This is a genomic window from Coleofasciculus sp. FACHB-542 (assembly GCF_014695825.1).
Classification (GTDB): Bacteria; Cyanobacteriota; Cyanobacteriia; order Cyanobacteriales; family FACHB-T130; genus FACHB-T130.
Window position 1 is genome coordinate 288357 of record NZ_JACJPB010000023.1, and the last position, 82290, is coordinate 370646.

General features: G+C 47.3%; 70 protein-coding genes, 1 tRNA gene and 1 pseudogene (1 of these 72 cut by a window edge). 36 read left to right on the forward strand and 36 right to left on the reverse strand.

From position 1 onward, the window contains the following. Window positions 1-337, reverse strand: the beginning of a protein-coding gene (locus H6F52_RS07435; RefSeq protein WP_190533262.1) for a hypothetical protein. It extends 632 nt beyond the left edge of the window; 337 of the gene's 969 nt are visible here — the first part of the coding sequence; its start codon is at window positions 335-337; the stop codon falls past the left edge of the window. A gap of 390 nt (window positions 338-727) precedes the next feature. Beyond that, window positions 728-1669 (reverse strand): serine hydrolase, encoded by a 942-nt coding sequence (locus tag H6F52_RS07440; RefSeq protein WP_190533265.1) that lies wholly within the window; start codon window positions 1667-1669, stop codon window positions 728-730. A gap of 81 nt (window positions 1670-1750) precedes the next feature. Here H6F52_RS07440 and H6F52_RS07445 point away from each other — a divergent pair, with 81 nt between their 5' ends. The 3 genes from H6F52_RS07445 to H6F52_RS07455 are packed head-to-tail and all read left to right on the forward strand — an operon-like array spanning window position 1751 to window position 4769. Next, window positions 1751-2434 (forward strand): C40 family peptidase, encoded by a 684-nt coding sequence (locus H6F52_RS07445; RefSeq protein WP_190533268.1) that lies wholly within the window; start codon window positions 1751-1753, stop codon window positions 2432-2434. Window positions 2435-2494: 60 nt separating this feature from the next. Next, window positions 2495-3484: a glycosyltransferase family 2 protein gene (locus H6F52_RS07450; RefSeq protein ID WP_190426314.1), complete on the forward strand. Its 990-nt coding sequence runs from the start codon at window positions 2495-2497 to the stop codon at window positions 3482-3484. A gap of 22 nt (window positions 3485-3506) precedes the next feature. Next, window positions 3507-4769 carry an MFS transporter gene (locus H6F52_RS07455; protein ID WP_190533271.1) on the forward strand — a complete coding sequence of 421 codons (1263 nt, stop codon included), beginning with the start codon at window positions 3507-3509 and terminating at the stop codon, window positions 4767-4769. 57 nt (window positions 4770-4826) lie between these two features. Here the strand turns inward: H6F52_RS07455 and H6F52_RS07460 are convergent. Beyond that, a tRNA-Arg gene (locus H6F52_RS07460) sits at window positions 4827-4900 on the reverse strand. A gap of 34 nt (window positions 4901-4934) precedes the next feature. On the opposite strand from H6F52_RS07460, the gene moaC reads away from it, so the two are divergent. From moaC to H6F52_RS07475, 3 genes are all read left to right on the forward strand, one after another. Next, window positions 4935-5444: a cyclic pyranopterin monophosphate synthase MoaC gene (moaC, locus tag H6F52_RS07465; protein WP_190434609.1), complete on the forward strand. Its 510-nt coding sequence runs from the start codon at window positions 4935-4937 to the stop codon at window positions 5442-5444. A 68-nt stretch (window positions 5445-5512) separates the two neighbouring features. After that, window positions 5513-5830 (forward strand): 2TM domain-containing protein, encoded by a 318-nt coding sequence (locus H6F52_RS07470; RefSeq protein ID WP_190533274.1) that lies wholly within the window; start codon window positions 5513-5515, stop codon window positions 5828-5830. Between the two features lie 102 nt (window positions 5831-5932). Then, a complete protein-coding gene (locus H6F52_RS07475) occupies window positions 5933-6241 on the forward strand; it encodes a DUF3181 family protein (RefSeq protein WP_190533277.1) in 309 nt (102 codons plus the stop codon). Window positions 6242-6340: 99 nt separating this feature from the next. On the opposite strand, the gene nrtS is transcribed toward H6F52_RS07475, so the two are convergent. After that, window positions 6341-6601, reverse strand: a complete 261-nt coding sequence (gene nrtS, locus H6F52_RS07480) for a nitrate/nitrite transporter NrtS (RefSeq protein ID WP_190533279.1) — start codon at window positions 6599-6601, stop codon at window positions 6341-6343. Window positions 6602-6739: 138 nt separating this feature from the next. Beyond that, window positions 6740-8356: a murein biosynthesis integral membrane protein MurJ gene (gene murJ, locus H6F52_RS07485; protein ID WP_190533282.1), complete on the reverse strand. Its 1617-nt coding sequence runs from the start codon at window positions 8354-8356 to the stop codon at window positions 6740-6742. 129 nt (window positions 8357-8485) lie between these two features. Between murJ and sfsA the strand changes: the two genes are divergently transcribed. Together sfsA and H6F52_RS07495 are read left to right on the forward strand one after the other, a co-directional pair. Continuing rightward, the gene (gene sfsA / locus H6F52_RS07490; RefSeq protein ID WP_190533285.1) at window positions 8486-9247 is read left to right on the forward strand and encodes a DNA/RNA nuclease SfsA; all 762 of its coding nucleotides are present in this window, start codon (window positions 8486-8488) and stop codon (window positions 9245-9247) included. A 173-nt stretch (window positions 9248-9420) separates the two neighbouring features. Beyond that, on the forward strand, window positions 9421-10341 hold the full coding sequence (locus tag H6F52_RS07495) for an NAD(+) kinase (RefSeq protein WP_190434638.1): 921 nt from the start codon (window positions 9421-9423) through the stop codon (window positions 10339-10341). 145 nt (window positions 10342-10486) lie between these two features. Here the strand turns inward: H6F52_RS07495 and H6F52_RS07500 are convergent, their stop codons facing one another. Together H6F52_RS07500 and H6F52_RS07505 are read right to left on the reverse strand one after the other, a co-directional pair. Further along, complete coding sequence (locus tag H6F52_RS07500) at window positions 10487-12655, reverse strand: serine/threonine-protein kinase (protein WP_190533288.1); 2169 nt, start codon at window positions 12653-12655, stop codon at window positions 10487-10489. Window positions 12656-12962: 307 nt separating this feature from the next. Then, complete coding sequence (locus tag H6F52_RS07505) at window positions 12963-13517, reverse strand: hypothetical protein (RefSeq protein ID WP_190533291.1); 555 nt, start codon at window positions 13515-13517, stop codon at window positions 12963-12965. 429 nt (window positions 13518-13946) lie between these two features. Between H6F52_RS07505 and H6F52_RS07510 the strand changes: the two genes are divergently transcribed. Beyond that, on the forward strand, window positions 13947-15827 hold the full coding sequence (locus H6F52_RS07510) for a serine/threonine-protein kinase (protein WP_190533294.1): 1881 nt from the start codon (window positions 13947-13949) through the stop codon (window positions 15825-15827). Window positions 15828-15902: 75 nt separating this feature from the next. Further along, entirely contained in the window at window positions 15903-16370 is a 468-nt protein-coding gene (smpB, locus tag H6F52_RS07515) for an SsrA-binding protein SmpB (RefSeq protein ID WP_190413167.1), read from the forward strand. A 250-nt stretch (window positions 16371-16620) separates the two neighbouring features. On the opposite strand, the gene H6F52_RS07520 is transcribed toward smpB, so the two are convergent. Next, a complete protein-coding gene (locus tag H6F52_RS07520; protein WP_190413165.1) occupies window positions 16621-17592 on the reverse strand; it encodes a cation transporter in 972 nt (323 codons plus the stop codon). Between the two features lie 86 nt (window positions 17593-17678). Between H6F52_RS07520 and H6F52_RS07525 the strand changes: the two genes are divergently transcribed. Further along, complete coding sequence (locus H6F52_RS07525) at window positions 17679-18557, forward strand: Cof-type HAD-IIB family hydrolase (protein WP_190533298.1); 879 nt, start codon at window positions 17679-17681, stop codon at window positions 18555-18557. A 157-nt stretch (window positions 18558-18714) separates the two neighbouring features. Here H6F52_RS07525 and H6F52_RS07530 read toward each other — a convergent pair whose 3' ends face one another. Beyond that, entirely contained in the window at window positions 18715-19656 is a 942-nt protein-coding gene (locus H6F52_RS07530; RefSeq protein ID WP_206754027.1) for a hypothetical protein, read from the reverse strand. 170 nt (window positions 19657-19826) lie between these two features. Between H6F52_RS07530 and H6F52_RS07535 the strand changes: the two genes are divergently transcribed. After that, window positions 19827-20525, forward strand: coding sequence for a Crp/Fnr family transcriptional regulator (locus tag H6F52_RS07535; protein ID WP_190413159.1), 699 nt, complete (start codon window positions 19827-19829; stop codon window positions 20523-20525). A 64-nt stretch (window positions 20526-20589) separates the two neighbouring features. On the opposite strand, the gene H6F52_RS07540 is transcribed toward H6F52_RS07535, so the two are convergent. From H6F52_RS07540 to H6F52_RS07555, 4 genes are all read right to left on the reverse strand, one after another. After that, window positions 20590-22005: an ABC transporter substrate-binding protein gene (locus tag H6F52_RS07540; protein ID WP_190533304.1), complete on the reverse strand. Its 1416-nt coding sequence runs from the start codon at window positions 22003-22005 to the stop codon at window positions 20590-20592. Between the two features lie 100 nt (window positions 22006-22105). Further along, a complete protein-coding gene (locus H6F52_RS07545) occupies window positions 22106-23179 on the reverse strand; it encodes a PstS family phosphate ABC transporter substrate-binding protein (RefSeq protein ID WP_190533307.1) in 1074 nt (357 codons plus the stop codon). 29 nt (window positions 23180-23208) lie between these two features. Beyond that, window positions 23209-24663, reverse strand: a complete 1455-nt coding sequence (locus H6F52_RS07550; RefSeq protein ID WP_190533309.1) for a serine/threonine-protein kinase — start codon at window positions 24661-24663, stop codon at window positions 23209-23211. A 111-nt stretch (window positions 24664-24774) separates the two neighbouring features. Then, window positions 24775-25779, reverse strand: coding sequence for a LysR family transcriptional regulator (locus H6F52_RS07555; RefSeq protein WP_190413151.1), 1005 nt, complete (start codon window positions 25777-25779; stop codon window positions 24775-24777). Window positions 25780-26078: 299 nt separating this feature from the next. Here H6F52_RS07555 and H6F52_RS07560 point away from each other — a divergent pair, with 299 nt between their 5' ends. The 4 genes from H6F52_RS07560 (at window position 26079) to H6F52_RS07575 (ending at window position 31566) form a co-directional block, all read left to right on the forward strand. Beyond that, window positions 26079-26795 (forward strand): NnrU family protein, encoded by a 717-nt coding sequence (locus H6F52_RS07560; RefSeq protein ID WP_190413149.1) that lies wholly within the window; start codon window positions 26079-26081, stop codon window positions 26793-26795. Window positions 26796-27044: 249 nt separating this feature from the next. After that, window positions 27045-27386 (forward strand): thioredoxin domain-containing protein, encoded by a 342-nt coding sequence (locus H6F52_RS07565; protein WP_190413147.1) that lies wholly within the window; start codon window positions 27045-27047, stop codon window positions 27384-27386. 362 nt (window positions 27387-27748) lie between these two features. Next, window positions 27749-29821, forward strand: a complete 2073-nt coding sequence (locus tag H6F52_RS07570; protein ID WP_190533311.1) for an NAD(P)H-quinone oxidoreductase subunit 5 — start codon at window positions 27749-27751, stop codon at window positions 29819-29821. A gap of 143 nt (window positions 29822-29964) precedes the next feature. Next, window positions 29965-31566, forward strand: coding sequence for an NAD(P)H-quinone oxidoreductase subunit 4 (locus tag H6F52_RS07575; protein WP_190427834.1), 1602 nt, complete (start codon window positions 29965-29967; stop codon window positions 31564-31566). A 144-nt stretch (window positions 31567-31710) separates the two neighbouring features. Here the strand turns inward: H6F52_RS07575 and H6F52_RS07580 are convergent, their stop codons facing one another. From H6F52_RS07580 to acsF, 3 genes are all read right to left on the reverse strand, one after another. Continuing rightward, window positions 31711-33906 carry a PAS domain-containing protein gene (locus tag H6F52_RS07580; RefSeq protein WP_190533314.1) on the reverse strand — a complete coding sequence of 732 codons (2196 nt, stop codon included), beginning with the start codon at window positions 33904-33906 and terminating at the stop codon, window positions 31711-31713. Window positions 33907-34005: 99 nt separating this feature from the next. Beyond that, window positions 34006-34800 (reverse strand): hypothetical protein, encoded by a 795-nt coding sequence (locus tag H6F52_RS07585; RefSeq protein ID WP_242033868.1) that lies wholly within the window; start codon window positions 34798-34800, stop codon window positions 34006-34008. Between the two features lie 102 nt (window positions 34801-34902). Next, window positions 34903-35979, reverse strand: a complete 1077-nt coding sequence (acsF, locus tag H6F52_RS07590) for a magnesium-protoporphyrin IX monomethyl ester (oxidative) cyclase (RefSeq protein WP_190533317.1) — start codon at window positions 35977-35979, stop codon at window positions 34903-34905. A gap of 234 nt (window positions 35980-36213) precedes the next feature. Here acsF and H6F52_RS07595 point away from each other — a divergent pair, with 234 nt between their 5' ends. Beyond that, window positions 36214-36690: an NINE protein gene (locus H6F52_RS07595; RefSeq protein ID WP_190438676.1), complete on the forward strand. Its 477-nt coding sequence runs from the start codon at window positions 36214-36216 to the stop codon at window positions 36688-36690. Between the two features lie 55 nt (window positions 36691-36745). Here H6F52_RS07595 and H6F52_RS07600 read toward each other — a convergent pair whose 3' ends face one another. The 5 genes from H6F52_RS07600 to H6F52_RS07620 all read right to left on the reverse strand — a co-directional run bounded on the left by H6F52_RS07600 (window position 36746) and on the right by H6F52_RS07620 (window position 40264). After that, a complete protein-coding gene (locus H6F52_RS07600; RefSeq protein ID WP_190413135.1) occupies window positions 36746-37501 on the reverse strand; it encodes a DUF2996 domain-containing protein in 756 nt (251 codons plus the stop codon). Between the two features lie 112 nt (window positions 37502-37613). After that, entirely contained in the window at window positions 37614-37889 is a 276-nt protein-coding gene (locus tag H6F52_RS07605; RefSeq protein ID WP_190533320.1) for a MoaD/ThiS family protein, read from the reverse strand. A 103-nt stretch (window positions 37890-37992) separates the two neighbouring features. Continuing rightward, window positions 37993-39285 (reverse strand): threonine synthase, encoded by a 1293-nt coding sequence (thrC, locus tag H6F52_RS07610; RefSeq protein ID WP_190413131.1) that lies wholly within the window; start codon window positions 39283-39285, stop codon window positions 37993-37995. A gap of 245 nt (window positions 39286-39530) precedes the next feature. Beyond that, the gene (locus H6F52_RS07615; protein ID WP_190533322.1) at window positions 39531-39791 is read right to left on the reverse strand and encodes a MoaD/ThiS family protein; all 261 of its coding nucleotides are present in this window, start codon (window positions 39789-39791) and stop codon (window positions 39531-39533) included. Between the two features lie 32 nt (window positions 39792-39823). After that, window positions 39824-40264, reverse strand: a complete 441-nt coding sequence (locus H6F52_RS07620; protein WP_190438669.1) for a late competence development ComFB family protein — start codon at window positions 40262-40264, stop codon at window positions 39824-39826. A 214-nt stretch (window positions 40265-40478) separates the two neighbouring features. On the opposite strand from H6F52_RS07620, the gene H6F52_RS07625 reads away from it, so the two are divergent. Beyond that, window positions 40479-41816, forward strand: a complete 1338-nt coding sequence (locus tag H6F52_RS07625; RefSeq protein ID WP_190533326.1) for an ATP-binding protein — start codon at window positions 40479-40481, stop codon at window positions 41814-41816. 67 nt (window positions 41817-41883) lie between these two features. Continuing rightward, window positions 41884-44319, forward strand: a complete 2436-nt coding sequence (locus tag H6F52_RS26365) for a bifunctional serine/threonine-protein kinase/ABC transporter substrate-binding protein (protein WP_190533329.1) — start codon at window positions 41884-41886, stop codon at window positions 44317-44319. A gap of 19 nt (window positions 44320-44338) precedes the next feature. Here the strand turns inward: H6F52_RS26365 and H6F52_RS26370 are convergent. The 3 genes and pseudogenes from H6F52_RS26370 to hemW form a co-directional block, all read right to left on the reverse strand. Beyond that, a pseudogene (locus H6F52_RS26370) lies at window positions 44339-44488 on the reverse strand (phosphate ABC transporter substrate-binding protein); the annotation flags it as partial. Window positions 44489-44653: 165 nt separating this feature from the next. Next, on the reverse strand, window positions 44654-45403 hold the full coding sequence (locus H6F52_RS07635) for a rhomboid family intramembrane serine protease (RefSeq protein ID WP_190533331.1): 750 nt from the start codon (window positions 45401-45403) through the stop codon (window positions 44654-44656). A gap of 65 nt (window positions 45404-45468) precedes the next feature. Next, window positions 45469-46731 (reverse strand): radical SAM family heme chaperone HemW, encoded by a 1263-nt coding sequence (gene hemW / locus H6F52_RS07640; protein ID WP_190533334.1) that lies wholly within the window; start codon window positions 46729-46731, stop codon window positions 45469-45471. Window positions 46732-47097: 366 nt separating this feature from the next. On the opposite strand from hemW, the gene H6F52_RS07645 reads away from it, so the two are divergent. Continuing rightward, window positions 47098-48177, forward strand: coding sequence for a PIN/TRAM domain-containing protein (locus H6F52_RS07645; RefSeq protein ID WP_190413113.1), 1080 nt, complete (start codon window positions 47098-47100; stop codon window positions 48175-48177). Between the two features lie 150 nt (window positions 48178-48327). Here H6F52_RS07645 and H6F52_RS07650 read toward each other — a convergent pair whose 3' ends face one another. Then, entirely contained in the window at window positions 48328-49569 is a 1242-nt protein-coding gene (locus tag H6F52_RS07650) for a VWA domain-containing protein (RefSeq protein ID WP_190413111.1), read from the reverse strand. Window positions 49570-50037: 468 nt separating this feature from the next. Between H6F52_RS07650 and H6F52_RS07655 the strand changes: the two genes are divergently transcribed. From H6F52_RS07655 to H6F52_RS07670, 4 genes are all read left to right on the forward strand, one after another. Further along, complete coding sequence (locus H6F52_RS07655) at window positions 50038-50697, forward strand: ATP-dependent Clp protease proteolytic subunit (protein WP_190413108.1); 660 nt, start codon at window positions 50038-50040, stop codon at window positions 50695-50697. Window positions 50698-50811: 114 nt separating this feature from the next. Continuing rightward, entirely contained in the window at window positions 50812-51408 is a 597-nt protein-coding gene (locus tag H6F52_RS07660; RefSeq protein WP_190413106.1) for an ATP-dependent Clp protease proteolytic subunit, read from the forward strand. Window positions 51409-51582: 174 nt separating this feature from the next. After that, window positions 51583-52200 (forward strand): J domain-containing protein, encoded by a 618-nt coding sequence (locus tag H6F52_RS07665; RefSeq protein ID WP_190533337.1) that lies wholly within the window; start codon window positions 51583-51585, stop codon window positions 52198-52200. Window positions 52201-53038: 838 nt separating this feature from the next. Then, the gene (locus H6F52_RS07670; RefSeq protein ID WP_190413102.1) at window positions 53039-53245 is read left to right on the forward strand and encodes a hypothetical protein; all 207 of its coding nucleotides are present in this window, start codon (window positions 53039-53041) and stop codon (window positions 53243-53245) included. A 331-nt stretch (window positions 53246-53576) separates the two neighbouring features. Here the strand turns inward: H6F52_RS07670 and H6F52_RS07675 are convergent, their stop codons facing one another. Then, window positions 53577-54005, reverse strand: coding sequence for a hypothetical protein (locus H6F52_RS07675; protein WP_190533340.1), 429 nt, complete (start codon window positions 54003-54005; stop codon window positions 53577-53579). Window positions 54006-55475: 1470 nt separating this feature from the next. Between H6F52_RS07675 and H6F52_RS07680 the strand changes: the two genes are divergently transcribed. The 3 genes from H6F52_RS07680 (at window position 55476) to H6F52_RS07690 (ending at window position 60547) form a co-directional block, all read left to right on the forward strand. Beyond that, on the forward strand, window positions 55476-57251 hold the full coding sequence (locus H6F52_RS07680; protein ID WP_190533424.1) for a S8 family peptidase: 1776 nt from the start codon (window positions 55476-55478) through the stop codon (window positions 57249-57251). After that, on the forward strand, window positions 57248-57478 hold the full coding sequence (locus tag H6F52_RS07685) for a hypothetical protein (protein ID WP_190413096.1): 231 nt from the start codon (window positions 57248-57250) through the stop codon (window positions 57476-57478). Before H6F52_RS07680 ends, H6F52_RS07685 begins: the two co-directional genes overlap by 4 nt. Window positions 57479-57997: 519 nt before the next feature. Beyond that, window positions 57998-60547 carry a CHAT domain-containing protein gene (locus H6F52_RS07690; RefSeq protein ID WP_190533343.1) on the forward strand — a complete coding sequence of 850 codons (2550 nt, stop codon included), beginning with the start codon at window positions 57998-58000 and terminating at the stop codon, window positions 60545-60547. A gap of 109 nt (window positions 60548-60656) precedes the next feature. Here H6F52_RS07690 and H6F52_RS07695 read toward each other — a convergent pair whose 3' ends face one another. Then, a complete protein-coding gene (locus H6F52_RS07695; RefSeq protein WP_190413092.1) occupies window positions 60657-61346 on the reverse strand; it encodes a hypothetical protein in 690 nt (229 codons plus the stop codon). Between the two features lie 372 nt (window positions 61347-61718). Between H6F52_RS07695 and speA the strand changes: the two genes are divergently transcribed. After that, window positions 61719-63776 (forward strand): biosynthetic arginine decarboxylase, encoded by a 2058-nt coding sequence (speA, locus tag H6F52_RS07700; RefSeq protein WP_190533346.1) that lies wholly within the window; start codon window positions 61719-61721, stop codon window positions 63774-63776. Between the two features lie 73 nt (window positions 63777-63849). Here the strand turns inward: speA and H6F52_RS07705 are convergent, their stop codons facing one another. The 4 genes from H6F52_RS07705 to H6F52_RS07720 all read right to left on the reverse strand — a co-directional run bounded on the left by H6F52_RS07705 (window position 63850) and on the right by H6F52_RS07720 (window position 67947). After that, window positions 63850-65019: an NDP-sugar synthase gene (locus tag H6F52_RS07705; protein ID WP_190413091.1), complete on the reverse strand. Its 1170-nt coding sequence runs from the start codon at window positions 65017-65019 to the stop codon at window positions 63850-63852. Window positions 65020-65218: 199 nt separating this feature from the next. After that, window positions 65219-66031, reverse strand: a complete 813-nt coding sequence (locus H6F52_RS07710) for a ScpA family protein (RefSeq protein WP_190413723.1) — start codon at window positions 66029-66031, stop codon at window positions 65219-65221. Window positions 66032-66066: 35 nt separating this feature from the next. Further along, complete coding sequence (locus H6F52_RS07715) at window positions 66067-66477, reverse strand: LapA family protein (protein ID WP_190533349.1); 411 nt, start codon at window positions 66475-66477, stop codon at window positions 66067-66069. A gap of 384 nt (window positions 66478-66861) precedes the next feature. After that, window positions 66862-67947, reverse strand: a complete 1086-nt coding sequence (locus H6F52_RS07720; RefSeq protein ID WP_190533427.1) for an AI-2E family transporter — start codon at window positions 67945-67947, stop codon at window positions 66862-66864. A 199-nt stretch (window positions 67948-68146) separates the two neighbouring features. Between H6F52_RS07720 and pdxH the strand changes: the two genes are divergently transcribed. The 3 genes from pdxH (at window position 68147) to H6F52_RS07735 (ending at window position 70281) form a co-directional block, all read left to right on the forward strand. Next, window positions 68147-68791 carry a pyridoxamine 5'-phosphate oxidase gene (gene pdxH, locus H6F52_RS07725; RefSeq protein ID WP_190413088.1) on the forward strand — a complete coding sequence of 215 codons (645 nt, stop codon included), beginning with the start codon at window positions 68147-68149 and terminating at the stop codon, window positions 68789-68791. Window positions 68792-69182: 391 nt separating this feature from the next. Then, on the forward strand, window positions 69183-69689 hold the full coding sequence (locus H6F52_RS07730) for a hypothetical protein (protein ID WP_190533353.1): 507 nt from the start codon (window positions 69183-69185) through the stop codon (window positions 69687-69689). A 127-nt stretch (window positions 69690-69816) separates the two neighbouring features. Continuing rightward, window positions 69817-70281, forward strand: a complete 465-nt coding sequence (locus H6F52_RS07735; protein ID WP_190533356.1) for a translation initiation factor — start codon at window positions 69817-69819, stop codon at window positions 70279-70281. A 126-nt stretch (window positions 70282-70407) separates the two neighbouring features. Here H6F52_RS07735 and H6F52_RS07740 read toward each other — a convergent pair whose 3' ends face one another. After that, a complete protein-coding gene (locus tag H6F52_RS07740; RefSeq protein ID WP_190533359.1) occupies window positions 70408-71067 on the reverse strand; it encodes an HAD family hydrolase in 660 nt (219 codons plus the stop codon). A 123-nt stretch (window positions 71068-71190) separates the two neighbouring features. Further along, window positions 71191-73209: a hypothetical protein gene (locus H6F52_RS07745; protein ID WP_190533430.1), complete on the reverse strand. Its 2019-nt coding sequence runs from the start codon at window positions 73207-73209 to the stop codon at window positions 71191-71193. 488 nt (window positions 73210-73697) lie between these two features. Here H6F52_RS07745 and H6F52_RS07750 point away from each other — a divergent pair, with 488 nt between their 5' ends. Next, on the forward strand, window positions 73698-74441 hold the full coding sequence (locus H6F52_RS07750) for a DUF2993 domain-containing protein (RefSeq protein WP_190533362.1): 744 nt from the start codon (window positions 73698-73700) through the stop codon (window positions 74439-74441). Between the two features lie 579 nt (window positions 74442-75020). Then, a complete protein-coding gene (locus H6F52_RS07755) occupies window positions 75021-76331 on the forward strand; it encodes a glycosyltransferase (RefSeq protein ID WP_190533365.1) in 1311 nt (436 codons plus the stop codon). A gap of 173 nt (window positions 76332-76504) precedes the next feature. Here the strand turns inward: H6F52_RS07755 and H6F52_RS07760 are convergent, their stop codons facing one another. Beyond that, window positions 76505-76699, reverse strand: coding sequence for a hypothetical protein (locus tag H6F52_RS07760; RefSeq protein ID WP_190533368.1), 195 nt, complete (start codon window positions 76697-76699; stop codon window positions 76505-76507). A 575-nt stretch (window positions 76700-77274) separates the two neighbouring features. On the opposite strand from H6F52_RS07760, the gene H6F52_RS07770 reads away from it, so the two are divergent. The 3 genes from H6F52_RS07770 to H6F52_RS07780 all read left to right on the forward strand — a co-directional run bounded on the left by H6F52_RS07770 (window position 77275) and on the right by H6F52_RS07780 (window position 79643). Then, entirely contained in the window at window positions 77275-77619 is a 345-nt protein-coding gene (locus tag H6F52_RS07770; protein ID WP_190533371.1) for a helix-turn-helix transcriptional regulator, read from the forward strand. A 284-nt stretch (window positions 77620-77903) separates the two neighbouring features. Next, window positions 77904-79418, forward strand: coding sequence for a hypothetical protein (locus H6F52_RS07775; protein ID WP_190533374.1), 1515 nt, complete (start codon window positions 77904-77906; stop codon window positions 79416-79418). 66 nt (window positions 79419-79484) lie between these two features. Next, window positions 79485-79643, forward strand: coding sequence for a hypothetical protein (locus H6F52_RS07780; protein WP_190533377.1), 159 nt, complete (start codon window positions 79485-79487; stop codon window positions 79641-79643). On the opposite strand, the gene H6F52_RS07785 is transcribed toward H6F52_RS07780, so the two are convergent. Both H6F52_RS07785 and H6F52_RS07790 read right to left on the reverse strand, forming a co-directional pair. Next, window positions 79640-79846 carry a hypothetical protein gene (locus H6F52_RS07785; RefSeq protein ID WP_190533380.1) on the reverse strand — a complete coding sequence of 69 codons (207 nt, stop codon included), beginning with the start codon at window positions 79844-79846 and terminating at the stop codon, window positions 79640-79642. The two genes, H6F52_RS07780 and H6F52_RS07785, sit on opposite strands and share 4 nt — an antisense overlap. A 224-nt stretch (window positions 79847-80070) precedes the next feature. Next, window positions 80071-81801 (reverse strand): ATP-binding protein, encoded by a 1731-nt coding sequence (locus H6F52_RS07790; protein ID WP_190533383.1) that lies wholly within the window; start codon window positions 81799-81801, stop codon window positions 80071-80073. Between the last annotated feature and the right edge of the window lie 489 nt (window positions 81802-82290).

Here is an 82290-nt window from a genome sequence, read left to right on the forward strand (position 1 = left end):
ACTCCGAGAGAATGACCGGCTGTTGGCTCAGATTATATTGTGTTGAGACCGGGGCTTGCAGTGCAGCCGGGACTTGTGGTGCAGCCGGAACAGTTGATTGGGTAATCGGTGTGACATCTGCCGACTTGACAACTGGCTTGACAACTGGCATACCCATTACTGTTGGCTCAGCGATCGCCTCAGATGCGGCAGGTTCTGAAGTCTCAATGACCGCAGGAGTCTTTTGGTCAATGACTGTGGCAGTGGACTGGGCTGTAGCTGACAAGCCACCGCTGAAAACTGTCAGTGCCGTCAGACCTAGTAAGAAAGAAACACGCTTAGAAAAGATTGTATTCACGGTCACTCCTCAAAAACTTCCTCAAAAATCTACGAAAGCCAACCTTAATTGCCTATTCTCTCGGAAATTATATTTCCCTGTCGTCAATTTAGGAAATTTTAAAAGAATTTGCTACCCACCAAGGAAGGATTATGCGCTGAAAGTGGCTAGTATTCGACGAAATTGATGTTGACAGGTGAAATGGAATAAAGAGGGTCAGAAGGTGATAAGAGAGATTTTTATTCCCGGTTCCTAGGCTTTATCTTCAAAGCAGCGATCGCAATTTCTCTGATAAAGGCTTGGGATGCGACCAATCGCTCATTTTGATTTTGATGACGAAGAAACCCTTTTTTACAATAAAAAGGGTTTCTTCGTGATTGATGAAGCTCGCCTCTGTAACCACAGATTGTACTAAGTAAGGCTGTCCATTGCCGCGACAACTTGCTGGGAAACAAAGGGGAGAATCGCTTTGTTTTTACTATTTGCTTTGCCTTCGGTGAACACAATCAACAGATAAGGTTGCCGCGATGGTAGCTCGATATAAGCGGCGTCGTGGCGAACTTGGCTTGTCCAACCGGCTTTAGACCACAATTGGGCATTTGGAGGCAGTCCGCCACCTAAGAAACCCCGAACCTGATTTTCCTCATCGAGGGCTTCATCGTCTTCTGGATGGAGGCTGCGTTTCATCAGTCCCATCATTGCTTGCGATCGCCCGGAGGAAACTGCAACGCCTCCGACAATGCTATGTATGAGCCTCGCCGTGGCATTGGTCGTCACCATATTGCGGTTTTCCCGCATCTCCCCTAAAAATGCCCGCTCTCGCCCATAGGGACCGTCACCCCAAGGTTTTTGATTGACATTGATGGTTTCCATCTCTGTCCAACCGAGGGATTGAAAGTAGCGATTCACGATATTGCGCTGCAACTGCCAGGTTTCAAACGGCCCTGCTGGCAACTCCGGGCCGCTAGTGGTGCCAGTTAACACATCCACCACTAAACTGGTGGCGTCGTTGCTCGAATCAATAATCATGTCGCGGATGGCTCTCTCTAACTCCGAGGAAGTTTGGATCATTCCTTGTTCCAACCACTCCTGTACGGCAACGAGATAAAACAGTTTTACGATGCTGGCAGGAAAGATGCGTTCGACGCCGCGATAGCTAAAGCCCCGGACTGGATATTTCCAAAATTCCTCTGAGCTAAGGGCACCGCCAGTATTGACGGGCACTGGGGGATCGTAGACTACCCAGGTTAAGGCAATTTGGTTGCGGGCTAATCCCGGAAATTCTGCCCAAGTTGCTTCTAAAATGCGATCGCCTAATTTTTCTAGTTGTGCGTCTTTGTGAAAAAATGTCATTTTTATTAGTTGTTATCAGTTGTCAGTTATCAATTGTCAATTGTTCAATAGTTTGTACCACTGACCAACAACCACTGACCCATGACCCATGACTCATTCCGCGAGTACCAATGTCGAGTCAATCTAAACCTCTATGATTCCCCCAGTTGTACTCGTTTGGCAACTCAGGCAGCAATCGGGCGTCACTTGCGGATTTTGTCGCCAAATACAGATGTATCGTCTATCCAAGTTTGTCTGCGTGAAGATGACTATTCCGGCTGGGTGGCAATTCACGACCTCAAAGAGATTGAGGAGGCACAAACGCCCTACGAAGCTCATACTATCTCCCCGGCAGAAATTCAAAATCGCATACCCCAAGTCATTGCCTTTATGCAAGCGGCGATGCAACAGCCGAATTATTATCTCTGGGGCGGAACATTAGAGCCAAATTATGACTGTTCCGGGCTGATGCAAGCCGCTTTTGCTGCCTCTGGGATTTGGTTGCCGAGAGATTCCTATCAGCAGGAAGCATTTACACAATCAATTGCGATTCAAGAGCTACAATCAGGTGATTTAATCTTTTTTGGCATCGGAGATAGAACAACCCATGTGGGTTTATACCTGGGAGAAGGACGTTATATCCATAGTTCCGGTCAAGAACAGGGTCGCAACGGAATTGGAATTGATGTCCTTTCGGAACAGGGAGATTCGATTAGTCAGTCGTATTTTCGGCAACTGCGCTCTTGCGGGCGAGTGGTTGCCAGTTATCAACCACAACGACAATAAGACACCAAAAGGTGGGAGGCAATCGTGTTAATTCCTGAAAGACTGGTAACGCAAAGCGAAATGTCTGCTGACGAGATCCCCGATATTTCTGTAGTAGTGCCGGTTTATAACGAGGTGGAAAGTTTACCCCACCTAATTGAAGCGATCGCAACCACTTTAATTGAGACGAATCTGAACTATGAAATTATTTGCGTGGATGATGGTTCCAAAGATGGTTCAGCGGAATTGCTGAAATCTCTAGTGCAAACCCACAAAAACTTAAAAGCAGTGCTTCTGCGTCGAAACTACGGTCAAACTCCAGCAATGTCTGCGGGGTTTAACTATGCGCGAGGCAAGGTGATTATCACAATGGATGGCGATTTGCAGAATGACCCGGCGGATATTCCCCGGCTCCTGGCAAAGTTAGAAGAAGGCTATGACTTGGTAAGTGGCTGGCGTGAGAAACGACAGGACGCCGCCCTGACTCGTCTGCTTCCGTCTAAAATCGCTAACTGGTTAATTGGGCGAGTCACGGGTGTAGAGTTGCATGATTACGGTTGTTCCCTAAAAGCCTACCGCTCAGAATTGGTGGCGGATATGAATCTTTATGGGGAATTGCACCGATTTTTGCCAGCTTTGGCGTTCATTGAGGGGGCAAGAATTACTGAGCTGCCAGTGGGGCACCATGCCCGCCGCTATGGAAGCAGTAAGTATGGGCTGGGGCGGACATTCCGAGTCGTGATGGACTTGTTAACCGTCTACTTTATGAAAAAGTTCCTCACCCGCCCCATGCACGTCTTTGGGCTGTTTGGCATTATTGCAATGGCATTGGGGACGCTGCTCGGTCTGTATTTAACGATTTTAAAAGTGGGTTTCGGTCAGAGCATTGGCGATCGCCCGTTATTGATTTTGGCGGTCGTACTGCTAGTGACGGGTGTGCAATTGTTCTCTTTTGGACTGCTTGCAGAATTGTTAATGAGAACTTATCACGAGTCTCAGGGCAGACCAATCTATCGGGTGAGGGAAGTTGTTGGGGGGAATGTTAACAATAGTAAACAAAGGGAAGGCTAAAAGTGTAAGAAGGAATTAAGCTTTGAAAGTTTTTTGGACGCTAGAGCCGCCCAGTCGCCGCAATCTGTTGGTTTTATTTACGGCTGGGCTATTATTTTGGTCTAGTATGGCTTCCTTGCTCCCGACGCTGCCGCTCTATATCGAGGATGTGGGCGGTACGACGCAGCAGATTGGGATTGTCATGGGGTCATTTGCCCTCGGATTGGTTCTGTGTCGTTCGTGGCTGGGGCGTTTGGCAGATCGACGCGGTCGCAAGGTGGTCTTGCTGATTGGCATGACCGTGGCAGCGATCGCGCCTTTGGGCTATCTAGTTGTTAAATCAATTCCCCTATTAATGCTGCTGCGAGCGTTCCACGGGATTAGCATTGCGGCTTTTACGACGGGTTACAGCGCCTTGGTGGTTGATTTGTCCCCAGTGTCTAAGCGGGGTGAGTTAATTGGCTACATGAGCTTGGTAACGCCAGTTGGGATGGCGATAGGGCCAGCAGTTGGGGGTTATATCCAAGCTGGGGTTGGTTACACGCCGTTGTTTCTGCTCTCTTGCGCGCTAGGAGCGATCGGTTTAGTTTGTGCCAATCAAGTCAAAGAACCCCGAATCGTCCACGAGACAACCGATTCCTCTGCCGGTTCATCCGAAACTCAACAATTTTGGCGACTTCTGGCAAGTCCTCGTCTAAGGATTCCAGCTTTAGTGTTGTTGCTGGTTGGTGTAGCGTTTGGAGCTTTGAGTACCTTCGTCCCTTTATTTATTAAAGATGCTGAAGTTGACCTAAATCCGGGGTTATTTTACACAGCAGCTGCGATCGCGTCTTTCATTTCCCGCATCATCATTGGTCGCGCTTCTGACCGTTACGGACGCGGAATTTTTATCACTGGCAGTATATTCAGCTATGCATTGGCAATGCTGATGCTGTCTCATGCTTACACTGCCCGTAGCTTTTTAGTAGGCGGTTTTTTGGAAGGCGCAGGAGCGGGAACATTACTGCCGATGATGATTGCCTTGATTTCCGACCGCTCCTCTCCCCAAGAACGAGGCAGAGTTTTTGCTTTGTGCATCACGGGGTTTGATGTCGGGATAGCGATCGCGGGTCCTGTTTTGGGTTCCATTGCCGAACCCATTGGCTACCGAGCAATGTTTACTATTACAACAGTTATTTCATTCCTGGCGCTGATTATCTTCGCTACCCTATCGAGCAAAAATTTATCCCATTCCCTCCGCTTCGCCTTTGGCAGAGAAAAGGATGTTTATGCCTTGAATAAGGTTGGGCTACAAAGTGAGGCATAATTCAAAGAAAAAAGGCAAAAGAAAGAATCTTTTGCCTTTTTCTTTTTTACTTAGTAACGGGCTAGGAGGGATTCGAACCCCCGACACCGTGGTCCGTAGCCACGTGCTCTAGTCCACTGAGCTACAAGCCCTTGCCAGAAATTTATAATAGCATAGCCTAACCGTATGATGCAAAATTTTTCTCAAAATCAACCGCTCACTCATTTGGATGCCCACGGTGAGGCTCAGATGGTGGATGTTTCCGGCAAAGAACAAACTCGACGCCATGCTGTTGCTGCGGCACAAGTGCGGATGTTGCTAGAGACATTTGAGGCGATTCAGGCGGGGAACGCACCGAAAGGAGATGTACTGGGAACTGCGAGATTGGCTGGGATTATGGCAGCAAAGCAGACTTCCCAGCTAATTCCCCTGTGTCATCCCTTGCCAATTCATAAAGTAGAAGTTCAGATTGTGCCTGACGCCCAGCTACCGGGATATCAGATTCAAGCGGAAGTCGTCACCAAGGCGGAAACTGGCGTGGAAATGGAAGCGCTAACAGCCGTTTCTGTCGCGGCACTCACCCTCTACGACATGGCGAAAGCCCTGGAAAAGGGGATGGTGATTGAATCGATTCGCTTGGTGAGTAAGACGGGTGGCAAGTCGGGAGATTACCTTCGCCAGGGACAGGGCAGTTAGCGGCTTAGAATGAATTTAGTTGTTAGCGCTAACAACTCATAACTCATAACTTATAATTCATCACTTCCATGCCTCCTCGTTGGCCTCGCAAACCAGACCGCAATGACCCCGCCTATCGTCGCCTCGACGATAGAATGAATTTTGCCATCCATGTGGCGATTTTTGGTGCCTGTAATTCTGGCTTGTGGTTTTTCCACAACTTGCAGAATGCTACATGGCCTTGGGCAACTTGGGTAACAGGCGGATGGGCGTTAGTCTTAGCGACCCACGCTCTGTATATCTTTGCACTCGCAGATTATTCTGACCCAGTAGCAGAATCTGGAAATACCAGTGCTGGTTTAGGATTCCAGCCCAAAACCAAAGAAAAATCCAAAAAAACTACCTAAAGATAGATCCCTGTTTCCTGCTTTTCGTGGATTCAAACTCGGACGGGGATCAATTGCAATGAAAGCATTAGATTCCCTATCCACATAACCAAAGTAAATCCTATGGCTAGAACCAACACTTCCGAAGCAATTGAATCCCTCGCCGCCGAAATCGGCGAAAACGTTTACATCGATGTGGCTAAATGGCACCTCTATTTGCGAGATGCCAAGTTGCATACGGTTGTGGCAGAAAAGTTGTATCCCCTACTGGCTGATAAGTCTCTAGATGAAAATCAGGTGTCGAAAGTCCTGCAAAGTATTCCCGTCAAGTTAGGCGGCGGGAAGCGGGAAGTTCCCCTAGTAGATTTGTTGCCTACGCAGTGCCAGGTAAACCTGATGGATCTTTTGGAAGAATTCCAGCGCAACCTATAAACAAGTTGTCGCTTTTCCCTTCCCCTTCTCTGGCAGAGAAGGGGTTTGGGGGTTACACCTGCTCGCTCCTAAAAGGATTAGCAAGCGCGAGTTGCATGACTAAAAATGTTTAGTTTGATACGCAGAAGTTTTGATTAACTTGCGACGATAAGCGTATTGACCGTAAACACTAACCAGATAAGGCATTAGGTAGGTCAGCAATCCAGAAATCCAGCGATCGCGCGTCATTTCGCTTCGGAAAAAGGCAACCCCATGATTGATCAAAAACAAGAGAGTCCCGACAAATACAGCCGTTTTTAATCCAGTCGGGATAAACTCTGTGTCAAATAAGCTGACAAGATATGCTTTAAGTGACTTCATTATGATCAAGGGTTGCGATCGCTAAGCTAGATGAGCCAAGCTTCAATACTCATCTCGGCTTACTGTTAGATATCACACCTTCCTGTTCAAGTTTGGTATTGTTTCATACACCTAATTGAGATGATTCAAGTGCGATCGCTACCTCCCAAAGCGTTGGCGAATCCGCGACACAAAAATATCGACTTCTGGCAAATTCAGCCGCGTCGCCAACAAAGCATAAACGCCTAAGCCGACTAACCCAGCGACACTAAGTTGTAACAACTGCACCAGCAACCCATTCGCGTTCCAGACTTGTTGAAAACCTGTAGTGACACCCCAACTCGCTAAACCAGCTACAAAGCTAGCACCTGTCAAACTCAAAATTGGCAAACTCCACTCTTGCCAAGGCAAGCCGTTAAGCTTGCGATCCAACATCCAAACGAGTGCCACGACTGAAATGGTATTCACCGTCACCGTGGCTAAAATCAAACCCGGTGCGCCGAAACGTTGAACAAGAATAAAATCTAGCAGGGCATTCAAGAAGATATTCACGATACTGATGCGGAAAGGCGTCTCGCCATCGCCCAAGGCATAAAATACCCGCACCAGTACATCGCGCCCCAAGTAGACAAACATCCCAATCCCATAAGCCATCAGCAATGAAGCCACCAACTCAGATGCTCCAGACTTAAAGGCTCCGCGTTGATAAATCACTTGGACGATGGGGGTTGCTAGTGTCATCATCAGGGCACTCAAAGGCAACATGGTAATGGCAGTCAGGAGTAATCCTTGACGAATTCGTTGCTTGAGTTCGGGCCAATTTTCAGGGGCAGCGAGTCGCGAAAAAACCGGCAGCAGGGGGACTAAAATTACATTCGAGATAATTCCTAGGGGCGTTTGAACTAATAGCCCCGCATAGGTCATGGCAGCCGCTGCTGCGGGGATATACGAGGCGAAAAATAAATCGGTGTAGAGGTTGATTTGCAGCATCCCGGAGGAAAGCGTCGCGGGTCCCATCACCTTCAAGACATCCTTAACCCCCGGCTGATGCCAGTCGAACCGCAGGCGTAATGTGCCCAAGCCAGCCCGCCACTGGGCAGTAAGTTGGGCTAGCCACTGCAACACGGCACCGGCAAGGGTTCCCCCCGCCAACACCAGTCCTCCCACTTCGGCATATTGGGGTAGGTTGATTTGGTTGCCGACTTGTAGCGCCAAAATTGCCAGTCCACCAATTACGGTAATGCTGGAGAATAAGGGACTAACTGAGGGTAGCCAGTACATATCCGCCGCATTTAAGGTGCCAAAACCAATCCCAATCAGCCCAGCCATCAGCGCCATCGGAGCCATGATCTGTAACTGCTGGATGGCGATCGCTCTCACTTGCATTCCTTGCGGCGTCTCGCTTAAACCGGGTGCCACCAGGTTAATAAACACACCCGCAAACACGATTAAGACAATCGTGACGAGTAGGAGTATCCCGCCTACCATCGTTGTAATCGTCTCTACTAGGGGCGCAGCTTCCGATTTGTCGCGCTGCTTGGCTAAAACGCTGACAATCGCACTGTGAAAAGGGCCATTGATGCCGCCCAATAAGATCAGCAAAAAGCCAGGAATCACATAAGCGTAATTGTAGGCATCGGCAACGACACCTACGCCAAAAGCGGCAGCGATCGCTTGTTGGCGCACCAACCCAAAAATTTTACTAATCAGCGTAGCAACTGCCACAATTCCGGCAATGCTCGCGAGTGTCCGAGCGGTTTTCTGCTTTTCAGTCACGAACGGTTAACAATCCCTCAATTGGCTCATCTTATTTAAACGCAAAGGTTAACCCCAAGGTACGCCAAGTTAAAATCTCCTTTGCGCTCCTTTACGATTTCCCTGGCTTACCTCTGCGTTAAAAATACTATGGATTGGCTCTACCGCTACCCGACTCTCTCATCCGGAATTTTGCTCAAACGCTACAAGCGTTTCTTTGCCGATATTGAACTAGCGTCCGGAGAGGTTATTACCGCCCATTGTCCAAATACCGGCCCGATGACTGGGGTTTCAACGCCCGGTAGTCCCGTGCAGGTGTCGTATAGCGACAATCCCAAGCGGAAATTGCCGTATACGTGGGAAATGATTCAAGTTTACGATACCGAACCTACTTGGGTGGGAGTAAATACCGCTTTGCCAAATCGGGTAATTAAGTTAGCACTAGAAAAGTTCCTGTTCCCAACATTGGGCAATTACAGCCAAGTTCGCTTTGAGGTGCCCTATGGAGTAGAAAAAAATAGCCGGGTAGATTTTTTACTGACTGGGAATGACTCCGATTTACCCATTTATTTAGAAGTCAAAAGCACGACTTGGGCGCAAGGGAAACTGGTGCTATTTCCCGATACAGTCACGACAAGAGGACAAAAGCATCTGCGGGAATTGACCGCGTTAATTCCTCAGATGCGGGCGGTAATGCTTTATTTTGTGAATCGCGGCGACTGTACTCATTTTTCTCCTGGAGACAGTACCGATCCCCTGTATGGGAAGTTGTTGCGCGATGCGATCGCCCAAGGAGTGGAAGTATTACCTTGCCGCTTTGAAGTTACCCCAGAAGGGATTCGCTACTTGGGCTTAGCAGATTTTCTGCCTTCAATGCCCACGCAGACATCTTGCTTATCTTTGCCAGAATAGCGATGCCTAAAGAGTGGAACCTCACCCCTAACCTCTCTCCGTGAACGGAGAGGGGAATATGGTTGCCCGTTCACGGGCAACGGCAGGGATAGGGTTAAAAAACGGAAAGGTAGCCCAAATGCAGAGCGATAGGTATCTTGAAAAATAGCTAACCTCGATTGAGTAAAGGCAAATTGGAGCTAAAAAACGTCATCATTGCACACAAGGCGGGAGATCCCCTCAGCCGCAGCTGGGCAGAAAAATGCGCCAAACAACTGGAAAAACGCAATTGCCACGTACTCATGGGGCCGAGTGGGGCGAAGGATAACCCCTACCCAGTGTTTTTGGCTTCTGCAATGCATCCAATCGATTTGGCGATAGTATTGGGCGGCGATGGTACGGCTTTGGCGGCAGTACGGCATCTCGCACCCGAAGGAATACCGATTTTGGCGGTGAATGTAGGGGGACACCTGGGATTTTTAACCCAGCCGTTTGAGGAATTTGAAGATACTGAGCGAGTTTGGGACAGGTTAAGCGAGGATCGCTATGCCCTTGAACGGCGGATGATGTTACAGGCGGCGTTATTTGAGGGGAACCGCACGAATTTAGAACCCGTGAGCGATCGCTACCTGGCACTCAATGAAATGTGCATCAAACCTGCCTCCGCCGACCGCATGATTACCTCGATATTAGAAATGGAAATTGATGGAGAGGTGGTCGATCAATATCAGGGAGATGGACTGATTGTTTCTACTCCCACTGGCTCTACTTGCTACACGATCTCTGCCAATGGCCCGATTGTCCACTCTGGCATGGAAGCGATTACCGTTACGCCCATCTGCCCGCTAAGTCTGGCGAGTCGCCCAATTGTCATCCCTTCTGGTTCTGTCGTCAGCGTTTGGCCTTTGGCTGACTACGAGTTAAACACTAAACTATGGATGGATGGCGTCTTGGCAACTGCCATTTGGCCCGGACAGCGTGTAGACATTCGCATGGCAAATTGCCTCGCAAAGTTCATTATTTTGCGGGAAAACTATTCCTATTACCAGACACTCCGTGAAAAGTTGCAATGGGCAGGAGCGAGAATCCGGTACAGTAACAATCACCGCAATTAAGGATGTTGTAGAGTTGAAACTTTTGCCATCTGGCATTGCGTTTTAAAATTATAGCGATCGCAATCAGTAGGGTAGGCAGAAAAGCATTTCAATTTATTCACCACCAAACCGGCGCGATCGCTATGTATTTTAAACCTACAGCAGCTTATTTCTTTTTCTCACGCTTTGACTTTTCTGGTTTATCTGACTCTGCACCCGATTTGGGAGTCAGCTTTTCCTTTTCCTGCTTCAATTGATTTTGCGATCGCTGTTTGGCTTCTATGGCTTGCTGGTAATCTGACTTGTATCGGATCGCTTTGTCATAAGAGGCGAGCGCTTCTTCATACCGCTTCACGTTAAATAATGCATTTCCCCGACTGAACCAGCTTTCGTAGTGATCTGGCTTGATAGCAACGGCTCGATTATAAGACGCGATCGCTTCTTGATATTGTTTCAAGTTATAAAGTAAATTGCCTCGATTGTACCAAATGAGGTAATCGCCCCGATTAAATTTTAAGGCTTGGTTATAGGAAGCGATCGCTTCTTCGTATCGTTGTAATTGATGCAGCGACCAACCAAGCCCATACCAGCCTTTAGAGTAATTTGGCTGAATTTTAGTAACTTGGGTATACGAGTCAATTGCATCTTTATATTGCTGCAAATTCACTAACGCATTCCCCCGGCTATACCAAGCTTTGTAGTGATTCGGTTGAAATCTTACCGCCTTGTCATAAGATTCAATCGCGTCTTGATAACGTTGCAAGCTCATTAGCGAGTTACCTCGATTGTACCAAGCTTGGGAGTAGTCGGATTTGGATTCTACAGCTTTGTCATAAGACGCGATCGCTTCCTCATATTTTTGCAAATTATGCAACGTCCAGCCCCTACTGTACCAAGCTTGATAGTAGTCTGGCTTAAATTGCACCGCCTTATCAAAAGATTCAATTGCTTCTTGATATTGCTGTAAATTCGTCATTGCTTCGCCGCGACCATTCCAAACTTCTGGCGAATTGGGATTAATAGTTAAAGCTTTCTCGAAAGAATCAATTGCCTCTTTGTATTGCTCCAATTTATCCAGCACATAGCCGCGACCCGCCCAAGCTTCAAAGGATTCTGGGCTAATCTGAATGGCTTTGTCGTAAGCTTCAATCGCCTCTTTATATTTATTCAGATTGAATAGAATTTGACCGCGACCATTCCACGCTTCTAGGTATTCCGGTCTGATTTTAAGAGCTTTGTCATAAGCATTCAGCGCTTCCTCATTGCGATTTAATTCTGAAAAGGTTTTGCCTCGGTTATACAAGTCAGTTGCATTAGAAGAGTTAATAATATTAACCGTAAAAATAGTTGCGCCCGTTCCCAATCCTAGGACAATCGTTGAGATTAAAATTTTCCAAGGAAGGGAACGCGATTTTTTGCTTTTTTTCTGACTTGTCGGACGAACGGGTGATTTTACAGAGGGTGCAACCATCATTGTGACACCTGTCGGTATCTTCAAAGCTTTGAGAGCTTGCAACGCTTCAGCAGCAGATTGGTAACGCTGCCGAAAATCATAACGCACCATTTTATCTAAAACATTTGCGAGAGCGGTGCTGACTGATGAATGGTTACGCCAAATGATTTCACCCGTATTGGAATCTTCTGGTAATTCGTTAGGAAATAAGCCGGTGAGAGCTTGAATTCCTATCATGCCTACCGCATAGATATCACTGCTTAACTTGGGGTTTCCGTTCGCTTGTTCGCTTGGTAAGTAGCCTGGAGTACCAATGGCAACCGTAAAGCTAGTTTTTGCTCCCTTAATTATTTGAGTGCTAATTCGCTTAACTGCACCAAAATCAATTAAAACTAACTTATTATCTTCCTTACGTCTGATTAAATTTCGAGGGTTGATATCGCGGTGGATAACATTCTGTTGATGGACAAATTCTAATATTTCCAGAATCTCTTGTAACAGAGAAATTACTTCATCTTCAGATAGCGGCGGGGTGGTTCCACTGCTACCGCCTGTGGGGAGTTCCTGGCTAAGGTCGCTACCTTCAATGAATTCTTGAACTAGATAAAACTCTTGATTTTCCTCGAAGTAAGCAAAAAGTCGCGGAATCCGATCGTGATTCCCTAACTGGTGCAGAACTTTTGCTTCCGTCTCGAAGAGGCGTCTTGCGGTTTGCAAAGTCTGGGGATCGGTTGCTTGAGGCTTGAGTAGCTTAACAACGCATCGAGGGGTGCCAGGAAGATACATATCTTGGGCAAGATAAGTTTGACCAAACCCTCCTCCTCCCAAGGAGTTAATGATTTGGTAGTGTCCTCCCAGTGTTTGTCCGATAACTAAGTTCATGTAGTTTCGTGGCAGTTAGCGTTAGGAAAGCGTCTTTGCAGAAAAATCGCGCAATCGTTGAAATCGATTTTGGCACAGAAAAACTTGCCTAACTCCACCTACATAGGTGAAAACAATCCATCAGGTGATTTGATGCGATCGCTTCGCTGGAAACACCGCAGCTTCCAGTCAACCCCCCCAAAGTGCGATCTCTCTCAGCTCAAACGTCTTTCTTAGGGTAGGCGATTGACTCTACCCATAGCAAGGGGATTGCTGGTGAGCTGAAACATACTTTTGTCAATATGCAACCAGGCTCTTTTGATAAAACTTAACCATAGGCATCTACCCTAATGATAAGAAAGTTTGTCTTTGCTACTCTTCTAGCCTTTTCAGCGCCCGTCGCTATCTCCACCTCAGGTCTTGCCCAATCTAACGCCCCAGGCACACCGACCACACCAGGCGTCACCACACCGACCACACCAGGCGTCACCACACCGACCACACCAGGCGTCACCACACCGACTACACCAGGCGTAACTACGCCAACTACACCAGGTGTAACCACACCGACTACACCAGGCGTAACTACGCCAACTACACCAGGTGTAACCACACCGACTACACCAGGCGTCACCACACCAACCACACCAGGCGTCACCACACCGACACCGCCGACCGCACCAGGCGTAACCACGCCGACTATACCAGGTGTAGCCACACCAACCACACCAGGCGTCACCACACCAACCACACCAGGCGTAGCAACACCAACCACACCAGGCATAACACCGCCTGCTCTACCAGGGGTTCCGCCCGTGATACCCGTAATACCGCCGGTCACACCAGGCGTAACACCGGCAATCCCGTCGATTACACCAGTCACACCACCCACGCCACCATTACAGTGAGCGAACGGTAAATCGGTGTCTGGAGATTAGTTTGTCAATGTTTATCTGAAAAGTAGGGGCTTTCCGACCCGAAAGCCTCTATACACTGTCAAAACATTTTTGACACAGCAATAGACTTGATTTTTTTGACCCACAACAGGGGCGCAAGTTGAGAAATGCGCTCCTTTACTGTAGGCTTCTAAACGGTGTAGCGACGCTCAGCATGAGCGTATAGGCACAACAAAAGTGTAAATAGCTCTGTGGTTGAGAAACTGAGTTTCTGGTATCCGGGCGCGATTTTACATTGATTTGCGCTTAGCTGTACAGTACGTGTCACTGGCTTCCGGAAATAGATGTGAGTTGCTGAAAAAATTATCTAGATGTGTTTTTAAAATTCACTAGATAAAAAGCTGGCAATTTACTCCATGATCGGGAAATTACTAAAAGGGCGTTACCAAATTGTCCAACTCCTGGTATCTGGAGTTTTTGGACAGACCTATATTGCCGAAGACATTCACCAAGTAGGCAACCCAAAATACGTTGTCAAGCACTTTAGTCTTGCAAGTTCAGACCCCAACAGTTTGGAAATTGCAAGGCGTCGGTTCCTCAACGAAACAGAAATCTTGACAAAACTTGGCAACCATAGCCAAATTCCTCAGTTATTAGACTCCTTTGAAGAAAACCAGGAATTCTATTTAGTACAAGAATTTATTCAGGGACATCAGCTAAGTGCGGAACTGCCCATAAGCCAAGGCTGCGTCAAACGCTGGACGGAAACCCAAGTTGTTGAAATGCTGCAAGAAGCCCTGCGTATTCTGGCATTTGTTCACAGTCACGGCATTATTCATGGCGACCTGAAACCGAACAATTTAGTCAGACGCGCCGAGGATGGCAAGTTATTTCTAGTAGATTTTTGTGTAGCGCAGCCACAGCATTCAGCTCCCGATCTAGCACAGAGTAATACGACTTTGGCTGTTGGTAGCTTAGGTTACATTCCCTCAGAGCAACTCATCGGACATCCGCGCCGCAATAGCGACATCTATGCTTTGGGAGTAATTGCCATCCAAGCTTTAGCTGGCGTGGAACCGGCACAATTAAAAGAAGATCCTGAGACGGGTGAGCTGATCTGGCAGCACCTTTTTATCAGCAGTCGGTCAATGAGTGTCTTGAGCGATCGCTTAGTTTCTGTCCTGAACAAGATGGTACGCTACCACTTCAAAAGCCGCTACCAGTCAGCTTCGGAGGTACTGCAAGCTCTCCAGTCGTTAGACGGAAGCCAGAAGCCAGCAGTAGAGACAACCAACCAGCCACCCGTACAGAAGGCAGTTTTTAATCGTCAAAAAAAAGAAACTCACAAAGCCACAATTAAAGAATTTCCAACTCAAAAATCAAGGAAAGGCGAGAGAAATACTCGCTCTTACAAACCTCAACATTCTCCAATACTGACTGGGCTTGGAATCGGGATTGCAGCGAATAGTTTAGTAATAACAGGCGGACTTTATTCTCTGCTGAATGCTTTTCCGTCAGAGTCTTCATCAAACATTTTAGTTACAGCGAAGGACAAATATCAGACAGGAGATTTCCAAGGCGCGATCGCGCTAGCACAATCTATTCCCTCAGAAAGTTCTATCTATCCAGAAGCTCAAGCCACCGCACGCGAGTGGAGCCAAGAGTGGCATACTGCTGCTGCTCAATTTCAATCCGCCGAACAAGCATTTAAAGAAAGCCGGTGGTTAGATGTGCTAGAAGCAGCTCGTAAGATTCCTAAAATTTCCTACTGGCAAGAAAAAATAGCGCCACTTGTTCAGAAAACTCAACCCAAAGTTGAAGCGGAATCTCAACAATTATTAAAAAAAGCCTACGAGCGAGCGGCAGAAAAAGACTTTACCAGCGCCCTAAACTATCTCAAACTCATTCCCCAACAAACGCCTGCTGGGGCAAAAGTTCAGACAAAGATTGCTGAATATACCCAAAAGCAACATATCAAAGCTGATTATCTGTTACAACAAGCCTACGAACGAGCATTCAGAACAGACTTTGCGGGTGCGTTAAATTATCTGCAACAGATTCCCCAAGACACCCCTACCTACGCCAGAGCTTTAGCCAAGAGTGCAGAATATACCGAAAAGCAGCACCTCCAAGCTGAAGCCGAAAAAAAGGCGGAAGCTCAAAAAGCAGCAGCTCAATCTGCTTCCCAGATTTCAGCAGAACGCCAAGATGTTAGAAGTCGGAAAGTCGGTGCAACGTATCGAGATATGAACCCTGGTAGCCGCCTCCAAGAAGTTACGCTAAGACTCATTCCCTAGCTCCCTCCAGAGTCTATTGCAACAGGTTCTGTTTTAAGGCTACGTTAAGGGAAGGTTTTCCACTGATGGGCTGCAATGAGTCAAAAGAACGAAGGGATAAAAATTCTTAGCGATAACCGGCAAGCCCGTTTCCTCTATGAAATTTTGGAAACCTATGAGGCGGGAATAGAGTTAACTGGCACCGAGGTTAAATCGATTCGTCTGGGTCAGGCCAATCTACGAGATGGCTATGCCCTGATTCGCAATGGTGAGATATGGCTGCTGAACGTCCACATTTCGCCCTACAAGGGCATCGGCGCATTTTTCAACCACGACCCTCGTCGCACTCGCAAATTGCTGCTGCACCGCCAGGAAATCCGCAAGCTGATTGGCAAGGTGGAACAGCAAGGTTTAACGTTAATCCCTCTGAAAATGTATTTGAAGGGGGGTTGGATTAAAATTAGTTTGGGTCTTGGCAAAGGTAAAAAGCTGCACGACAAGCGCGAAGACGTCAAGCGGCGCGATGATAAGCGCGATATGGAACGGGCGATGAAAAATTACTAATGAAATCGGGAAATTGGGAATTGACGTGAGTTTGGAATCAGAAACAGACAAAGACAGCTAGGTTGAAAGTGCTGGATTCGCATCTGCTTATCTGATACTCATACTCAGGAAAGATACTCAGGCAAGAAAAGTTCTGCGGCGTTAATAGCCCCCCGCTCAATTGGGGACAAAAGACAAATTGAAAGTGAAGCGTCAACAAGCCGGAATTGGGATGAAGTTCTACTCCGATCGCCAGAAGCGTCGCTCAAAGTTAATTTTGGCTGTGTGTCTCATCTCGTCGATAACGAATTCCATTCACTTCTAAAGTTGGATTAGCGGAGCTGTAGTTTTCCAGCTCTCGAACATCGTCATCAATATAGAAAATGGCTTGAATGGGACCATAGCGCTCTCGAATCGCCAACTCAATGCGCTCGGCAATCAGAGAAGCAATTCCCATAAACTCTGGATGCAGAATTAGATGCATCTGCACCAACACCAAACGCCCGACAATTCCTCGCGACTCAATCTGGTAACAGTGGGTGACGCCCCCAACCTGACGGGCAATTTGCGCCAAAACTTCGGGAGCGATCGCAGTCTGCTGCACCATTAGCGGTAACTGCCAATTCACCACGTACCAACAACTTCTCACGGCTAGAAGAACCAAGAAAACTGCCAGCATTACGTCGAGCCAGAAAATTCCCCACATCACGCCTACCAAGCCTGCTACTACCAAGAGGGTTAGCCCCACATCCTTAAACAACTGAATGGAATTAAACCGCACAGCAGGGCTATTTAAAACTCTGGCTTGGTACACGCCGATGAGGGCGAGGACTAGGGTTGTGGAGACAACCACTCCCAGCAATTGAATTAGGGGTAGACTCACGGAGGTGGGATACGGGAGATCGACAACCCTGGTCGCAGCGACTAGCTGCTGGGCGGACATTCCCAGTAAATTTAAGCAAGCAAAGCCCAAAAAAGCCACGAGCAGAAGCGTTGCCACGCTTTCCAGTTTGCTATGACCATGCACTTCGCGCCCTGCTAGACGGTCGGGTGCGGCAGTGACGAGCAAACTCAACAGGATACTGAAGCTGGTAATCAGGGTGTGCAGCGACTCCGCTAGCAGACTGAGCGATCGCGTTGTCCAACCTGCTGAAACTTTAACGGATAAAACGAACAAGGTGAGCCAAAGCGTCGCAAATAAAACCCGACGACTGGCGCGATAGCGATTCTTTGCCTCGGTCATAGCCTTTTAAGGAGTTATTAGTTTTTGGTTGTTAGTGTTTAGAAGTTTGGTTACTCTAGCAACGAACAACGAACAACGAACAACTCATGTCAAACCCTTCTTTTTCTAACCAGGTAGTTGAGGTCAACTCTCCCGGTTTAGATGCCAAGGCGATTCGATTATTAGTTTTAGACATTGATGGCACGATTGCCGGTGTATCCAACACTATCAGAGAACCTGTACTTCGGGCAATTCGTGCCGTTCAAGCAAAGGGTATTCACGTTGCGATCGCGACAGGTCGGATGTATCGTTCTGCTTTGCGCTTCCATCAACATGTTGGCTCCACATTGCCTGTGATGGCTTATCAAGGTGCTTGGATTCAAGACCCCATCAGCCAGAAAGTTCTGCGTCACTCGCCTGTTTCTGAGCCAATGGTATTGCAACTGTTGGAACACTTTGAGGAACCGGAATTGCGATCGCTACTTTCCGTCCACTTCTACATCAACGACCAGTTGTATGTCAGAGAACTGACATCGGCAACCAAAGCTTACTCAGAACGCTCCGGCATCCAGCCTATCGTTGTTGGCGACCTGCGGAATACCCTCTCGATCGCTGAACCGACGAAAGTTTTGGCGCTCTGTGACGATACAACCGTGATTGAAAATTTGCTCGGAACGTTACGAAAGCGTTACACCCCAGCCGAACTTTACCTGACCACCTCTGTTGCGACTTTCTTTGAAGCAACCCACCCTAGCGTCAATAAAGGAACGGCAGTGCGTTACTTAGCCGAAGAGATATTAGGGCTAGACGCCGCTAATGTCATGGCGATTGGCGATAACTTTAATGATTTGGAGATGCTTGAATACGCTGGGATTGGTGTTGCGATGGGGGATGCACCCGCAGAGGTGCAAGCGATCGCGCAGTGGGTGGCTCCTAGTGTAGAGAAAGATGGTGCCGCCGCTGCCATTGAAATGTTTCTACTTTAAAACCCTTTAGATCAGAAAGAGGACCGACGACTGGCCGTGTTTCGTCTCGGTCCCCTCACTGGTTCGCTCCTCACACAAGAGCAATACTATTGCATATCATTCCATTTGTCTAGTGCTTTTTACAAAATTTTCTAACTAGGGGTAGGCGGTGGTACGACTAAAGTTCGATGGGTGCCAAGATGCCCAGCCTGTCTTGCAAGAGGAATTTCAAAATTGCACGAGTTACTCCCACTAACCCCAATCTTGCCTGCGCCAGATGAGGCATCTGAGTCTTGACTTCGCCAAAAATGCGACATTCACGCTCAAAGGTTTCAAAAGCCTGAGTCGCATCAAACGCCCGTTTTCCCCACTTCAGTTGATTCATGCCCCCCAGTTCATCTAGTAACCCAAACAACTGGGCGATCAAGTGGCGTTCTGCTGGATGAACCAACTGGAGTTGCCCGTCCGCAGTCAGCCAAGGAATTGGCTCTGGGTAGACTAGCATCAGCGCAGGCGAGTCATTGAGCTGGATTATCTTCTCCCGGTGCCCTAAGCGCAGCAAAGAGCAGCAACGGGCATGGATGTACTGTACTTTTAAAAGACTTGATAGGGGTTGGGGGTAAGTCATCGGTACCCGGTAATCGGGAATTGGTAATAGGTAATTGGGAACTCCCTGGCTTTGACTCACCCCTACTACCAAAAGCTGCAACCAACGGGCTATTTCCGTATCGGTGAGTTGGAAATCAATGAAACCGGGAGGAATCGCTTGAATTGTCAAATTTTGTAAACCCACCTTTCCCTGAGCGTCATCGACGCTAGTACAGAGATAGGCAGCTAGCTCAGTTGCAATTTTTAATGCTGGCAGGTGCCAGAGAGCCGCAAGTTTGAGGGCGACACTCGACCTGTATCGGATGCCTTTACCCTCCTGAAATCGCTGGAGAGGGATTTCGGCACCGCTCATCAACTCAGCCAACGGCGTATTTTCCTCTGGCGGATGTGAAGCGATCGCGTCCTTGTCGAGAAGGTATCTTTCTCTGTACAAACCGATAGCTGCTTGTAGCTGAATAAGCATCTGTTGCTTCAGCGATGGGTAATGAACAGCCGGTAAATTCACCTTCACACTCACTCCCTTTGAAAGGCGTATTTCGCTTATCTAGTCTAGTTTTATGACCTCTACCTAAGGTTAGAACTTTCCCAGAATAATATCTAACTCAAGCAGGCGCGTGAGGAAGTATTTTTTGCTACCTTGTAAGCTTGGTAAAATTTATAAAAGATCATCGCTTGCCACTTATGCAATCACCATCCTCCACATCAGAGGTATCACGACCGTTTTTAACCTGGCAACGGATTCTAGACTGGGCGCAGGAACACTACCGTTATCGGACTTTCAGTAAAGATGAGCGAATTCCAGCTAGACCAGGACTTTTGTATTTAGTCCAACGGGGTGCCGTCCGCTTAGTCGGTACGGCTCAAGTTAGCGCTAACACCAGTTCTTCCGCGGCTAAAGTTCTGCGTTTGAGTCCAGAAGAAGCTTTTTTAGGCTTTGTGGGTGCAGGACAACCGTTTGAAATTGTTGCCCAGTCACCGTTTACCCTTCAGGCTTATGCCCACGTCGATCAAACTTCTGTAGTTTGGATGTACTGGCATGACCTGGACAACTGGCCTCACTTCCGTCGCGAAGTATTTGATGCGTTCCGGTATCAGCACCAGCGCAAGCTACTGTGGCTGAGTACCCTAGGACAGCGACGGACAATCGATCGGCTGTTGGGATTTCTGACACTGTTAATCGAAGAATTTGGCGAACCCCAAGATAGCGGTTACTGTCTGCCATTTCCCCTGACTCATGCCCAAATTGGCAGTGCCATCGGTTCTACCCGTGTCACTGTGACTCGCTTAATGGGTAAGTTACGTCAAAAAGGATTAATCAGAACTCAAGGGGATAATTTGCTCTGTTTACCTGCGTCTGCTTTGAGTGTTAACAATAATTAGCTTTTTGAGCCGATTGCCATCAGTTTGTTGTCCTGACGATTGCTCTTTCATGGCTAGCAGCTCATTAAGGACGAAGGGGTACAAAATCGTAGCCGGTACCGGAGATGGTACCCGGTTGAATGCGGACGAGAATGACGGCAGCATTGCGATCGCCTGACGGTAAAAACCGGACGATGCCCGATGCCCCAGTAGACGAAAAATCCGATGCAATTAGGGATTTTTGGACTCCGATTCGGGTAGGATTGCGCTGCAAGGCTGCAATCAAAGCCTGGGTAGCGTCATAAGACAAAGCGGTACGCCAACTGACATCGCCACCCCAGAGTTGTCGGGATTGGCGGGGAAAGTTAGAAGTCGGATCGCCATTGATATGCCAAGGCACTGCCAGCACCATCTCAACTGCTGCCTCACCGCCCACTTCCAAAGTCTTGGGTGTGTAAACATCATCTCCCCCCAAGAGCTTTAATCGTTTGCGATTTAGCTGCACGACTTGCAGGGCTTTGTCTAAAGTGTCGGTATTCGCTGCTAACATTAGCACCTGGGCACCTTGAGCGATCGCTAGCTCAATACTCCTAGCAGCACTAAAACCCGGTTCGGATAAGTCAAACTCATTCGATACTTGCCCGCCTCCTAAAGATACGGCAGCGACAAATTCCGATTTCAGCGATTGGCTATAAGCACTCCGGGAATTAAAGAAAACGGCTGCATTTTTCCGTTGCAATTTGTTGAGCATATAGTCAGATAATGCCCTGGCTGCTACGTAGTCACTGGGAACCGTCCGAAAAACGTAGCGGCTAAAACCGGAAAGTTTAATTGAGGTGCTGGTCGGGGAAATGACGACTAATTTGCCATCGTTATAAGTAGTTCCTGCCGCCAAAGTGACATCGCTCGAATAAGGGCCGATAACACCCAACACTTCTGGATTATTGACCAAGGCGCTAGCAATTTGTTTGGCAATTTCTGGATTATTATCGTCATTCGCGATCGCTACTTTTACCGGAATTCCTTTAATTCCCCCAGCTTGATTAATTTCAGTTTGAGCTTGAGCGACGCCCCGCAACATTTCTAAAGCTCCATTTACATCCGTGCCAATTGGCACAGAGACGGCAATGGTATAGCTAATTTGCTTGCCGATCCGGGCATTATTGAGATAAATTAAAGTTTCTGGATCGTTGCGATTCGATTGGAGGGATGATTGGAAGTTAGCGATCGCGCTAGCAAAATCCCCGCTTGCAAATGCTTGCACTCCTGCTTGTTTCTCGGAGTTAGCATTCGCCGTTGCTAAAGATTTTTCCCCTATACTAATTCGAGTGCTGATAGAACCTGGTGCGATAGGAACTGGACTTGATTGCACCGAATCAGGGTTTCCCGGAGCAATTGGGGGGCTGGAATTGCTCTTAAACCACCAATAACCAGCCCCCAAAACACCTGCCGTAATCAATAGGGACAGAACAAGAACCGTTGTTTCATTTTTATGGGACATGGATGGTTAAGCAGGAAGAAATAGGGCTTATTGATAAGTCTATTTAAATTATTTTCCGCGTTGAAATATTTAGTTTAAATCACGTTTGAAACGAGAGTAATTAGCGCAGCCTAACAAATCCAGCCTCAGAAATCAGTTGCTGTCCTTGTTCTATCTGCAACAAATTTGCATAAGCTTCACCCGCTTGCTGTTCTCTCTGACCATTCTGTTTAACAATCACAAATAGCTTCCGAGTCAGGGGATATTGACCCGTTTGAAAAGCCTGAATATTCAGCTGATTGCGTTGACTAGGGCACGTTTGCAGCGGCACAAAAGGCTCTTGGTAAGGCGTTACAAATTCACCCGCTCTCCGCCCAACTGGCAAAGGCTTGATACTACATTGTGGAACCACTTCAGGCGCAGAAGCAAAGTAAATTCCTCCAGGGCTACCACCAAGTTTTTGCAGTGCTTGAGTCGTGGTAGAGACAAATTCAACATTGGCACTAAAAGGTTGACCGTTCAAGACTTCTTCCACAAATAGTTCCACCGTTCCTCCAGCATTTGGGGAACGAGAATAGGGTTTAATTGGGATATCCGGGCCGCCTAATTCTTGCCAATTAGTAATCTTGCCCGTATAGATAGATTTCAACTGCTCTAAGGTCAAACCTGGGATATTCAGGTTTGGGTTAACCGCGACTGCCAATCCATCAATTGCGATCGCAATCTCTTTAAGCCCGAACCCTCGCTGCTGTGCCTGGTTATACTCGCTCGTCAGAATCGGTCGGGAGGATTGGGCGAAGTCTATTTTCCCGTCTAGTAACATTCTGATGCCAGCGCCAGAGCTAGCAGGGCCGGTATTTGGCTCAACATAGCGCAGCCGAAACTCAGGTCGCGCCGCTTGCATCCGCGAGTCTACTGCGAGTCGAATCGGTGCCCAAGAGGTGCTGCCACCGTAGCTAAACAGCCCAGTAGGAACGTTCTGCACTTGGGGAAAGCCTTCGCCGGTGGAGGGTGTTGAGCGATTGGGCTGATTTTCCCGATCGTTGGCAGCAGAATCACTGGGGTTGGTGGTTTGGTTTAAACGACCGAGGTCAACACCAGACCGCTTGGTAAACCACCAAAAGCCAGCGCCTAATAAAGCAGCAGTGAGCAGGAGGGCTAAGACGAGAACCGTGGTTTCGTTTTTTTGGGACATGATGGTTACTCAGGAAGCTCACGATTAGCTTAGAGAAAATTAGCCAGTAATTTATAAATTAGGCGAAATAGAGCCGTCACTGCGATCGCGCCTGCTCCAGCCAACATAGCCACAAAGACGACTATCTCAAGGGGAAACCCGTCTCGCAAAACGGGAAAAAACAGCATAATCGCCAGGGTTATTCCTGCAATAATGAATAAATCCAATTTTTCAATGAAGCGTCGGTATTGAGCAAACAACAGACCACCAATCATCATCCCCAACAATCCAACGCTCAGCCCTGGGGATGGCAGCAAACTACCCAAAGCAATAAATAATAATCCGCCTTCAAACCCTGTAAAAGCTGCCCCTCCTAAAACCTCCAGTAGAGAAAATCTCGGTCGAGAGGCGGGTTGAGAAATGGGGGCGGGTGGCTGAGGGGTCGGGGCTGGAGTTGGAGGCGCGGCAGGGGCGGCTGGAGCGGCGACGCGGGTAGGCATCTGAGTCGGTGGTGCCAGAGGAGCAGGGGACGGTAATAAAGAAGTCAGGGCGTGCAGCACTTCATCCGCAGACTGAAACCGTTGATTCGGCGCACTCAAGAGCATCTGGTCTAAAATATCGGCGAAGCGATTCCACTCACTGGCTACCGCTGCGGTAGCGATCGCACCCGCATGAGGTCTCCAATTCCACTGGTTTGTATAGACATCAAATAACTCAGTTGCCTGCTTGCCCGTGAGTAGGATAATGCAAGTCACCGCCAAGGCATACAAATCGGTTGAAGGATACACTTGACCCCCAGCCATTTGCTCTGGCGGTGCAAATCCCATTGAATAAATTCCGGTTGACGATCCACCAGGCGTTGCCTTCGTCACCTGCTTAACAGCACCAAAATCTAAGAGATAAAGCCGACCGTTGCGATGGCGCATAATGTTGGAAAGCTTGATATCTCGGTGGATGGAGCCGCTATCATGAACAAACTTTAGCACCGGCAGGATTTCTCGCAGCAGTAATAACACCTCGTCTGGGGAGAACTTCCCCTTCTGCGCCAGTTCCTCTTCCAAATTATGCCCATCGATGAATTCCTGCACCAGATAGAAAAACTTGTCCTGTTTTCCCGGTTGAATGCTGGGAACTGTGATATCAAAGAAAGCAAACAAGTCGGGAATTTGAGGATGGCTGCCGAGTTCTTCTAAAACTTCTCCTTCCCGTGCAAATAGATTTTGGGCAATTTGTAGCTGATCCGGCGTTAAATCTCCCACTGGCTGAAACTGTTTGACGACGCATCGGCGCATTCCAGGCGTGCGGCGATCGCGTGCCAAAAACGCTGCACCAAATCCCCCTCGTCCTAACAGCTTTGCCGATAGATACCGACCATCTAAAATCAGCTGCATTCCACAGGCGGTGCAATACTTCTGCTGCACCGTTTTGACAAGGTTGTTGTCATCAAGATCGGCAAAAAAATTCAGGGGACGAGGGCAGCCGGGACGGGTACAGTAAATTTCCATGAGGAGTTACTGGTCAAATCCTAATCGATTGTTGCTAATTGCTAATTGTTTAAGAGCTAGTAGCCATACTTCCATTCGCGATTAGCAACTAACAGATGGCTAATACTGGAATTAACTGCCTGCGGAGTTAGGAGCAGCTGCCTTGAACCCATCGGCTTCGATTGGAGTGGATGCTTCCATTTCTCTTCCCCATCCGGGGGAGGCAAAGGCAGGTAAAATTTCTTGGCTAAACGCTTCTGCTGCTTTGGAGCGGTAGCGATTTGGGTTCACAATCACCCATAGCATCCGCTTGACCACTACCTCTTCAATTTTTGCGTAGTGGAGGATGCCCATTTGCAACTCTTTTTCGATCGCCGATAGGGAGACAAACGACGCCCCAAGTCCTGCCTGCACGGCATTTTTAATTGCCTCAATCGAGTTAAGTTCCATCTCTATTTTGAGGCGTCGGGTATCGATACCACAGCGAGTTAGCACTTGGTCAATCACCTTGCGGATGGTGGATTGGGAGTCTAAGGCAATGAACTGCAATTTGTAAAGATCGTCTTTTTGGATAGTCCCAATTTTGGCGAGGGGATGTAAAGCTGGCAAGATCAGCGCTAGTTCATCTTCAGCATAAGGAATAATTTTTAGTGCTTCTTGTAGTTCGGAAGGAACCTCTCCCCCAATGATTGCCAGGTCAACTTGCCCGTTGGCGACACTCCACGCCGTGCGGCGCGTCGAGTGAACGTGTAATTGTACTGCTACATCTGGATACTGCTGGCGGAACATCCCAATCATTCGGGGCAGTAAGTAGGTTCCTGTCGTCTGCGAAGCTCCTATAATCAGGGTGCCACCCTGGAGATTTTGCAAGTCTTCAATGGCGCGGCAGGTTTCTTGACAAAGCGTCAAGATTTTTTCGCCGTAGCTGAGAAGTAGGTGCCCTGCTTCCGTCAGTTGTGCCCTGCGTCCTCCCCGGTCAAACAACGGCACATCCAACTGCCGCTCTAAGTTTTGGACTTGGAGGCTGACAGCGGGTTGCGAGACGTACAGGCTATCGGCGGCACGCTTGAAGCTTCCCTCGGCGGCGATCGCTTTAAGAATGCGGAGTTGGTCTAAAGTGAAAGGAAGGTCAGACATACAGGCTTTACCTGAAAAGGGAAAGGAGCGACTGAGGCATAAAGCTCGGCGATCTGTTAGCTTTTTGTCGGTTGTCAGTTGTCAGTTGTTGGTTACTGCTGACATTTGACCGATGACCCATCACCAATGACCGAAGGATCGCTAAGCGCTCTCTTGCGAGAGATGGGGCTGGACTCAAGCGATTGATAGCCCACTTCGTTGTAAAGCCTCTCAGTCATCGACAGTAACACAACACGAGATCAAGTCTCTCAGGGAATACTTGGGGGGTCTATTTTCTACTGGAAATTACGTAAAAGTTTATGAATTTCTTTCGCGTTCTGACTCCTAGCCACTACATAATGCTGGGACTGCTTTTTGGGTTTGCGATCGCTCACAGTGGTCTCGCTGCGCTGCGTCCTTGGGGCGAAAAAAAAATCGGCCCCCGCCTCTACCGCATCCTATTTGCCCTCGTCAGTCTTCCTCTAGCAGTGGTGTTGATCGTTTACTTCATTAATCATCGTTATGATGGGCTGCAACTGTGGCAAGTTCAGGGCGTCCCCGGCGTTCAGTCGGTGGTGTGGGTGCTTTCGGCTATCTCATTTCTGTTTCTTTATCCAGCGACTTTCAACTTGCTAGAAATTGCCGCCATCGAAAAGCCTCAAGTGCATCTTTACGAAACCGGCATTATCCGCATCACCAGGCATCCTCAAATGGTTGGACAGGTGATTTGGTGTATTGCCCATACGCTTTGGGTTGGCACGACGTTTACCCTCTTAACTTCAGTAGGGCTAGTGCTGCATCATTTATTCGCAGTTTGGCATGGCGATCGCCGTCTCTTGGCTCGCTATGGGGAAGCTTTCGAGGCTGTGAAAGCTCGCACCTCTGTTGTCCCCTTCCAGGCGCTCCTAGAAGGGCATCAAACCCTGAAATGGCAAGAGTTTCTCCGCCCTGCGTATCTGGGGGTCACTGCTTTCATTCTGCTGTTGTGGTGGGCGCACCCCTGGTTGATCCAGGCGACAGGTGTTGTCAGATGGTAGTGTGAGTTCCGCAATTATGCTGAGCCACGCGATCCCAAATGGATGTAGCATGATTCCAAATAACTTTCAGCTTAATTACGCTCTGGTTCTACCGCCTTAGCTTCCCCATAGATGCCTAGACGTAGTAGATACGCACTGGCATACCAGTTGCGCTAGAGTAAGCTGAAGGATTTTACTTCATTGTTTATTGTTCCACTTCCTCCTTTTGGCTGACTTTCAATAGTAAAAGCGAATAAAACTAGAGGGATCATGGTGCTTTCTGTTAACGAACGGACGTTTACACAAGAAGTTTTAGAATCTTCCACCCCAGTCCTAGTTCATTTTTGGGCACCCTGGTGTGGATTATGTCGGCTAATTAACCCCCTCCTGACTAGAGTTCAATCTGAATGGGGCGAACAAGTCAAATTAGTTGGAATTAATGCCGATCAAAATTTAAAACTGGCGAATACTTATCGCCTCCAGACTCTACCCACGATCGTTCTGATTGAAAACGGCAAGGTAGTTCACCGCATTGATAGCTTTCAAGGGCGGGATGATTTACGCATGGCATTAGAAAAAATTATGGTAAGTTATTTGCCAAATTCTGCCTGAAGTTGGAGATAGCTGCTCCTATCCAAGATAAATAGGACTGACGCAGAGATCCCCTTTACATCCGCCGATAAAGCAGGGAATTGTCCGGTTCCCCGTTTTCAAGGGGGGTTCGGGGGATCTCGGTTTCAAGCTTTCAGTGCGTAAATCATGATAAATTTTTTTGCTGCTTGTAACTTTTCAACCTGAATGCAACGTTTTACCCGTTCTTAAACCCACCGATTCTCTCTATCGGTGGGTTTAATTTTTGGCTGACAGGTTTCTGGCTGTCTAAACTGTTAGTTATAAATACTTTAGAGACCGTCTGTGTCACAATGTAAACGGTCTTACCAAGTTAGTGAAGAAATATAAAGTAGGCGTCAGTGATGGAACTGCTCTATCAGTATGCCTGGATCATCCCAGTCCTGCCGCTAGCTGGGGCGATGCTGGTTGGTCTGGGACTAATCTCGATTAATCGATTTACCAACAGTCTGCGGCAGTTCAACGCCGTGGTTATAGTCTCCCTGCTAGGGGCGGCGATGAGTTTCTCCTTGGCGTTGCTCTGGAGTCAAATTCAAGGTCATGCTACCTATACTCGTAGCCTGGAGTGGGCAGCCGCGGGAAATTTTCACCTGAATATGGGCTACACGATTGACCACTTGACGGCCCTGATGCTGGTCATCGTGACGACAGTTGCCTTCCTGGTGATGATTTACACCGATGGCTACATGGCTCACGATCCGGGGTATGTGCGCTTCTATGCCTATCTGAGCCTGTTTAGTTCCTCCATGTTGGGTTTGGTGGTCAGCCCCAACTTGGTACAGGTTTATATTTTCTGGGAACTGGTCGGTATGTGTTCTTACCTACTGATCGGATTCTGGTATGACCGGAAGGCAGCAGCCGATGCTTGCCAAAAGGCTTTTGTCGTCAACCGCGTCGGCGACTTCGGGCTGTTGTTAGGGATGCTGGGGCTGTACTGGGCGACGGGCAGCTTTGAATTCGACGTGATAGGCGATCGCTTGCAAGCATTTGTCGCATCAGGCTACCTAAGTACCGGCCTTGCGGCTCTGTTTGCCATCTTAGTGTTTATGGGACCAGTGGCAAAATCTGCTCAGTTCCCGTTGCACGTCTGGCTACCAGATGCGATGGAAGGCCCTACCCCCATCAGCGCCCTGATTCACGCGGCAACGATGGTGGCTGCGGGCGTCTTCCTAATTGCGCGGATGTATCCCGTGTTTGAAGGCATCCCAGTGGCAATGAACGTGATTGCCTGGACGGGTGCCTTTACTGCATTTTTGGGGGCAACCATTGCCATTACCCAAAACGACATCAAGAAAGGTCTCGCTTATTCCACCATGTCCCAGCTGGGCTACATGGTAATGGCAATGGGCGTCGGTGCCTATACTGCTGGTCTGTTCCACCTGATGACACACGCCTACTTCAAGGCGATGCTGTTTTTAGGTTCTGGTTCTGTGATTCACGGCATGGAATCAGTCGTGGGTCACGATCCCGCCTTGGCTCAGGATATGCGGATGATGGGCGGACTGCGGAAGTATATGCCGATTACCTCCCTCACCTTTTTGATCGGAACTCTGGCAATTAGTGGAATTCCGCCTTTTGCTGGCTTTTGGTCGAAAGACGAAATTCTAGGGAGTGCTTTTGGGGCAAATCCGGCGCTGTGGTTCGTCGGTTGGCTGACGGCGGGAATGACTGCTTTCTATATGTTCCGGATGTATTTCCGGACGTTTGAGGGCAAATTCCGAGGGCATGAATCAGGCATCAAGCAGGAACTACTAGGGGCGACTAAATCTCCCCAGGTTGAATTTGCTTTTGGCCCTGGGGCGATGGATACCAGAGAGTTATCCTCCAAAGCCCATGACAGCCATGATGACCACGGTCATAGCGAGTATCCGCACGAGTCGCCGCTGACGATGACGCTGCCCCTGATTGTTCTGGCGGTGCCGTCGATGCTGATTGGTTTGGTTGGGACGCCTTTCCACAATTATTTTGAGGAATTCATTCACGCCCCCGGCGAACCGCTGACTGAGGTGCTGGAAAAAGCCACTGAGTTTGATTTGACAGAATTTCTGATCATGGGGGGTAATTCGGTCGGAATTGCCTTGATTGGAATTACGCTGGCTTCTCTGATGTACTTGAGAGGCAAGATCGATCCCGCTGCGATCGCTGCTAAAATCCCCTTCTTTTACAAGCTGTCGCTCAACAAGTGGTATTTCGACGAAATCTATGACACCCTCTTCGTTCAAGGGTGCCGTCGCTTAGCGCGACAAGTCATGGAAGTGGATTTCCGCGTGGTTGATGGCGCAGTCAACTTCACCGGCTTAGCGACGCTGTTGAGTGGTGAAAGTCTGAAATACTTTGAAACTGGTCGCGTCCAATTCTATGCCCTGATTGTGTTTGGGGCGGTGCTAGTGGGCGTGATTGTCTTTGGTGTGACTTAAATTTAGAAACCGCTCGCTGTGTGTTTCTATCCGCTGTCAACAAAAGATAAAAGGAAAAAGCTGAAAACTTTTTCCTTTTTCCTTTTTAAGTACACTTACTCATAGCTGACAGCTAAACCTTGTTGCTCACGATTTGATATCTCATGAATACAGCTAATTTTCCTTGGCTGACTTTTATCATCCTGTTCCCCATCGCGGCATCCCTGTTGCTTCCGTTGATACCAGATAAAGATGGTAAGACGGTACGCTGGTACGCCCTCATTATTGGGCTGATTGATTTCGTGGTGATGGTTTATGCCTTCTATACTCAGTACGACTTTTCTAATCCCGGTCTGCAACTGGTGGAAAGTTACTCCTGGGTACCCCAAATCGACTTAAGGTGGTCGGTGGGCGTAGATGGCTTATCAATGCCGCTAGTCTTGCTCACCGGCTTTATCACCACCCTGGCGACTTTGGCAGCGTGGCCCGTGACGTTTAAGCCGAAGCTGTTTTACTTTTTGCTCCTGGCGATGTACGGCGGTCAGATTGCAGTGTTTGCGGTCCAGGATATGCTGTTGTTTTTCCTGGTGTGGGAACTGGAACTGATTCCGGTGTACCTGCTGCTGGCAATTTGGGGCGGTAAGAAGCGTTTGTACGCGGCTACCAAGTTCATTCTTTATACGGCTGGCGGGTCGCTGTTCATTTTAGTAGCCGCCTTGGCGATGGCGTTCTACGGCGATACCGTGACGTTTGATATGAGGGCGATCGCTGCCAAGGATTACCCCCTAACTTTCCAACTCTGGATCTATGCAGGGTTTCTGATTGCCTACGGCGTCAAGTTGCCGATTATTCCCCTGCATACTTGGCTACCAGATGCTCACGGCGAAGCGACTGCACCTGTGCATATGTTGCTAGCGGGAATTCTTCTGAAGATGGGCGGTTATGCTCTGATTCGGATGAATGCCCAGATGCTACCCGATGCTCATGCCGTGTTCGCGCCCGTTTTGGTAATTTTGGGCGTTACCAACATCATCTACGCCGCCCTAACCTCGTTTGCCCAGCGTAATCTGAAACGGAAAATCGCTTATTCCTCGATTTCCCACATGGGATTTGTGCTGATTGGAATTGCCACGTTTACTGACTTGGGTTTGAGCGGTGCAGTGCTGCAAATGGTTTCCCACGGTTTGATTGGGGCAAGCTTGTTCTTCCTTGTGGGAGCCACTTATGACCGCACCCACACCCTGATGCTGGATGAAATGGGCGGCGTCGGGCTGAGGATGAAAAAGATGTTTGCCATGTGGACGACTTGTGCCCTCGCGTCATTAGCATTGCCAGGGATGAGCGGATTTGTGGCAGAGATAATGGTGTTTGTCGGCTTTGCGACCAGCGATGCTTATAACCCCACTTTCAAGGTCGTGGTGGTCTTTCTAGCCGCCGTTGGCGTGATTCTGACCCCCATCTACCTACTCTCGATGCTGCGGGAAATTTGCTACGGGCCGGAGAATAAGGAATTAGTGGAACACGAAGCCTTGATCGATGCGGAACCACGAGAGGTGTTCATCATCGCCTGTCTGTTGGTGCCGATTATTGGCATTGGCTTGTACCCCAAAATCCTGACTCAAATTTACGACGCAACCACTTTGCAGCTGACGGAGCGACTGCGAGGTTCAGTTCCGACGCTGGCGAGTGGGCGACAGGTTCCGACCCAAGCACAGGCGGATATTCCCCTGTTGTCGTTGCGGGCACCAGAAATCGGCAATCGCTAGAGAATTCAAAGGTGAAAAATCGCAAAAATTTTCTTGAGGTTTGAATTTTCAGCTTGCTAAATTTTCATAATCAATAATCCTTTTTGGGGCGGAATTAAATATCCGCCCTTTTTGTTAAAAATTACGAATTCATCGGCAATAGTATCAAATGTGTGATGGCGGATGCAGGGGAATTTCTATCAGAAATTGCGCCCCCTGACCGGGCGCTGAAATACATTTGAGTTGACCGCCGTGTTTTTCGACCACAATTTGATAGCTAATCGACAACCCAAGCCCTGTGCCAATACCGACAGGCTTAGTTGTGAAGAAAGGATCGAAAAGTCGCTTTCTGACTTCCTCTGCCATTCCTGGCCCATTGTCGGAAATCTTGATTACGACTCGGTTATTTGTCAACACGTCGGTACGAATCCGAATGATACTGGTGTCGGCTTTGATTTGTTCAAGCGATCGCTTTTTATTGGACTCATCCAAAGCATCAACTGCATTGGTGAGAAGATTCATAAATACTTGGTTGAGCTGCCCTGGATAGCACTCTACTTTAGGTAGGTTGCCATATTCTTTGATTAGCTGGATAGGGGGATGATCTGGTTTGGATTTGAAGCGGTTTTGCAGAATTAGGAGCGTACTTTCGATGCCTTCATGAATATCTACCAGTTTCATCTCGGCTTCGTCAAGGCGGGAGAAATTGCGTAAGCTACGCACAATCTCACAAATGCGCTCTGCCCCCACATTCATTGAAGAAAGTAATTTAGGCAAGTCCTTGATGAGAAAATCTAGGTCAATCGCGGCAATTTCGTCTTGAATTTCTGGCGTTGGATGGGGATATTGCTGTTGATATAGTTGCAGCAACCCAAGAATGTCTCGCGTGTATTCGCTCGCTGGGGCTAAATTTCCGTAGATGAAGTTAACGGAATTATTGATTTCATGCGCGACTCCAGCCACTAACTGACCCAAACTGGACATTTTTTCACTTTGAACCAGTTGAGACTGAGTACGTTGGAGTTCCTGAAGCGTGGTTTCGAGCCGGGTGGCGTGCGCTTGCGCGATCGCTGCGGCTTCACGAGTTTGAGTATAAAGTTCTGCTTGGTTAATCGCGATCGCGACTTGGTCGCAAACCGCCGAAAGCAGTTCCACTTCATCGTCATGCCAAGTTCGAGGACTGCTAAATTGACCGCAGGCAACTACACCAAGTTCGCCCGTGCGAGTCATTATCGGAAAATTTAGTATAGAAACGTACCCCAGCGATTGGAAGAACTGCCGTGAATTGGGGTCGGTTAACGCTTCAATATTATCCAAATGGATGATTTCTCGGTTTAAGAGTTGTCTTACTTGAAAACTGGTCGGTTCCTCTGGATAGCAACCCAGAAAGCTAGGCAAATTGTCTACCTTCGCTTCATGCAATATCTCCCAACTTGCCGATTCACCATTGGGACGATACCACATGAAAAGGCACTGCTCAATTTGCAGCAGCCTGCGGATTTCCTGCACGGCTGTTTCCAAGATGGTATTGAGATCCAGCGAACTGCGAATTTGACTAGCAAGACGATTGAGTAGTTCTTCTCGCTGCGCGAGTTCTCGGAACCGAGCTTCTGATTGCCGCAACGCTTCCTCCACCTGCTTGAGAGCGCTGATATTACTTCCGGTGCCGATAATTCGATAGATCCGACCCGCAGCATCCCGCAGTGGAGTTAAAGTCGTTAGCCAATAAGTGTCTACACCCTGCAAGGGAATGCAATCCTCGTAAAAAGTACATTCTCCTGCGACGAGACATTTTGTATATCTCTCATGCAAAGAATTACCTAACTCTAAACCAAATAGTTCATGGGGAGTTTTGCCCATCGCTTGGGCACTACTGATGCCAGTAACCATCGCTATCGGTCGATTCCAGCTAAGGTAGCGAAAAACCCCTTGGGCGTCCACATCTAAAACAAAGATGGCGTTTTCCACGCCCTCGTAGATGGAATGGAAAAAGTCCTCACTTTGGATCATCTCTGCCGACAGGATCAATCCACCCCTTTCCCCGCTAGGGTGCTTCCAAGGATGCAGGCTCCACTTTATCGGCACCGAGGAACCGTCAGGGCAAACAAAGCTACTTTCCTGGTACTCTTCTACACTCGCCCCAGTTAAAACTAGCTCAGCCTTGTGCCGCCATTGGTCGGGAAGGTGAGGAAAAACTTCGTAATGCGATCGCCCAATCAGATTTTGCTCATCTAGCCCGTAATCGATTAGCCACTGACGAGAAGCGAGCAAGTAACGCATCTGGCGATCGCACATCGCTACGGCAGCAGGTGTATGTTGCAAAAATAGCCCAAACAGCTCTAAATTGTCTGAGGCGTTCATAGGTCGGCAAAGGCTCTTTTTATAATGGCATTCAAATTTAGAGGTTTTTAGGGTTAAATGCTGTAAACATTGCAATATTCAATTATTTAAACACTTAATTTAAGGCATCCACTCTAGTACAATGCCAACCCGGCTATCTTTGCGTTGTCTTGCATTTTGCTTCTCAATGTCTGTCGATAAGCGCAGATTGCGGGTAAAGGCATAGCCGACAGAAAGCTTTGTAATTCCGACTTCTTCATTCGTTGCAGGAGCAACCCAACTCTGAGTTAAGGAGATATCGGCTGCACCAGTACGAGATAAAACGAACATCAGCTTCGCACCCACATGTAAGCCATCTGTTGAGTATCGGTCAGTTTCTAAATGCCGATAGCCTACCAGGGGTGCGATGTTGATGTAGCTGCCCAAGGGAACTACATAGTATCGTAAATCTGCTCCATAAGCCTCGCGCTGACCCTTGAACGCAGTTTGATAATCCCCACTGACGGTTAAGCCGGTGCGACCAATAAACACGTCCTCCACGCCAATATTAACTCCCCCGGCTTGCCCAGATGAAGGAAACTGGGAGTAGCCGAGGCGCACCCTAGTCCGAAAGCTGGGGTCATTGCGAATTTCTTCTAACACATTCGGCACGTCTCGCCGCCAACGCTGCAAAACCGGGCTATTTTCAATCATTTCTGGACTTAAATCTAAATCGCTAGCCTCTGGCTTGGACGTTCCTGGCGGCTGGGTTTGAGTCTGGGTTTGAGCCTGCGTAGGCGAGATCCTCAAAATCAGAGAAGTACCGATTGCGAACAGGATAGAGTCTCGCGCAAAGGCGCAAAGGCGCAAAGAAAGGCAAGTGAGCGTCTGTGCATCTACCGGGCTGAGGCGCGAGATGCCAAAGGTCTTCGTCATTGAGGTTGCGTCAGTTTTATATTTATGAAGAATTTTGATAAGGATAAAAAAAGTGGCTCTGCTTAGTACAGAACCACTTTAGTTGAGGGAAGATGCTCAAAATTAGCGGGCTTTACCTTGCACGGCTGTCATGTCAATCGGCTTGATTAGGTACAAGCGCAGCAGCTGCCAAGCATTAGAAGCATAAAGGGGTAGCTTCTGGAACAATTGCAGGAATTTGGGGGTGTTGGAGGTTGCGATCGCACCCAGCTTCTCATTATTTTTGATGCACACTTCTAAGCGGTCGTAAAATTCTGGCTTCTCTACATCCAGAATTACTGGGAATACCCGTCCTGCGGTTTCGTTGGTCTTTTTAATCACGTGAATGTCATATTCCCGTGCGTCCAGACCAAGTGTGGCATAGAATTTGGAACGCTGGATGTCGTTGAGATACATCGTCGCAAACACCGACAGCAGGAAGAAGCGACACCACAGCTTTGCTTTCCAATCATTCAAGAATTGGGGCTGCGCTCTCATTACGGCGTCGAAGAAGTCACCGTGCCGATTTTCATCCTGGCACCAGTTTTCAAAGAAGCGGAAGATGGGATAAACGCGGTTTTCGGGATGTGCTTCTAGGTGCCGGTAAATGGTGATATACCGCCAGTAACCAATCTTCTCGGACAGATAGGTCGCATAGAAGATGAATTTCGGCTTAAAGAAGGTGTATTTGTGATTCTTGGTCAGAAATCCCAAATCTAGTGACATATTGAAGTCTGACATTGCCTTATTCAGGAAGCCAGCATGACGAGCTTCATCCCGCGACATTAAGTTAAAGCCTTCTGCCAGAAGCGGGTTTTTGTCCTTCAATCGGCGTCCGAGTTCTTTGTAGAGTAGGAATCCGGAGAATTCTGCTGTACAGGAACGCTCTAGAAATTCAATAAATAACTGGCGCGTCTCCCCATCAATATGATCCCAGGATTGGTCAAACTCGGCATCCCGCACGAAGTGGTGACGGTTGTAGTCAGCGCGGAATTCTTCCATCAGCGCCTTGAGTTCATCTTCATTTGGCGACAGATCCATCTTCGCCATTTCATCAAAGTCGGTGGTGTAGAACCGGGGCGTCAGTAGGGTTTCTTTCGCAGGTACTTTCACCCCAGGTCTTAATTCTTCAAAGCTGGGTTTTTTGAGGGAATCCACCATATTCTTTGTCTCTCTTGTTTCTCTTATTATTATGATTCCGTCGCTTTCACTCAAAGGCTTGCGTTCCAGTCTACCAATCTACACGAGAGCGATCGCACTTGTTACGTTAAGACTTACTACACGCTGTCAAGTTTTGTGACATCTTCAGAGTTCTTGCTGCTCAATTCCTAGGTGCAAGAGTGAAGAACAAAATCCTATGATTGAAGTTAGGACATCTGAAGCGCTAGGAATCTTATGAAGAACGTCTCGACTGCCTATGTTCTTTGGCTAGCCTGTTTTTTGTCCCCACCGATAGCGGGGATGCATCGCCTGTACAATGGCAAGATTGGCACGGGGCTGCTGTGGCTGTTTACGTGGGGTTTGTTTGGGGTCGGACAGTTCGTGGATTTATTTCTGATTCCCGGCATGGTGGAAGAACATAACGCCAAGCTGCAAGACCGCTTGGGAGTATCCTCCACGGGCGTACCTCTATCGCCACCTGCGATCGCGCTTACCAAACAAGAGCTTACCCGCGATCAACTAATGGTTAAACTTGTGAAAGCCGCTGCTGCTAGAGGTGGCAAACTTTCCGTTACCCAAGCGGTGATGGATACAGGTGTAAGTTTTGCCAAGGCAGAAGCCACTTTGAAAGAAATGCTCAAAAGTGGCTACGTTATGGTTGATAATCACCCAGAAACTGGCATTGTCATTTATGAATTTATCGAGTTGTAATGGCTCATTAGTCATTAGTAATTATCTAATGACTAATGAAATTCACCTTTCCCGACTAATTTCTTTCCAGCCACTTTTGAGCATTCAACCGCTGCGTCACGCCAAACACCATTAAATCCAGCGTGATCTTGCGCTCATCGCACAAAAAAGGCTCAATGATACTGGGTTTAGAGCCTTCAAAACAGGAAAAAGCTCTTTGTTTTTGAATGTCTTCTTCGGGAAAATAAAGGTTAAAGTTCCGCTTTCCTCCTTGCCAGCTCCCGTTGACTTGCCAGCATTCTGAGATTTCTTGAAGCGGCTTCTTGTCAAATTTCAGCTCTAAATTTTTGACGCCCTTTTTTTCAAGTGCTGTTTTCAAAGCTGGTAAATAGTCTTGTTGAATAAACTCAACAAAAGGCTTGTCTTCTACCGCAGGTGCCTTCTCTTTTTTAGCCGCTTTAGCAGCTGGCTTATCCCCTTCTGGCGACTCGTCCTTTTTAGCAGCTTTGGCACCTGCTGGCTTATCTGCTTTAGCAGCTTTGGCACCCGTTGGCTTATCCTCTTTAGATGCTTGAGCGGTTTTTTTAACATCTGGTTGAACCTGAGCCGAGTCATCTGGGGTTGATGCCTCTGTCGAAGATTTTTCTCCAGTCGCATTCGGATTCACCTCCGGATTCACAGCTTCTGGAGCGGGTGCGTTTGCTGTAGGAATGTCGGTTGCTACGTCAGAATCCGTACTGGGAGCATTTTCTTCAGAAACACTAGGAGCCTGCTTGTCAACAGTGCTAGGAGCCACCTCTCCGGCGTCATTGTGATTCGTTTCTTCTGCCATTGGACTTATCCGCAAGTTGGTGATTTTTTTGAATGTATGCAGTATGGATGAAAATAGGATTAACAATCCCGATTCGAGATTGAAATCCTTTACTGCTCATCCTAGCTTGGAATCAGCCTCCCGCCTGCGCTGCCACAATGCTTACCTCATCACCTTCGCTCAGCGGTGTCTGAGTGCCATGCAAAAAGCGGATGTCTTCGCTGTTGACGTAGAAATTCACAAATCTGCGGGGTTCGCCCTTTTCATCGCACAAACGCACTTTGATGCCAGGATAGCTTTGCTCCAAGGATTCGAGCAGTTCACCAATCGTACTGCCGCTGCCTTCAATGGTGGCTTGATTGTTTGTAAGCTTCTGGAGAGGAGTCGGAACGAGAACTTTGACTGTCATAGTTAAAGATTATTCAGTAGTCATTCATGCGTAGTCACGAGCGATGAGTCATTAGCAACCCCGGAGGGACTAATGACTCATCGCAAAAAGCTGGTAGCAGTTATTAAACCAGAACTTGCTGCCAGTCGAGGCGTTCGAGTGTCCGAGAGCGCTCTAATGCCCGCTCGAAACTATCCAGCTTCGCCTCAATTGTCAGGGGTTCCCCGATGTATCCTTGCACCGCTTCTTGGGTTTTCAGTCCGTTGCCGGTAATGTAAACAACGGTCGTTTCTTCGGGATCAATTTTACCCGCTTCTACCAATTTTTTCAGCACGGCGATGGTAGTGCCACCAGCGGTTTCGGTAAAGATGCCTTCGGTTTCAGCTAATAGCTTGATGCCTTCAACAATTTCAGTATCGTTGACTGATTCAATGTTACCGCCGGTTTTCTTGGCGACTTCCAGCGCATAAACTCCGTCTGCTGGGTTGCCAATCGCGATTGATTTGGCAATGGTGTTCGGCTTCACGGGGGTTACGAAGTCGCGCCCTTCCCGATGAGCTTGGGCAATGGGAGAACAACCTTCAGCTTGGGCACCGCTGAAACGGACGCTCTTATCAGCTACTAGTCCAACGTTGATAAATTCTTGGAATCCTTTGTAGATTTTGGTGAACAGAGAGCCAGATGCCAGAGGAGCGACGATATGATCCGGCAGTTTCCAGCCTAGCTGTTCTGCTACTTCGTAGCCGAGGGTTTTTGAACCTTCCGAGTAGTAGGGACGGAGGTTAATATTGACAAATCCCCAACCTTGTGTATTAGCGACTTCGCAGCAGAGACGGTTCACTTGGTCGTAGTTGCCCTGAACTGCCATGACGGTGGGACCGTAGATGAGTGTACCTAGAACTTTACCGGCTTCCAGGTCGGCGGGGATGAAGACGCAGCAGTCTAAACCGGCGTAGGCCGCGATCGCTGCTGTAGAATTCGCTAAATTACCCGTACTGGCGCAGGATACCGTCGTAAATCCTAATTCCTGCGCTCTTGTTAAAGCGACCGACACCACCCGATCTTTAAAGCTCAGGGTAGGCATATTGACGGCATCGTTTTTAATATAAAGATTTTTAATACCCAGACGGCGAGCTAAGCGATTAGCTTTTACCAAGGGGGTCATGCCAGTTCCCACGTCAATCGGCTTTTCTGTGGCGACGGGCAAGAAGGAACGATAGCGCCAAATTGAGTTAGGCCCTGCCTGAATGCTTTCACGAGTGACGGTGCGGCGCAGAACATCGTAATCGTAGGTTACTTCCAGAGGGCCAAAACAAAACTCACAGACATGAGTTGCCTTGAGTTCGTATTCGGTGCCGCATTCTTTACACTTCAGTGCCGTAAAGGTTGCCGTTGTTGACTGGGTTGCCTGGGTCATGGGTATTTACACTCTAATCGTCCGTCATCGCTCGGTTGATACTAACACAGGCAAAAATACCCGTCAAATATATCCGACTCTTTTAGTCGGGTTTAAATGTTATTTACGATACAAAATTTAGCCCTCAGTCTGAAGACCGGGGCGATCGCATTCCAAGCTTGCGGTCGCGAATTTAGGAAAAAGAGGGAATTGAAGCGGATTTGGGATGAAAAAACCGAATTTCTGGCGTTTAACTTTTGTCTTTCCTAGCCACCGCTAACAGGGGGAATCAGCACGACTTCATCCCCATCATGCAGAATCGTGTCTGGCTCGACGAATTGAAAATTAACGCCAAAGCGAGTAACTTGACGCCATTTGTCAAGTTCTGGATGTTCGGAAGCAAATTTATCTAATATCGCTGAAACATCTGTATTTGGAGGGATTTTCAGCACCAGTTCCGAAATGCCATAGGCTTCTTGATAGGCAGCGAATAATTTGACAGTAATCGCGATCGCTTCAGTGGACATAGGAACTGATGCTAGAGGTGGCTGGCATTAGATTAGCGCGATCGCCGACCATCTGCTTTATGAATGCCCCCTAATCCAAAAAGCGATCGCACCCAAGAAAGGGAGAAATCGGAGCTTTTGGCTTGTTCAACATCTACATCAGATGCACTCTCTTCGAGGTTTTCGGCGTTTTCTGCGGAAGGGAGAGAATTTACCATGTTCAAGGAATCTTGTTGCACCGCCGCCAATGCTTGACCCACCGCCACGATAATCTGAGGTGCTAACTTAGCTTTAGCCCGTTGCTGTTGTAGATACCATCCTCTGGGACTGGTCGCATACAGGGCTGGCAGACGATTCAGGGCGTAAGCGATCGCATGGGCTGGATTGATATAGTTGACCAACTTTGGCGGTAACTGCTGAAGTTGTCGGTGTACTTCCTGAGCAACTAACAGTTCCATGACATTGCAGTAGGTTAGAACTTGATTCGGTTGCATAATCTTCTTAAAGACTGAGCTGGCGATCTCTGTAAAGAAGGACAGACGTTAAAGAAGGCGATCTCGCGCGTTATCCTCTTAGATTGCCAAAGACGCTTTCGCTTGACGGCTCACTTTTTTGCTGACTCTTTGGCTCAGTTTTCAGGGTACGGCTGCGATCGCTACACCGAAAGGTGAGCCAGAATAAGCGAGAATTGTGGTAAAGAGCTTAACTATGGCGGGGTCTCTCAGAGCATCTGCACGGGGACTAGAAAGCGTTGATAAAGCCCGAAAAAGGAAAGGTTGGACAAAAACAATGACCGTTTCTTGGTGGCAGGCTGCCCTAACGACCCAGGCAACCTTGAAACGGTTTTGGCAGAAAAAACCCATTCAGCAAGAGACCTTTATTAATATTTGCCAAGCTGTCGGGATCGACAACTGGAAGGAAATTGTTGATTCAGGTGCAGTTGAAGAAGTAGAAGCGCGTGAAATTCCTATACTCGATTGGGGTGAAGCGCCTGATGTCTCTGGTTTCTATGGGCGCACAGAAGAACTGGCTGTGCTTGAGAAATGGATTGTCACTGATAGTTGCCACCTAGTAACCCTGTTCGGCATGGGGGGAATTGGTAAAACAGCACTATCCGTGATGCTAGCCGAGCAAATTCAGAATGAATTTGATTATTTCATCTGGCGATCGCTCCGTTCTGCCCCATCAGTCGAAGACCTGCTCGCAGACTTGCTCCGATGCCTCTCCAACGAGCAATCAACTGATTTACCAACCGATTTACCAAAAGATATTGGTCGCCGAATTTCCCAGTTAATCTCCCAGCTAATTGAGTCTCTGCGATTTCCCAAAGGAACAAACCCTTCCACAGGTTCCCATCGATGTCTGCTGATTTTGGATGAAGTCGAAACGATTCTAGGTGCTGGTCAAGCAACTGGGTATTATCGAGAAGGGTATGAAGGCTATGGCGAACTATTCAGACGAGTGGGAAGAGAGCGCCACAACAGCTGCTTAATGCTAATCGGTCGAGAGCAACCGAATGAAATTGCATTAATCCAGGGAGAAACTCCAAGCGTTCGTTCATTACTGCTGTCCGATCTCAATGATACAGACGCTTGGCAAATATTTAGAGCCAAAGGTTTGTCAGACGAGAACCACTGGAAAAGCCTTTTTCAAATCTATCGAGGGAATCCCTTAATCTTAAATATTATTGCCAGTTATATAAAAGACTCATTTGCTGGTAAAGTTTCTGATTTCTTAAAGCTAGAAACAATATTTTTAGGCGATATTCATCTAATTTTAGATACTTCCTGGCAACGGCTATCAAATTTTCAAAAAGAAATTATGTTTAAGTTAGCGGCTAATCTCAACCCCAGCTCTATCTTTAAATTAAAAGAAGAAATCAATCTAACGGTTTCAACTTCTGAAATCATGGAAGCGATTCAAGCATTAGAACGTCGTTCGTTGATAGAAAAGCAAATCGAAGGGAATGAAGTTATTTATACGCTTCAGCCAGTTGTGAGAAGGTATGCTAAAAGAAAAATTGCTAAGCGAACGGTTGAACAATAAAGTTATTTTCCGAGAGGAAGTTATAATTCTATAACATTCCCACTCAAATCGGGATAGTGTGTTTGCCGTGAGTTATTGCATCAATCCTAACTGCCGCAATTTCAACGAACCTGGTAATCAAAGCACTTGTCCTGACTGTGGCTGCGAAAGTTTAGTAGAAGGGCGCTATCGGGTCATCCAACGTTTGGGCAAAGGAGGCTTTGGCCAAACCTTTGAGGTGGAGGACGTGCGTCGGGAAGGTATAAAAAAAGTCCTAAAAATTTTGCTCACTGATTATGAGAAGGCAATCTGCCTATTCCAGCGGGAAGCCGAAGTTCTAAAGAAGCTGAATCATCAAGGGATTCCCAAAGTGGAGGCAGATGGATACTTCCAGTTATGTCATCTAAAGAGCGAAAAGCCCTTGCACTGCTTGGTGATGGAGAAAATTGAGGGGATCAACTTAAAAGAATGGTTGAGCAGCCGGAACCATCAACCCATCAGCCAAAAGCAAGCGATCGCCTGGTTGAAACAACTGGCAGAAATCTTACAGCAAGTGCATCAAAGCAACTATTTTCACCGGGATATTAAGCCGTCTAACATTATGCTGCGACCTGATAATCAACTGGTGTTGATTGATTTTGGCGCAGTCCGCGAAGCCACGGAAACCTACTTACACAAGTTAGCCGGAAGAGATGGCACAGCAATAATTTCCCACGGCTATACACCCCCAGAACAAGCCGATGGTAGAGCTGTTTCCAAATCTGATTTCTATGCTTTAGGACGCACCTTCGTTCATTTGCTGACAGGCATACATCCCCATGACCTTCCTGAAAACCCCCAAACAGGTCAGTTGAATTGGCGAAACAGTGCCCCACAGATTTCACTAGAGTTGGCAACTTTAATTAATGACCTGATGGCTCCTTTCGCAGGGAATCGACCTGAAAATGCCCAAGAAATTGTGCAACGTTTAGAGGAAATTGAGACACAAATCAACAATCATCGGCGGACACGATCTCCCGACGACACGCTTACTTTGCTTCCTGAAGGCAATTGTTCAGACGAAGAAGTTACCAGGAGTATCAACTCAGGCAATTTAAGGCTTGTACTCATTTGGGTCGTGAGTGCAATTCTCTTGACAGGACTCGGAATAATTATTTATGCGCTCGTGAAACCGCCGAAGGCTTGTGATTCCAATCTTGCAGACAATGTCAGTTGTGGAGAAGAAGTTTTAGTTCCCAGTTTGAAAGGCGCTCTCAAGCAAAAAGGCGTGCAAAAATTTGCCAGCGGTCAATATGCTGAGGCTGTTGGTTTATTAGAGAAGGCACGGAGCGAACAGCCAAGCGACCCGGAAATTTTGATTTACCTGAATAATGCTCGATTGATGGATAAAAAGGAAAAGGCATACACGATTGCTGTTGCCGCTCCGATAACCAACAATCCAAACAGAGCGTTGGAAATTCTGCGAGGAGCTGCCCAAGTCCAAAATGAAATCAATCAGGGTCAAAGGATTAGTGGTAAAGGGCTGAAAGTAGTCATCGCAGATGATGCCAATAATCCTGCCAAAGCTAAACAAATTGCCGAGTCATTCGTGTTGAAAAAGGACATTTTAGCTGTCATCGGTCACTATGCCAGCGAAGTGACACTGGGAGCGATCGCAATTTATCAACAGCACGGGTTGGTATTAATTTCTCCAGGTAGCACCTCGGAAGACCTCTCAGAGTGGAGCCAAAAGAGCGAACACGTTTTCTTTCGCACTGTACCCAGTAATCGCGTGAATGCCCAGGCTTTGGCTAGCTACATGATCCAAGCCAATCAGCGGACAGCCGCAGTCTTTTACTCTGGCACGAGTAATTACAGCAAATCTATCCGAGATCAATTTCACGTTAGCTTCCCCGCAAGTAGAGGACGGGTAAGAGCAGATTTTGAACTGTGCAAAAAGGACTTCAATGCTGTTGAGGCGATTAACCAAGCACAAGCAAAAGGAGCGACTACGCTTGTCTTTCTTCCGGATGGTCAGACCTGTCCTTTTTCCTTTCAGAATGTCTTAGCGGTCATTAAGGCAAATCAGGGTCGTTATCCGATGGTGGGAGCATGGGCTGTTTACAGTTCTGAGATTCTACAAATCGACTCTAAATATGTAGTCGGTCGCCTAGTAGTAACAGTCCCTTGGCATTCCTTGAGCAGCCCCAATCCAACGTTTCCCAAAGAATCTAAGCAGTTATGGAAAGCGGAAGTGAGTGGGCTGACCGCTACGACTTATGATGCAACTCGTGCGTTAATAACAGCTTTAGCAAAAAAACCTCAACCGAATCGTTCTGATGTGCGGCAGGCTTTATCGGCTCCCGACTTTCGAGCCAATGGTGCAATGGGGATAATTAGTTTTCGCGGTGGAGATCCCAATGAGCCGATCTTTACATTGGTCAAAGTCGTGCCGTCTAAGTGCTCGCTTTATGGTTTTAAGTTTGTACCTGTAGACTATCCCCCAGATAAACTTAAGGAAATAGAGCGCGGTTGCAAAAACTAATCGTACTTATCCGAATGCTCTAGCGGATTCTGACAAATCCAGCCTTTTCAACCAGTTTTTGACCCCGATCTGTTAGCAGTAACTTGGCGTAAGCTTCCCCAGATCGTTGTTCAATTTGTTCGTTTTGTTTAACAATTACTGATAATCGGCGAGTTAGAGGATATTGACCATTCGAGAGGATTACCACTTGTGTAGATCGTTTAATGTCATTCAGCCTCTATTTGAGTTTGCCATTCATCGTCAAATCTTTAACTTTTCAAGTTTTTTAACTATGGTTGTTTTTTTCAACTGAATTAGGCTCGCTATATAAATCAGCTCTAACAGCTTCTCTCCTCTAATTCTTATGAGTTCTCTTCGCCTCAGGGTTTCGTTTTTTATCGGTTCTTTTTTTCAACAGCAACACGAGAATGGCACCAATTGCTAACCCTACACCATGTGCCCAATACCCAACGCCCACGGGATTGACGCCACCGGAAATATTTAAGCTACCGATTCCATAAAACATCTGCTGAATAAACCACCAGAATAGATAAAACAAAGCTGGCAGTTCAATGGGGATAAACACAATTACCAGTGGCAAAATGGTATCAATTTTTGCCTGGGGAAAACTCAGAAAATAGGCTCCGAGGACAGATGCGATCGCGCCATTGGCTCCAATTAATGGCATCGTCAAAGTAGAGTCTAGTAAAACTTGTACTATGCCCGTCAAAATGCCACCCAGCAAATAAAGTAGTAGAAATCGTCGGTGTCCGAGAAGATTCTCTACACTCTTTCCAAAAACAAATAAAAATAGGATGTTTCCTAAAATTTGACCAAAGCTGCTGTGGAGAAACATCGCCCAGAACAGGGAACTGGAGAACATCAGCAAGGCAACCCATGCTGCTGGATTTTCCCCACTGAGGACATCTGAAATCACAGCACTTATTCGGGCAGGAACGATACCCCAGTGTTGGATAAAAGCGCTCAGTTTACCTGCAAACTCTAATTTTAACTCCCACAGAAACAAAGCAACATTGATTCCGATCAGGGCGTAATTAACAATCGGTTTGCTGCGACTGGGGATGTTATCAGCAATAGGAATCATGAGGATTTTAGATTTTAGATTTTAGCTTTTGGGTGAATCATCAATCCACACTCTTGCCCTCAAACTTATCCTAGCTCGCTAAACAAATCCGCCAAAATTACATTGGAAAATAAAAACCCTTCCGGATCGGTTAATCTTAATCGTCCCTTCGGTGGGAGTTTCTGGGCGTCAAGCGCGATCGCTTTCCCGCTTTCGCCGACAATTTCTACCCAACCTTGCTGGTAGTAGGGTTGCAAACACGTCCAAATTTGTTGCAGCGTCTGTTTGCCAAACTGTTCAGCTAAGGTTGATAAACTGAGACCCTCTGCTAGACGCAGCCCCAGCATCAAGGTTTCCAACAATACTTCAGATGTCAATGTTTGAGGACAATCCCACACGCCACCTGCTGTGACTATCTGTTGCACCCATTCGTAATATTCCCGTGTTTTGCGGGGACGGGTGAACCGGCACCCTTGCAAATGACTGGCGGCACCCATGCCAAAGGCATAGTAGGGGCGATTTTCCCAGTAAACTCGATTGTGGCGGCATTGATGACCGGGTTTGGCATAATTAGAAATCTCATAATGCTCATAACCGGCACTGGTGAGAACTTGCTGCGCTAGTCGGTACATCTCGGCAGCCATTTCATCGGTGGGAAGCGGTTTGGCACCGGGTTGATATTGACGCCCAAAGGCAGTAACGGGTTCGACTTGGAGATCGTAGATTGAAATATGAGTGGGCGCGATCGCTACTGCGGTTTCTAGAGATTCCTGCCACTGTTCCAACGTCTGATGGGGCAAACCAGAAATCAAATCTAAGCTAAATTCGGGAACCCCCACTTTGCGGACTAGCTCCACAGCTGCAAAAATATCAGAGACAGAGTGCGATCGCCCGCACACTTGCAATAGTTCTGGCTGAAACGCCTGTACCCCCAGACTGATTCGATTCACTCCAACTGAGCGGTAGCCTTGAAGTTGTTGCGAGTCAAAGGTGCCAGGGTCCATCTCCATCGAAATTTCAGCATCGGTGGCAATACCAAAACCAGCATCAAGTTGAGTCAAAATTTGCTTGAGTTGTTGCACCGATAACAACGAAGGAGTACCACCTCCAAAAAAAACTGTTTTTAGGGAATTTCCTTGTACTGGTGTAACTTCAATTTCTTGGCACAATACCTCAACATACTGCTCAATTGTGCCAGAGTTCTTACCAGTCTTGCGATCCCCTACCACAGACACTGGAAAATCACAGTAAAAGCACCGGCGTCTACAAAATGGAATGTGGAGATAAGCAGAGCTGGGGATACCCAAATTAATATTTTTTGCGTCCGGGATTAAATAATTTAAGACCATATTTGTATCAATACTCAATATAGCGATGAAATCTTTAAATGTTTGATTAACAGTTGTTACTTTACTGAATTGTTGTCAGGGGTTTTCTTCTCTTAGCAAGAATACGTCAAGCCTATACCCCCTCTTGTTTCCTGCCTTTTAGAAGCGACATGATTGGCTAATTTTTCAGAATTGTTCTTTTAATAAATAAAGAGGTGGCTTCATAAAAATAGCTCAAATTGGATTAAATGCTGGTGCTAAATCAATGGTCATCCACAAGAGTGAAGTCAATAACACAAAAGATATAATAAAACAAATGTAAATTTGTATCAGTTCTTGAGAGCCGCTTTCAGGAATTGAAGCAATCATCCCAAATAACTGGAAACCATGCTTGACGCAATCATTATTATTTTATTCATCCTAGCAGCGGCGGGAATCGGGTTCGACGCGATTGAATTACTGCCTAGCGGTGCCCTACATCAAGTCAGCAATCAGGACGCTTTACGCTGGGTCTTCGCCGGGTTTGCCGCCCTGGTTGGGGGCGCTGCCGGTTTGCTCGTGCAGACGACCTATCGACGCTTGGAAAAGAGAGTCCGGGAAATGCCGATCGAGGTCATTTTGACCAGAGCTGTCGGTTTGGTGATTGGCTTATTAGTTGCCAACTTGATGCTGGCACCCGTTTTCTTACTACCAATGCCCTTCGATTTTGCTTTTATTAAGCCTCTTGTTGCCATTTTAGGCAGTGTCATGTTTTCCTACTTGGGAGTGACTTTAGCGGATACCCACGGTCGTTCCTTCTTGAGGCTGATTAGTCCCCACAGCGTGGAAACGATGTTGGTGGCAGAAGGAACCCTCAAACCTGCCTCGACCAAGGTTTTAGACACCAGCTGCATCATCGATGGTCGCATTGAAGAACTGCTAAACACTGGCTTTATCGAAGGTCAAATCCTCGTACCCCAGTTTGTCTTGCAGGAACTGCAACAACTGGCAGATGGTTCCAACGATCTGAAGCGAGTTCGGGGACGGCGAGGGCTAGATATCCTGAACCAGATGAAGGATGCTTACTCAGAACGGATTGTAATCCACTCCGCCGATTACGATGAAATTCCCAAGGTGGATGCGAAGTTAGTCCGGTTGACGCAAGAAATCAACGGCACTTTGCTCACCAACGACTACAACTTGAGTAAGGTTGCTACTTTGCAGAAAGTGCCGGTGCTGAATATTAACGATTTGGCTCAGGCAATTCGGGCAATTTATCTGCCTGGTGATAGCTTGGATATCAAAATTATCAAGGGTGGCAAGGAACCAGCTCAGGGCGTCGGCTACCTGGATGATGGCACAATGGTGGTTGTGGAAGACGGGCGCGACTACATGGGTGGTGAAATCCGAGTGGTTGTAACCAGTGCCTTGCAGACTTCGGCGGGGCGAATGATTTTTGCTCGCCCTCAAGCGTCTGTTGTGGCTTGAGTAGCTTGAAGTGGCGATCGCCACTGGTGGCACCTAGAAAGCCAACAAGCACCACTCTTAAAATCTCACCGCCAAGAAAGTACGCAGAGGTAAATTGCTTCCTCTGCGTACCTTTGCGTTAACCTTGGCGTACCTTTGCGTTAAAAAAGCCTACTCCTGCAAAATAGTTTTAGAGACGATCCGTGTCTTCTTCCTATCTGCTTCCGAAAGTTCTTCACCTGATTGCAAGCGAGTAGCACTGGTTTGGAGAACCGTCGCCCCTCCCTTGTCTCCCATTTGCAGGGCGGTTTTGGCGGCAGTTTGTAACATCGTCGCTGCACCCACGCGATCGCCTTGCTGCAATTTCGCCTCTGCTAACTGAGTTTGTCGGTATTTCGCCAACGCCAAAATAGACTGTTGCACCTGAGGATTGGGTGCGGGTTGGTAACTCCGGACAACATTCGCCTCAACTAAGACTTGTTGAGAAATTAGCCCCATTTTATCCTGGGCGGGATCGTCGTAACGGACTTGCACCTGGGCGATCGCTTGACGCCCTTCCGCTAGCTGGCTGACGTAAAGATTCGCCAAAATGATTCGCGGCACATCTTTCATCAAGTCTCCCAGACGTACCGTATAGCGATCGCCTTCTTGTTGCACCGGCAGTTCAATGGTATCTGGAGCAACTTGGGCGATGGGTTTGAGTTCCGCTAACCGTACCTTCGGCATTAACGAAATTGATAAGTAGGCATTTGTCAACCCCACCGCAGAGATTCGATTAAACAAGCGTCCAAACTCATTGACTGCTTGTTCCGGACGCTCAATATAGGACAGCGTACCGCCACCCGCATCAGCAATTTTTTCCAAAACATCCTGGTTCCAGTGAGCGCCAAATCCCAATGTATTCAACGTCAGGTTGTAGCCAGTCGCCACTTGGGCAAATTTCAGACAGCGGTTGTTGTCGCCATGCTCATTTTCGCCATCTGTTAACAGAAAAGCTTGAGAAACCGTTTCCTTTTTGCCCTTCGCCAGTTCTTCAATTCCCAGTTTTAAACCCTCATCAATCGCCGTACCCCCATCTGCACTGAGCCGATTAATCTGTTTTTTAATATTTTCTGGGTTGTCAATGACTTGGTTGGGGACAAGCACTTTGGCTTTGTGATCGAAGGCGACAACCGAGATGCGATCGCCCGGTGTGAGACGATCCACCAGACCGATCGCTGCCTGTTTCACCGTTTCCAGGGGGCGTCCATTCATCGAGCCACTGTGGTCGAGAATTATGCATAAATTGAGCGGGGCACGATCTTCAAGATCCCCAGCGATCGCAGAAATAGAAATTTCTAGTTGACGCTGGCTACTCGTTTGAGTCGCGTCAATATTCATATCATTCAAAGCAGGCTGTAAACCAACTCTCATAGCACGCTCATTCCTGGCAGAACAAGAAGGGATCGGAGTAACCACAAGACTAAACGCTGACGCTCCGGAAAGGGAACCATAAAATTACCCCAACCGCGACCGGGCTTATTTTCTACAATAGCTTGCAGCCCAACACGGCGGAAGCAGCCAGCCAAAAGATCGCAATTCTTTGCAGAGGAAAACGCGATCGCTGGGGTGGATTTCACCCATCACCTTTCGCAAAAACCGATACTTAAACTCAGGTTTCTCTGTTTAAAAACCCAAAAATTAGAAGCGTTTAAGACCCATTTTCCGGCGTCCCCTCCCAAAAAGCCCGCTGACAGGCGCTAAAGCGACATCAAGCCACCCTCAACCTGACTAAAAGCGGTAAGGGGAGTAAAACTGCTAGAATCCAGTCAGTACGGTGGGGCACACCGGAATTAATGTCAAATTAAAGATAGCACCACTATTGCAGCTTTCCGATACGCCATGAACTCACCCATCCAGGCTGTTCAAGCTCCCTACGGCGGCGATAGCTTCTACCGAACACCGCCACCAGACTTACCGTCCCTGATCTTAAAGGAGCGGATTGTCTATCTGGGAACGCCCTTGGTGCCAGAGGTAACGAAACTAATCATCGCCCAACTGCTGTTTTTGCAGTACGAAGATCCAGAAAAACCGATCAAAATCTACATCAATTCCACCGGCACCTCGCGTTACGACGGCGAACCTGTTGGCTTTGAAACCGAAGCCTTCGCCATCTGCGACACGATGAACTACATCAAGCCGCCCATTCATACCATCTGTATCGGTTCGGCAATGGGAATGGCGGCAATGCTACTCTCTGCTGGGACTAAAGGCTATCGCGCTAGCCTGCGCCATGCCACGATTATCCTGAACCAGACTAAGAGCTACGCTCGCGGTCAGGCGACGGATATTCAAATCCGAGCCAAAGAAGTGCTGGCTAATAAGACAACGATGCTGGATATCCTATCGCGCAATACAGGTCAGACCCCTGAAAAAATTGCCAAGGATATGGATCGACTCTTCTATATGACTCCGGAGCAAGCTGTGGAATATGGCTTGATCGATCGGGTTCTAGAGTCCAAATCAGATTTACCAACACCACTTCCCGCTGGTGTCATCTGAAGAATTAAAAATTAAAAATTAAAAATGAAGACTATTCAAATTTTTAATTTTTAATTTTGCATTTTTAATTCTTTGGATACGAATTTTCACTTTTTACGAACGGAGTTCTACATTATGCCTATTGGCTACCCTAGAGTTCCCTACCGGATGCCAGGGGGACAATATACCGAGTGGATTAACATCTACGATCGCCTTTACCGGGAACGGATTATTTTCATGGGCGAAGATGTTGATGATGAAATGGCTAACCAGATAATTGCCGTGATGCTTTATCTGGATTCGGAAGATCCGGGCAAGGACATCTATCTCTATATCAACTCTCCGGGTGGCGTAGTCACTTCTGGCATGGCGATTTATGACACCATGCAGCACATCAAATCAGATGTGGTGACAATTTGTGTAGGCTTAGCGGCATCAATGGGTTCGTTCCTGCTGACCGCTGGGACAAAAGGTAAGCGTCTCGCTTTGCCTCACTCGCGGATTATGATTCACCAACCTTCTGGTGGTACGCGGGGACAAGCCACAGACATTGAGATTGAAGCGAGAGAGATTCTACGGATTCGTCGCCAGCTGAATGAGATTTATTCTCACCGGACGGGTCAGCCTATTGAGAAAATTGAGAAGGACATGGATCGTGACTTTTTCATGTCTGCTCAAGAAGCGAAGGAATACGGTCTAATTGACCGCGTTATCGAAGAACGTCCGAAGTAATGAGTGATTAGCTGTTAGCTGTTAGCTGCTTGACGGGTGGGTAGTCGCAATTGTAAACTTGGGCTTCCAACAAGATTCTCAGAAGCTAATAGCTAACCGCTAAAAGCGAAGGGCTAGAAATAAACTCCCGACTATCAACAAAGATTAAAGCCTAATCGATAGATGATTCCTCTGATGAACCTCGCAGATTGTTACCGGGTGTTGGGGTTAAGATCAGGGGCATCTTTTGCAGAAATTAAAGCGTCTTACCGACGTTTGGCACGGCAGTATCATCCCGACGCAAATCCTGGCGATCGCCAAACGCAAGATAAATTTATAGAGTTGACGGAGGCTTACAAGTTCCTCCTCAGTGTAGTAGATAAGTCTGAGACGGTTGAGAAAGTATCCAATCCAGAACAGACAGCTGTATCGCCTCCTCAACCTTCCGTCACAAAGGTGACTCGCAAAGAGACGCCAAAAGACACGCCCATTCAAAAACTCCCAGACTTGTCGATAACTGAGCAACAGCTGAAGTGGAGTTCTTATCAGCAGTTGCAGCAGTTACTAAAAAATCGCCGATTTCCCCGCGCGATCGCCCTCATCGAAGGACTCGCCCAACGTCTGCCAGAAGATCCAGAAGTGCGTCAGTGGCAAGCGATCGCTTATCAACGTTGGGGGCGTCAGCTGATCGCTGAAAAGCAACTCGAAAAGGCAAGAATTTATCTAAAAAAAGCCCTGAAAACCGACCCCCACAATCGCTCTCTCTGGGCAGAAGTGGAACGAGATTTTCGCCGTTTAGAGCAGATTTTTTAGCTTTACTTCGCTGCAACCAAATATCTTCAATTGGGTTCTGCTTGGGATTCTTTGGGAGCAAAGCGAATGCAAGTGATTTTCCAGTTGGACTCCTCGAAGCCTTGATTAACCGACTCCAAGGACTCTCTCACCGCTTTTGAGCCATGATAGATAGGTGGCTCCATCTCAAATCAGGGCAATGGGACTGTTGGGACATTTGTCTAGGAGATACTTGAGAAAAGCAATCATGCCCTCAGAATTGCCTGCCTCAGCTGCTTGAATCAGTTACAAGGATATTGCACGCGAGAGTAAGCACCGTTATATAAAGCGACTCCTATAGCAGTCGTATTTGAGTTGTGATGATGCTAGCGGTTCAGATCGCCGACTTCTTAGCGGGGATCTGACCTTCAGGAACAATTTAGGATTGCTATAACAGATAATTTATTAAATAAATATTAATTGTGAAAATCGTTACTCTAGACGCATTTTCGCCCTAGCCTCTCTTAAAAACGGAACCTGAAATCTGGCTGTCTCTACCAAAAATGTAGGTTAACGAGATTCAGATTTTCTTTATAAATGTCCTCTCACCCATCAATAACCGTTTGTTTGGGAAGGGAAGGATTTTATCCAGTGCCTATAACGCTTGATAGCAGATTGTTTTGAGCAATGTTGCAATTGCTTAATCTATGGATAGTTGACGCTCGTATTTATGTTAAGCAGCTTCATAACTTTTTATGATGAAATGCAATGTTTTAAGTGGATATCGTACAAGTTATAGCTCATTGTAAAAATCAGATCGCATACTTTATAAAGACAGAGAAATTTTGCTTTTGAAATGGTTCCTCAAAGGAAATACTTTATGCAACCCTTAAATTCACCAGTTTCAGCCTGTCGCTATTGTCAATTTTATAATCCGATGGGACGACGTGGCGGCTGTTGTCAAACTCTTGGCGTAACCGTTCAAAGTGGATGGCAAGGTTGTCAACTGGGAATTCCTCGGTTTAAAATTCCCTACGAATGTTCCCAAGAAGATTCGCAGAAACGAGTTGAAGCAATTGTAATTTAAAATACAACAGAAAAGAGGAATCTGAAACAGTCTGAAAGTTAGAAAGCCAATTTTTTTTATTTCTCCTTTAATAGCACGCTTCTGTTTGACGGGTTGCCGGAAACTGAAAAAGCAATTTTCTCAATAAGAATCTATGCATTGCAACCCGTCTATAATGGCAAGCCCATGAAAGGAGTTCTTCAATCGTTTAGTTTTTCCCTTTTAAATAGTGCGATCGCTGATTAACCCGTTAATACGGGTTTTTTTGGGTATTATTCCGTACATCGGATAAATGAGCGATCGCTTTCCGATACAAGTCCAAAACCCGCCTGGCCTCTTTGTCTGAAAATCGTTACACTTTCCCCTCTGCCAAGTTTTGTAATTCCTGCTGTAGAAAATTTCCCCATTCCGCTGCAAGGGGAATCTCAGTAAAGGGGATTTTCACCGAAGCGGCTGGTGCAAAGACAAATTCCAGCGAAGCGGCACGACCTTTACTGGGCAGTGCTTCTAAATCAACTGGCTTGTCATCTACTAGCAGCCGAATCGCTTTAACATCCTTTAAGGAAAACGTTTGCACCTCCACTGGACCTTTGCGCGTCGGTTTTCCCCAGGTTAAAGTGCTGTCATTTTGAGCCAACACTGCATAGATATCGTACTTAGATCGCTCAAACTGCTGTGCCCAGACGCGATAAGCTTCAACTTTTTGATACTCATTCCAGCCTTGCCAAGCCAGCCAGATAAACGCTGCCAGTAGGGGCAGCCACAACAGACCTCTTTCCATTGTCGGATTTTCGCTCTTTAACTATTCTGATATCTTGCAGCCTAACAGACGATTGCATCTATCCTTGGTTAGCTCCCCTTCGGCTATCTGCTAAGTATAAATACTGGAGCTAGATTTGCCTAAAACTGTCGAAAGGTTTCTCCAGAAGCTTCCCGATGAGAGTAAATTGCCCAAAGGCTTGAATAAGGCTTTACCAATACTTACCAACAAAGTCCGCCCAGCTCTTTGAGAGGCGCTTCGCGCTTCGGAAACTCAATTTAGTCTGCCTCGCTGGCTTTGTTTCGATAAAAGCTCTCACAACTTCCGCCCCTTTGTCCTGAACGAGGCATTACGCATAAGTCCCAGCTTGTTGTCTTCCTGATGCTTCTCCCGTACAGATGCTCCCTTGGGTTCTCAGTTTGAGGGTGAAGTATTCGTGCCTTGTACAAGTCCCTTCAACCCAAATCTTTCTGCGCCAATGCTTTACCCATACATGATTTCAACAGAGGCGGGTAATGCATCATTCAGCTGAAGAGGGGTAAAAGGGTTGGTGTAGCCGAAACTACCAGTATCGTTAGGTATTTTGGCGCTCATTACGCTGCACCCAGTTTCTAGCTGCGATCGAGATCACAAAGCTGGAAACAGCCAGTCACATTTGGTGAGCCAATCCCATCACTCAAACTTGGGGATTTCAAGCAAATATTTGCAGCAATAATGTCACATTTCACTATAGGTTTTTATCACTAAAGAATCTTAATAAAACCTTCATAATTAAAAACATCGAATTCAACAAACTAAGATGCAATCTCACATTTATCTACCTCAAGTCATTATCGAACAAGTGATTTATCAAATATTTACTATTAGTCGAACTTTTCGTATGGCTCAACCAAAGTTGATGTTAACGTTATCCTCTAAATATTTAATTAATATAAGATTTTAATTGAAAATTGTTTGATATTATTCAGTTCATAGCACTGAATAATATATCTGATCGAAAAAAATAATTTTATCATAATTATTTCAAAACGACAAAAATTTTATGAGTCATCTACTACTAAAAGCTACAGGAATATTCATCTTTATATTTGGGTTACAACTGCTCAATATTCAATTGAACTTTAGCATCAGAACTCCCAATAATACTACACAAAATCAAACCTACGAACCCCCAAATCTAGGATTCTCGGACGATAATAGTCAAGGCGCAGGGACCCGCTAACGACAAGAGAATGCCTCCCTCACCTCAAACTGAGTATTAAATAGACGCTCATCGGCTGAAAACCCACAAGTCCTTCAGTAAGAGTAAAAATAGGGTTCTTTCGCTTCAAGAGAACTTTTGCCACAAGCAGCCTGATTCGTATCGCTTATTACTGCAAACGAGCGGTATTACTCCAACAAACAAAAATTAATAACTAAAAACTAAATACACCACGGGGCAGATGCATGAGTTATCGTGGGGAGAAACTGGCGCTCACAAGACGGGTGAATATGAGAAAGCTTTTGATAGCGTGCTTGTTTTTATTGGGGGTAGGTTTTGCCCTGTTTAACTTCAAAGGACTGGCAGCACAAGGTGAGTTTGACTCGATTGTGCTGGATTTCCGCGAAGACGTACCAGCAGAAGTGGTGCAAGAACAGGTGCGATCGCTTGGCGCTCAGTATAACAGCGAATTTTCCGAGTCAGATCAGTTGTATATCATTAAAGGCGATCGCAACCTGCTGAAAACTCTAAAAAAATCGCCTTTAGCCAAAAAAACCGAATATATTGAACCGAATTATGTCTACAAAGCTCTGGAAGTCCCCAACGACCCAGAGTACAGCAAACAGTGGAACCTACGGAGTATCAACGTAGAATCTGCTTGGGACGAAACCAAAGGCGCAGGGATGACAGTTGCCGTCATTGACACCGGCATCAGTCGCGTTCCGGACCTAAAAGATACCAAGTTTGTCCAAGGCTACGACTTTGTTAACAACCGAGACCAAGCAGACGACGACAACGGGCACGGCACCCACGTTGGTGGTACTGTTGCCCAAGCCACCAATAATGGCTATGGCGTCGCGGGTATTGCTTACGAAGCCAGCCTCATGCCGCTGAAAGTGTTGAGTGCAGAGGGCGGCGGCACCGTTGCCGATATTGCCGAAGCCATCAAATTTGCCGCCGATAACGGTGCTGATGTCATTAACATGAGCTTGGGTGGTGGCGGCGAAAGTCAGGTAATGCAAGAAGCAATTGATTACGCCTACAACAAAGGCGTCGTCATCGTAGCCGCAGCAGGAAACTCTAATGAGAATTCTGCCTCCTACCCAGCTCGATATCCTCACGTTATCGGTGTTTCAGCAATTGATTCTGCCGGTGAAAAAGCCTTTTACTCCAGCTATGGTGCTGGTGTGGATATCTCAGCCCCTGGTGGTGCAATCACCGAAGAAAATCCATCGGGTGGGATTCTGCAAGAGACCATTAGTTATGACGAAAACGGGAAGCTCATCCCCACTTTTGCTGCCTTCCAAGGCACCAGTATGGCGTCTCCCCACGTTGCCGGTGTCGCCGCTTTAGTGAAAGCCTCTGGCGTAACCGAACCGGAGGAAGTATTGGGTGTCCTCAAAAAGTCGGCACGGGTAATTTCAGATGACGCTCTCAACTACTTTGGGGCTGGTCATCTCGATGCCTCTGCGGCTGTAAAACTGGCGGTACGCGGGCAAATTACCTTCCGCGACTTCTTCCGCTGGTTGCGCGATAATGGCTATCTCAATCCTCGCTTCTGGATTGATGGCGGTGCGGTGGCACTGTTACCTAAGATTGCGATGGTATTGGGTTCTTATGTCCTTGCCTGGTTCTTGCGGAATTATTTCCCCTTTGGCTGGAGTTGGTCGCTAACGAGCGGTTTGGTTGCCGGGAGTTCTGGATTATTCTTCCTGCGCGGCTTCTATATCTTCGATCTTCCTCAGTGGCCTTTCCGGATGATGGGCAGTTCGATTCCCGAACTGGGCAATACGATTCAAGGCAGTGGTTTATTGAATCCCATCTTCGCCAGCGTGTTGATTCCTTTTGCATTAATCGCCTTGCTACTGGGACACCGCAGTTGGAAGTGGTTTGCGATCGGCTCGACCTTGGGCGTGGCATCCTGTTTATTAGTGAGTGCCGTAGCAGATCCGGCGATGTTGTGGTTAGGTAATGGCGCGATCGCTAGGCTATTCCTAATTACTAATGCCCTCCTGTGTATCGGACTCGCCTATTTATCCAGCAAAGGAGAAGAGCAAACAGCATGAGCATCAGCGTAGAAGGCACTATCGAACGCAAGGGACTTGGTCCAGGCACCTGGGCGCTAGTCACACAAGAGGGTGAAACCTACGAACTCCACAAAGCTCCAGAAGATTTACGCAAATCGGGACTCAAAGTGAAAGTCAAAGGTGAGGTGCGAAAGGACGTGATGACCTTCGCGATGATTGGCCCGGTTCTAGAAGTTAAATCTTTTGAGGAAGTCAGTTCGGATTAGCCATGAGCGATTAGCGGTTGGTCATTCGTTAACAGCGAATGAGCGATCGCTAATCTGCCTTCTGCTTCTCGTTATTTCTAGCACAGTGGCTCTCCCATCTCGGGGTTGAGGGATGGAAATGTCAAGCAACTTGTGTCAGTTCCCCCCTAACCCGCCTTTGAAGCCGGGAGAAATCCAGAAAGTCTTACACCGCCTAACGAACCGAAAAAAAAATCCCCGGCTCAAACCGGTGAGCCAGGGGATGTCAATCAGGGTGCATCTACCAATCTACTCTTCTAAAGGATTCCTCAACTATCCGGATTAAGTTGGGGTAAATTTAACGATTAAATTAGAATAAATAGAAATTTTCTCTCCCTTTCCCGGAATCCATCAACGGCATCAGCGTTCAAGAAAACGAAACTGCCCTTCATGGAAACTTTAAGTAACTTGAATCTATCTAGGAAGAAAGGGAAACAGTTCCTCCTCCAGGTAAGAAAAGCAGCTAGAAGGTTCTAACTGAAGCAGGAGTGCATAGTAGCAGTGGCTCAGGAATTTCATATCTCTGTAAATCCCTTAGGGGAAAGTAAATATTGGGTGCGGACAGAATGGGTTGCCGCACCGGGTGCCGTCCCATTTGCCGAAGAGCAGGTAACGTGGCAAGTGGAGGATTGGTTAGCTCAGGCGAGGCACCTGATGAATGACCCTTTGCTGATGGCTTTGTCTCCTAGCGATATTTCTCGATCGGGTTCCCCGAACCGAGAAGCCACCCAATCTTCCCTTAACTTGGTGGCGCTGGGGCAGCAGATGTACGATGCTTTGTTCCAAGGAACGCTGCGAGATAGTTGGATGATCGCTCAAGCGATCGCTCAAGATCGGCAAGAAGTATTGCGGCTGCGCTTGGGATTAAAAGATAGTCGCTTACTGAGCTTACCTTGGGAAGTATTGCACGATGGCGATCGCCCGTTGGCAACTGGAACCGATGTTGCCTTCTCCCGCTACCAGATGAGTACAAGGTTGAGAAGTCCCACCGTTTCGTTAGGTTCTGGGTCAAATCAACCGGCGGTGCGAATCTTGATGGCGATCGCTGCCCCCAACGACCAGGAAAGTTTGGCGCTCAAACAAGAAGTCAGCCACCTGCAAGCAGAACTGAGTCACCGTTCCCGGAATGGCTTACCCGAAATTCAACTCACCGTTCTGGAGCAACCCGGTACGGAGCAGCTGACGCACGAGCTGGAACAAGGTCAATATCAAGTTTTCCACTACGCAGGTCATAGCGACCAAGGAGCCTACGGCGGCAATCTCTACCTCGTAAGCCGCCAAACCGGGCTGACGGAGATGTTAAGCGGAGATGACTTAGCGGGGTTGCTCGTCAATAACGGCATCCAGCTCGCAGTGTTTAACTCCTGTCGGGGCGCTCATACCGCCGCTTCAGCTCCCAGCGACGGTGCCGCAGAGGGAAATTTGGCAGAAGCGCTGGTCAAACGCGGCATCAAGAGCGTGCTGGCGATGGCAGAACGCATTCCGGATCAAGTCGCTTTGACCTTGGCACGGCGGTTTTACGGCAATCTGAATCAAGGTTATCCGATTGACCTCAGCCTGAGCCGAGCGCGGCAAAGTTTAATTTCTACTTACGGTTCTCGCCAGCTTTACTGGGCTTTACCGATCCTCTATCTTCACCCGGAATTTGACGGTTACTTGACACCAGGTCATCATGCCATCAATGCCAAAGCAGAGCGACTTCAGTTGCCTGACGCTTCTGGGGCAGACATTGCTTGGGGAGGAATGCTGAATCCTCTCTCTAGGGAGGAAGAAGCGGTCTTCACGGCAGCGCCGACTGGATCTCGATCCGGTTTCTTAACCACCGACGAGGCTTTAGACTCCTTAGAGGATGACTTCTACGGGGATGACGATCCCGACTGGACCGATCCGGTTGATGATTTGGAGTATGACGATATTGGCTACGAAGACGACTCGGCTTTGGTTGCGGATCTGTTTCGCCAGCTAAAGCCTGAAGTAGCAGCAGAGACACCGAGGGAAACTGAGGTAGACCAGACAAGGGACAGACCTGTAGAAAGAGAAAATCAGACAACGATCGCCCCTCACCCGCCCAGCGAGTCGAAAAACCCCCCCCAACCCGTCGCCGCAGCGATCGCTGCTGAGTCAGCAACGAAAAACGCGGGATCGGGAGAATCGCTACTGGGATATGCCGCCGGGAACCCCCGGCTGCGATTTTGGCAGCGTGGTGAAGGGAAGAAGGGACAGCGACAAGGCAAGCGTGCCCCACTGATTTTGCTGGCGTTAGGCTCGACGATGGCGATCGCGCTTTTGGGTTTCTGGTTATTGCAACGTCGTCCGCAACCTTCAGACTTGTTGTTCTCTCAGGAGAATACCTCAACCTCACTTCCGGCGCTCCCTAGCCCCAATCTCAAAAATGTCAATCTCCAGAAAGCCAATACCCCGACTGTCACGGCGATCGCCATTGAACAATTCAGTCAAAATAACTTATCCGCCGCCGGGGTAGCTGTAGAAGAACTGCTGAACCGAGGAGCGTTACAGCAAGCCCAAGGGGCGCTTGACAATGTTAACAAACAGAAAATCGACGACCCAGCCATCAGCTTCCTAAGAGGGCGTCTGGCGTGGCAGTCTGTTCAAACTGGCAGTAAGGATTACAGTTTGGATGATGCCCGTCGATTTTGGGAGCAAGCGGTCAAAAAGCAACCTAAGTCCGCTAAATATTTGAATGCCCTAGGGTTTGCCTACTATTTAGAAGGGAATCTCGATCGTGCTAACCAAATTTGGTTTGATGCTTTTTACTTGATAGAAGAAAAGCAAGCTACTGTTGCTGGCTCGGTTGCCCAACAAGAAGCTTTGACAACTTATGCAGGATTAGCAATTGGGCTGACCAAATTAGCTGCATCTCAACCTGCTGATAAGCAAGCAAAACTTTTGGATGAAGCCCGGAAGCTCCGACAAAAGGCGATCTCAGAAGACCCGGTTAACTTCCAACCGGAGGCCCTAAGTAAAAACTGGCTCTGGACAGAAAAAGCAATTAAAGATTGGAGATCGCTACTTTCGACAAGTCAAAAGTAATTCCCGAAAAAACATCTACTTGTACGTTGAATTTTAGTAATTAGTAAAAAAATTTGAGTTTTGAATTAAGAATTTTTTTCTAACTCAAAACTCAAAAGTTTTATAGTAATTACTTTTTGAGCAACGCAGAGAGAGACTGTCGCTTTCGCAGATCCATGATTTCTGCCAGACTATCCTCGCCCCAATCCAGAGGATGATTTTCTTCTGGAGGCACCACCGTTACCTCAGTCATCCCATAATTTGTCATCATTAGGGGCACTTCTTGAGGTTTAGAGAAGCCTTCTGCCGGTTGTGGCGGCATGGGACGACGCTTTTGCTTTTGAGTCGGGCGGCGTTGTTTTTTGCGGACGCTTGCAGTCGGCTTTGACCGTTTGAGAGATTTACGCTGCGGTGAACGACTCAGGTTTAGCGCTATCAAAAGCGTTCCAGTGACAAAGCCCAAGGCGATCGCACCATACAACCACCGTGGCACTTCCTGTTGCTTTCGAGCTTCCGGAACTTCCGGCACCGCTGTAAAACCGGGCAACGGGGTTCCAGATGGCTGACTGGTTGTGAAGCTTGGCAGTAGTGATGTCTCTGGTTCTGGAACCGTCGTTTCGGCAGGCATCGGTTCAACAGATTTAGATTCCTCCTGCTCGATGGGGCCTGTACTAAATAGACCTAGCGCTGCTACTGCTGCGATGGTAATCATGGACGCCCACAAACCGCCCCAAAAGGCGAGTGGGTACTTCTGAACCATCTGGTACAGGAAAACAAGGCTAAAGCGCTGTATAGGAGGCTTATCGGGCTGATTGAGCATTGAACGCCCTCAACTAGCACGGCTGATTGATATGGGGTAATTTATATCAAAGTTTTATCAAATTTTGAAAAACTCGGTATAACTCACTAGAGGCAGATTTTAGCAAAAATTGCCTGCGATCTTCCAAAAAAGAAAATATAGTAACCCGGACAAAGAGATGATTGTGGCAGCCAAGAACCAGAGATTTTGGAGATTTCAGAGTTCTCAAAGCAGAGAATTACTTATCCCCACGCCCCAAATACAAATTTTGGTAACAATGGGATTAAGCAGACATCCAACCGCAGGTACTGATTCAAGACAAGACACCTGCCTATGATAAATGAATGCGATAGACTAGCTACTCGACAGGGCACAGGGAGGATAGATAAAAAAATGGGCGAGCAGTTTACGCCTGCAATTGAAGAAGAGCCATCAGAAGAAGAAATTGTGGCACAGAGTTCATCGAATCGCCGTGGCACCTCCGGTGCCCTTGCCCGGAGAAATGCAGGACGGGAAAAACATGATATTGCTTTGACTCGGCTAAGCCGTGAAAGCTTGCCCCAATCCTGGTCAATAGAAAACAGTGAGAACCTTTATCGGATTGAAGGTTGGGGTCAACCGTACTTTTCGATTAATGCAGCCGGTCACGTTACAGTTTCTCCCAAGGGAGAGCGCGGTGGGTCTCTAGATTTATTTGAACTGGTCAACGCCCTGAAGCAGCGCAATCTGGGGCTACCACTGCTAATTCGCTTTTCAGATATTTTAGAAGACCGGATTGAGCGATTAAATGCTTGTTTTGCGAAAGCGATCGCGCGTTACAACTATTCCGGTACTTACAAAGGTGTCTTTCCGGTCAAGTGCAACCAGCAGCGACACTTGGTTGAAGATTTGGTGCGGTTTGGTAAACCCCATCAGTTTGGCTTGGAAGCTGGCTCGAAGCCAGAGATGATGATTGCTTTGGCAATGTTGGATACGCCTGGGGCATTACTCATCTGCAATGGCTATAAAGACCGAGAATACATCGAAACGGCGATGTTAGCGTCTCGACTGGGGCAAACGCCGCTGATCGTCTTAGAGCAGGTTGAAGAAGTACAGCTGTGTATTGAAGCCAGCCGTCAGTTGGGCATTAAGCCAATTTTGGGCATCCGGGCGAAGCTGAGTACCCAAGGCGTGGGACGCTGGGGAGGATCTACGGGCGATCGCGCTAAATTTGGTTTGACCATTCCCGAAATCATTCACGCGGTCAACGAATTACGAGACGCTGACTTGCTGGATTCACTGCAATTGCTGCACTTCCACATTGGCTCTCAGATTTCCGCAATTAATGTCATTAAAGATGCCATCCAAGAAGCTAGCCGGATTTACGTCGAGTTAGCCAAGCTGGGGGCTGACATGAAATATCTCGATGTCGGCGGCGGTTTGGGCGTGGATTACGACGGCTCTCAAACCAATTTCTATGCTTCCAAAAATTACAATATGCAGAACTATGCCAACGATATCGTGGCAGAGTTGAAGGAAGCTTGTGCCGAACACCAGTTACCCGTTCCCACACTGATTAGCGAGAGTGGGAGAGCGATCGCTTCCCATCAGTCGGTGCTGATTTTTGATGTTCTCGGCACCAGCGATGTCCCATCCGGGGCACCCGAACCCCCAAAAGAGGGTGAATCTCCGATTATTAATTACCTCTGGGAAACCTACCAATCTATAAACGAAGAGAATTTCCAAGAGCTATACCACGACGCCGCTCAATTCAAAGAAGAAGCCATCAGCCGATTTAATTTGGGGATTTTGCGCCTCACCGAACGAGCCAGAGCCGAGCGTCTTTACTGGGCTTGTTGTGAAAAAATTCTAGCGATTACCAGGAAGCAGGAATACGTTCCCGACGAACTGGAAGACCTAGAAAAAATTATGGCTTCCATCTACTATATCAACCTGTCTGTCTTCCAATCAGCGCCGGATTGTTGGGCAATTGACCAGCTGTTTCCCATCATGCCGATTCATCGGCTGGATGAGGAACCAACACGGCGGGGAATTTTGGCAGACCTCACCTGCGACAGCGATGGCAAAATCGATCGGTTTATCGACCTCAGAGATGTCAAGTCGGTTTTAGAACTGCATACGCTGAAGCCTGACGAACCCTACTACCTGGGGATGTTCTTGAATGGAGCTTACCAGGAAATTATGGGCAATCTGCACAACTTGTTTGGCGATACCAACACGATTCACATTCATTTGACGCCCAAGGCTTACAGGATTGAACATGTCGTCAAAGGTGACACCATGAAGGAAGTCTTGGGTTACGTACAGTACGATTCTGAGGATCTGATTGAGCAGATTCGTCGGCTATGCGAACAAGCGCTTATGGATAAGCGCATCACCATTCAGGAATCCCAGCGATTGCTGCAAAACTACGAGCAGAGTCTCAGTCGGTACACTTATCTGTCGTCCTGATGAGTAATGAGAAATGGGTAGAGAATCCACTTGTGACCCACTACCTATTTCCCAATGATCGCTGACCGATGATTTAAATCGCTTCCATCCCCAGCAGATCGGCGATCGCTTGCCGTTCTGCTGGCGGATTAGAGGGCAGAACTTGACGAGCATCGTTAATCAGCCAATCGAGGGCGGCGGCTTGGACATCAATCGTGGCACCTGTCTTATCCACGCAGTAACGTCCGAACACCAGCTTATCGACTAAGCGCACTCCTGGGCCTAGGCGGGAGTATTCAAAAATCACGCTATTTTCCACCTTGGCACCGCTGCACACCCAGCAATTGGGTCCGATGTAGGTGGGACCGACAATCTTGGCTCCATCTTCAATGCGTGTCATGGCACCAATGTAGACTGGGCCTGTGATGTCAACCTTGTCCCAGTTCACCGCTACATTTAATCCGGTATAAATACCGGGAGCCACTTTCTGTCCGGGAATTGCCACATTTTTGACTTCTCCCAGTAACACGCTGCGAATTGCCTGCCAGTAGTCTGGCACTTTGCCAATATCCACCCACTGGAAGTCCATCGGGATTCCGTAGAAAGGCGCACCCATTTCTACCAGTTTGGGGAATAACTGACCCCCGATATCGTACTCCTCGCCAGAAGGGATGTAATTTAAGATTTCTGGCTCGAAAATATAAATCCCGGTATTGATATTGGTGCTGAGCGCTTCCTCCACTGATGGTTTTTCTTGGAAGGCTTTGATTCGTCCCTCTTCATCGGTGACGACGACTCCATAACTGGAAACCTCATTCTGTGGCACTGATTTCATCACAATCGTCGCGATCGAGCCTTTTTCTTTGTGCCACTTCACCGCTGCGGTCAGATCCAAATCGATCAACGCATCTCCGCACAGCACCACAAAGGTGTCATCAAAAAACGGAGAAAAATCTTGGATGCGACGCATCCCGCCAGCAGAACCGACCGCTTCGCCGATCAAGTCGCCATTTTCTTCAATCCGGCCTTCAAAGGAATAGCCAATTTGCACCCCAAAACGCTGACCATCCCGGAAATAGCTTTCAATCTCGTTAGCAAGGTGGCTGACATTGACCATGATCTGGTCAAACCCATGCTGCCTGAGTAGTTCCACCAAGAACTCCATCACTGGTTTTTGCAGAATGGGAATTAAAGGTTTGGGAATGGTGTAGGTAATCGGACGAACGCGGGTACCTTTACCAGCCGCCAGAATCATGGCTTTCATGAATATTTTTTCCTCAACCTAGGCCACTTTGTTTTCGTGCAATTTAGCTGTACCCCATCCCTTCACTGGAGGCAAGGGATGGCTGGTCAAATATTTTAGTCGATTGACCTTGTCGATATTCTAGATGTTTCTCACCCTAGCGTTTAATCAACATACCGGCAGGAACTGAATGCGCCCCTGTTACAGTACAGAATCATCGCTACAGCGTTCGGATTTTTAGGTCTTGGTAGAACTCCTCTTGGGCTAACTCTACCTTAGACTGAGCAGACAGGAGTAACAGCGCCCAAAAAACTCCCACTCGGTCATTGTGTTTCGGCGCAGTTTCCACCTCTTCAGGCAATTGATGCGCGTTTAACGGTGCTGACCGTTGTTTTACCCCTGCCCATAACTCTAACAGCTGGTCTAATTCCAGCCAATCCTGACCGGGGGACATTTGGGGCCAATGACTGCTCAAAAACCGATCTAGGTGAGCTGCGGTTTCGGTCAGATTTTCTTGGTGAGCGAGGGCAGCGATCGCGCGGGCGGTTTGGGAACGAGACTGGGAACGGTAACTTGGGTCTTTAATCGCGTTTGGGCCAGCAGGTTTTTCTTCCAGTACCGTGGCTATTTGCTGTAGCTGTTCGATTAATTCGTGTAGGGTTACACGACGAGTTTGGGGAGGCATTGCTGTCCCTCGGCGTCGCAAATGGCGCTCCAACCGCGTTGGCAATTGTCTGGGATCGGCGGCGGTGTCGTCCAGTTCGTCCTCAGTGGGTTCGAGATTGTCTGGGAGCGATTGCGAAAACAGGGTATCCGCCTTGAGCAATACCAGCATGGACGCATACAGAAACGCCTGCCCGGACTGGGACAGCTCTACTTCAAAGGTGCCAGAGAGCTTCTCCCCAGCTTTCTCCAATTCCAATAAGCATCGATCGATCGCCTCAATCACCTGGACATCCCAAGGGTCGATTTCTCCCCGCTGAGCCAAATCGATTAAAAGGGCGATCGCTTCCTGGGCTGGGCCAATGGTCATCGGCATAAACTCAAGCTCAAATGAAGCTAAATTGATTAGGCAAGGGATTCCTGTTCTTTTGCTGCCGCGAGACTTGCTAGCTTCCCTCCAACTACCTCTGTGTTTTCAGTCTGGAGGGTCGCGTTTAAGGGCAGACTTTGTCTCTCTTCGATTTCTGCCTTGTAGTGTTCAATATTTTCCTCTAATTCTTGGATGCGCTCGTCTTTGGCACGCATCTGACGCAATTGTTTTCCAGATTCTAGACTTCGCAGCAACCGCGCCCAGATACTAAAAATCCACGCTAAGACAGCTCCAAGACCCATCGCCAGAATCAGTTCAATACACAAGGGCGCTTGCACTTCGATACCTTGAACAATTTGAATGGCGGCAGGTTCGGGATTTTCTAAGCTGAATAAAACTAGCGCTAGTAACACCGCGAAGATCAGCAAAAAATTAATCTGTCGCATCAATTAACTCCTAAACAATGCAGATCCCTTGCCAATTTTACAAGGAAGAACGAGATGAGTTTTATATTGAACAATGAGAAGGATTTGAGCCTCACCTATCCTACTCTACGTCCATGCCAAGTGCATACACTCTTCAGTTTTGATTGGAATCTGGAATCGAAAACCTGCAATTGTTAATATTGTCTGAGTGCAGGAGCGATCGCGCTTATTCTGTATAAAAACTAGAAGCGGATTTCTCCTCATTGAACAAAAATAAAAGTTTTTGAATGACCCAGGCTAAATAATCGTGGGTATCGTGCAGAATCTTTGTTAAGTTTGCCAGCGCATCCTCGCTTAGTTTGTCGTACTGATAGCTTTTCGGGCGGTATCTATTTTAATAATCTTTCAACTGTCATTAGGGTTTCGGGAAACCGTCTCTGTCGTCACAACGGAGGGCTGACGCAAAAGACGGAGAGTATCGATAGTGTCCTTGATTGTACCTGCAAGGGGCACAGACACGAGAACTCCCAGCAGTCCCGCTATCTGACCGCCGATCAATAAAGCGATAAAGATCCAGATCGGATTGAGTCCGGTGAAATCGCCCATTAACTTAGGAGCAAGGACGTTATCTTTGATCTGCTGCATGAAAATCGATGCGATCGCGACCCAAACGGCTAACCAAAAATCTTGCAGCATCACCAAAAGCGTCACCATCCCAATCCCCAAGGTGGCACCGATAAAGGGAATGAGTTCGGCAACCCCAATTAACAAACCAAACAAGAGCGCAAACGGCAGGTTCAGAGTCAAAAAGATTGGCGTCAGCGTTGCCATCATAAACAGTCCTAGGAGGACTTGCGTAATGAAAAAATTCTGAAAGTTTAGCCGCAGGGATTCGCTCAACGGCAGACCGATCTGAGACGGAAGGAGATTAAACAAACCCTTCCACAAGCGATCGCCATACAGCAACATATAAAACGCCAGCACCACCACAAACACGACATCGATTAATCCGGTCAACGTCCCTAGCGCCACGCCAAACGCCTGACTTGCTAGAGCCTGCGCTTGGTTTTCGATCCGAAAACTGACGCGACGGCTAAATCCTTTAAGATCCAAAGGCAAACGACGAGTTTTTGTCCAGGCGTCCAACTGATCTAAATTTTGATTGCTTGTCTCTAACCAATCTGGAATATTTTTGAACAGTTGAGTCGTTTGATCTACCAATATCGGGACGAGAGTCACGCCCAAAATGACAAGCACCGCTAAAGTCACCACCAAAACGATAATTACCGCCTGTGTCCGCTTGAAGCGAATCTGCTCTAACACCCGCACCGGGTAATTGAGTAAAAAAGCCAGAATTGCCGAAATGGTGAGGATGGTAATTAAATGCTCAAAATAGCGAAATATCTGGGACAGAACCCAGATATTTAAAGCCACAATCGGGCCGGTCAAACCGAGAATCAGCAGGCGTTGAAGATTGGCTGAACGGCGCATCGCACTCACAACCTGTAGCAGTGGCTCCCTGGGTACTCGTAGAACGACTGGCTAGACTTTACACTCTAACCCATAGCCAGTCTAAAGTCTAAAGTCTATGAATATAGCCGCAAGCGATAAATTTTTTTGTAGGATGTATGAAAACTGGGGTCAAGCAAGACTTTAAAATACTTAAATTAGGGATTGAAAAAATATAAAGATGGATACAAGCGTAGCCGATCTGCGTAAAAATTACACCCGATTTGGACTGAGCAAAGCGGATAGCGACCCCAATCCCTTTCAACAATTTAAAACTTGGTTTGACCAAGCACGGGCAGCGGAACTTCTCGAACCCAATGCCATGACTGTTGCGACTGTTGGGGCTGATGGCAAACCTAGCGCCAGAATGGTTCTACTCAAAGACTTCGACGAACAAGGCTTCGTATTCTACACGAACTACGAAAGTCAAAAAGCACAACAACTCCTCGTCAATCCGTGGGCGTCCTTAGTCTTCTGGTGGGCGGAACTGGAACGCCAAGTGCGGATTGAGGGGCAAGTGGAGAAGGTTTCAGATGCTGAATCAGAAGCTTATTTTCACAGCCGTCCGCTCTTAAGCCAATTGGGGGCTTGGGCTTCGCGGCAAAGCCAAGTCATTGAAAACCGCGAGGTACTTGAGCAACGCTTACAGGAACTCAAAGAGCAATATGAAAATCGGGAAATTCCTCGCCCGCCCCATTGGGGAGGCTTTCGAGTCATTCCTACAACAATTGAGTTTTGGCAGGGGCGTCCGAGTCGGCTGCACGATCGCTTGCACTATCGACGAGGTGATGATGGCAACTGGGTAATTGAGCGATTATCACCTTAAGAAAGAATACTTTTAGAAAGCCCATAAAAAGAGGCAAACCCTATCTTTATAAGCAATGCTTATAAGCAATACGTAGGGTTAATTTTTGTGTATTTCTCCTTTCTTCCGAAGCTGACCGAGTTGGTAAATGGCTGTCGGGTCTATTCCTCTTGGATGAAGCCTTTACTCAAAATTCTATCCAGAGCTGTAGGGAATTATTCTTAACTTGCCTCATGATTGGGTGGAAACAAAAACACTGACTTGTGCTGTTGTCGGTCAGCGGTAAATACTCAATTTCTAAACTTGTTGTTGGAAATTTATTGAAGAAAAAAGTGTTTTTGGAATAGTGCAAGTTTTCCTCATGAGTGCGTCATAACAAGACATCCTGTAACGGAGGGAGAACAGGAAATTGATGAATACAATAGCCCCACAGCGTCAAAGATTTTTACGCCCAATGGCGCTGCTGCTTTCAGCGTTACTAATGGTTCCGTTTTTAAATGCTTGCGGTGAGTCGCAGACTAACACTCCACCGCCACCTGTTGACGATACGCGGGGTGGAACAGTGACAAATCCTCCCCCCACCAACCAACCCCAAGCCAAGAAAGGATTATCAACGGGTCAGAAAGTAGCAATCACTTTGGCGGGAGCGGCGGCACTTTACTATCTTTACAACAAGAATAAGAACAAGCAACAGCAGGGGGCACAGGGGAAATACTACCTTTCTAAGAACGGTCGCGTTTACTACCGGGATGCCCAGAATCGCCCTCACTGGGTAACGCCGCCACCGGGAGGAATTCAAGTTTCGGAGGAGGAAGCGCGACAGTACCGTGAATTCCAGGGCTATAACAACAGACCCACAGGGCGCGACCTGACGGGACTGGCTGAAGCTGATGCCCCGGTTCCGGTTCCAGCACAGTAAGCGCTGCTATCTCTGGGTTGCAGAGAGCTTAACCAGCTATAAGAAATGCCAACCACAACGGCAATAGAGATTCAATTTGTACCCTCTACATAGCCGTTTCAACATCAATTGAAAAAGGAGACAAATCATGGTAGATGGGTTTATCAGAAAAATGCAGGATGCTTTGCTTGGTAACGACCAAGACGCGAGCAACTACGACGATCGGGAAGTCCGCCCCGCCAGTGAAGATCCGTTTGGCGATCCCGGAGAATATGGGCAGTATGGCGATGTCCGTCCCGCTAGCGAAGACCCCTACGGCGATCCGGGAGCATATGGGCAGTATGGCGATGTTCGCCCTGCGAGTGAAGATCCCTTTGGCGATCCGGGAGCATATGGGCAGTATGGCGATGTTCGTCCCGCGAGTGAAGATCCCTACGGCGATCCGGCAGACTACCAAGGACAGTTTGGACAAGGGCAGTTTGGAGATGTCCGTCCTGCAAGCGAAGATCCCTACGGCGATCCAGCAGACTACCAAGGGCAGTTCGGAGATGTTCGCCCCGCTAGCGAAGATCCTTACGGCGATCCGGCAGACCAGGAAAGTAGCGGCTGGTAAGCTAAAGCTGTTAGCAACTAGAAGTTGTACACAATCGTAAAAAAGCAAGTAAAAAGGCAGTAACGGAATTCGTTACTGCCTTTTCACTAAATGTAGGGAGTTGAAAAAAAACAGACCTTACCGTGTTTAGATCAAGGGAGAATTGTCATAATTGGCTAATAGATCGGCGGGGTGATCGTAGATAGCGATCGCACCCTTGAGTTGATTATCGTCAAAGCCACCAGAACGCACCGCAATTACACCCACACCAGCTTTATTTGCAGATTCAATATCGTAGGGAGTATCGGCAATCATCACTACTTGATTGGGTTCCATTTGCATCTTCTTCAATGCTGCTTCCACGATGTCTGGTGCTGGTTTAGAGGCATCGGCATCGCTAGAAGTTGTCGCTTCATCCAGTAGATCGTCAACTTGTGCGGCTTTCAGCAACGGGGAGAGTTCTTGACTTGATGCAGAGGTAGCGATAATCAGCTTTAATCCAGCCTCCTGCATTTTCAAGATCAGGTCTCTTGCGCCGTCTGTAGGAGACAGTGTTGGTGCAAAGCGGTTGACCATTAGTTCTCGACGCTTCTGAGAAACGGCTTTCCCATCTCCGTCTTCGTCATTTAATTCCGGCACCATTGCTGGGATGACGTGATCGCCACCCATCCCAATCAGCGGTCGAACTTTCTCGAAGGGTACCTCATAACCATACGTTGCAAATCCCTCAACCCAAGCTTGGGCATGAGCATCATTGCTCAGAACCAGCGTACCATCGATATCTAAAATTACGCCTTGCACTGTCATGGTTGTATTACCTTTGGATTTTGGTTGTATTTAGTCCCCCTTTTTAAAGCGGGATTTTCTCTGCTTTGATTCTCGTTTCGCTCCTTTCAGCCCCTGAATCGGGGCGAAGAAAAAACGCGATCGCTAATTTGAGGCTACCGCTGGCAGCACTTCCGGGTCATCATCCAACGAGAGGAGGAATTGAATGATATCGGTCTGATCTTGGGAAGTGAAACCTGCCTCGGTGTCTACCCAATAAGCGTGTCCGCTGCCGTCTACATTCGACTGTTGTAAGTCAGAATTTGCCCGGTTAACGGCTACCGTTGTTTCACGCAGGTTGCGATCCAGCAGCACTCGCAAACTTGCGCTGGGATCGGGCTGGATATTGTTAAGCAACGTACCTGCCATGCCTAGTTGATTGGGATCGGCGACTTTAAAGCCGTCTTTATCTCGCTTCAGTGCTTCGGAACTAGCTGCCACACCGCCATCATGGAGATAAGGTGCGGTTACGGCAAGTCCAATTAAGCTAGGTACCTTGTAACCACCGGCTGGGTTGCTGATGGCAAAGGCTAATTCTAGCGATCGCTGTGGCGTGATATCAGTCGGCACTGACAGCACCGGCGGATCGGGCGGCAAGGGGACTGGGACGTTACTAGGATAAGTTTGGGGTTCTATCAAGATGCGGGCAAAGGGTGCTTGCGCCGGACCCCGTGAGGGCTGAGTTCCAATCTCATTTGCTGCAATTACTTCATGGTTGGTGAAGTAGCGTCCGCTATGACACTCAACGCAACCAGCTTTTGAGAAGATGGCTGCACCCCGCTTCAGGGTGTCTGTACTAGCAGTTTGAGCGGGTGGCGGTGCCAAGCTATTCTGAAATGCTGATATTCCGTTAAGTTGTTCGCCGACCGGGAATCCTGGTGAGTTTGCCATCAACCCATCCAAAATAAAAGGCGAACCTTTCGGGTATCCAGGCATCTTAATTACCTGGTTCATTCCCGGTTCACCTGGTGTGGGATCGATTTTTTCAAAGAATTCTGATGGTTTTGCACCTTCTGGCAACCGGAAAGCTTGATTGGCTGAATTTTGAAAAAGAATTCCCAAATAGGTCTCTTTGTCAATATTTAGTAACGCTTGGCTGGAATCAGCCCCGGTTGTCGCGTCGGAATTGGTGCCGTGAACGTTGCTGTTGAGGGTAGTCAGTCCGTGAAACCAGCCAATGGCAGCGTTTCCACTCCAGCCGTAGGGCCAAGCTTTATGGGTATAGGAGGAAGGATTTTGGGAGGGATTGTTGACCATGTTGCCGGTAGAATCAAAGTTCCCCGGAGGCCAACTGAGCAAATCGGCATCGACGGCATCTTCTACGGCTTTGGCATCTGGGAGACGGGCGATTTCCCCATCAGCGTTGATGTAAGTGCGATCGCCTAAGGGAAGTTTAGTGGGATTCACACCCGTCTGGCGAAACATGGCGGCGGAGTTCGTAGCCATTGCCAAGACTAAGCCGGGATCGACATCGTTGTTCGGCACACCTTCGATAACGCGCCCACTTCTGCTATCGATTGCTGCATGACACAAGGCGCAGGTGATGCCGACTCGAACCTTACCCTTCTCAATGCTGGTACGCATTCCCAAGGGCAGAATTGAACCAGCAGGCACGTCCATTCCGGTGTTCAGCAAGGTTCCGGCGGTAAAAGTTCTCCTGCCGATGGTGACATCTTTATCGATGGGAATCTGGAGGTTGGTGGTATGTTTTCCTCCCAGTCGCGCGATCGCTTTCGTCATCGTTACCAGGTTGATTGGCCCATTCAGCGCCCCGACAACATCGGTCTGAAATACCTGATCTTTAAAAGTTTCTGAGTAAAAAGCTTTGCGTCCCAGGTTAACTAAGTCCTCAGTAACCGCAACTGCCCCATTCTCCAGTGAAAGTTGCTTGCGCCCTTCCTCCGTTTGCAGCAGACTTTGGGCTTCGTCTTTGGCGATCGCGTATCCCAACACATCATAGGAACCGATCTCCTGCGGTGCAGGCTTCGTAAGGGGTGTAAAGGTGTTGTAGAGGCTGGGTGTTGCGGGAATCGCTAGCTCAATTTGAAAAGCCAAAAAGCTGATGACAACGAGAACTAAAGCTAGCAGGAAAAATGGGCGCGGTACCTTCGGCAACACCTTCATCGAACGCACGATGCCTCGCAAATCTATCAATTACCTCCGCTACTTTAAAGGGACAAACGCCGTCTCTCGTCTGTCTGGAGGCTGAACCGACTGAGTGTATATTTTTACACTCAAGAAAGCAGAGGTTTTTCAACACAATTAGCACAATCGCGATCGCGTGTTGTTGATCCAGTACCTTCCCAGGATAATTTTGTTAGTAGTGGAAAGCCCCGCATCCCGACAGTTCGTGGGCTTTCCACACCTGCTGTCATCACAAGTTTTGACAGCAGGATGTTCACAAACAGACATGATTCTTAAAATTGTACTGCTCTAAGAATCTACGATTAAGATAAATTTCTGAAAGGTCTAACTAACCCAATAATCACCACTTTAGCGGCTTATTCGCTATCTAAAACTGTAGTCCTAGCATTGCTTCTGCCATCAGGTAGATACACTCTTTTAAGCAAATTGCCTAGATTGAGCAGTGATCGGGCAGTAGGAGAAGTAGCGTGACCCAAGATAAAGCTGGATTGGGAGAACAAACGCTTAACAAGCTAGCAGAAATGGCGCTGGCAAACCAACTGGGAATAGTAGAAGAATTAAAAGTTCAGATCAAGACGGATCTAAGCAAACTTTCCCGTGGTGAAGTTGATTTTATCGCTATTAATATCAATGGTCTAATTATACAAAAGTTTTTGCCCTCGGAAGAATTACAAATAGAAATTAATCGGATTAGTGTCAAGCCTCGTCTTGCCCTAATCGGCAAAATCAAATTAACCAAGCCTTCCCAAGGAACACTTCGCGTTGTTATCAGTGAAGAGAATCTTACCCATGCCTTCAATTCTGAATCTTTTCAGAAACATCTGCACCAAAGCAAAATTTTTATTGAGAATAGAAAACTATCAATTCATATCCAAAAAGTAAACTTTTCTCTACTAGCAGACGGCAATATAGCTTTGAAGTCCGAGCTAATTCTGGATAAAACTGGACTAGTTCAGCAACTTTCCTTCACAGCCACACCTCTTATTGGAGCTGATGGGCAAGAAATTGTCCTCCAAGATGTGAATTATTTAGAGGGGAAGGAACTCCCACCACAACTAACAGATGTTTTGGTCGCACAAGTGAGCGAAGTTTTAAGCCTGCGTGACTTTGACAAAAAAGGGATGTCACGGCAATTTCAGCAGATTGATGTAGTGGCAGGTAAGTTAACTTTGCAAGCCACCATTCATATTGAGCAGATTCCTTCCTCTTAAGCTGACATTACACAAGTTTGAGTAAATTTTTGTTTACAAATAATTTTAGTGTTCAAAGTTACAATTTAACTTAACAGGACTACCATTCTTTAGCTAGAAGTAGAAGTGAATTAATAGCAGGTACTTTAGTTACTAACAGGCTAACAAGGGATTATTTCTCTGAATTTTTTAATACCCGAAGCCAATAGGTCTATTTTATCCGGTTCTGCGCTCCTGTTATTGATTTTGGTTTAGAAGCTCCCAGTCTTATGATTTTAATCTCCTAAGTAGCATCATCAGTTAACCGACTGGTTGCTCTTGAGGCTTACTTATGTTGATTACTTTTTGTATTTTTCCCTGACTGGATAACGCTGACCTAAAACCAAAACCCTCAGTAGAGATACCAGGAAGTTGTCTTTGCTTACAAGGCTTAAAAGAAGTGCGTTCATACCGTGGGTTTCCTAAAAAAAAGCAGGATTGCTTGCTAATAAGTAAGATTACTTCCGCTTTATGAGGATAGGGTCTGAGCCTTAGGCGTGGCGTCCTTGCAGGAGCTTTAAATAGACCGCTTCATTGTTAAAACTCTATCTAAGCCGACCCATGACTCACTTTGGTGTAATTTGCCCGCCTTTTTCAGGTCATTTGAACCCCTTGGCAGCGTTGGGACGAGAATTGCAACAACGCGGTCATCGCGTCACTTTCCTGCAAATCCCGGATCTAGAGGCATCTGTACGCTCAGAAGGGCTAAACTTTTATCCGATTGGGCAGGGGATTTATCGACCTGGATTTCTTGCCGAGTCCTTCGCGCAACTCGCTCAATTGAGCCGCTTAGAGTCGCTCCGTTATTCAGTCACCTTGTGCCAACAGGTGAGTGAAATGTTCTGCCAAGATGCCCCCGATGCCATTCAAGCGGCGGGGATTGAAGCACTGCTGGTGGATCAGCTTGAACCAGCGGGTGAAGTTGTAGCTGAATCCCTCAATATCCCTTTTATTACTGTGTGCTGCGCCCAAGCTATCCGCCGACAGGCAGATGTTCCCCCCTTTTTTATGGGCTGGAGCTACCAGAATACCTGGTGGGCGCGTCTTCGCAATCTAGCTGCTTATTACCTATTAGATCGCAATAGCAAGCCGATTCAGAAAGCTCTAAATGAGTATCGCGCAGCGTGGAAGTTGCCCCTGAAACAAGGCTTCAGTCTCTCCTGTTCTCGACTTGCCCAAATCAGCCAACAGCCTGCTGCTTTTGATTTTCCCTGCGCCAACCTGCCAGAAAACTTCTATTACACTGGGCCATTCCGTAATGCGTCACCGCGAACAATTCCCTTTCCCCATGAACGGTTGACCGGACAGCCCCTAATTTACGCTTCGCTGGGGACTGTGCAGAGTACCAAACAGGAAATTTTCTCCTGCATTGCAGAAGCTTGCGTTGAACTGGATGTTCAACTGGTTCTCTCTTATGGAGGTGGGATGAATGTAGAAGCGGTTGAAAGGATGCCCGGTTCGCCGCTGGTTGTAGAGTATGCCCCTCAGATGGAATTGATTTCTAAAGCAAGGTTAACCATCACGCACGGGGGACTGAACACAGTACTCGATTCGCTCAGCCACGGGGTTCCTTTAGTTGCTATCCCCATCACCTATGAACAACCGGGGACTGGAGCGCGAATCCAATGGACGGGTACGGGTGAGGTGGTTCCTTCAGACGGTCTGAGCATTTCTAGGTTGCGAGGCGCGATTCAACGAGTGCTTACGGAGGATTCTTACTCAAATAATGCATTTCGGCTCCAACAGGCTATCCGTCAATCAGGCGGCGTGAAGCGAGCTGCTGATGTTGTTGAGCAGGCTGTAGGGTTCAAGCATCCAGCTCTGTCGAAATTAACGTCCAATGTATCTAGTGTATCTAGGAGTGTTGCGTGAACTCTATCAAGTGAATTATCAAGTGAATTGTCCGCCGCGACTCTGCTTCGGTGATGGTTGGCTAATCCTCTAATGAAAAAACAGGATAGAACGCCAGCGTTCTATCCTGTTAGCAAAATAAAACTCTTACATCAACTGAAGTGATGATGAGAGTTTTTTTAAGGTGATTTTATTTAGGTCGTAACTTCGGCAGCTTTTGCTGCCACGTCGAAAACAATGTTGTAGCTTTCGCTTGGACCCAGGCATTGGAGAACTCGCTGATGGGCTTCTGCGTCACAGCGGCGGCGAAAACGAGCAACAACCGAGGATTGCAACTTGGGTACGCGACGCATTAGGCACCAAGGGTGAAGCTGGTTAAAGTAGGTCATAAAACTTTCCCGATGATACCTAGGGTTTTTTTGATGAATGTGCTTTGAATGATGGCGATGAGGGTGTGGCGATCGCTATCGTTCTTTTGCGAGTGCAGTTCCCATCTATTGATAGGGTTGCGCTGAAATGCCAGCTAGTATTTAGTGTTTATCTGTTTTATCTGTAGCCCAGACAGTCCAGATGGGCTGTTTATGGAGGAAAGCAGATGCGATCGCCCTGTTGGTTCAGTGCTGCTTTGATGGCAGCAATTCCCGGTGCTACTCGCAGTGCTTCTGTCGCTTTGGATTTGTTCATAGATATTTGATTGGGTAGATGGGTACAGGTGTGCGAACTTTGTCGCTAGCACAAACAGCACTCATCCAGCTTAATTTCCGGCAGCAATGAGCTGGAAATACTACTTTCTTGGGGGATTACTAAGAAGGTTAAAAGGTTAACCCTCTTTATCGATTGTAACCTAAAATGATTCAAGTTACTAACTTGAAACTAATAGTCGCAAAGTAGGGCATGATAGCTTAGTTTTAGGCAGTACAGGCGATTACTAGCGGTTTTACCTGTAAGAAGGAAGAGAGAGTCGTTGAGACGAAGGTTTACGGATGAAGGGCTGCGGCAGATGGGCAACTTCTTACGAGCCTGTCGGGAAGCGAAAGGCTTGAGTGTCCACAAGTTGAGCGAACAGACGAAGGAGTATGAGGCTCGCTTCTATGAAGGGTTGGGAGAGCCATTGCCTAAAGTTCTTGGGGTGAGCATTGCAGCCATTTCAAGAATTGAGAATGGAAACTTAAATAAACCAGCACCTGATATTTTGTGGATACTCTTAGACGTTCTCAAACCCGAACACCCAACTGAGAATCGGATTCTGACGCTGGAAGATTTGCTGCTGATTGGTACGGAAGCATGGAACCCAAACATCGGAGACTGAAGCTGTCAGTTGCTTCTTCGCGTTGGGCTAGTTTTAACCAGAAAGCGAAATTCAACAAGAGTTTGGACGATTTGCCTAACTTCTTGATAACGCAGCGATCGCACTCAGAAGAGGATTAAGCGATCGCATTGTAGTGGTGAAGGGGAGAATGCGCGATCGCATTCTTAAAAATATAATTTTACAATGTGTATAATACTTAAATAAATATTTTTTAGAATATTTATTTAATTTGTCGAGGCAATTCAGGTATTTTCAATTACTGGGATGCGTAATAAGGCATAAATATGGAAGTTACACCTATTTATAATTGGGAAGGTCATTTAATAAGTTATCAGCAAGGCAATAAATTCGTGCCGATTGCTGATGATAACCAAGAATATCAAATTATAAAAGAAGCCATTAAAAATGGTACCTGCATTGTTAAAGAACCTATTATTGAGGAAGTTACAAAAACCTACGACCGGAAAAAGAACTGGTCGGGTTACAGATGGCACGGTATATTTGTCCCAATTGATGAAAACAATTATCTTTATCAAATAATTGATAAAGCAATTAAAGATAACATTTGTATCGTTAATGAACCTGAAGAGGAACATAACGCTACCGGCTCAAAAATCAAAACAATTATTTTCTGCGTTTTGTTTGATCAGCCGTGGCATCGTGTAGAGGATTTTTACGAAGGAAAGATGCCTTATCGCTCAAACCCTAAAGCACAATATGTAGATTACAATTTCCGTTTAATTAACCTTCCTATAAACGAAAAACTAAATGCTGCTAACTTCTTGTTTGAGTATTATGAAATTGCAAAAGAAAAGTTTCCAATAGAAATCTCTATGAAAATTGGAATGCTTGAATTGGAAGTACCTGTTAAGTATCTCCTTAAATTGTTTCGTACTGAAAAAGAATTATTGGAGGAAAATACTGCTAATATTATTGAAGATATTCTAAAGCAAAATTTAAAAGAATTTGGCAGAAAAGAAAGTGAAGGAGCTAACATTTTAGTGTTAATACAATACGCAAAAAGTTACCTTGAAAATTTTATTATGGAGCTTGGCAACAGGATAATAGAAGCCTATGCAGGGGAATATAGAGAGCTTCCGATCGGATATATCAACAAGTGGAAGATTCATGAAAAAACTTTTGTAATTAACAAATTTGACGACGGAACTTATGATTTTGGTACTTTCGGGCTATCAGAAAGAGTAACTCCTAAGCTTAGCGGAAAATGGCAGCAAAATTTTAGTTTTTTACAAGTAGCCCAACCGGAAGCATATCTAAAATCCTCACAAAATAATGCTTTACGGAGAGTCAGAATGTTAGTTGACTCTGGATTTCATATGGAGGGATTCTGTCTTTTAAACGCCTTTTTGGAAGTTAATGTTGAAGACGCAATATGTGAGTGTATCAAAGCTGATAAGGAAACTGAAGATATAATCAGGAGAAAAGATCATAAGATTTTGCTAGAAGTATTAGAAGAAATTGGAAAGTCTGCTAAAGATAATAGTTTTTACAGTGAAGAATACCTGGCAAAGATAGAAAAAGCAAAGGAAATATATAAGCATAGAAATGCCTATGTACATGCGTTAGAATTACCAGAAAAGGAAAAAACTCTCAGTCTTAAACAAAGACGAGTGCTAGAGAGCTTAATGTACGAATTTATGGACGAATGGGAATCAAGACCGTGGTATGAAAGCCAGGAACGTCTTGCAAGTGGGAATGATGCTAGTGCTATCAGTATCATTCAAAAATTTATAACTGAGTGGCGGCAGAAAAAGGTTAGAAACTCTGAAAATTGTTAGTAATCCAATATTAAATAAAACTAGCTTGCATCTTTAAAGAAATATAAATATGCCAAAAAATACCCGATGCGATCGCGCTTTTTACTCATTGATATGTTTAGACCGATCGCATCCTCACGAAAAATCCAAATCTGGCAAAATTACCTGTACGGCGATCGCATCCTTGCCGAGGCAATAAAAAAGGGCGCGATCGCACCCAGAAAGACAATTATTAGAAAACTTTAGAATCTTGAGCCACAGATAGATTGCACAACCGCTTCAGGCTCATTTCGATGTTGCTCTCGGCAAATTAAATTCTGAGCCAAACGTTGCTCAGCATAGGCTCGATGCGTAAACCAGCCGATTGGCGCGCCTGCGATCGCGCCAAGCAGCAGACCTGTCAATAGACTAGAAACAAGATGCTTTCGAGTAATTCTATTCTCTTTCATTTAAAAATTTCTCCTAATTGCTGACCCATTCTAAAGAAAGCAAAATTTAGGATAAATTTACGTCCCTCTCCTTGCTTATATCTGAAGTCGCACCCGTGATGATATACCGTCTTTGCGTCTATCTCATACTACCTGGGAGGAAACTGTAAACTAAGAGCATTCGCTACGCTTAGGCTCGGTTTTGGCATTTTGGGTATTTAAAACTTTTGTCGCTGACGATGAAATTAGACATTTCCAGTCCGTCCAACAAGGGACGCGACAACCGTAATTAACTCAGTGGGGTCAATTGGTTTAGCGACATGAGATTGAAAACCTGCCGAAAGGGCTGCTTCCTGGTCGTCTACTCTGACATAAGCCGTCAACGCCACAGATGGAATTTGTCCTTGTTCCGCCTCTAGCGCCCTCACCCGGCGAATTAGACTATAGCCGTCCTCGTTTGGCATCCCAATGTCGCTGATGAGGACATCTGGCTTTGACTGTTGGATAGTTGCGATCGCTTCCTCTGCTGAGGCGACAGCGATCGCTTCTGCTCCATACTGTTCTAGGATGCTCTTGAGCAACTCACGGGCATCAGCTTCATCATCAACAACAAGGATCTGCAAGCCATCAAGAGGGCTTTCCCAAAGGGTGGAACGAGGACTTTCTTGAGGATTGAGTGCTGAAGATTGAGAACTGCATAAAGATTCCTCTTCCTCAGTCCTCTTTTTCACCCCAGCACTGTTGAGAAGCGGCAACTTCACGATAAATGTTGACCCTTGCCCCTCTCCGGGACTCTCAGCACGCACGGTTCCTCCATGTAGTTCCACCAAGTGGCGGACAATTGCCAATCCCAGCCCTAACCCTGTATAAGACCTAGTGATAGAGTTATCAGCTTGGCGAAAGCGGTCGAAGACGTAAGGCAGAAAGTCAGGGCTGATGCCCTCACCCGTATCCCTAACTGAAATCTCGGCGTGGGAGCGATCGCCTTGAAGGTAAACTTCAACTCGTCCGCCTTCAGGCGTGAACTTAATCGCGTTGGTGAGCAGATTCCAGATTATTTGCTGCAAGCGGTCTGGATCTCCTGAAATTAAACCCACAGAAGTATCCACCAACAGATGAACTTGAATGTTCTTTGCATCTGCTGCTGGACGTACCGTATTGATGGCTGACTCAATGACTGGAATCAGTTCCATTGAGCGAACTGTGAGGCGGAGTTGACCTCGAATAATCCGCGAAACATCCAGCAGATCCTCAATCAAACGTGCTTGCGCCTTGGCATTTCGCTCAATCGTTTCGATAGCACGAGCGGTCGTCGCCGCGTCAAATTTTCGGGTACGGAGAAGACTTGTCCACCCCAGCATCGCATTGAGGGGCGATCGCAGTTCGTGAGAAAGGGTCGCCAGGAACTCGTCTTTCATCCGGTTGGCTGATTCAGCCTGGGTACGTGCTTCTTGTGCGCGGGCAAGTAACCGAGTACGTTCCTCTTCAGCTTGCTTGCGGTCCGTGAAGTCGCGCATGATTTTAGCCAACCCTTGCACCTGTCCGCTCTCATCGCGTAAAGACGTGACAATGCCACTGCCCCAGAAACGGCTGCCATCCTTACGGACGTGCCAGCGTTCGTTCTCAGCCCGACCTTCCGTCAATGCCTTTCCTAGTTCTTTCTTGTCCTCGCCGCGATCGCGATCTTCAGGTGTAAAAATTATGGAGCCAGATTTGCCCAAAATCTCTGCTTCCTGATAGCCTAAGATGCTTTCTGCTCCTGCTCCCCACTTGATAACACGTCCTTCCAGATCCAGGAAAAAAATTGTATAGTCTTTCATGTTTTCCAGCAACATCAGGAAGCGCTCTTCGTTTAACCGCAAAGCCTTCCCTGAGTGCTGATATTGATTTTCTCGTTTCTCTAACTCCGCAACTCGTTGGCGGAGTGCTACTAATTCAGCGATGAGTTCACTTTTAGTTTTATCTTCCTCTTTCATGGGGAGAGCATTACCATCGAGTCTCACTCTAAAGAAGGAGCTGGGATCGAGTGGCGGTCGGTTTTTTAGAACTCTTTTCAGAGTTGCAGCTCCTAAGGTTTTTCTTCACCTATCTTTAGGCTGAAATTTAAATTATTTAAGTAGTTGAATTAATTTTTAGGGATAGAGAGTCCCCTTCGAGGCAAAAAAAGCTGAGATTTGGTAATTTTTAATCCAGCATAAAATGCCAAAACATCCAATCTAGAGATTCAGCTACATTTTTTTAATTAAACTAACGCGATGTGCAACTTTTCCGAATAAGAATTCCACGGAATTCTTTTAGAAAATCTCGCTTTCATCCACGCTTGTACTCGTATCAAGCGCTTATGGGACAACCTACAGCAGATTGCAAGTTCATGAAGTACAGTAGCAGCAGTTTGTGAACCAGTTGCGTAGGTGTTTTGGATTGACTAAATCAAGTGCAGTAGCAAGCAAAGTATCAACCATTTT

Excerpts from the sequence above, each read along its gene's own strand:
- H6F52_RS07440 (WP_190533265.1), bottom strand. The coding sequence starts at position 1,669 with ATGACATTTTTTCACAAAGACGCACAACTAGAAAAATTAGGCGATCGC.
- H6F52_RS07445 (WP_190533268.1), top strand. The coding sequence starts at position 1,751 with ATGACCCATGACTCATTCCGCGAGTACCAATGTCGAGTCAATCTAAAC.
- H6F52_RS07450 (WP_190426314.1), top strand. The coding sequence starts at position 2,495 with ATGTCTGCTGACGAGATCCCCGATATTTCTGTAGTAGTGCCGGTTTAT.
- moaC (WP_190434609.1), top strand. The coding sequence starts at position 4,935 with ATGATGCAAAATTTTTCTCAAAATCAACCGCTCACTCATTTGGATGCC.
- H6F52_RS07470 (WP_190533274.1), top strand. The coding sequence starts at position 5,513 with ATGCCTCCTCGTTGGCCTCGCAAACCAGACCGCAATGACCCCGCCTAT.
- H6F52_RS07475 (WP_190533277.1), top strand. The coding sequence starts at position 5,933 with ATGGCTAGAACCAACACTTCCGAAGCAATTGAATCCCTCGCCGCCGAA.
- nrtS (WP_190533279.1), bottom strand. The coding sequence starts at position 6,601 with ATGAAGTCACTTAAAGCATATCTTGTCAGCTTATTTGACACAGAGTTT.
- sfsA (WP_190533285.1), top strand. The coding sequence starts at position 8,486 with ATGGATTGGCTCTACCGCTACCCGACTCTCTCATCCGGAATTTTGCTC.
- H6F52_RS07500 (WP_190533288.1), bottom strand. The coding sequence starts at position 12,655 with ATGAACTTAGTTATCGGACAAACACTGGGAGGACACTACCAAATCATT.
- H6F52_RS07510 (WP_190533294.1), top strand. The coding sequence starts at position 13,947 with ATGATCGGGAAATTACTAAAAGGGCGTTACCAAATTGTCCAACTCCTG.
- smpB (WP_190413167.1), top strand. The coding sequence starts at position 15,903 with ATGAGTCAAAAGAACGAAGGGATAAAAATTCTTAGCGATAACCGGCAA.
- H6F52_RS07520 (WP_190413165.1), bottom strand. The coding sequence starts at position 17,592 with ATGACCGAGGCAAAGAATCGCTATCGCGCCAGTCGTCGGGTTTTATTT.
- H6F52_RS07525 (WP_190533298.1), top strand. The coding sequence starts at position 17,679 with ATGTCAAACCCTTCTTTTTCTAACCAGGTAGTTGAGGTCAACTCTCCC.
- H6F52_RS07535 (WP_190413159.1), top strand. The coding sequence starts at position 19,827 with ATGCAATCACCATCCTCCACATCAGAGGTATCACGACCGTTTTTAACC.
- H6F52_RS07540 (WP_190533304.1), bottom strand. The coding sequence starts at position 22,005 with ATGTCCCATAAAAATGAAACAACGGTTCTTGTTCTGTCCCTATTGATT.
- H6F52_RS07545 (WP_190533307.1), bottom strand. The coding sequence starts at position 23,179 with ATGTCCCAAAAAAACGAAACCACGGTTCTCGTCTTAGCCCTCCTGCTC.
- H6F52_RS07550 (WP_190533309.1), bottom strand. The coding sequence starts at position 24,663 with ATGGAAATTTACTGTACCCGTCCCGGCTGCCCTCGTCCCCTGAATTTT.
- H6F52_RS07555 (WP_190413151.1), bottom strand. The coding sequence starts at position 25,779 with ATGTCTGACCTTCCTTTCACTTTAGACCAACTCCGCATTCTTAAAGCG.
- H6F52_RS07560 (WP_190413149.1), top strand. The coding sequence starts at position 26,079 with ATGAATTTCTTTCGCGTTCTGACTCCTAGCCACTACATAATGCTGGGA.
- H6F52_RS07565 (WP_190413147.1), top strand. The coding sequence starts at position 27,045 with ATGGTGCTTTCTGTTAACGAACGGACGTTTACACAAGAAGTTTTAGAA.
- H6F52_RS07570 (WP_190533311.1), top strand. The coding sequence starts at position 27,749 with ATGGAACTGCTCTATCAGTATGCCTGGATCATCCCAGTCCTGCCGCTA.
- H6F52_RS07575 (WP_190427834.1), top strand. The coding sequence starts at position 29,965 with ATGAATACAGCTAATTTTCCTTGGCTGACTTTTATCATCCTGTTCCCC.
- H6F52_RS07580 (WP_190533314.1), bottom strand. The coding sequence starts at position 33,906 with ATGAACGCCTCAGACAATTTAGAGCTGTTTGGGCTATTTTTGCAACAT.
- H6F52_RS07585 (WP_242033868.1), bottom strand. The coding sequence starts at position 34,800 with ATGACGAAGACCTTTGGCATCTCGCGCCTCAGCCCGGTAGATGCACAG.
- acsF (WP_190533317.1), bottom strand. The coding sequence starts at position 35,979 with ATGGTGGATTCCCTCAAAAAACCCAGCTTTGAAGAATTAAGACCTGGG.
- H6F52_RS07595 (WP_190438676.1), top strand. The coding sequence starts at position 36,214 with ATGAAGAACGTCTCGACTGCCTATGTTCTTTGGCTAGCCTGTTTTTTG.
- H6F52_RS07600 (WP_190413135.1), bottom strand. The coding sequence starts at position 37,501 with ATGGCAGAAGAAACGAATCACAATGACGCCGGAGAGGTGGCTCCTAGC.
- H6F52_RS07605 (WP_190533320.1), bottom strand. The coding sequence starts at position 37,889 with ATGACAGTCAAAGTTCTCGTTCCGACTCCTCTCCAGAAGCTTACAAAC.
- thrC (WP_190413131.1), bottom strand. The coding sequence starts at position 39,285 with ATGACCCAGGCAACCCAGTCAACAACGGCAACCTTTACGGCACTGAAG.
- H6F52_RS07615 (WP_190533322.1), bottom strand. The coding sequence starts at position 39,791 with ATGTCCACTGAAGCGATCGCGATTACTGTCAAATTATTCGCTGCCTAT.
- H6F52_RS07620 (WP_190438669.1), bottom strand. The coding sequence starts at position 40,264 with ATGCAACCGAATCAAGTTCTAACCTACTGCAATGTCATGGAACTGTTA.
- H6F52_RS07625 (WP_190533326.1), top strand. The coding sequence starts at position 40,479 with ATGGCGGGGTCTCTCAGAGCATCTGCACGGGGACTAGAAAGCGTTGAT.
- H6F52_RS07635 (WP_190533331.1), bottom strand. The coding sequence starts at position 45,403 with ATGATTCCTATTGCTGATAACATCCCCAGTCGCAGCAAACCGATTGTT.
- hemW (WP_190533334.1), bottom strand. The coding sequence starts at position 46,731 with ATGGTCTTAAATTATTTAATCCCGGACGCAAAAAATATTAATTTGGGT.
- H6F52_RS07645 (WP_190413113.1), top strand. The coding sequence starts at position 47,098 with ATGCTTGACGCAATCATTATTATTTTATTCATCCTAGCAGCGGCGGGA.
- H6F52_RS07650 (WP_190413111.1), bottom strand. The coding sequence starts at position 49,569 with ATGAGAGTTGGTTTACAGCCTGCTTTGAATGATATGAATATTGACGCG.
- H6F52_RS07655 (WP_190413108.1), top strand. The coding sequence starts at position 50,038 with ATGAACTCACCCATCCAGGCTGTTCAAGCTCCCTACGGCGGCGATAGC.
- H6F52_RS07660 (WP_190413106.1), top strand. The coding sequence starts at position 50,812 with ATGCCTATTGGCTACCCTAGAGTTCCCTACCGGATGCCAGGGGGACAA.
- H6F52_RS07665 (WP_190533337.1), top strand. The coding sequence starts at position 51,583 with ATGAACCTCGCAGATTGTTACCGGGTGTTGGGGTTAAGATCAGGGGCA.
- H6F52_RS07670 (WP_190413102.1), top strand. The coding sequence starts at position 53,039 with ATGCAACCCTTAAATTCACCAGTTTCAGCCTGTCGCTATTGTCAATTT.
- H6F52_RS07675 (WP_190533340.1), bottom strand. The coding sequence starts at position 54,005 with ATGGAAAGAGGTCTGTTGTGGCTGCCCCTACTGGCAGCGTTTATCTGG.
- H6F52_RS07680 (WP_190533424.1), top strand. The coding sequence starts at position 55,476 with ATGAGAAAGCTTTTGATAGCGTGCTTGTTTTTATTGGGGGTAGGTTTT.
- H6F52_RS07685 (WP_190413096.1), top strand. The coding sequence starts at position 57,248 with ATGAGCATCAGCGTAGAAGGCACTATCGAACGCAAGGGACTTGGTCCA.
- H6F52_RS07695 (WP_190413092.1), bottom strand. The coding sequence starts at position 61,346 with ATGCTCAATCAGCCCGATAAGCCTCCTATACAGCGCTTTAGCCTTGTT.
- speA (WP_190533346.1), top strand. The coding sequence starts at position 61,719 with ATGGGCGAGCAGTTTACGCCTGCAATTGAAGAAGAGCCATCAGAAGAA.
- H6F52_RS07705 (WP_190413091.1), bottom strand. The coding sequence starts at position 65,019 with ATGAAAGCCATGATTCTGGCGGCTGGTAAAGGTACCCGCGTTCGTCCG.
- H6F52_RS07710 (WP_190413723.1), bottom strand. The coding sequence starts at position 66,031 with ATGACCATTGGCCCAGCCCAGGAAGCGATCGCCCTTTTAATCGATTTG.
- H6F52_RS07715 (WP_190533349.1), bottom strand. The coding sequence starts at position 66,477 with ATGCGACAGATTAATTTTTTGCTGATCTTCGCGGTGTTACTAGCGCTA.
- H6F52_RS07720 (WP_190533427.1), bottom strand. The coding sequence starts at position 67,947 with ATGCGCCGTTCAGCCAATCTTCAACGCCTGCTGATTCTCGGTTTGACC.
- pdxH (WP_190413088.1), top strand. The coding sequence starts at position 68,147 with ATGGATACAAGCGTAGCCGATCTGCGTAAAAATTACACCCGATTTGGA.
- H6F52_RS07730 (WP_190533353.1), top strand. The coding sequence starts at position 69,183 with ATGAATACAATAGCCCCACAGCGTCAAAGATTTTTACGCCCAATGGCG.
- H6F52_RS07735 (WP_190533356.1), top strand. The coding sequence starts at position 69,817 with ATGGTAGATGGGTTTATCAGAAAAATGCAGGATGCTTTGCTTGGTAAC.
- H6F52_RS07740 (WP_190533359.1), bottom strand. The coding sequence starts at position 71,067 with ATGACAGTGCAAGGCGTAATTTTAGATATCGATGGTACGCTGGTTCTG.
- H6F52_RS07745 (WP_190533430.1), bottom strand. The coding sequence starts at position 73,209 with ATGAAGGTGTTGCCGAAGGTACCGCGCCCATTTTTCCTGCTAGCTTTA.
- H6F52_RS07755 (WP_190533365.1), top strand. The coding sequence starts at position 75,021 with ATGACTCACTTTGGTGTAATTTGCCCGCCTTTTTCAGGTCATTTGAAC.
- H6F52_RS07760 (WP_190533368.1), bottom strand. The coding sequence starts at position 76,699 with ATGACCTACTTTAACCAGCTTCACCCTTGGTGCCTAATGCGTCGCGTA.
- H6F52_RS07775 (WP_190533374.1), top strand. The coding sequence starts at position 77,904 with ATGGAAGTTACACCTATTTATAATTGGGAAGGTCATTTAATAAGTTAT.
- H6F52_RS07780 (WP_190533377.1), top strand. The coding sequence starts at position 79,485 with ATGCGATCGCGCTTTTTACTCATTGATATGTTTAGACCGATCGCATCC.
- H6F52_RS07785 (WP_190533380.1), bottom strand. The coding sequence starts at position 79,846 with ATGAAAGAGAATAGAATTACTCGAAAGCATCTTGTTTCTAGTCTATTG.
- H6F52_RS07790 (WP_190533383.1), bottom strand. The coding sequence starts at position 81,801 with ATGAAAGAGGAAGATAAAACTAAAAGTGAACTCATCGCTGAATTAGTA.